Source organism: Streptomyces sp. Ru62 (assembly GCF_002920615.1).
Lineage (GTDB): Bacteria > Actinomycetota > Actinomycetes > Streptomycetales > Streptomycetaceae > Streptomyces.
On record NZ_PQSU01000033.1, the window covers coordinates 1 to 100,719 of the forward strand.

At 73.3% G+C, this 100,719-nt stretch carries 92 protein-coding genes, 1 tRNA gene and 3 pseudogenes; 47 read left to right on the forward strand and 49 right to left on the reverse strand.

Annotated features, from left to right (window positions below):
• Together C3492_RS34355 and C3492_RS34360 are read right to left on the reverse strand one after the other, a co-directional pair.
• A partial coding sequence (locus C3492_RS34355; RefSeq protein ID WP_181140697.1) for a HAMP domain-containing protein occupies window positions 1-781 on the reverse strand: 781 nt, incomplete at its 3' end.
• 227 nt (window positions 782-1,008) lie between these two features.
• A complete protein-coding gene (locus C3492_RS34360; protein ID WP_258056059.1) occupies window positions 1,009-2,727 on the reverse strand; it encodes a thiamine pyrophosphate-dependent enzyme in 1,719 nt (572 codons plus the stop codon).
• A gap of 187 nt (window positions 2,728-2,914) precedes the next feature.
• Between C3492_RS34360 and C3492_RS34365 the strand changes: the two genes are divergently transcribed.
• The 3 genes from C3492_RS34365 to nrfD are packed head-to-tail and all read left to right on the forward strand — an operon-like array spanning window position 2,915 to window position 6,621.
• The gene (locus C3492_RS34365) at window positions 2,915-4,552 is read left to right on the forward strand and encodes a cytochrome bc complex cytochrome b subunit (RefSeq protein ID WP_374938407.1); all 1,638 of its coding nucleotides are present in this window, start codon (window positions 2,915-2,917) and stop codon (window positions 4,550-4,552) included.
• An 18-nt stretch (window positions 4,553-4,570) separates the two neighbouring features.
• On the forward strand, window positions 4,571-5,605 hold the full coding sequence (locus tag C3492_RS34370; RefSeq protein ID WP_103816553.1) for a 4Fe-4S dicluster domain-containing protein: 1,035 nt from the start codon (window positions 4,571-4,573) through the stop codon (window positions 5,603-5,605).
• Window positions 5,602-6,621, forward strand: coding sequence for an NrfD/PsrC family molybdoenzyme membrane anchor subunit (gene nrfD / locus C3492_RS34375; RefSeq protein WP_181140698.1), 1,020 nt, complete (start codon window positions 5,602-5,604; stop codon window positions 6,619-6,621). The genes C3492_RS34370 and nrfD overlap by 4 nt, the downstream gene beginning before the upstream one ends.
• 353 nt (window positions 6,622-6,974) lie before the next feature.
• On the opposite strand, the gene C3492_RS34380 is transcribed toward nrfD, so the two are convergent.
• From C3492_RS34380 to C3492_RS34400, 5 genes are read right to left on the reverse strand one after another with little or no spacing between them, the layout of a single operon-like run.
• Window positions 6,975-7,688 carry a haloacid dehalogenase type II gene (locus C3492_RS34380; protein ID WP_103816554.1) on the reverse strand — a complete coding sequence of 238 codons (714 nt, stop codon included), beginning with the start codon at window positions 7,686-7,688 and terminating at the stop codon, window positions 6,975-6,977.
• Window positions 7,678-8,202, reverse strand: coding sequence for a hypothetical protein (locus tag C3492_RS46225; protein WP_258056060.1), 525 nt, complete (start codon window positions 8,200-8,202; stop codon window positions 7,678-7,680). Before C3492_RS46225 ends, C3492_RS34380 begins: the two co-directional genes overlap by 11 nt.
• A 6-nt stretch (window positions 8,203-8,208) precedes the next feature.
• Window positions 8,209-8,568 carry a hypothetical protein gene (locus C3492_RS34390; RefSeq protein WP_103816555.1) on the reverse strand — a complete coding sequence of 120 codons (360 nt, stop codon included), beginning with the start codon at window positions 8,566-8,568 and terminating at the stop codon, window positions 8,209-8,211.
• Entirely contained in the window at window positions 8,565-10,220 is a 1,656-nt protein-coding gene (locus tag C3492_RS34395; RefSeq protein WP_103816556.1) for a cbb3-type cytochrome c oxidase subunit I, read from the reverse strand. Before C3492_RS34395 ends, C3492_RS34390 begins: the two co-directional genes overlap by 4 nt.
• Complete coding sequence (locus tag C3492_RS34400; RefSeq protein ID WP_103816557.1) at window positions 10,217-10,843, reverse strand: cytochrome c oxidase subunit II; 627 nt, start codon at window positions 10,841-10,843, stop codon at window positions 10,217-10,219. Before C3492_RS34400 ends, C3492_RS34395 begins: the two co-directional genes overlap by 4 nt.
• A 272-nt stretch (window positions 10,844-11,115) precedes the next feature.
• Here C3492_RS34400 and fdh point away from each other — a divergent pair, with 272 nt between their 5' ends.
• Window positions 11,116-14,385, forward strand: a complete 3,270-nt coding sequence (gene fdh, locus C3492_RS34410) for a formate dehydrogenase (RefSeq protein WP_258056061.1) — start codon at window positions 11,116-11,118, stop codon at window positions 14,383-14,385.
• Between the two features lie 79 nt (window positions 14,386-14,464).
• Here the strand turns inward: fdh and selD are convergent, their stop codons facing one another.
• Entirely contained in the window at window positions 14,465-15,478 is a 1,014-nt protein-coding gene (selD, locus tag C3492_RS34415) for a selenide, water dikinase SelD (protein WP_103816560.1), read from the reverse strand.
• A gap of 37 nt (window positions 15,479-15,515) precedes the next feature.
• Here selD and C3492_RS44900 point away from each other — a divergent pair.
• A tRNA-Sec gene (locus tag C3492_RS44900) sits at window positions 15,516-15,608 on the forward strand.
• A 41-nt stretch (window positions 15,609-15,649) separates the two neighbouring features.
• On the opposite strand, the pseudogene C3492_RS34420 reads toward C3492_RS44900, so the two are convergent.
• Window positions 15,650-17,386, reverse strand: a pseudogene (locus C3492_RS34420) (SelB C-terminal domain-containing protein); the annotation flags it as partial.
• A gap of 587 nt (window positions 17,387-17,973) precedes the next feature.
• The gene (selA, locus tag C3492_RS34425) at window positions 17,974-19,377 is read right to left on the reverse strand and encodes an L-seryl-tRNA(Sec) selenium transferase (protein ID WP_103816562.1); all 1,404 of its coding nucleotides are present in this window, start codon (window positions 19,375-19,377) and stop codon (window positions 17,974-17,976) included.
• Window positions 19,378-19,510: 133 nt separating this feature from the next.
• Here selA and C3492_RS34430 point away from each other — a divergent pair, with 133 nt between their 5' ends.
• A complete protein-coding gene (locus tag C3492_RS34430; protein WP_103816563.1) occupies window positions 19,511-19,861 on the forward strand; it encodes a hypothetical protein in 351 nt (116 codons plus the stop codon).
• A 54-nt stretch (window positions 19,862-19,915) separates the two neighbouring features.
• Here C3492_RS34430 and C3492_RS34435 read toward each other — a convergent pair whose 3' ends face one another.
• The 3 genes from C3492_RS34435 to C3492_RS34445 form a co-directional block, all read right to left on the reverse strand.
• Window positions 19,916-20,941, reverse strand: a complete 1,026-nt coding sequence (locus C3492_RS34435; RefSeq protein ID WP_103816564.1) for an MASE1 domain-containing protein — start codon at window positions 20,939-20,941, stop codon at window positions 19,916-19,918.
• Between the two features lie 103 nt (window positions 20,942-21,044).
• Complete coding sequence (locus C3492_RS34440; protein WP_103816565.1) at window positions 21,045-21,875, reverse strand: PP2C family protein-serine/threonine phosphatase; 831 nt, start codon at window positions 21,873-21,875, stop codon at window positions 21,045-21,047.
• 153 nt (window positions 21,876-22,028) lie between these two features.
• Window positions 22,029-22,349 (reverse strand): hypothetical protein, encoded by a 321-nt coding sequence (locus tag C3492_RS34445; RefSeq protein WP_103816566.1) that lies wholly within the window; start codon window positions 22,347-22,349, stop codon window positions 22,029-22,031.
• Between the two features lie 251 nt (window positions 22,350-22,600).
• Here C3492_RS34445 and C3492_RS34450 point away from each other — a divergent pair, with 251 nt between their 5' ends.
• The gene (locus C3492_RS34450; RefSeq protein ID WP_103816567.1) at window positions 22,601-22,915 is read left to right on the forward strand and encodes a hypothetical protein; all 315 of its coding nucleotides are present in this window, start codon (window positions 22,601-22,603) and stop codon (window positions 22,913-22,915) included.
• Window positions 22,916-22,948: 33 nt separating this feature from the next.
• On the opposite strand, the gene C3492_RS34455 is transcribed toward C3492_RS34450, so the two are convergent.
• The gene (locus C3492_RS34455) at window positions 22,949-23,641 is read right to left on the reverse strand and encodes an alpha/beta fold hydrolase (protein WP_103816568.1); all 693 of its coding nucleotides are present in this window, start codon (window positions 23,639-23,641) and stop codon (window positions 22,949-22,951) included.
• Between the two features lie 539 nt (window positions 23,642-24,180).
• Entirely contained in the window at window positions 24,181-24,531 is a 351-nt protein-coding gene (locus tag C3492_RS34460) for a helix-turn-helix domain-containing protein (RefSeq protein WP_103816569.1), read from the reverse strand.
• Between the two features lie 130 nt (window positions 24,532-24,661).
• Between C3492_RS34460 and C3492_RS34465 the strand changes: the two genes are divergently transcribed.
• On the forward strand, window positions 24,662-25,198 hold the full coding sequence (locus C3492_RS34465; protein WP_103816570.1) for an STAS domain-containing protein: 537 nt from the start codon (window positions 24,662-24,664) through the stop codon (window positions 25,196-25,198).
• Window positions 25,199-25,339: 141 nt separating this feature from the next.
• Here the strand turns inward: C3492_RS34465 and C3492_RS34470 are convergent, their stop codons facing one another.
• Window positions 25,340-26,548 carry a hypothetical protein gene (locus C3492_RS34470; protein WP_374938408.1) on the reverse strand — a complete coding sequence of 403 codons (1,209 nt, stop codon included), beginning with the start codon at window positions 26,546-26,548 and terminating at the stop codon, window positions 25,340-25,342.
• A 174-nt stretch (window positions 26,549-26,722) separates the two neighbouring features.
• On the opposite strand from C3492_RS34470, the gene C3492_RS34475 reads away from it, so the two are divergent.
• Window positions 26,723-28,168, forward strand: a complete 1,446-nt coding sequence (locus tag C3492_RS34475; RefSeq protein ID WP_103816571.1) for a glyceraldehyde-3-phosphate dehydrogenase — start codon at window positions 26,723-26,725, stop codon at window positions 28,166-28,168.
• Between the two features lie 75 nt (window positions 28,169-28,243).
• On the opposite strand, the gene C3492_RS34480 is transcribed toward C3492_RS34475, so the two are convergent.
• The 3 genes from C3492_RS34480 to C3492_RS34490 form a co-directional block, all read right to left on the reverse strand.
• A complete protein-coding gene (locus C3492_RS34480) occupies window positions 28,244-30,193 on the reverse strand; it encodes a collagenase (RefSeq protein WP_103816572.1) in 1,950 nt (649 codons plus the stop codon).
• 147 nt (window positions 30,194-30,340) lie between these two features.
• Complete coding sequence (locus C3492_RS34485; protein WP_103816573.1) at window positions 30,341-31,294, reverse strand: LysR family transcriptional regulator; 954 nt, start codon at window positions 31,292-31,294, stop codon at window positions 30,341-30,343.
• Between the two features lie 557 nt (window positions 31,295-31,851).
• Window positions 31,852-32,739: an NAD(P)-dependent oxidoreductase gene (locus tag C3492_RS34490; protein ID WP_103816574.1), complete on the reverse strand. Its 888-nt coding sequence runs from the start codon at window positions 32,737-32,739 to the stop codon at window positions 31,852-31,854.
• Window positions 32,740-32,805: 66 nt separating this feature from the next.
• Here C3492_RS34490 and C3492_RS34495 point away from each other — a divergent pair, with 66 nt between their 5' ends.
• The 3 genes from C3492_RS34495 (at window position 32,806) to C3492_RS34505 (ending at window position 35,230) form a co-directional block, all read left to right on the forward strand.
• The gene (locus tag C3492_RS34495) at window positions 32,806-33,156 is read left to right on the forward strand and encodes a helix-turn-helix domain-containing protein (RefSeq protein ID WP_103816575.1); all 351 of its coding nucleotides are present in this window, start codon (window positions 32,806-32,808) and stop codon (window positions 33,154-33,156) included.
• A gap of 285 nt (window positions 33,157-33,441) precedes the next feature.
• Window positions 33,442-34,014 carry a TetR/AcrR family transcriptional regulator gene (locus tag C3492_RS34500; RefSeq protein ID WP_103816576.1) on the forward strand — a complete coding sequence of 191 codons (573 nt, stop codon included), beginning with the start codon at window positions 33,442-33,444 and terminating at the stop codon, window positions 34,012-34,014.
• Window positions 34,015-34,063: 49 nt separating this feature from the next.
• Entirely contained in the window at window positions 34,064-35,230 is a 1,167-nt protein-coding gene (locus tag C3492_RS34505) for a GDSL-type esterase/lipase family protein (protein ID WP_103816577.1), read from the forward strand.
• A 40-nt stretch (window positions 35,231-35,270) separates the two neighbouring features.
• Here C3492_RS34505 and C3492_RS34510 read toward each other — a convergent pair whose 3' ends face one another.
• Both C3492_RS34510 and C3492_RS34515 read right to left on the reverse strand, forming a co-directional pair.
• The gene (locus C3492_RS34510) at window positions 35,271-35,939 is read right to left on the reverse strand and encodes a class F sortase (RefSeq protein ID WP_103816578.1); all 669 of its coding nucleotides are present in this window, start codon (window positions 35,937-35,939) and stop codon (window positions 35,271-35,273) included.
• A 151-nt stretch (window positions 35,940-36,090) separates the two neighbouring features.
• Window positions 36,091-36,678: a hypothetical protein gene (locus C3492_RS34515; RefSeq protein WP_103816579.1), complete on the reverse strand. Its 588-nt coding sequence runs from the start codon at window positions 36,676-36,678 to the stop codon at window positions 36,091-36,093.
• A gap of 280 nt (window positions 36,679-36,958) precedes the next feature.
• Between C3492_RS34515 and C3492_RS34520 the strand changes: the two genes are divergently transcribed.
• The 6 genes from C3492_RS34520 to C3492_RS34545 all read left to right on the forward strand — a co-directional run bounded on the left by C3492_RS34520 (window position 36,959) and on the right by C3492_RS34545 (window position 42,615).
• On the forward strand, window positions 36,959-37,987 hold the full coding sequence (locus C3492_RS34520; RefSeq protein ID WP_103816580.1) for a hypothetical protein: 1,029 nt from the start codon (window positions 36,959-36,961) through the stop codon (window positions 37,985-37,987).
• A gap of 112 nt (window positions 37,988-38,099) precedes the next feature.
• Window positions 38,100-38,978, forward strand: coding sequence for a hypothetical protein (locus C3492_RS34525; RefSeq protein WP_103816581.1), 879 nt, complete (start codon window positions 38,100-38,102; stop codon window positions 38,976-38,978).
• A 580-nt stretch (window positions 38,979-39,558) separates the two neighbouring features.
• Window positions 39,559-40,398, forward strand: a complete 840-nt coding sequence (locus C3492_RS34530; RefSeq protein ID WP_103816582.1) for a fructosamine kinase family protein — start codon at window positions 39,559-39,561, stop codon at window positions 40,396-40,398.
• Between the two features lie 100 nt (window positions 40,399-40,498).
• Window positions 40,499-40,690, forward strand: a complete 192-nt coding sequence (gene tgmA / locus C3492_RS34535) for a putative ATP-grasp-modified RiPP (protein WP_014670659.1) — start codon at window positions 40,499-40,501, stop codon at window positions 40,688-40,690.
• A gap of 18 nt (window positions 40,691-40,708) precedes the next feature.
• Complete coding sequence (tgmB, locus tag C3492_RS34540; RefSeq protein ID WP_103816583.1) at window positions 40,709-41,692, forward strand: ATP-grasp ribosomal peptide maturase; 984 nt, start codon at window positions 40,709-40,711, stop codon at window positions 41,690-41,692.
• A 35-nt stretch (window positions 41,693-41,727) separates the two neighbouring features.
• Window positions 41,728-42,615, forward strand: a complete 888-nt coding sequence (locus tag C3492_RS34545) for a Gfo/Idh/MocA family protein (RefSeq protein WP_103816584.1) — start codon at window positions 41,728-41,730, stop codon at window positions 42,613-42,615.
• A 70-nt stretch (window positions 42,616-42,685) separates the two neighbouring features.
• Here the strand turns inward: C3492_RS34545 and C3492_RS34550 are convergent, their stop codons facing one another.
• Entirely contained in the window at window positions 42,686-43,594 is a 909-nt protein-coding gene (locus tag C3492_RS34550) for an N-acetyltransferase (protein ID WP_103816585.1), read from the reverse strand.
• Window positions 43,595-43,857: 263 nt separating this feature from the next.
• On the opposite strand from C3492_RS34550, the gene C3492_RS34555 reads away from it, so the two are divergent.
• Window positions 43,858-44,964, forward strand: a complete 1,107-nt coding sequence (locus C3492_RS34555) for a PP2C family protein-serine/threonine phosphatase (RefSeq protein ID WP_103816586.1) — start codon at window positions 43,858-43,860, stop codon at window positions 44,962-44,964.
• A 16-nt stretch (window positions 44,965-44,980) separates the two neighbouring features.
• Here the strand turns inward: C3492_RS34555 and C3492_RS34560 are convergent, their stop codons facing one another.
• Window positions 44,981-45,421 carry an Lrp/AsnC family transcriptional regulator gene (locus tag C3492_RS34560; protein WP_103816635.1) on the reverse strand — a complete coding sequence of 147 codons (441 nt, stop codon included), beginning with the start codon at window positions 45,419-45,421 and terminating at the stop codon, window positions 44,981-44,983.
• 27 nt (window positions 45,422-45,448) lie between these two features.
• A complete protein-coding gene (locus C3492_RS34565; protein WP_103816587.1) occupies window positions 45,449-46,798 on the reverse strand; it encodes a transaminase in 1,350 nt (449 codons plus the stop codon).
• 340 nt (window positions 46,799-47,138) lie between these two features.
• Here C3492_RS34565 and C3492_RS34570 point away from each other — a divergent pair, with 340 nt between their 5' ends.
• Entirely contained in the window at window positions 47,139-47,612 is a 474-nt protein-coding gene (locus C3492_RS34570; protein ID WP_103816588.1) for a hypothetical protein, read from the forward strand.
• Window positions 47,613-47,616: 4 nt separating this feature from the next.
• Here the strand turns inward: C3492_RS34570 and C3492_RS34575 are convergent, their stop codons facing one another.
• Window positions 47,617-47,826: a hypothetical protein gene (locus C3492_RS34575; protein ID WP_229917704.1), complete on the reverse strand. Its 210-nt coding sequence runs from the start codon at window positions 47,824-47,826 to the stop codon at window positions 47,617-47,619.
• Between the two features lie 255 nt (window positions 47,827-48,081).
• Here C3492_RS34575 and C3492_RS34580 point away from each other — a divergent pair, with 255 nt between their 5' ends.
• Complete coding sequence (locus C3492_RS34580; RefSeq protein WP_103816589.1) at window positions 48,082-49,323, forward strand: serine hydrolase; 1,242 nt, start codon at window positions 48,082-48,084, stop codon at window positions 49,321-49,323.
• Window positions 49,324-49,552: 229 nt separating this feature from the next.
• On the opposite strand, the gene C3492_RS34585 is transcribed toward C3492_RS34580, so the two are convergent.
• Both C3492_RS34585 and C3492_RS34590 read right to left on the reverse strand, forming a co-directional pair.
• Window positions 49,553-51,187, reverse strand: coding sequence for an MFS transporter (locus tag C3492_RS34585; protein WP_103816590.1), 1,635 nt, complete (start codon window positions 51,185-51,187; stop codon window positions 49,553-49,555).
• A 127-nt stretch (window positions 51,188-51,314) separates the two neighbouring features.
• Complete coding sequence (locus C3492_RS34590) at window positions 51,315-51,788, reverse strand: MarR family winged helix-turn-helix transcriptional regulator (protein ID WP_181140700.1); 474 nt, start codon at window positions 51,786-51,788, stop codon at window positions 51,315-51,317.
• A gap of 103 nt (window positions 51,789-51,891) precedes the next feature.
• Between C3492_RS34590 and C3492_RS34595 the strand changes: the two genes are divergently transcribed.
• From C3492_RS34595 to C3492_RS34605, 3 genes are all read left to right on the forward strand, one after another.
• Window positions 51,892-52,512, forward strand: coding sequence for an L-threonylcarbamoyladenylate synthase (locus C3492_RS34595; protein WP_181140699.1), 621 nt, complete (start codon window positions 51,892-51,894; stop codon window positions 52,510-52,512).
• A gap of 417 nt (window positions 52,513-52,929) precedes the next feature.
• Window positions 52,930-53,685 (forward strand): dienelactone hydrolase family protein, encoded by a 756-nt coding sequence (locus C3492_RS34600; protein WP_103816592.1) that lies wholly within the window; start codon window positions 52,930-52,932, stop codon window positions 53,683-53,685.
• 216 nt (window positions 53,686-53,901) lie between these two features.
• The gene (locus C3492_RS34605) at window positions 53,902-55,116 is read left to right on the forward strand and encodes a glycoside hydrolase family 64 protein (protein ID WP_103816593.1); all 1,215 of its coding nucleotides are present in this window, start codon (window positions 53,902-53,904) and stop codon (window positions 55,114-55,116) included.
• Between the two features lie 59 nt (window positions 55,117-55,175).
• Here C3492_RS34605 and C3492_RS34610 read toward each other — a convergent pair whose 3' ends face one another.
• Window positions 55,176-57,578: a M4 family metallopeptidase gene (locus C3492_RS34610; protein WP_103816594.1), complete on the reverse strand. Its 2,403-nt coding sequence runs from the start codon at window positions 57,576-57,578 to the stop codon at window positions 55,176-55,178.
• A 292-nt stretch (window positions 57,579-57,870) separates the two neighbouring features.
• On the opposite strand from C3492_RS34610, the gene C3492_RS34615 reads away from it, so the two are divergent.
• Window positions 57,871-58,686: an SAM-dependent methyltransferase gene (locus tag C3492_RS34615; protein WP_103816595.1), complete on the forward strand. Its 816-nt coding sequence runs from the start codon at window positions 57,871-57,873 to the stop codon at window positions 58,684-58,686.
• Between the two features lie 19 nt (window positions 58,687-58,705).
• Here C3492_RS34615 and C3492_RS34620 read toward each other — a convergent pair whose 3' ends face one another.
• Window positions 58,706-58,993 carry a DUF1905 domain-containing protein gene (locus tag C3492_RS34620; protein WP_103816596.1) on the reverse strand — a complete coding sequence of 96 codons (288 nt, stop codon included), beginning with the start codon at window positions 58,991-58,993 and terminating at the stop codon, window positions 58,706-58,708.
• Window positions 58,994-59,131: 138 nt separating this feature from the next.
• Between C3492_RS34620 and C3492_RS34625 the strand changes: the two genes are divergently transcribed.
• Together C3492_RS34625 and C3492_RS34630 are read left to right on the forward strand one after the other, a co-directional pair.
• On the forward strand, window positions 59,132-60,643 hold the full coding sequence (locus C3492_RS34625) for a metallophosphoesterase (RefSeq protein WP_103816597.1): 1,512 nt from the start codon (window positions 59,132-59,134) through the stop codon (window positions 60,641-60,643).
• A gap of 90 nt (window positions 60,644-60,733) precedes the next feature.
• On the forward strand, window positions 60,734-61,762 hold the full coding sequence (locus C3492_RS34630) for an LLM class flavin-dependent oxidoreductase (RefSeq protein ID WP_103816598.1): 1,029 nt from the start codon (window positions 60,734-60,736) through the stop codon (window positions 61,760-61,762).
• Window position 61,763: 1 nt separating this feature from the next.
• On the opposite strand, the gene C3492_RS34635 is transcribed toward C3492_RS34630, so the two are convergent.
• Window positions 61,764-62,738: a TauD/TfdA family dioxygenase gene (locus C3492_RS34635; RefSeq protein ID WP_103816599.1), complete on the reverse strand. Its 975-nt coding sequence runs from the start codon at window positions 62,736-62,738 to the stop codon at window positions 61,764-61,766.
• Between the two features lie 27 nt (window positions 62,739-62,765).
• Window positions 62,766-64,346: a GH32 C-terminal domain-containing protein gene (locus C3492_RS34640; protein WP_103816600.1), complete on the reverse strand. Its 1,581-nt coding sequence runs from the start codon at window positions 64,344-64,346 to the stop codon at window positions 62,766-62,768.
• A 155-nt stretch (window positions 64,347-64,501) separates the two neighbouring features.
• Between C3492_RS34640 and C3492_RS34645 the strand changes: the two genes are divergently transcribed.
• From C3492_RS34645 to C3492_RS34660, 4 genes are read left to right on the forward strand one after another with little or no spacing between them, the layout of a single operon-like run.
• On the forward strand, window positions 64,502-65,911 hold the full coding sequence (locus C3492_RS34645) for an ABC transporter substrate-binding protein (protein WP_103816601.1): 1,410 nt from the start codon (window positions 64,502-64,504) through the stop codon (window positions 65,909-65,911).
• Complete coding sequence (locus tag C3492_RS34650) at window positions 65,908-66,858, forward strand: carbohydrate ABC transporter permease (protein WP_103816602.1); 951 nt, start codon at window positions 65,908-65,910, stop codon at window positions 66,856-66,858. The genes C3492_RS34645 and C3492_RS34650 overlap by 4 nt, the downstream gene beginning before the upstream one ends.
• Before the next feature lie 14 nt (window positions 66,859-66,872).
• A complete protein-coding gene (locus C3492_RS34655; protein ID WP_103816603.1) occupies window positions 66,873-67,727 on the forward strand; it encodes a carbohydrate ABC transporter permease in 855 nt (284 codons plus the stop codon).
• A complete protein-coding gene (locus C3492_RS34660) occupies window positions 67,724-69,127 on the forward strand; it encodes a glycoside hydrolase family 32 protein (RefSeq protein WP_103816604.1) in 1,404 nt (467 codons plus the stop codon). The genes C3492_RS34655 and C3492_RS34660 overlap by 4 nt, the downstream gene beginning before the upstream one ends.
• Here C3492_RS34660 and C3492_RS34665 read toward each other — a convergent pair.
• Entirely contained in the window at window positions 69,090-70,154 is a 1,065-nt protein-coding gene (locus C3492_RS34665; RefSeq protein WP_181140701.1) for a LacI family DNA-binding transcriptional regulator, read from the reverse strand. The genes C3492_RS34660 and C3492_RS34665 overlap by 38 nt on opposite strands.
• A 140-nt stretch (window positions 70,155-70,294) precedes the next feature.
• Window positions 70,295-71,173, reverse strand: coding sequence for a helix-turn-helix domain-containing protein (locus C3492_RS34670; protein WP_103816606.1), 879 nt, complete (start codon window positions 71,171-71,173; stop codon window positions 70,295-70,297).
• 159 nt (window positions 71,174-71,332) lie between these two features.
• Here C3492_RS34670 and C3492_RS34675 point away from each other — a divergent pair, with 159 nt between their 5' ends.
• From C3492_RS34675 to C3492_RS34685, 3 genes are all read left to right on the forward strand, one after another.
• A complete protein-coding gene (locus C3492_RS34675; RefSeq protein ID WP_103816607.1) occupies window positions 71,333-72,196 on the forward strand; it encodes an oxidoreductase in 864 nt (287 codons plus the stop codon).
• A 78-nt stretch (window positions 72,197-72,274) separates the two neighbouring features.
• The gene (locus C3492_RS34680; protein ID WP_103816608.1) at window positions 72,275-72,886 is read left to right on the forward strand and encodes a DNA polymerase ligase N-terminal domain-containing protein; all 612 of its coding nucleotides are present in this window, start codon (window positions 72,275-72,277) and stop codon (window positions 72,884-72,886) included.
• 143 nt (window positions 72,887-73,029) lie between these two features.
• The gene (locus C3492_RS34685) at window positions 73,030-73,464 is read left to right on the forward strand and encodes a cupin domain-containing protein (RefSeq protein WP_103816609.1); all 435 of its coding nucleotides are present in this window, start codon (window positions 73,030-73,032) and stop codon (window positions 73,462-73,464) included.
• On the opposite strand, the gene C3492_RS34690 is transcribed toward C3492_RS34685, so the two are convergent.
• The 5 genes and pseudogenes from C3492_RS34690 to C3492_RS46230 form a co-directional block, all read right to left on the reverse strand.
• Entirely contained in the window at window positions 73,465-75,795 is a 2,331-nt protein-coding gene (locus C3492_RS34690; protein WP_103816610.1) for a SpoIIE family protein phosphatase, read from the reverse strand. It abuts the gene before it with no gap.
• A gap of 53 nt (window positions 75,796-75,848) precedes the next feature.
• Complete coding sequence (locus C3492_RS34695) at window positions 75,849-76,316, reverse strand: peroxiredoxin (RefSeq protein WP_103816611.1); 468 nt, start codon at window positions 76,314-76,316, stop codon at window positions 75,849-75,851.
• Window positions 76,313-76,693, reverse strand: a complete 381-nt coding sequence (locus C3492_RS34700) for a hypothetical protein (protein WP_103816612.1) — start codon at window positions 76,691-76,693, stop codon at window positions 76,313-76,315. The genes C3492_RS34695 and C3492_RS34700 overlap by 4 nt, the downstream gene beginning before the upstream one ends.
• A gap of 509 nt (window positions 76,694-77,202) precedes the next feature.
• Complete coding sequence (locus C3492_RS34705) at window positions 77,203-77,799, reverse strand: Ldh family oxidoreductase (RefSeq protein ID WP_258056063.1); 597 nt, start codon at window positions 77,797-77,799, stop codon at window positions 77,203-77,205.
• Window positions 77,780-78,016 (reverse strand): annotated as a pseudogene (locus C3492_RS46230) (Ldh family oxidoreductase); the annotation flags it as partial. The gene C3492_RS34705 and the pseudogene C3492_RS46230, both read right to left, overlap by 20 nt.
• On the opposite strand from C3492_RS46230, the gene C3492_RS46235 reads away from it, so the two are divergent.
• Window positions 77,910-78,524 (forward strand): cupin domain-containing protein, encoded by a 615-nt coding sequence (locus tag C3492_RS46235; RefSeq protein ID WP_258056064.1) that lies wholly within the window; start codon window positions 77,910-77,912, stop codon window positions 78,522-78,524. The pseudogene C3492_RS46230 and the gene C3492_RS46235 overlap by 107 nt on opposite strands.
• On the opposite strand, the pseudogene C3492_RS34720 reads toward C3492_RS46235, so the two are convergent.
• Together C3492_RS34720 and C3492_RS34725 are read right to left on the reverse strand one after the other, a co-directional pair.
• Window positions 78,511-79,263, reverse strand: a pseudogene (locus C3492_RS34720) (MFS transporter); the annotation flags it as partial. The gene C3492_RS46235 and the pseudogene C3492_RS34720 overlap by 14 nt on opposite strands.
• A 19-nt stretch (window positions 79,264-79,282) precedes the next feature.
• Window positions 79,283-80,140, reverse strand: a complete 858-nt coding sequence (locus C3492_RS34725) for a LysR family transcriptional regulator (RefSeq protein ID WP_103816613.1) — start codon at window positions 80,138-80,140, stop codon at window positions 79,283-79,285.
• A 147-nt stretch (window positions 80,141-80,287) separates the two neighbouring features.
• On the opposite strand from C3492_RS34725, the gene C3492_RS34730 reads away from it, so the two are divergent.
• The 3 genes from C3492_RS34730 (at window position 80,288) to C3492_RS34740 (ending at window position 83,370) form a co-directional block, all read left to right on the forward strand.
• Complete coding sequence (locus C3492_RS34730) at window positions 80,288-81,097, forward strand: DMT family transporter (RefSeq protein ID WP_103816614.1); 810 nt, start codon at window positions 80,288-80,290, stop codon at window positions 81,095-81,097.
• Between the two features lie 192 nt (window positions 81,098-81,289).
• Complete coding sequence (locus C3492_RS34735; RefSeq protein WP_103816615.1) at window positions 81,290-82,048, forward strand: IclR family transcriptional regulator; 759 nt, start codon at window positions 81,290-81,292, stop codon at window positions 82,046-82,048.
• 98 nt (window positions 82,049-82,146) lie between these two features.
• Window positions 82,147-83,370 carry a PP2C family protein-serine/threonine phosphatase gene (locus C3492_RS34740; protein ID WP_103816616.1) on the forward strand — a complete coding sequence of 408 codons (1,224 nt, stop codon included), beginning with the start codon at window positions 82,147-82,149 and terminating at the stop codon, window positions 83,368-83,370.
• On the opposite strand, the gene C3492_RS34745 is transcribed toward C3492_RS34740, so the two are convergent.
• Window positions 83,310-83,738, reverse strand: coding sequence for an ATP-binding protein (locus C3492_RS34745; protein WP_103816617.1), 429 nt, complete (start codon window positions 83,736-83,738; stop codon window positions 83,310-83,312). The genes C3492_RS34740 and C3492_RS34745 overlap by 61 nt on opposite strands.
• 182 nt (window positions 83,739-83,920) lie before the next feature.
• Between C3492_RS34745 and C3492_RS34750 the strand changes: the two genes are divergently transcribed.
• The gene (locus tag C3492_RS34750) at window positions 83,921-84,688 is read left to right on the forward strand and encodes an IclR family transcriptional regulator (RefSeq protein ID WP_103816618.1); all 768 of its coding nucleotides are present in this window, start codon (window positions 83,921-83,923) and stop codon (window positions 84,686-84,688) included.
• 45 nt (window positions 84,689-84,733) lie between these two features.
• On the forward strand, window positions 84,734-86,248 hold the full coding sequence (glpK, locus tag C3492_RS34755) for a glycerol kinase GlpK (RefSeq protein ID WP_103816619.1): 1,515 nt from the start codon (window positions 84,734-84,736) through the stop codon (window positions 86,246-86,248).
• A gap of 136 nt (window positions 86,249-86,384) precedes the next feature.
• Here glpK and C3492_RS34760 read toward each other — a convergent pair whose 3' ends face one another.
• The gene (locus tag C3492_RS34760) at window positions 86,385-87,050 is read right to left on the reverse strand and encodes a TetR/AcrR family transcriptional regulator (protein ID WP_103816620.1); all 666 of its coding nucleotides are present in this window, start codon (window positions 87,048-87,050) and stop codon (window positions 86,385-86,387) included.
• 249 nt (window positions 87,051-87,299) lie between these two features.
• Between C3492_RS34760 and C3492_RS34765 the strand changes: the two genes are divergently transcribed.
• The 3 genes from C3492_RS34765 to hemC all read left to right on the forward strand — a co-directional run bounded on the left by C3492_RS34765 (window position 87,300) and on the right by hemC (window position 91,451).
• The gene (locus tag C3492_RS34765) at window positions 87,300-88,769 is read left to right on the forward strand and encodes an MFS transporter (RefSeq protein ID WP_103816621.1); all 1,470 of its coding nucleotides are present in this window, start codon (window positions 87,300-87,302) and stop codon (window positions 88,767-88,769) included.
• Window positions 88,770-89,510: 741 nt separating this feature from the next.
• Window positions 89,511-90,491: an ATP-dependent DNA ligase gene (locus tag C3492_RS34770; protein ID WP_103816637.1), complete on the forward strand. Its 981-nt coding sequence runs from the start codon at window positions 89,511-89,513 to the stop codon at window positions 90,489-90,491.
• A gap of 24 nt (window positions 90,492-90,515) precedes the next feature.
• Window positions 90,516-91,451 carry a hydroxymethylbilane synthase gene (hemC, locus tag C3492_RS34775; RefSeq protein ID WP_103816622.1) on the forward strand — a complete coding sequence of 312 codons (936 nt, stop codon included), beginning with the start codon at window positions 90,516-90,518 and terminating at the stop codon, window positions 91,449-91,451.
• Between the two features lie 30 nt (window positions 91,452-91,481).
• On the opposite strand, the gene C3492_RS34780 is transcribed toward hemC, so the two are convergent.
• The 4 genes from C3492_RS34780 to C3492_RS34795 all read right to left on the reverse strand — a co-directional run bounded on the left by C3492_RS34780 (window position 91,482) and on the right by C3492_RS34795 (window position 94,371).
• Window positions 91,482-92,006, reverse strand: a complete 525-nt coding sequence (locus tag C3492_RS34780; protein WP_103816623.1) for a hypothetical protein — start codon at window positions 92,004-92,006, stop codon at window positions 91,482-91,484.
• Between the two features lie 190 nt (window positions 92,007-92,196).
• Window positions 92,197-93,057: an ABC transporter permease gene (locus tag C3492_RS34785; protein ID WP_103816624.1), complete on the reverse strand. Its 861-nt coding sequence runs from the start codon at window positions 93,055-93,057 to the stop codon at window positions 92,197-92,199.
• Window positions 93,017-93,919: an ABC transporter ATP-binding protein gene (locus tag C3492_RS34790; RefSeq protein ID WP_258056065.1), complete on the reverse strand. Its 903-nt coding sequence runs from the start codon at window positions 93,917-93,919 to the stop codon at window positions 93,017-93,019. The genes C3492_RS34785 and C3492_RS34790 overlap by 41 nt, the downstream gene beginning before the upstream one ends.
• A complete protein-coding gene (locus C3492_RS34795) occupies window positions 93,916-94,371 on the reverse strand; it encodes a MarR family winged helix-turn-helix transcriptional regulator (RefSeq protein WP_103816625.1) in 456 nt (151 codons plus the stop codon). The genes C3492_RS34790 and C3492_RS34795 overlap by 4 nt, the downstream gene beginning before the upstream one ends.
• Before the next feature lie 272 nt (window positions 94,372-94,643).
• On the opposite strand from C3492_RS34795, the gene C3492_RS34800 reads away from it, so the two are divergent.
• Complete coding sequence (locus tag C3492_RS34800; protein WP_103816626.1) at window positions 94,644-95,441, forward strand: RNA polymerase sigma factor SigF; 798 nt, start codon at window positions 94,644-94,646, stop codon at window positions 95,439-95,441.
• Window positions 95,442-95,509: 68 nt separating this feature from the next.
• On the opposite strand, the gene C3492_RS34805 is transcribed toward C3492_RS34800, so the two are convergent.
• Window positions 95,510-95,824 carry an ANTAR domain-containing protein gene (locus C3492_RS34805; protein WP_103816627.1) on the reverse strand — a complete coding sequence of 105 codons (315 nt, stop codon included), beginning with the start codon at window positions 95,822-95,824 and terminating at the stop codon, window positions 95,510-95,512.
• A gap of 128 nt (window positions 95,825-95,952) precedes the next feature.
• Here C3492_RS34805 and C3492_RS34810 point away from each other — a divergent pair, with 128 nt between their 5' ends.
• Window positions 95,953-96,762 carry a VOC family protein gene (locus C3492_RS34810; RefSeq protein WP_103816628.1) on the forward strand — a complete coding sequence of 270 codons (810 nt, stop codon included), beginning with the start codon at window positions 95,953-95,955 and terminating at the stop codon, window positions 96,760-96,762.
• 61 nt (window positions 96,763-96,823) lie between these two features.
• On the opposite strand, the gene glgX is transcribed toward C3492_RS34810, so the two are convergent.
• On the reverse strand, window positions 96,824-98,968 hold the full coding sequence (gene glgX / locus C3492_RS34815; protein ID WP_103816629.1) for a glycogen debranching protein GlgX: 2,145 nt from the start codon (window positions 98,966-98,968) through the stop codon (window positions 96,824-96,826).
• A complete protein-coding gene (locus C3492_RS34820) occupies window positions 98,965-99,477 on the reverse strand; it encodes a pep a2 (protein WP_103816630.1) in 513 nt (170 codons plus the stop codon). The genes glgX and C3492_RS34820 overlap by 4 nt, the downstream gene beginning before the upstream one ends.
• Window positions 99,478-99,781: 304 nt before the next feature.
• Here C3492_RS34820 and C3492_RS34825 point away from each other — a divergent pair, with 304 nt between their 5' ends.
• Window positions 99,782-100,081: a DUF5133 domain-containing protein gene (locus tag C3492_RS34825; protein ID WP_030641557.1), complete on the forward strand. Its 300-nt coding sequence runs from the start codon at window positions 99,782-99,784 to the stop codon at window positions 100,079-100,081.
• Between the two features lie 109 nt (window positions 100,082-100,190).
• Window positions 100,191-100,719: maltotransferase domain-containing protein (locus tag C3492_RS34830; protein ID WP_146075741.1), on the forward strand; the 529-nt coding region annotated here is incomplete at its 3' end.

The window sequence follows — 100,719 nt, forward strand, 5'->3', positions numbered from 1 at the left end:
CCTCCGTGCCCACCTCACGGGCCACCCGGGTCACCTCGTCGGCGAACGCGGAGAGCTGGTCCACCATCGTGTTGATGGTGCTCTTCAGCTCCAGGATCTCGCCCCGCGCGTCCACCGTGATCTTCTGCGACAGATCACCCTGCGCCACCGCGGTCGTCACCTGGGCCACGTTGCGCACCTGCGCCGTCAGGTTCCCGGCCATGAAATTGACCGAGTCCGTCAGGTCCCGCCAGACCCCGGCGACCCCGGGGACCTGGGCCTGTCCGCCGAGCCGGCCCTCGGTGCCCACCTCGCGGGCCACCCGGGTGACCTCGTCCGCGAACGCGGAGAGCTGGTCCACCATCGTGTTGACGGTTTCCTTCAGCTGGAGGATCTCGCCGCGTGCGGGCACGTCGATCTTCTGGGACAGGTCGCCCTTGGCCACGGCGGTGGCGACCTGCGCGATGTCGCGCACCTGCGTGGTGAGGTTGCCCGCCATCGCGTTGACGGAGTCGGTGAGGTCGGCCCAGGTGCCGGAGACGCCCGGCACCTGGGCCTGTCCGCCGAGGGTGCCCTCAGTGCCCACCTCGCGGGCCACCCGGGTGACTTCGGAGGTGAACACGGACAGCTGGTCGACCATGCCGTTGAAGACGGTGGCGATGTCGCCCATGAGCCCGGTCGAGTCGTCCGGCAGCCGGGTGCCGAAGTCCCCGTCGCGCACCGCGGTCAGTCCCGCGAGCAGCATTCTCAGTTCGTGGTCACCCGGGACAGCCTCGGTCGTCCCGGTCGCCTTGCCGGCCATGCGCACCCTCGATCCGCTCCCCAAGAGCCCCCGCGGCGAGGGCTCGGAACCGCGGCCGGGAGCACAGCGCGGCCCGGCCGGTGGTGTGTGCATTTCCGCAGTTCACGGATTTGCATGATGAGAAAAATACGCCGCAGGCTAACCCACCTTCGCGGGTGGGGACAAAGGAACCGGCCAACCTCCGGAAGCCGCCGATTTTCACTCAGGACAACAGGTGTGAGGTGCTGTCACCCGGGTACCCGAAGGAGTTTCGCCAAGGGATTGCGGGGGCCGCCGCGACCGGAATTCCGGGCGGCGTCCACGGCCACCGCCCAGTCCGGCGGGGTCTCGCCGTCCACCACGAACTCCAGCAGCACCGGCCCGCGCCCGGCGAGTACGTCGGCCCACACGGACCCGACGAACCGCGGGCGGTCGCAGCGGACGGCGGGCAGCCCGGCCAGGCGGGCCAGCTCGGCGTACGGCAGTGCGGGGACCTCGGCGGAGGGCGGCACCAGCGGGTCGCCGTCGGCGGCGCGGCGCTGCCAGGTGAGCCGGTTCAGGTCGCCGTTGTTGAAGACGCAGAACACCAGCGGCGGCAGCTTTGCCAGCCGGTCCAGATGACGGCGGACCGTGATCAGTTCGTTGAGGCCGCCGCTCTGGAAGGCACCGTCACCGACGAGGGCGATCACCGGCCGGTCGGGGGCGGCGAACCGGGCGGCGACGGCGTAGGGGACCGCCGCGCCGGGCAGGCCGAGCTGTCCGGACAACAGTGAGCGCATGCCGTCGCGCAACCTCAGGTGGCGCGTCCACCAGTCCAGCGCCGTTCCCGAGTCGGTGACGACGACGGACCGGTCGGGCAGCCGCCCGGACAGCTCCGCGACGACCGACCGCGGGTTCACGGACGTACCGAAGTAGCGGCTCGACCTGGCCTCTCCTTCGGCCCGCCAGTCCCGCACCAGCCGTTCCACCCGGGTGCGCCGGCCGCGCCGAGGGGCCCGGCGCAGCAGCGGGAGCACCGCTTCCAGACAGGCCGCGGCATCGCCGTTCACGCGGACGGCCGCCACGTCGCCGCCGAGGGGGCAGTCGCCCGGCTCCCGGTCCACCGTGACGATGCGGCACCCGTGGGGACCGGGCAGCAGGGCCGGGTCCAGATCCTCGGCACCGACGAGCAGGAGCGTGTCGCACTCCCGCAGCAGCGCCGCGGCCGCCTCGCTGCCGAGCGGACCCGCCACGCCGGTGAGGTACGGCAGGTCGTCCGGGAGTGCGTCCCGGGCCAGGGCCGTGGTCGCGACGCCGGCGCCGAGGAGCTGCGCCACACGGGAAGCGGTTCCGCCGGCCGCCCGGCCGGCGTTGCCGAGGACGATCGCGAGCCTGCCGGCGCCGGAGAGGGCCTCCGCGGCGCGGCGGACGTCGTCGGCCGCGGGCTGCCGGGCCTGCGGCGCCGGCGTGACGGAGCCGTCCTCGCCGGGAGGTTCCCCGGGCACGTCCGCCGCGAGGACCCCACGGGGCACGACGAGGCTCGCCACGCCACGGTCGGTGACCGCGGCCAGGGCTGCCCGCCGCAGGGCGTCACCCGCGAGCTCTGGGGCGGACACCTCCTCGCAGTACACGGAGACCTCCGCCAGATGGCGCACCGCCCGGCTGCCGGGGCCCCGCGGCGCCGGGTCCGCCCCCACGAGGGCCAGGACCGGCGCCCGGTCGGCCGCCGCGTCGTACAGTCCGGCCAGCAGCCGCAGCACCCCCGTCCCGGAGGCGGCACAGCAGCCGAGGCCGCCGGTGAGCTTGGCCTGCGCACAGGCCATGAGCGCGGCCGACTCCTCGCCGCGCGCCTGTACGAAGCCGGGGGCCGCGGGCGCGCCGCGCAGGGCGCCGATCAGCGGGTCCACCGCGAGTCCCGGGGTTCCGTACACCCGGTCCACCCCCAGGTGCCGCAGCCGGGCGGCGACCAGCTCGGACACGTTCACCACGAAGGCCTCCTTGCAGCACGGCGCCCCACTCGTCCGGCCACCGGGTAGCCGCGCGCCGTCCCGCGCAAACGAGGCCGTGCACGCCGGCCGGACCGTTTCGGGCGAGCGGAGCGGGGGCACCCGTGCCAGGCTCGGAGCAGAGCACCGGGAGTGAGGGTTCCAGCACGGGGCGGAGGGCGAGCACGCGGTGGCGGTGTCCGAGGAGCGGCCGGCCCGGCGGGTGGGGCGGGGCGAGCGGTTGGCGACCGCGCTGGACCGGCGGCTGCCGGTCGCGTCCGCCGGCAAGGAGTTCCTGCGCAAGGCGTTCCCCGACCACTGGTCGTTCCTGCTGGGCGAACTGGCGCTGTACAGCCTGGTCCTGCTGGTGCTGACGGGCGTGTGGCTGACGTTCTTCTTCCACCCCGGCATGACGGAACGGCCGTACACCGGCTCCTACCTGCCGTTGCGCGGCACCCTCACCAGCGAGGCGTACGCGTCGGTGCTGCACATCAGCTTCGACGTGCGCGGGGGACTGCTGATCCGGCAGCTGCACCACTGGGCGGCGCTGGTGTTCGTCGCGGCGATCGGCGTCCACCTGCTGCGGATCTTCTTCACCGGGGCGTTCCGGCGGCCCCGGGAGGTGAACTGGACCATCGGGGTGACGCTGTTCCTGCTCTCCCTGCTGGAGGGGTTCTGCGGCTACTCGCTCCCCGACGACCTGCTGTCCGGCACCGGTCTGCGCACCTCGCAGGGCATCGTGCTGTCGATCCCCGTCATCGGCACGTACCTGTCGTTCTTCATCTTCGGCGGCCAGTTCCCCGGGCACGAGATCATCCCCCGGCTCTACGTGACCCACATCCTGCTGGTGCCCGGCCTGCTGCTGGCGCTCGTCGCGGCGCACCTGACGTTCGTCGTGTACCACAAGCACACCCAGTGGGCGAAGCCCGGCCGCACCAACCGCAATGCGATCGGCAAGCCCCTGGTGCCGCAGTACACGGCGAAGTCCATGGGCCTGTTCTTCATCCTGGCGGGTGTGCTGGCGGCGATGGCGGCGCTGTTCCAGATCAACCCGGAGTGGAGTTTCGGCCCGTACCGCGCCGACCACGTCTCGCTGGACGCCCAGCCCGACTGGTACGTGGGCTATCTGGAGGGCGCGCTGCGGCTGATGCCGGGCTGGGAGACGGACTTCGCCGGGCACACGATCGTGTGGGACGTGCTCCTGCCGGGCGTGCTGCTGCCGGCGGTGCTCTTCCTGGTCCTGTACGCCTATCCGTTCTTCGAGCGCTGGCTCACCGGCCCGCGGCCCGAGCAGCACCTGTGCGACCGGCCGCGCAACCAGCCCACGCGGACCGCCCTGGGCGCGGCCGCCGTGTCCGGGTACGCGGTGCTGCTGCTGGCGGGCGGGCAGGACGTGCTGGCGTACCTGTTCAACCTGCCGGTGGAGCTCCTGACCCGGATGCTGCGGACCGGGCTGTTCGTGGTGCCCTTCCTGACCTACCACCTCACCAAGCGGGCCTGCCTGGGGCTGCAGGCCGCCGACCGCAGGCGGATCCTGGACGGTGGGACGACCGGCGAGGTGCGGCGCACGGCCGGCGGCGGCTACGAGGAGGCGCACACGCTGCTGTCCCGCGAGGAGGCCTACCGCATCCTCGTGCGGGACACACCCCGGCCGCGCGCCGAGGGCACGGAGGCCTGGCGCTGGTTCCACCGGCACCGGCTGCGCAACGCCCTCAGCCGCTGGTACTTCGGCAAGAGCGTGGAGATGCCGGCCACCGCCTGGGAGAAGCGCCGGATCGAGGTCGTACGGGCCGCGCCGGGCGAGGCAACCGGACAGGGGGACGAGTGAGGAGCGAGGAGGCACCGCATGAGCGACGGCGCTGAGGGCCACGGGAACCTCCTGTACGGGCCGCAGCCGGACGTGGCCGGCGCGGCCGGTTATCGGGACGCCCCGCCGCGGATGGGCTTCTTCACCGACACCTCGGTGTGCATCGGCTGCAAGGCCTGCGAGGTGGCGTGCAAGGAGTGGAACGCCGTCCCGGAGGACGGGCTCCTGCTGACCGGCATGTCCTACGACAACACGCAGGGCCTCGGCGCCGACACCTGGCGGCACGTGGCCTTCATCGAGCAGCGCAAGCCGCTCGCCGGGCAGGAACCGGGGGTCGCGCACGACGACCCCGGCGACCACGACACCGTCGACGTCTTCGCCGCCGCGTCCCGGCTCGGCACCGACGCCGCTTCCCCGGGGCCCGGCGCCACCGCTCCCCCGCCGGACCGGGCTCCCGGCGGCGCGCCCGCCGGGGAGATCTCGCCCGTCTCCCCCGACGGTCGGACGGAGTTGCGCTGGCTGATGTCGTCCGACGTGTGCAAGCACTGCACGCACGCCGCCTGCCTGGACGTGTGCCCCACGGGTTCGCTGTTCCGCACCGAGTTCGGCACGGTCGTCGTCCAGGAGGACATCTGCAACGGCTGCGGATACTGCGTGCCCGCCTGCCCGTACGGCGTGATCGACCAGCGCAAGGACGACGGCCGGGTGTGGAAGTGCACGCTGTGCTACGACCGGCTCGGCGTCGGCATGGAGCCGGCCTGCGCGAAATCGTGCCCGACGGACTCGATCCAGTTCGGCCCGCTGGAGGAGCTGCGGGAGCGCGCGCAGGCCCGGGTGGCGCAGCTGCACGCGGCCGGCGTCACCGACGCCCGCCTGTACGGCGAGAGCCCGGACGACGGGGTCGGCGGCGACGGCGCCTTCTTCCTGCTGCTGGACGAGCCGGAGGTGTACGGCCTGCCACCGGACCCGGTGGTCACCACCCGGGACCTGCCCGACATGTGGCGGCACGCGGCGCTGGCCGCCGTCTCGCTGATCGCACTCGCCGCCGGCAGCTTCGTACGGAGGCCGCGATGAGCGAATCCGATGTGACACGGGACGGTGTGCGGCAGGCGCGGCCCGACCGGGAGGCGCCGACGGGGGTGCACGCGGGGCGCCGCCGGCGCCGGCGCGGTCGGGGCGAGCAGCCGATGGTGCCGGACGCCGAGTTCTCGTCGTACTACGGCAGGCCCGTCCTCAACAAGCCGACCTGGAAGCCGCTGGACATCGCCGGGTATCTGTACCTGGGCGGGCTGGCGGGAGCCTCCTCCCTGCTGGCGGCGGGTGCCGGGGCCACCGGTCGGCCGGGACTCGGCCGGGTGGCCAAGCTGGGCTCGGCCGGCGCCATCACGCTGTCGCTGGCGGCACTGGTGCACGACCTGGGGCGCCCGGCCCGGTTCCTGAACATGCTCCGGGTGTTCAAGCCGACCTCGCCGATGAGCGTCGGCTCCTGGATCCTGAGCGGGTACGCGCCGCTGACGCTGGCGGCGGCGGCGACCGAGGTGGCGGGCAGGTACCGGATGGTGGGCACTGCCGCCACGGCGGGAGCCGCCGTTCTCGGGCCGGCCGTGGCGACGTACACCGCGGTGCTGCTCTCCGACACGGCGGTGCCGTCCTGGCACGAGGGCTACCGGCAGCTGCCGTTCGTGTTCGCGGGGTCGGCGGCCACGTCGGCCGCCGGCCTCGCCCTGGTCGCGGCGCCCACCGCCCAGGCCGGGCCGGCACGGCGGATGGCGGCGCTGGGCGCCGTGCTGGAACTGGGCGCCTTCCAGATGATGAAGCGGCGGATGGGGCTGGCCTCGGAGCCCTTCGAGCGGGGAAAGCCGCATCGGCTGCTGCGTGCCTCGGAGGCCCTGACGGCGGGCGGAGCCGCGCTGGCGCTGCTCTCGGCCCGGGTGCGGGACCGCCGACTTGCCGTTGCGGCGGGAGCGGCCCTCCTCACCGGTTCGGCGGCGCTGCGCTTCGGCGTCTTCCACGCCGGGGTGGCCTCCGCGGAGGATCCCCGCTACACGATCGTCCCGCAGCGGGAGAGGCTCCGGGCTCGGGAGGGCTGAGGCGTGCCGGGTGCGGCGCGCGGTCACGGCCCCGCATCCGGCACACACGCGCCGACGGCCCACCGGGGCCGCGCCGCCGATCCGCCACGGGGTCCGGCCGCCAACGGCCCGCCGAACGCTCCGCCCGACGCCACCGCACCCCCGGTGGGGTGCCGGACCCGCTGACCGACAGCCGGCCGCGCCGCAACGGCCTGCCGAACGCTCCGCCGGACGATCAGCGGCATCCCGCAGCGAGCCCGACCGACGACGTCCCGCCCGGCATGATCATCGGCAACCCACCGCCCTGCCGCCGGCCCTGGGCCGGGTGGGCCCCGCCGCTCATGCCCTGCGCCGCGGGCTCCGGCGCGGGAGCCCTAGCCGATGTCCTCGGCGTCGATCAGCTGCCCCTCGGCACCGAGCCGTCCGGCGAGGTCGGGCAGGCTGGTCGCCTCGATGGCCGCGGGGAGCTGGGAGGCCGGGTAGGGCCGGGGGGAGCGGCGCAGCCAGGCCGTGGCGAGGCCGGCCCGGGCCGCGCCGTCGATGTCCCAGGGGTGCACCGACACCAGCACCACCTCGTCGGCCGGCACACCCGCGGCCTCCACGGCATGGGCGTACGCCTCTCGGGCGGGTTTCCAGCGGCCCACCGCCTCCACGTCGAGGTGCGTCTCGAAACAGGCGGTCAGTCCTTCCCGGTCGACAACGGCGCGGGTGGTGCCGGCGGAGCCGTTGGTCAGGGTCACGAGGCGGTACCCGGCGGCGCGCAGGGCCCGGACGCCGTCGGGGACGTCCGGGTGGAGGGGCAGCCGGGGCAGCGCGGCGAGGATGTGGTCCGCCGCCGCCTCGGGGTCGGCCACCCCCGGCGCCGAGGCCGCGAGCGTCCGCAGCACGTCGCGGGCCACGTCACCGAAGGAGGCGTGGCCCCCGGCCAGGCTCAGGGCGATCCCGTCCCGCAGCACACCGGCGAACCAGGCCGGGAGCGACTGCTCCGGCAGCCCGGTCTCCGCCATCCGGGCCGCGAGCGGGGACAGGTCGATGAGCGTCTCGTTGACGTCGAACACGAGGACGCGGGGACGTCCGTCACCGGGCAACGGTGTCGCCTCCTTCCAGGTGGGCGGCCGGGTCGGTCAGGGCCTCGCGTTCCTCGCGGTTCACCCACGACCAGGTGACCGCCGCGGCCGCGACGCCGACCGGCAGCATGCCGACGATCATGGCGAGCCCGGCCGCGGTGCGGCCGGCGGCGACCATGCCGACCGCCGGGAGGTCGAGCAAGGGCGCGGCGAGGAACAGGTACACACAGCGGCCCGGGTCGTCCAGCCGGTGCCGGGTGCGCGCGACGGCCGGCAGCCAGAACAGGACCGCGGTCGCGAGCAGGACGGGTTCGGTGGCCCGCGCTCCGCCGGGCGGTGCGATGCCCGCCGCGTCGCCGAGGACGGCCCAGGCGTGCGTGAGGACCAGCAGGGGCAGGGCCACTGCGGCGGGCACGCTGATCCGCTCCCAGAGCGGGGAGTGCCGCAGGCACCGGACGGCAACTGGGACCACCGCGGCGACGAGGACGGCGGACCAGGTCATCGCCGCCACGGACGCGTGCGCCTGGTGCTGCATGGCGCCTCACTTCTCCCGCGCCGTCGTGCCGCGCACCGCGAGGGCGACGGACAGCATCAGCAGCGGCACGGCCACGACGAGCAGCCAGTAGCCGTAGATCAGGCAGAGCCCGACCAGCAGCAGGCCGATCGCGCCGGGGAGCACGCCGCCCGCGCCTCTGTCGGGCACCCGGTAGCGGACGTGCTGGTCGGTCCGCGCGCGGGAGGACGCGAGGACGGCGAGGGCGAACAGTTCCAGGACGAGGACGACGCCGCCCCACAGCCAGTACGTCATCACGTTCTCGCGGTAGACCGCCAGCACGACGAGGAGCAGGCCGTTCAGCGCACCCCAGCCGGCGACCAGTACGGCGGTCAGGTGCCGTTTCACGCGGTGCCCCCTCCTGCTCTGCGGTCCAGCAGCGGGGCGAAACTGGTGACGGGCGGCAGCGGGCGGTCGGCGGGGAAGTTGAGGCGCGGTGGCGGCGAGGTGGTGGCCCACTCCAGGGTGTGGCCCTCCCACGGGTCGTCGCCGGCCGGCTGCGCGCGGCCCAGGTGGCGGCGGCGGAGCGTCCACAGGACGTTGACGACGAACACCGTCATGCCCGCGGCGAGGAAGGCCGCGCCGATGCTGGCGAGCAGGTTCAGCAGGCCGAAGCCGTCGAAGGTCGCGTAGGTGACGACCCGGCGCGGCATGCCGAGGTAGCCGAGGGCGAACATCGGCAGGAAGGTGAGGTTGGTGCCGATGACCAGCAGCCAGAAGTGCAGGCGGCCCATGCGCTCGTCCAGCAGGGTGCCGGTGACCTTCGGGAACCAGTAGTGGACGGCGGCGAAGAGGCCGAAGGCGCTGCCCGCGAACAGCACGTAGTGCAGGTGGGCCACGACGAAGTAGCTGTCGGTGACGTGGTAGTCGATCACCGGCGTGCCGACCATGATGCCGGTGAGGCCGCCGATCAGGAACTGCGGGATGAAGGCGAGCGCGAACAGCATGGGGGTGCGCAGTCGCAGCCGGCCGCCCAGGATCGTGCCCAGCATGCCGAAGTACTCGACACCGGCGGGGATCAGCAGGGCGATGGAGGTCAGGGAGTAGTAGTCGTTGGCGGCCTGCCCGGTGGCGAACATGTGGTGTCCCCACACGCTCATCGACAGGGCGGCGAACACGAGCAGGGACAGGGCCGTGCCCCGGTAGCCGAAGAAGCGGCGGCCGGAGAACACCGCCAGCACCTCGGCGACGGCCGCCAGGTACGGGAAGAACATCACGTACACGACCGGATGGCCGTAGAACCAGAAGATGTGCTGGTAGCCGATGTTCCAGACGTTGGACGCGAAGACGTCCGGGTCGGCCCGGCCCACCCCGAGCAGCACCATCGCGGCGAGCAGCGCCGGGAAGGAACCGATCACCATCAGGCAGGTGGCGATCATCGACCAGCAGAAGACGGGCAGGCGCAGCATGGTCATGCCGCGGGTGCGGCGGCGCAGGACGGTCCACAGCACCGCCCAGCCCATCAGGATGCTGCCGGTCACGGCCAGGCAGACGCCCACGATCCACAGGTCGGGGCCGGTGCCCGGCGAGTGCACGCTGTCGGCCATGGGCGGGTACGAGAACCAGCCGTCGGCGTGCGCCCCGGTGGGTGTGGCGAAGCCGGCCAGCATGGTGAGCGCGCCGAGCACGTACAGCCAGTAGCCGAGCAGGGTGAGCCGGGGCAGCGCGATGGCGGGGGCGCCGATCTGGAGCGGCACCAGGTAGACACCCATGCCGATGGCGAACGGCGTCATGACCGTGTAGATCATGCCTGAGCCGTGCATGGTGAACAGCTGGTTGTACAGGTGGGAGGCGAGGAAGGTCTCCTCGGGCTGTGCCAGCTGGGCGCGCATGAGCAGCGCGAAGACACCGTCGACCAGCAGGAGCACCAGGGAGGTGCCGACGGTGAGCAGGCCTATGCGCTTGTGGTCGGTGGTGGAGATCCAGCCGAGCCAGCTGCCGGGCGGGACGGGCCGGCCGGCGTCGCCACGCTGGGATTCGGTGTCCGGCGCGAGGGTCATGCCGTCGCCGTTCCGCCGTGTGCCCAGCGGTCGTACTCCTTCGGGGGGACCGCCTTGATCCAGAAGTCCATCGTCCAGTGCCGCTGTCCGCAGAACTCGGCGCACCGGCCGCGCCAGCGGCCCGCGCGGTCCAGGGTGAGCGTGAAGGTGTTCACGTGGTCGGGGAAGGCGTCCATCTTGTAGCGCAGGCCGGGCACCCAGAAGGAGTGGATGACGTCCCGTGAGGTGAGCCGGAGCTGCACGCTGCGGCCGGTCGGGACGACGAGGGTGGGCATGTCCTTTCCCTTGCAGGTGCCGGTGACCCGGCGGTGGCCCGCGGACTGCGGATAGCGGAAGTCCCAGCACCACTGGAAACCGGTGACGTCGACGCGCAGGGGCTTGGGGACGGCCGCGGGGTGCTCCTCGCGGTTCTGCCAGGCCGTCCAGGCGACCAGGAAGACGGCGAAGGCGGCGAGGGCGCCGACGTAGAAGGCTTCCACGCGCAGCCGCTCGGGCCGCTCGGCCGTCCGGACCCGTCGGCGCAGCAACGACCAGGCCAGCACGGCGAGGACGACGAGGAACACGCCGCCCGCGATGACGGCTTCAAGGGTGAACACCGTCCCGAAGACGTGCCGCTGCCTCACCGTGCGACCACCGTCGCCCCGCTGCCCTTGATCGTCATCGCGATCGCTCCCGTCACTCGTTCGGGACCGTGACCACCCGGACATTACGGGCACCGTATCCGGTCCGTCCGCCGACACACCGCAAGCGGCGGAGTCCCCCGGGACGCGGCACTCACACCTGCCGGGTCCGTTTGGCCGGGGCGGGCGGGGGTACTCCCGTCGCCGATCACCGCCGAAGATGCCGTGGTCGGGACAGCGCGGGACAATCAAGGGACCGAGCGGGAGGAGGAGCCATGGGCGTGCGTACCTGGATCGACTCCTGGCCTGTCTACCGCCAGCTCACCGGCACGGACCCGCTCGGCCGCGGCGCCGCCGCGAAGAGCGGGCGCAGCGCACGGCTCACACCCCGGGTCGCCTCGGCCGACCGGGTGGTGAAGTCCATCTGCCCGTACTGCGCGGTCGGCTGCGGCCAGAACGTGTACGTGCAGGACGAGAGGGTCACCCAGATCGAGGGCGACCCGGACTCCCCGATCTCGCGCGGACGGCTGTGCCCCAAGGGCGCGGCGAGCCTCCAGCTGACCACCGGCGACGCCCGCGAGCACCAGGTCCTCCACCGGCGTCCGCACGGCACCGAGTGGGAGCGGCTGGACCTGGACACGGCGATGGACATGATCGCCGACCGGGTCATCGCGGCGCGCCGGGACGGCTGGCAGTGGGAGGTCGACGGGACCCGCACCCGGCGCACCCTGGGCATCGCGAGCCTGGGCGGAGCCACCCTGGACAATGAGGAGAACTACCTCCTCAAGAAGCTGTTCACCGCGCTCGGAGCGATCCAGATCGAGAACCAGGCGCGCGTTTGACACTCCTCCACCGTTCCCAGTCTGGGAACCTCGTTCGGACGCGGCGGCGCGACCACCTTCCAGCAGGACCTGCAGAACGCGGACTGCATCGTCATCGAGGGCTCGAACATGGCCGAGTGCCATCCGGTCGGGTTCCAGTGGGTGATGGAGGCCAAGGCGCGGGGCGCGAAGCTGATCCACGTCGATCCGCGCTTCACCCGCACCAGCGCGCTCGCCGACGTGCACGTGCCGCTGCGCGCGGGCACGGACATCGCCTTCCTCGGCGGCATCATCAACTACGTACTCCGCAACGAGAAGTACTTCCGTGACTACATCGTGGCGTACAGCAACGCCCCGGTGATCCTGCGGGAGGACTTCCAGGACACCGAGGACCTGGCCGGCGTCTTCTCCGGCCTGGACGCCGACAGCCGCTCGTACGACAACAACAGCTGGCAGTACGAGGGTTTTGAGGTCCAGGCGGCCTCCGGCGAGCGCGACCAGGAGTACGACGAGCGCACCGGCGGCGGCAGTTCGGTGACCGAGGCGGCCCGCGGTGAGGCGCACGGCTCCGGTGGCGCGGTGATCGGCGAGGGCGAGCCCGAGCGCGATGAGACGCTGACCCATCCGCGGTGCGTGTTCCAGGTGCTGAAGCGGCACTACGCCCGCTACACCCCGGAGATGGTGGAGCGGATCTGCGGGGTGCCGCAGGACCTGTTCCGGCAGGTGTGCGAACTGATCACGGAGAACTCCGGGCGCGACCGCACGACCGCGTTCGCCTACGCGGTCGGATGGACCCAGCACACGGTGGGCGTGCAGTACATCCGGGCGGCCTCCGTGCTGCAGACCCTGCTCGGCAACATCGGCCGGCCCGGCGGCGGCATCCTCGCGCTGCGCGGGCACGCCTCCATCCAGGGGTCCACGGACATTCCGACCCTGTTCAACCTGCTGCCCGGCTACATCCCGATGCCGCACGCCCACCAGAACCAGGACCTGGACGCCTTCGTCGAGGCCGAGGCCGCGCACAAGGGCTACTGGGGCAACATGCGCTCCTACCTGGTGAGCCTGCTCAAGGCCTACTGGGGTGAGGCGGCGAGCTCCGACAACGACTTCTGCTTCGACTACCTGCCCCGGCTGACCGGCTCGCACTCGACGTACGAGACGACGATGGCCCAGCTGGACGGCGTCTGCAAGGGCTACTTCCTGCTCGGCGAGAACCCCGCCGTGGGCAACGCCAACTCCAAGCTGATGCGGCTCGGCATGGCCAACCTGGACTGGCTGGTCGTCCGGGACTTCTCCCTGATCGAGTCGGCGACCTGGTGGAAGGACGGCCCGGAGATCGAGACCGGGGAGCTGCGCACGGAGGACATCGGCACCGAGGTGTTCTTCCTGCCGGCCGCCGCGCACACCGAGAAGGACGGCAGCTTCACCAACACCCAGCGGTTGCTCCAGTGGCACCACCAGGCGGTCGAGCCGCCCGGCGAGACGCGCAGCGACCTGTGGTTCGCCTACCACCTCGGGCGGATCATCCGGCGGAAGCTGGCCGGGTCCACCGACGAGATGGACCGGCCGGTGCTCGACCTGGCCTGGGACTACCCGACGAAGGGCCGGCAGGCCGAACCGGACGCGGAGGCCGTCCTCGCCGAGATCAACGGCCGGGACGCCGAGGGGAACCCGCTCTCCTCGTACGAGCAGTTGAAGCCCGACGGCTCGACGGCCTGCGGCTGCTGGATCTACTGCGGTGTGTACGCCGACGGCGTCAACCAGGCGGCCCGCCGCAAGCCGGGCCGGGAGCAGGACTGGGTGGCGGCCGAGTGGGCGTGGGCGTGGCCGGCCAACCGGCGGATCCTGTACAACCGGGCCTCCGCCGACCCCGAGGGCAGGCCGTGGAGCGAGCGCAAGGCGCTGGTGTGGTGGGACCCGGACAAGGGCGAGCAGGGCGAGTGGACCGGGCACGACGTCCCCGACTTCAAGAAGGACAAGGCGCCGGACCACGAGCCGCCCGAGGACGCGTCCGGGCCGGAGGCCCTGTCGGGCACGGACCCGTTCATCATGCAGGCCGACGGCAAGGCCTGGCTGTACGTGCCGTCCGGGCTCACCGACGGACCGCTGCCGGCGCACTACGAACCGCAGGACTCCCCGTTCCCGAACCTGCTCTACGACCAGCAGCGCAATCCGGTACGGCAGTTGCTGCCGCCGCACCCGGACAACCGCTACCAACCGAGCGGCGACGAGCCCGGCTCCGGGGTGTTCCCGTACGTGGCCACCACCTACCGGCTCACCGAGCACCACACGGCGGGCGGCATGTCCCGCTGGCAGCCGTACCTCGCGGAACTCCAGCCGGAGTTCTTCTGCGAGGTGTCCCCCGAGCTGGCCGCCGAGCGGGGCCTGGCGCACACCGGCTGGGCGACGATCGTCAGCGCGCGGGGCGTGATCGAGGCGCGGGTGCTGGTCACCGACCGGATGTCCCCGCTGACCGTGCACGGCCGCCGACTGCACCAGGTGGGGCTGCCGTACCACTGGGGCCCGAACGGCTACACCACCGGGGACGCGGCCAACGAGCTGCTGCACCTGTCCCTCGACCCGAACACGCACATCCAGGAGACGAAGGCGTTCGCCGTCGACATCCGCCCTGGCCGGCGACCCCGGGGCCCGGCGGCCCTGGCGCTGGTGCGGGCCTACCGGATCCGGGCGGGCATCGACGAGCACACGGGCACGGAGCCGTGAGGGGTGCGAGCGGGCGGAGCGCTGTGGGCGACCTGGGCGGTGTGAGTGGTGCGGTGGTGTTGGTGGTGGTGTGCGTGTCCTACCTGAGCACGACGGAGTGGGCCCCGCGCGGCACCAGCTCCCCGACCACCGGTGCCCCGGGAACCTCACCGGCGACGAGCAGCCCGCCGGAGGTCTGTGCGTCGGCGAGCAGCAGCCGGGTGTCCGCGTCGGTGTCCCCGAAGTCGGTGTGCGGCGCGACCCACTCCAGATTCCGCCGGGTGCCCCCGCTGACGTACCCGTCCCGTACGGCCTCCCGGGCGCCCTCCAGGTAGGGGACGGCGGCGGTGTCGACCACGGCCGTGACGTCCGAGGCGCGGGCCAGCTTGTGCAGATGGCCGAGGAAGCCGAACCCGGTGACGTCGGTGGCGCACTCGACGCCGGCCGCCAGCGCGGCCTCGGAGGCCTCCCGGTTGAGGGCCGCCATCGTGGCGACGGCGTGCGCGAACCGCTCGCCGGTGGCCTTGTGCCGGTTGTTGAGGACACCGATGCCGAGCGGTTTGGTCAGCGACAGCGGCAGCCCGGGCCGTCCGGCGTCGTTGCGCAGCAGCCGCTCCGGATCGGCGATGCCGGTGACGGCCATGCCGTACTTGGGCTCGGGGTCGTCGACGCTGTGCCCGCCGCCGACGTGGCAGCCCGCCTCGGTGGCGATGTCCAGTCCACCCCGCAGCACCTCGCGGGCGAGGTCGAAGGGGAGCCGGTCGCGCGGCCAGGCGAGCAGGTTGACGGCCAGCACGGGCCGGCCGCCCATGGCGTACACGTCGGACAGGGCGTTGGCGGCGGCGATCCGGCCCCAGTCGTAGGGGTCGTCCACGACCGGGGTGAAGAAGTCGGCCGTGCACACCAGGGCGGTCCCCCCGTGCGTGACCACGGCCGCGTCGTCGCCGGTGGCGAGACCGACGAGCAGCGGGGTGTCGCCGCCGGCGAGCGGCGCGGCGGCCAGCCCCGCGACCACCTCCTCCAGTTCCCCGGGCGGGATCTTGCAGGCGCAGCCGCCGCCGTGGGCGAACTGGGTGAGCCGTACGGGCGTCTGATGGGCCGGTGTCGTTGTCATACCGGTGGTCTCCTGGGGCAGTAGCCTGACGAGCGGTGGAGGCGTGTGGGTGCCTGGTGGCCCTCCCGGTCTTCAAAACCGAGGTGCCCGAGGATCTCGGGCAGGCGGGTTCGATTCCCGTCCGCCTCCGTTCCCCTCCCCCGCCCCCGTTCGGCAGCGTCGGCGCTGTTCGTCGACGCGTTCCGTGTACCCGCGGGCGTCCAGGAACTCCAGCAGCGGTACGGCCACCCGGCGGGTGGTGTCGAGCGCGCGTCGGGCCTCGCTGAGGGTGAACGGCTGGGGCAGCGTGCGCAGGACGGCGGCGGCGTCGGCGTCCGCGCCGGGCAGCAGCACGATCCCGTCGGTGATCCGGAGCAGGGCTCCCGCGGCCGCCGCGGCGGCCGTGGCCCGGCGGTCGAGACCCAGTTCGGCGAGCCGCCCGGCCTCGGGGGCGCGGAACGGGCTGTGGAGGAGGTCCCGGCGCAGGGCGTCGACGGCGGCGCGGACGGGCGCGGGCAGGGCGGGCGCGGGACGGTCGGCGGGGTACAGCCGGCCCTGCCCCGCCCGGAGCCGGGGCTGTGCCGCCGCCAGGGCGTCGACCAGGGCGCGGTCGGGCAGCCCGAGCAGCCGGCGCGCCGCCTCGGTGGGCAGGCCGGGGTCCAGCGGATGGGCGCGGGCGTGTTCCAGGACGTGGTCGGTCAGCCGGTCCTTCAGGAGGTTCCAGTGCGCCGCGTCGGCGAGCCAGTCCCCGGTGACGGGCTCGGTGGGCGCCGGGACGCCCATCGCCCGCAGGTCGGCGCGGCGGACGAGCTTGCGGCGGCGCAGTTCGGCGGCGCCGTCCGGACGGCCGGTCATCGTCTCCAGCTCGGCCGCGCGGGCCCGCCCGGCGCCGCGCCGGGTCAGCCGGGGCGGCCGTACGTCGAGGACGCTGACGCCGCAGGGCGGGCGGGTGCCGCCCGGTTCGCGGAGCACCGCGCGGTCGCCGATCCGGAGGGGCAGCCCCCGGCGCAGGGTGAGCCGGGCGGTGTCCGGGCCGAGCGGGCGGACGGTCACCGGTACGGCAGCCGTTCCGATGTGCAGGGTCACGCACCGGGGCAGCTCGGCCACCGGCTCTCCGGTGACCCGTACGTCCGCGACCTCGGTGCTCAGCCAGCGGTCCGGGGTGAGCAGCACCTGGCCGCGGCCCAGGGCGGTGTCCCCCTGACCGTGGACGTTGACGGCGACACGGGCCACCGCGCCGACGGCCGTCCGCTGCTCCTGGAGGCTCTGCAGCCCGCGCACCCGCAGGACGGCCGATCCGTCCGGGGTGACCAGCCGGTCGCCGACGCGCAGGGTACCGGCGCCGAGGGTGCCGGTCACCACGGTGCCGTGGCCCCGGACGGTGAAGGCCCGGTCGAGCCACAGGCGTACGTCGGCGTCGGTGTCGGGCGCGGGCAACTCGGCGGCCAGGCGGGCCAGTTCGGCGCGCAGGTCGTCCAGTCCCGCGCCGGTGACCGCGCTGACCGCGACCTGGGGCACCTTGCCGAGGGAGGTACCGGCCAGCCGCTCGGCGGCGTCGGCGCGGACCGGCTCGGGGTCGGCGAGGTCGCTGCGGGTCACCGCGAGGACGGCGTGCCGGACGCCGAGCGCGTCGAGGATGGCGAGGTGCTCCTGCGACTGGGGCTGCCAGCCCTGGTCGGCGGCGACCACGAACAGCACGGCGGGTACGGGGCCGACACCGGCCAGCATGGTCGGCACGAACCGCTCGTGACCGGGTACGTCGACGAACGCGAGGTGGTCCCCGCCGAGCCGGGTCCACACGAAGCCCAGGTCCAGGGTGAGCCCCCGGCGCCGCTCCTCCTCGTACCGGTCGGGCTCCATCCCGGTGAGGGCCCGGACCAGCGCGGACTTACCGTGATCGACATGCCCGGCGGTGGCGAGAACGCGCATCACGCCTCCTCTTCGCAGGGAACCGGCATCATGCCCCTCCCTTCGCAGGGGCCGGCATCGCACCGCCGACCGTGCCACGGGGGCTCAGCGTCGCTCCGTCCACCCTGCCGCGGGGGCTCGGCGCCGCACCGTCCACTCCACCAAAGGGGCTCGGCATCACACCGCCCACCCCACCACCGGGGCTCGGCATCACGCCGCCCACCCCACCACCGGGAAACGGCGTCACGCCGCCCACTCCACCACCGGGCGTCGGAGATCTGCCGTCCGTCGCGCCGCGGGGACCCGGCGGCGCGCCGCCCACCCCGCCGCGGGGCCTCGGAGGTGCGCCCGCCGCCCCGCCACGCCGACACCGCATCATCCCGCCGACCGCACCGCAGGGACCCGGAGGCACGTCGCCCGCCCCGTCACCGGGCCGTCGTGGGGTGTCACCCGTCGTTGCCCGCGGACCGCGCATCATGCCCGCCCTTCCACGAGGACCAGCATCACACCGTCCACCCTTCCACGGGGAGCCCGCACCGGGCCGCCCACTTCGGCGCGCTCTTCCGGGGGCTCCCCGGACACCGTGCGCCGCCCCGCGCCTCTCTCCGTCACTCCCCCCGCCCTTCCGCCACCGGCCGCGCCGACCGTACGGCCTCGGCCAGCCGGTCGTCGTCCTCCGGGGGCACTGCCCTCAGGTCCAGCACGCAGCGGCCCGTCTCCAGGCGGCCGACGACGGGGACACGGCCGGTGCGCAGCGCGGCGGCGTACGGTTCGGGCAGGGAGAGGGCGGCGCTGGGCAGGGTGACGCCGGGAGCGCCCCCGCCGCCGACTGTCGCGGCGCTCTCGACGGCCCGGACGTCGATCCCGGCGGCGGCCAGCTCGGCGGCGAGCCGGCCGGCGCGGGCCCGGAGCCGGGCCGGGTCGGCGGTGAGGGCGAGGGCGGTCGGGGTGGGCGGGCCGGTGAGGGTGGCCTCCAGCGCGGCCAGGGTCAGCTTGTCGACGCGCAGGGCACGGGCCAGCGGGTGCCGGGCGAGGGTGCGGACCAGGTCCTCCCGGCCGAGCAGCAGCCCGCACTGGGGTCCGCCGAGCAGTTTGTCGCCGCTCGCCGTGACGAGCGCGGCGCCGGCGCGCAGCTGGGTGTCGGCGTCGGGCTCCTCGGGCAGGGCCGGGTGGGGTGCGAGCAGCCCGGAGCCGATGTCGACGACGACCGGCACGCCGAGGCCGGCGAGGTCGGCGACCCCGGCGGACCGGGTGAAGCCGGTGATCCGGAAGTTGGACGGGTGCACCTTCAGCACGAACCCGGTGTCCGGCCCGATCACGGCCGCGTAGTCGGCGGGGGCCGTGCGGTTGGTCGTACCGACCTCGCGGAGCCGTGCGCCGGTGGAGACGAGCAGGTCGGGCAGGCGGAAGCCGTCGCCGATCTCCACCATCTCCCCCCGGCTGACGACGATCTCCTTGCCCGCCGCGAGGGCGGTGGCGGCGAGGACGAGCGCGGCGGCGCCGTTGTTGACGACGTGCGCGGCGCCGGCGGCCGGCACCCCGGCGCGCAGGGCGGCGAGCGCGGAGCGTCCTCTGCGGGCCCGGACACCGGTCGTCAGGTCGAGTTCGACGTCCGTGGGACCGGCCGCTTCCTGGACGGCCCGCCGGGCCGCGGCGGACAGCGGGGCCCGGCCGAGGTTGGTGTGCAGCAGCACCCCGGTGGCGTTGAGCACCGGGCGCAGGCCGCTCGCGGTGCCGGGCAGCAGGTCCAGGGCCGCCTGCGGCACCTGTTCCGGCGGGATGCCGCCCGCGCGGGCCCGCTCCTGCGCCTGCCGTACGGCGTCCTTCACCCGGTGCGCGCCGAGGCGTTCCACCGCCTCGGCGAGCCGGGGGTCGCGCAGGAGGGTGTCGGTGCGCGGGATGCGGCGGCGGGTGTCGTCGGCCGCGCCCCGTTGCCGGGGCGGGTCCGTGGTCACGGGCGCGCCGCGCGTGCCGTCCTCGGCTGTCCTTCCTGGTACCGGCCGCTGTTCCATGCCGCCCCTGTCCTCCCGGTCCGGCCCTGTGCCCGTACGGACTCGGCCCATCGTCTCCCAGTGCCCCCGGCGGGCCGTCCGACACGCCGGGACGGACGTTGGCGGTGGCGGGAGCCCGGGTACCCGGCGCCGCATGAAGGACCATGAGCGCAAGCGACAGGACGAGAACGCGACGGCGGCCGAGCGGGCCGCGCGCCGGCAGCGCGAGGCGGACAGCGAGCGTGCCGCGTCCCAGCCGTTCGACTACCCGTACCCGGAGCGCCGGGCGAACGTCCGGGCCCGGCGGCACATCAGCGAGGCGCAGGCCGCCGCGGACACACCGCCGGGGATTCCCGGCGGCTACGGCACGACGGGGGGCGGCCATCCCGGCGCCACCGGTGCCGCCCACCCGCCGTCCCGGGAGCACCGGTCCACGTCGGCGGGGACGCCGGCCGCGGAGCCGGGCAGTGACGACGAGGGGTCGGTGAACCGCTCCGGACGATGACACGCCACGGCGACGAGGGACCCGCGGAAGGTTCGCCGGTGCCGTGGGACGTCCCTACGGTGCCCCGGTGGGCCACGGCCGGTCGTCGATGTCGTCGGCGATGTCGTCGGCCTCCGTCTGCGGCCGGGGCCGCGGCGCCTCGCCCGCGGTGAGGTGCTCCAGCACCTCCACCAGTTCCTGGCAGGCCTTCTCCACCGAGCTCCGGGTGTTGCGCTGCTCGGTGATCACGGCGGACAGCAGCAGCGCGGTCAGGGCCATGGCGCCGTTGAAGGCCTGGAGCTTGACCATGACCTCGATCCGGCTCAGACCGGTGAACGCGCCGACGCCGTCCGTGGCGGCGACGGTGGCCACCACGGAGGTCAGCAACGCGCAGAGGACACTGCCCGCGAGCTGGAACCGCAGGGCCGCCCAGATGATGAGCGGGTAGACGAGGAAGAGCAGGCTGAGCGAGCTGTGGGCGGCCAGCGGTACGAGGGCGCAGGCGACGACGGCCAGCGTTGTCGCCTCCTTCCAGCGCCGCATGGGCACTGCCCGGCGGACGCGGCGCAGCAACAGCAGCAGCGGGGTGACCAGCAGGACACCCATCGCGTCGCCCACCCACCAGGCGAGCCAGACGGGCCAGAAGCTGTGCGGGGGCACGCTGCCCGTCAGGGCGAGGACGCCGACGCCGACGGTCGCGCTGACCAGCATGGCGCCCAGCGCGCCCAGGAACACGAGGGCGAGGCCGTCGCGCAGCCGGCTGAGGTCGGTGCGGAAACCGGCCCGGCGCAGCAGCAGCGCAGCGCACAGGGGTGCGGCGGTGTTCCCGAAGAGGATGCCGAGCACGTCGGGACCGGGTGCGCTGAGGGACAGGACGGCGAAGAAGGCGCCGAGCGTGATGCCGGGCCAGCAGCCCAGGCCGAGGATGAGCAGCGCGGCGACGGCGACGCCGGTCGGCGGCCAGATGGGCGTGACGACGGCGCCCTCGACGGTCAGCTGGCGCAGCAGGCCGAGCCGGGCCGCCGCGTAGTAGCAGGCGGCGACGGCCAGCAGCTGGACGGCACGGCCGCCCGGCCGGCGCAGCTCCTCGAAACCCACCACAGCAGCAATCTCACACCGATGCCCGCCGGTCGGCGAGGCGAGGCGCCCGGCGGCCCGGCCCTATGGCTGACGGACCCGGTGCAGACCCCGGGCACCGGACCGCTCACGCCGGGGCGGCGGGGCCGTCCAGGCCCACGACCAGGACGGCGGCGTCGTCCTCGTGCCCGACGTTCTCGGCACCCTTGATCACGGCCGCGGCGAGCGCGCGGGCCTCCAGACCGGCGACGGCGGCGATGCCGGCGAGCCGTACCACCTGGTCGAGGCCGTCCTCGATGTTCAGCGACGGCCCCTCCACGACACCGTCGGTCAGCAGGACGAAGACCCCGCCGGTGGTGAGCCGGTGCCGGGTGACAGGGAACTCGATGTTCTGTTCGATGCCGAGCGGCGGTCCGCCCTCGTCGTCGACGACGCCGGACTTCCCGTCCGCCGTGGCCCAGATGAAGGGGATGTGACCGGCCCGGGCGCTCTCCAGCACCCCGGTGGCCGGGTCGAGCCGCATGAAGGTGCAGGTGGCGAACAGATCGCTGCCCAGGGAGAGCAGCAGGTCGTTGGTGCGGGCCAGCAGCTCCCCGGGATCGCCGGTGACCGAGGCGAGCGCCCGCACTCCGGCTCTGACCTGGCCCATGAAGGCGGCGGCCTCGATGTTGTGGCCCTGTACGTCGCCGATGGACAGCCCGATCCGGCCGTCGGGCAGGGTGAAGGCGTCGTACCAGTCGCCGCCCACGTTGAGACCGAGGTTGGCCGGCGCGTACCGCACCGCGAGATGGAGACCGGGCGCGGCCGGCAGGTCCCGGGGGAGCATGCCGCGTTGCAGGGCGATGGCCAGCTCGACCTGGGTGCGTTGCAGCTCCGCGCGCCTGCGCGCCTGGGCGGTGAGCGAACCGAGTCTGGCCAGCAGCTCGTCGCCTTCGTCCGTGGTGCGCTTGCGGGGCATCGATCACTTCCGGCGGGGCGGGTGACCCTCGGAGGGCCGGGCGCGTGAATTTTCGGCAAACGTCTAGATTTTACCTAAATAAGGTGATCGCGCCTCGCGGATGGCCGGCCGGGCCCGGACCCCGGCCCGTCCGTGTCCCGGTCGTGCTCGCGGTCAGCGGACCTCGGAGTCGATGCCGGTGATCACCGCGGGCCCGAGCGGCGCGGTCCGCTCGTCCAGTCCCGCCTGCTGGAGCGCGGAGTCCGCGAGCCTGCGGGCCTCCTCCTCGGCGTGCCGGCCGGTGTCGGCCTCCACGGTCAGGCGCAGGGTGAAGGTGTTGTCGTCGTTGACGCTGAGCGCGTCCAGGTCCTCGGCGCTGCCCATGTGCGTGCCGTGCGGATCGGCGGGCCGGAGCGCCCGGGCCAGCCGGGAGCGGGTGTCGGACTCGATCCCGGTGGTGAAGGTGCCGGGGACGCTGATCACGTAGGTCGTCATGAGACGGTCCTTTCCTCGGGCGTCCCCCCGTCTACCCCGATTCGCCGGCTTCGCACAGCGGACAGCGGGGCGTCGCCCCGGGTCCGGCGTCGTCCCCCGGACGGTGGACGTGCCCGTGTCGGCTCCGGGGTCCGGTGCGCCGGGGGTGGGAGATTACGGCTGCGGCCCCCGGTCCGCCCCTCCCCCGCCCCGTCCGGCGGAGGACTCCCCCCATGTCGAAGGACTCCTCCATGTCAAGGAAGGCCACGCTCATGCGCCCGTGTCGTTCGCTCGCCGCCGTACTCGGCGGTCTCGCCCTCGCTCTGACCACCACGGGCTCCGCGCTCGCCGCCGACGGCACGTTCGTCTGGATCGGACCCCAGGGCAAGGCGTACGCCATCGACAACCCGCCGGACCACAAGTGCCTCGACATGGCCCAGGAGGCGCGCGGCGCCCGCAACGGGACGAAGAAGCCGCTCGTCGTCTACACGAAGAAGAGGTGCAAGGGCTCGGCGTCGCGGCTCGCCCCCGGCCGGTCGGCGCCCGCCAACTCCCGCTTCGCCAGCGTGGTCTTCAACCCGCGCTGACCGTTCCGCGCGGCCCGGGGGCGTGAGCCCCCCTCAGATCCAGCCGTCGAGCGCGCCCATGAAGCCGTCGAAGTCGTCACGGTAGACGCAGTGCCCGGCTCCCGCGACCGTCCGGACCTCGAAGCCCCGCCGCACCAGCTCCTCGTCCAGCCCGGGCCGTACGAGTTCACCGGCGCCGGCCAGTACCACCAGGGAGGGCACCACCGGGCGCGCCGGTGTCCGGCTGACCGCGTAGATGTCCGGGAGGACGCGGGCCGAGGCGGGGTCCCAGTCGGCGAGCGTGGCCAGTTCCACGTCCACGTCGGCCTCGTCCCAGCGCGGGTTGAGACTCCTGATCATCGCGCGGTTCGCGGACTTGAAGGCGGCGAAGTACACGGACGCCTCGACCAGTTTCCGGCGTAGGTCCCAGGCGGGGTCGCAGTAGACGGCCCGGGCGGGCACCAGCCGTTCGACGGCGCCGGCCAGGGCCATGGCCCCGAGCGAGTGACCGATCACCAGTTCCGGGCGTTCCGGGAGGGTTTCGACGAGGTCGCCCGCCCAGGTCTCGGGGCTGTACTCGCCCCGGCCGCTCGCGCCGTGCCCGCGCAGGTCCACGCCGACGACCCGGTAGCCCTTGCCGGCGAGGACCGGTGCGACCCGGTGCCAGGTGCGGTGGTCGGACATGATTCCGTGCACGAGGACGGCGATCCGCTCGCCGGTCCCCCACTCGTGCGTGTGCAGCCTCATCGGCACCGCCTCCCCCGTCCTGCTCCGGCTGATCATGTCATCACGGCCGGCGCCGGATCCAGACCCGGCGGACGGCCGGCGTCCATCGTCCCGCGCGCGACACCGAAATCCGGGTGGCGCGCGCCCGTGTCGGCACGTCAGCGTGCCGGGCACGTCCAGCCCCGAGGCATCCGGACGGTAGCCACCGGCCGTCCGGTGGCTTTCCTCGCGTCGACTCCTGCGCGCTCAGCGTCGGCCCCCCGTGCTCAGCGTCGGGCTTCTCCGTGATCACGCCACCACCGGGCCGCCGTCCTCCGGGTCCCGGCCTGGTACGCGCCCTCCGTGTGCCCGCACATGTCACCGGAAACGGCGCACAGGCAGAGGGCCGCCCGGCCGAGAAGATGCTCCGGGTCGTCGGCGACACGGGATCACAGGAGACGGACGAGGCGCGCGCCGCGGCGAGACACCGGAGTGCATCGACCTGACCCCCGATGGCTGACACACCCGTACGGAGCGATGCCCGGCTCGTCTGCCGCCCGGCCGACACGAACTCGGCGCGCTCACACTGTCATCACATCGGTCGAATCAGGATGACTCGAACGTTCTGCCTCGTCGTGGACGAGCATCGACAGGAGCGAGGCGACCGTCAGGCCGATTCCCGCTTCGGCTGGATGCCGCAGGGTCTTGCTGGGATCGATCCGGTAGGTGTTGCCGCGCCCCTCCCGGGTGTGGGAAAGGTAACCATCCTGCTCCAGGTCCACAATGATCTTCTGCACAGCGCGCTCAGTGAGCCGACAGCGCGCGGCGATGTCCCGAATGCGCGCATGTGGGTTGTCCGCGATGGCCGCAAGCACGCGGGCATGGTTCGTCAGGAAGGTCCACCCGCTGTGCGGCTCAGGCACTCCATCCATGCCCCGAGTCTACCGACTGGACATTCATGCACTCAAAAACACGTATGGAGATTCGTGTATTAGTTGACGTACATCCGGGTGAAGGGGCAGTGTTGACTCAGTCCCCTGCGCACACATGCGGGAGCAAGCCATGTACCACCGCATCCACGAGGCCCAGCCGGCCGGCGGGTCCGACCTGCCGTGCCCGGGAAGTCGGGACCCGGACAAGCCCCTGCCGACCGGCTTGGCGACTGCCTCCTACGCGCCGCTAGGGAGGCGGATCCGCGTCCAGATCCTGGGCGAGCTGGATCTCGACTCCGCGGACGGGCTCCGCCCCGGCCTGCACAGAGCACTCGCCGCGTCCGACGCAGGCCTCGACCTGGACCTGGGCGGGCTCGACTTCTGCGACTGCGCCGGCCTGGCCGCCCTGATGGAGCTGCGGCAGCGCGCCGACAGCCAGGGCAAAACGGTCTTCATCCGCGTCGGCAGCCGCATGGTCGACAGGCTGCTCGGTCTCCTCGGAGCCCAGGAGCTCTTCACGCCGCCGGACCCGCCGCGCAGCGAACTGCATCACCCGGCCCCGGCCACCGCCCCCGCACCGAAAACGGGGACGGGGACCTCACTGGGCCACATGTCCTCCCGTGGTCGCACGAACGGGATCGGATGCCGCCAGGCCCCGCGGTACTGAGGCACGGGCCGCGACCCACTGGGGTCCGCACGGCACCGCAACGCCCCACCCGAGAGCGTGCACGGGCCCGCACGACCGGTTCGCCATCCGGGGCCGGGCATCCGGACCGGCAGGCACCGCTCCTGTGATGCGCGAGGCGGCTCACAGCGGGGAGTGGGCCACCGCCGTCACATAGGCGCCGAACAGCAGGGACACCAGGGTGAGGGCGCCGTAGACGACCATCGCCGCCGGCGGGCGCAGCCACCAGGTGCGGGCCAGGGCGCGTGCCACCGGGACGAGCAGCGGGAAGGCCGGCAGCAGGAACCGCGGCTTGGAGGAGAAGGAACCGGAGCCGCCGACCACGAGGAGGACCAGGACGCCGGAGAAGACCGCCAGGGCCGGCGGGGGGCGGTCCAGGCAGAGCAGGGCGAACAGCAGGACACCCGTCACGACGATCAGGAGGGCCGCCGGGTAGACGACGCCCCCGCCGTAGAGGAACAGGGCCTTGAGGAAGCGCACCGAGCCGGCGCCGAAGTCGAAGCGGGAGTCCCAGGCGCGCTGGACCGTGAAGTAGCCGCCGAGCAGGTCTCCCGTACGGCTCCCCACCCACAGCACGTAGCCCAGCCAGCCCAGGGGGGCCAGCAGCGCCCCGGCCCACAGCCGCGCCGGGGCCCGGCCGCGCTGCCGCACCGCCTGGTGCCCGGCGGCCAGGGCGACGGCCACCGCCACCGCGAATCCGCTCGGCCGCGCCAGGCCCGCCAGCGCGGACAGCGTGCCGGCCCACAGCCAGCGGCCCCTGAGCACGCAGTACAGCGCCCACGCGGCGAGTGCGGCGAACAGCGACTCCGTGTAGGCGATGGTCAGTTCGACGGCGTGCGGCAGCGCGGCCCACAGGGCGACCAGCGTGGTGGCGACGCCCCGGCCGTACAGATGGTGGCCGACGAGGTAGATGCCGTACGCGGCCACGCCCGCGGCCGTCCAGGAGATGAGCAGGGCGGACCGGCCCGGGGTGAGCGGCAGGACGGCGGTCAGCGCCCGGACGAGCGCCGGGTAGAGGGGGAAGAACGCCCAGTCGGTCTGGACGGCGCCCTGCGGGGAGATCCAGACGAGGCGGCCGTAGCCGTGGGTGGCGATGTGCAGGTACCAGCGCGAGTCCCAGGAGTGGGCCAGGTTCCTGACCAGCGGATGTCCCCGGAGCGCGTTCGTGAGGATCACCGTGAGGAGCCCGGCGAGCCGGACGGCCGCGAACAGGGCGAGCGCCGGCAGGACGCCCTGCGGCCGGCCGGGCCCGGTCGGCCGGGGAAGGCGAGGGCGCCTCAGGGGTCCGGAGGGGGCCGTCGGTTCGGGCCGGGGGACGGAGGAGGTGCTCACGGCGTCGACCTTGGGCACGCCGGTGGGCAGGCGCAACGCGCGACCCGGGTTTCCGCCACCCCTCCCCCGGTTTTCACGCGTCCGGACGCGTCACCGGCCCCGCTCACCCCGTCAAGGGGACCCACAAGGGGTGTGGTTATCATATGAGCGCTGCCTAGCTCGAAAGATGGATCTGTGACTGTCAACGACGACTCGTTCACCAACTGGAAGATCCGCGAGGAGATCGCGGAGTCGATGATCCCGCTCATCGGGAAGCTGCACCGCGAGCGGGACGTGACCGTCCTGCTGCACAGCCGCTCCCTGGTGAACAAGTCGGTGGTCAGCATCCTGAAGACGCACCGCTTCGCCCGGCAGATCGCCGGTGCCGAGCTGTCGGTCACCGAGACCATGCCGTTCCTCCAGGCCCTGACCGCCCTCGACCTCGGGCCGTCGCAGATCGACCTCGGCATGCTGGTCACCACCTACAAGGCCGACGACCGCGGCCTGAGCGTGGCGGAGTTCACCGCCGAGGCGGTCGCCGGTGCCACCGGTGCGAACAGGATCGAGCGACGCGAGCCGCGCGATGTCGTGCTCTACGGCTTCGGTCGCATCGGCCGGCTCGTCGCCCGGCTGCTGATCGAGAAGGCCGGCTCCGGCAACGGCCTCAGGCTGCGCGCCATCGTCGTGCGCGGCGGCGGCGCGCAGGACATCGTCAAGCGCGCCTCGCTGCTGCGCCGCGACTCCATCCACGGTCAGTTCCAGGGCACGATCACCGTCGACGAGGACAGCAGCACGATCGTCGCCAACGGCAACGCCATCAAGGTGATCTACGCGGACGACCCGTCGCAGGTGGACTACACCGAGTACGGCATCCGGGACGCCATCCTCATCGACAACACGGGGAAGTGGCGCGACCGCGAGGGCCTGTCCCAGCACCTGCGCCCCGGCATCGAGAAGGTCGTGCTGACCGCGCCGGGCAAGGGCGACGTCCCGAACATCGTGCACGGCGTCAACCACGACACCGTCAAGCCGGACGAGCAGATCCTGTCCTGCGCCTCCTGCACCACCAACGCGATCGTGCCGCCGCTGAAGGCCATGGACGACGAGTACGGCGTGCTGCGCGGCCACGTGGAGACGGTCCACTCGTTCACCAACGACCAGAACCTGCTGGACAACTACCACAAGTCCGAGCGCCGGGGCCGCTCCGCGCCGCTCAACATGGTCATCACCGAGACCGGTGCCGCCTCCGCCGTCGCCAAGGCGCTGCCCGACCTCAAGGCGAAGATCAGCGGCAGCTCGATCCGCGTCCCGGTGCCGGACGTGTCGATCGCGATCCTCAACCTCCAGCTGGCCCGCGAGACCACCCGCGAGGAGGTCCACGACTACCTGCGCGAGGTGTCGCTCACCTCGCCGCTGAAGCGGCAGATCGACTTCATCACGGCGCCCGACGCGGTCTCCAGCGACTTCATCGGCTCGCGCCACGCCTCGATCGTGGACGCCGGCGCGCTGAAGGTGGACGGGGACAACGCGATCCTCTACCTCTGGTACGACAACGAGTTCGGCTACTCCTGCCAGGTCGTCCGGGTCGTCCAGCACGTGTCCGGCGTGGAGTACCCGACGTACCCGGCGCCGGCGGTCTGATTCCCCGGGTCCGTGGACGCGTACGGCCGCCGACCGGGGTTTCCGGCCGGCGGCCGTTCCGCTGGGCGGGTACGGTCAGGCCGACGTCGGCCGGGTGCACGCGCCCGCGGCGCACGCCGTGAGCCACTGGTCGAAGTCGGCGTCGTAGCGGGTGCCGATGCCGTCGTGGTAGACGGCGTGTCCGCCGGCGTAGTCACCGACGCGGAAGCGGGCGAGCATGCGCTGGACGTCGTCGGGGTGCCGCTCGACCATGTAGCGCACGGCGAGGTAGCCCCACGGGTAGGTCCGGGTCACGTCGCTGTTGTCGTAGGTGTTCTCGAACAGGGTGCTCAGCCTGTACGTGTGCCTGCCGGCCTCCTGGACCGCCTGGTCGTCGGCGAGACCGCGGTAGCCGTAGGAGACGTACTCGGCGACGCCCTCGATCCACCACACGTCCGGCACGGAGATCTGCCGGGCGAAGTCGCCCTTCATGTCGTCGCGGGCGTCCAGGAAGTGCGTGTACTCGTGGTTGAGGTTCCAGATCCGGGCCGGGAAGCCGTCGTCGTGGTCCTTCTGGTACATGACCGACATCGGCTCGTTGGCCGGGTCCGACGGGTCGCCGCCCAGCGTCATGCCGCCGTTGTCGGTGCTGATGCCGTACATCGCGCCGGCGTACGTCCGGTAGTCGGCGCGGCTCGCGAACACCACGAGCCGGACCGTGGAGGCGTACTGGCCGGGTATCGCGCCGTCGGCCTTCACCACCGACCGGAACCAGGCGTCCTGGCGGAGCACGCCGGCGCAGGCGGCGTCGAGGTCGGCGGCGGTGAGCGCCTGGGCGCGGACGGTGACGTTCGCGTCACAGTGCCGCGTGACCGGCAGGACGGCCTTGTCGAGCTTCTCCGGCAGGTCGCAGACGTCGTAGTAGGAGCAGTCGGCCTTGTCGTAGGAGTTCGCCTGCGTGGCCACGGCCACCCAGAGCCCGGCCGTCGGGCCGGTGATCCCCGTCCGGTCCAGCAGGTCCTTGGTCAACGGGCGTACGGTGTCCCGCAGTCCGGAGTGCTCGGTGTAACGGGCCAGGTTCATCCCGGCGTTGGCGTCCAGGAAGGCCAGGTCGGTGCCGAGCTGGTCGGTGTGGGCCAGCGCGAAGTCGTACAGGGTTCCGGCGATGCGCGGGTCGGCCTCGACCGCCCGCACGTACGCCGGGTTCCAGTTGCCACGCCACAGCGGTGTGTAGACGTCGTTGACGGCCCTGATCATGCTGTCGACCGAGTCGTAGGAGCTGTCGTAGTCGGTCAGCAGCCGCCGGTACACGGAGAGGTAACGGCCCTGCTGGTCGGCGCTGTCGGTGAGGATGACGGTCTCGCCGAGGATGTCGCCGTTGGCCGCCGTGACGTCACGGGAGTGGGCGCGGGCGAAGAAGGTGTCCGTGCCGCTCGTGACGGCGGTGGTGAGACGGGAGGTGTACGCGCCCACGTCCCCGGGGTGGTTGAACCGCGCGTAGTAGCCGGCCCGCAGGAAGAGGACCAGTTGCAGCAGGCTGCCCGAGTTGTCGCCGCGGTACTGCCCGGCGGTGCGGGTGAACGCGTGGGCGACCGTGAGCATCTGGGCCTGGCGGAAGATGTCGCGCGCGTCCGTGCCGGTGACCGAGAAGAGGGTGTTGACGCAGTCCGGGGTCGCGGACCTGACGTAGGAGACGAGGGCGGAGCCGGTACGGCTGCCGAAGTCGGCCGGGGCGCAGGAGGCCGCCTTCACCTGGCGCGGCCCGGCGTGCCTCGTGGACGTGGGCCGCTGCGGCGGGAGTTGGGCCGGGCTGAGCCGCCGGGCCTGGGTCGCGGGGCGCTCGGTCGCGACGGTGGACGCGGCGGCGGGCGACGGGACGGAGAGGTGCGCCCGGGCTGCGGTGGCCGTGGCGGTGTGCGGCCGGGGCGCGGCGAGTGCCGGGGTGGACAGCAGGCCGGCCAGGGTGACGCAGACGGCGGCGGCGCCGGCGATGCGGCCCGCCGTGCCTCTCGGCAGGCGTCCGGGCAGCGCGAAGCGATAGCGCATCGGGAGTCCTCCACGAAGGGATGCGCCTCTGTGGGGTGTCGAGGCGTGTGAAGGACTGTCTCAGCGCACCGCGGGCCCAACAATGGTGTGTGACATAGCACATGGCACTCGCCGCTCATAACATCGCGGCGCACTCGTGACCCGCCCCTACGCCCCGGCGACGCTCCAGGTCCGCGAGGCCCAGGTACGCAGGTGCGGGGCCTGGGCGACGAGGTCGCGGTACGCGTCCGTGGCGGACCGGAACAGGGTCTCCACGGTGTCGTCGGTGACGGTGTCCGGCCGCCAGGCCAGCACATAACGGCACCAGAGCGGGGAGCCCACCAGCGGTTTGACCGTGACGTGCGGGATCGGCCGCAGCGTCGGCTGCACCAGGGACACCCCGAGACCGTCGGCGATCATGCTCTGCAGCTGGGTCTGGTCGCCGAGCCACTCGTGGACGGTCACCGGGGTGAACCCGGCCGCGGCGCAGGCGTCGTAGAACACCCCCGGCCAGCCGGCGCCGTCGTCCGGGGTCACGAACCACGCGTCCTCAGCGAGGTCGGCGAGCTGGACCTGGGCGCTCTGGCGGAGCCGGTGACGGGCGGGCAGGGCGACGAAGGTGGGCTCGGTGACGATGCCGCGATGCCGTACGGCGGTCGAGTGCCGTAGTTCCATGCCCGGGTAGTCGGCGGCGATGGCCGCGTCCACCGCGCCCTCCTCCAGCAGCTCGACGATCCGCGAGGACGCGTAGACGCTGGTGACCGAGAGGGAGAGTTCCGGCAGCCGGGCACGGACCCGGGAGACCGTGCCGGACAGCATGGGCGAGTTCGTCGCGGCCACGCGCAGGGTGCGGCGGGGGCGGGCTGCGGGCGGGCGGTGCCCGATCGCGGCGGCCCGCGCGAGGACGTCCCGGGCCTGCTCGACGACCTCGGCGCCGTACCGGGTCGGCCGGACCCCGCCGGGCCCGCGCTCGAAGAGCGGCTCGCCGAGGTGGCGTTCGATGCGCCGCAGCTGGGTGCTGACGGCCGGCTGCGAGTAGCCCAGCTGTGCGGCGGCACGGCCCACGCTGCCCGCGTCGGCGATCGCGCACAGCACCCGCAGGTGCCGCAACTCCAACTCCATCGCTCCACTCTCCGCCCATTGCGGCTCCCGGTACACTCGCGCCCCGGGGGCCGACCACGCCGGTCCGCCGCAGCCGTCGCCGACCGCTGCTCGCGACCGGCGGACCGAAGCGTTCCATTGTCCCCTCCCGGACACAAGCCGCAGGTCCGCCAGGGTGGGGATGCGCGTCGGCGGAGAAGCCCCGGGCACGGCGCACCCCGGGTCCGCGGCCGTGCGCCCCGCCCTGCGGACCGAGGGGCGGCTCGTTCTCCAGCGGGTGGGCGTCTTGGCCGCGGTCGGCCACCGGATCCCCGGCGATCCGCTCGGCGCCCTCGACCGCGACGGCCGCCTCGCGTCGGTGAGGCCCACGTCCTGGCCGACGCGATCGGCCCGCCAGGGAAACCACCGAGCGCACCGCCGCCCGACGCCACCTGCGCGTGCGGCGCGGTGAGCGCGTCCTACACCCCGGAACCGGCCGCCGTCGGCAGACCGCCGGGCGGTGAGGAGCGGCCCGGTCGTGACCAGCCACCCGGTCGTGAGGAGCCGCCGGGCGCCCGGTCTTCCGGTGCCGCGCCGTCTCAGTGCCGGCCCAGCACCTCCGCCACCCGCATGAACCCGTCCGTGCCGTGGCCGAGGCCGATGACGCGGCGGGCCAGCCCCTCCACGGCCCGCATGACGCCCGCGTCGATGCCGTGGGACTCGGAGACGGCGACGACGTGGGCCATGGTGGAGGCGGCCGAGGTGATGGGGTTGATCTCGCCGGAGTAGGTGCCGCTGTCGGCGTTCTGCGCGAACCGGTCGAACAGCGGAGGCAGGATGGCGGCGATGCCCTGGGCGAAGGGGGACAGTTCCCCGGCGGAGACGCCCTCCGCGCGGGCGACGGCCACGGCGTGCGCGTACCCCGCCATCGCGGTCCAGAAGATGTCGAGCAGCGCGATGTCGTAGGCGGCGGCGCGCCCGATCTCCTCGCCCAGGTGGGTGTGCGTCCCGCCGAGCGCCTCCAGCACCGGCCGGTGCCGCTCGTAGAGGTCGCGCGGGCCGCTGTGCAGGAGGACGGCCTCCGGCGTGCCGATGCTGGGCGCCGGCGTCATGATCGCACCGTCCAGGTAGCCGATGCCGTGGGCCGCCGCCCACTCCCCGGTGTCCCGGGCTCGCTCCGGAGTGTCGGCGGTCAGGTTCACGACGGTACGGCCCTTCAGGGCACGGGTGACGTCGGCGGGGCGCAGGATCGCGTCGGAGGCGTCATGGTTCACCACGCAGACGACGGTCAGCTCCGAGGCGGAAACGGCCTCTTCGGCCGACCCGGCGGCGTTCGCCCCGCGCCCGGTCAGCTCCCGCTCCTTGCCCGGTGTGCGGTTCCAGACCGTGGTCGGCAGGCCGGCCGCCAGGAAGGCGCCCGCCAGCGCGCGGCCCATCGGACCGAGACCGAGGACTGTGACGGCAGGAAGATCCGAAGATGTGGACATGTTGCAACTCCCGTGGTCGGTGAGGAAGAACGAAGAACAAGGACACGACCGGAATCGAGGACGACGATGACGCGCAGCCGTGCCCAGGACCCGAACGTCTGCGGAGTGACCGCCGCGATCGCCGTGATCGACGGCAAGTGGAAGACGTCGCTGCTGTGGCTGCTGGAGTCCGGCCCGCACCGGCCCGGCGAACTCCGCCGCAGACTGCCCGGGCTGAGCGAGAAGGTGCTGACCCAGGCGCTGCGCGAGATGACGGACGACGGTCTGGTGCACCGGGAGGTGCACGACGTGCTGCCGCCGAAGACCGTGTACTCGCTGACCGGGTTCGGCCGCGATCTGGCCGCGGCCCTGGATCCGGTGGCCGAGTGGGGTCACCGCCGTCTGGAGCGGCTCCGCGAGCGTGAAGCGGTCTCCTGAGGTGCGCTGCGGCGTCCGCGCTGCGACGTCCGGGGTCTGCCGCCGCTGTCGCCTCCCGTCCGTTCTCCGGCAACCCCTGACCTCGGGAAACAGCCTCTCCCGGGCGGACGTGAGCTGCCAAGTACCCACAAATAAGTGGGTGTTCGGCACCCCGGGAGAACCGGGCCCGTTCTTCCTGGTGGTCCGCGAGTCCACGCACGGCTGAGCCGACCTGAACCGAGATCCTGTTTGCCTAAACCCTTTAGGAAATTGCACAATGGTTTTCGACAGACGGGAGAAACAGTCATGGCACGTGCGGGGCTGACCACCGAACGCCTGGTGCGGGCCGGCGCGGAGCTGGCCGACGAGGTCGGCTTCGACCAGGTGACGGTGTCCGCGGTGGCCCGGCGGTTCGACGTCAAGGTCGCGAGCCTGTACTCGCACCTGAGGAGCTCACAGGACCTCAAGACGCGGATCGCGCTGCTCGCCCTCGCGGAGCTGGCCGACCGCGCGGCCGAGGCCCTGGCCGGCAGGTCCGGCAAGGATGCCCTCGGCGCCTTCGCGAACGTCTACCGTGACTACGCCCGCGCGCACCCCGGCCGCTACGCGGCGGCCCGTCACCCGCTGGACGCCGAGACGGCGGCCGGCAGCGCGGGGGTGCGGATCGCTCAGCTCACCCGGGCGATCCTGCGCGGCTACGACCTGACCGAGCCGGACCAGACCCACGCGGTCCGCCTCCTCGGCAGCGTCTTCCACGGCTACGTCAGCCTGGAGACGGCCGGCGGGTTCAGCCACAGCGCGCCCGACTCGCAGGAGTCCTGGACCCGGATCCTGGACGCCCTCGACTCCCTGCTGCGCAACTGGCCCGCCCAGTCCTGAACCACGCGGCTCCCGCACGGCAGTCCCTCCGGAAGCACAGGCAGACACGATGCACACCATCCCCCTCACCGCCGATCTGATATGCGGTGCCCTCGAACTGGAGCGCACCGCGCACGGCCTGCTGCCGCACCGGCTGCCCGCCCGGGCCCGCGCCCAGTGCGCCGACCCGCAGCTGGCCCTGGCGGAGTCCCAGCCCTCCGGCGTACGGCTGGCCCTGCGCACCCGCGCCACCACCGTCGAGCTGGACACCCTGCCGACGAAGCGGGTCTACGTCGGCGCGCCGCCCCGCCCGGACGGCGTGTACGACCTGCTCGTCGACGGACACCCGGCCGGCAGCGCCTCCCTCACCGAGGGCCACACCCTCACCATCGACCTGGGCACCGGCTGCGCCGAACACCGGCCCGGCCCGGTGGGCACCGTGCGCTTCACCGGCCTTGCGGACACCGTCAAGGACGTGGAGATCTGGCTGCCGCACAACGAGACGACCGAGCTGGTCGCGCTGCGCGCCGACGCCCCCGTGGAGCCCGTACCGGACCGGGGCCGCCGGGTGTGGCTGCACCACGGCAGCTCGATCAGCCACGGCTCGGACGCGGCGAGCCCCACCACCACCTGGCCGGCGCTCGCCGCGTCCCTGGGCGGAGTGGAGCTGGTCAACCTCGGGCTGGGCGGCAGCGCGCTGCTCGACCCGTTCACCGCCCGGGCGCTGCGTGACACGCCCGCCGATCTGATCAGCGTCAAGCTGGGCATCAACCTGGTCAACACCGACCTGATGCGGCTGCGTGCCTTCGGCCCCGCGGTGCACGGCTTCCTCGACACCGTCCGCGAGGGGCACCCCCGCACCCCGCTGCTCGTCGTCTCGCCGGTCCTGTGCCCGCTGCACGAGGACACGCCCGGCCCCACCGCCATGGACGTGACCGCCCTCGGCGAGGGCCGCCTGCGGTACCGGGCCACCGGGGATCCGGCCGAGCGTGCGGCCGGGAAGCTCACCCTGCGGGTCGTCCGGCAGGAGCTGGCCCGGATCGTGCGCGAACGGGCGGCCGAGGACCCGGCCCTGTACCACCTGGACGGCCGCGAGCTGTACGGGGAGGCCGACTTCGCCGAGCTGCCACTGCCCGACGGCCTCCACCCGGACGCCGCCGGACACCGCCGCATCGGCGAGCGGTTCGCGGAGCTGGTGTTCGCCGGGGACGGGCCCTTCGCGGACCGCGCCGCCTGACCGGAGGGGGCCGGCGCCCCGGCTCGCACCGGAGCCCCTCTCACACCAGGTGCGCGAAGACCACCAGGTTGTCCGTGTAGTCCCGCACCGTCCGGTCGTAGTCCCCGGCACAGGTGATGAGCCGGACCTCGGGGCGCGACGCGTCCGCGTACACCCGTTCGCTGGGGAAGTCGTCCTTGGCGAAGGTCTCGGCGCTGTCCACGACGAAGTCCGCCGTGCGCCCGTCGGCCCGCCGCACCGAGAACCGGTCGCCGGCCTCCAGCTCGTCGAGGTGGGCGAAGACGGCCGGGGAGGTCACCGTGTCGACGTGTCCGGCGATGATCGCGGTGCCCCGCTCGCCGGGCGCGGCACCGTCGGCGTACCAGCCGACGAGATTGGTGTCGGCGGCGGGCGGCGGCTGCAACTGGCCCGAGTCGCCGAGCTCCAGGGAGGTGAACGGGGCGTCGACGGAGATCTTCGGGATGCGCAGCCGGGTCGGCGCGGACCTCGGCAGGGCGTCGTCGGCCTGCCGGGAGTCGGTCGCCGGCGGGGCGCCGGTGCCCGCGGCCCGGTGCGCCTCCGGCTTGCCGTCCGGCTGGTGGTGACCGCCGAACACGCTGACGGCGAGGAAGACGGCCGCCACACCCCACAGCGTCAGCCGCCCGCCGTAGCCGGTGCGCTGCTCGTCGGCCGCCGGTCCTGACGGGGTCGGGGAAGAGGGATCTGCCATCGGACACCACCTCACTCGGGCACGGCAGCACGGGGATCAGGGCGGGGGAAGACGGCGCCGGGACCGGCGTCCAGGGCGGGGCGCAGGGGGCGCGGGCCGCCGACGCGGGGGCGCGCCGGCGGCGTCCGCAGCCCCTGGGACGTACGACCCGTCAGGACGCCGGCTGGACGGCCTTCTTGCGGCGCAGCGCGTAGGCACCGGCGGCGCCTACGGCCAGGACGGCGAGGCCGCCGGCGGTGACACCGGGTGTGGCGAGCGCGCCGCCACCGGTGTGCATGCCACCGCGCGGCTTGTCGTGGTCGTCACCCCAGTCGCCCTTGTCGCCCTTCTCGCCCCGGTCGCCCTTCTCGCCCTTGTCACCCCGGTCGCCCTTGTCACCCTTCTCGCCACCCCCGCCCTCGTCCTTGTCGCGGTAGCTCTCGGGGTCGAACCGGCTGTCGCCGCCCGAACCCCACTCCTCGCTGCGCACCGCGGCGAGCGCTCCGCCACCCGTGTGCATTCCGCCGCGCGGCCCGTCGTGTTCGCCGCCGCCGCCGCGCTTGTTGCCGTACTCCTTGTCCTGGTCGCTGTCGGATCCCTCGTCCTCGTCGGAGTCGTTGTCGTGCCCCTTGCTGTATGAGGAGCCGTCCCGGCCGCCGCCGTCGTGCTCGGCCGCTACGGCGAACGCGGCGCCGGGTGCGGTGAAGGATAGGGCGGCGGCGGCAGCCGCCGTGGCCAGGAGCATGCGGGCAGAGCGCATAGTGATGTCCTTCCGCCGTGACCGGGCAGCGGATACCTCATCAGCTGGATGGACCCGGCCCCGACATGAACCACCGTCAGTGAGGCCCCTGGCTCCCACCATCCGAGCCGCCCAGCCGTGTCACCACGCCACCCGTCTGCCCCAGCGCACCGGCTCCGGGACCCCTCGTCCGGGTCAATCACCGACACGGTCGTACGCCTGCCGGGGTGATCGCGTCGTACGGCGGCCGGGAAGGCAATCGCTGTCCTCTCTGTGCAGCGCCGCCCGAAGGAGGCACTCCATGCCCACGAACACCCGGAACACCCGGCACGGGCGACGGGTCCGACGGCCGGCCGCCGCGTGGGCCGGTGCCCTGCTCGCCGTCGGCGCGGTCACCGCCGTCACCGCCGGCGCCGCTCCCGCCCGCGCCGGGGCGGACACGGTGACGGAGTACCCGGTGACCACGGCGGCCGGCGCCGCGCCCGTCGGCATCACCGCCGGTCCGGACGGCGCGGTGTGGTTCGCGGAGCACGGCGCCGGACGGATCGGGCGGATGGCGGCCGACGGCACGGTCACCGACATCCCGACCTCGGGCCCGGACACCGGTCCGTCCGAGATCGTCCAAGGGCCGGACGGGGCCCTGTGGTTCACCGAGACCACCGCCGGGCGGATCGGCCGCGTCACCCCTTCCGGGCTGCTCACCGAGTTCCCGCTGCCGGCGGCCGGCAGCGGCCCGGCCGGGATCGCGTCGGGCCCGGACGGGGCCCTGTGGTTCACCGAGGCGACCGGGAACCGGATCGGCCGCATCACGACCGCGGGCCGGATCACCGAGTACCCGGTGCCCACCCGGGACGCCACTCCCCACTCCATCGCGGCGGGCGGCGACGGCGCCCTGTGGTTCACCGAGCTGAGCGGCGGCAAGGTCGGGCGCATCACCCCCTCCGGAGAGCTCACCGAGTTCCCGCTGCCCGGCGGGGCTTCCGGCTTCCCGGGCGGCGTCGTCGCCGGGCCGGGCGGCATGTGGCTCACCGCGTCCGGCGGGCACGCGGTGGTCCGCGTCGACCACACCGGGCACGTCACCCGGTTCCCGCTGCCCGGCCCGGACAGCCTGCCCGGCGGCATCACGCGCGGGCCCGACGGGCAGGTCTGGTACGCCGACCAGGCCGGCCGCGTCGGCCGGATCACCGCGACCGGAGCCGTCACCACCTTCCCGGTGCCGGACGGCGGCGAGAAGGTGCCGCTGCGGCTGACGGCCGGGCCCGGCGGAACCGTGTGGTTCACGGAGCTGCTCGGCAACGCCCTCGGCCGGATCCGGGTCCCCGCCCGGTGAGCCCTCGTGACCGGCCGCCCACTCTCCCGGCCGCCGCCCTCTTGTTATGACCGATGTCATAACGCAGGCTGGGGCCGACAGTACGTCAAGGCCGACGCGGTGGGAGGAAACAGTGGCGGACGGGATGGCGCGGGCCCTGTGGGAGCGGTACGAGCCGGTGCACAGTCTCGTGTACTTCGCACCGGAGGCGCGCCGGGCCGCGGACGGGCTGGGGCTGCGCGGGTTCTGGATGGGCTACTTCGCGCTGCGCGCCGCCCCGCTCGGCGCCGTGGCCCCCGCCGTGGTGACGAGCTGCTTCTACGTCTTCCATCCGGCCCGGGTCGAACGGGCGGTGCCGGACGCCTGGTCGTACGCCACCCCGGCGGAGGCGCTGACGGCCCGGCTGGAGGCGATGGACGCGGGGATGACCCGCCTGTTCGGGGCGGACACCGTCGGCTCCGCCGCGTTCACGGAGGCCGCGGACCTCGCCTGGGAGGCCGCCGCGGGCGCGGACACCACGGGCCGGGTGCTCGCCGCCGCCAATCAGGCGCTGGAACGGCCGGACAAGCCGACCGCCCGCCTGTGGCAGGCCCTGACGACCCTGCGCGAGCAGCGGGGCGACTCCCATGTGGCGGTGCTGGTCGGCCTGGGGCTCGGCCCGGTGGAGGCCATGGTGCTCAAGGCGGCGGCCGGCGAGTCCGACGGGGCCTTCCTGCGAGAGACCCGGAAGTGGCCGCAGGACGCGTGGGCGGCGGCTGTGGCCCGGCTGCGCGCGGACGGCCGGCTCACGGCGGACGGCGCGCTGACGCCGGCGGGCGCGGCCCTGCGTGCGGAGGCCGAGGCGCTCACCGACGCGGCGGCCGAGGGACCGTGGACCGCGCTGGGCGCCGAGCGGAGCGGGCGGCTGGCCACGCTGCTGGAGCCGCTGGCCCGCACGGTCCGCGAGTCGGACCTGCTGCCGCCCGGGAATCCGGTGGGGCTGACCCGGGTGACGTACCCGGCCGGCCACTGAGGGCGCTCCGGGCCCCGGCAGGCCCCTGGGGCGCTAGGGCCCGGGACACCCGTACCCGGCCGACCGGTGGGGGCGGTCCCGGCCCCGGCAGCCACCGCCTGGGCGCCGGACCCGGGACACCCGTACCCGACCCACCGCTGAGGACCGCCCACCGGCAGGGCGCGGCCTCCGGACCCAGCCGGAGATCATGTCCCGCCCGAACGACGACCGGCACCCGGTGAACCAGCCCTGGCCGACCTTCCCGAAGCGCTGCGGGCCCCAGTGGCCCCCACCCGGGGCGCCGGGCCGGGGACGCCCGTACCCGGCCGGCCACTGAGGGCGCTCCGGGCGCTGGCCCCCCGCCCGGGCGCCGGGTCGGGGAGCCGTACGAGTGAAGGTGGTGCTCGCCCCCTGGTCACCGGCAGCCGTCCGGGATCCGTTCCATGGAGCCGGTGCCACACCGGTTGGCCATCGGCACGGGTGACGACCGCCGGGGTTTGGCCGAGAGCAGCCGTACCAAGGGGTGAAATGCCCGGTCAGCGGCCTGGAGTGCGGGCCGTACGCTGGGGCCGTGGTCAACCGAGACGAGGATCCAGGACAGGTGGCGGCCCGGCTCACCGGGCGGCGGCCGGTGAGCCGGGCCCCGCGCTCGTCGGGCGCGCCCGCCGAAGTGCTGCTGGACGGCGGGACACCGGTGATGGTCAAACGCGGCGACGGCCCCGGGGCGGTGCGCGCGGAGGTGGCGGGGCTGCGCTGGCTGGCCGCGGCGGACGCGGTCCGGGTGCCGGCGGTGCTCGGGCACGACGAGCACTGGATGGTGACCGAGCGGGTGCCCACCGGCTCTCCGGACCCCGAGGCAGCGCTGCGTTTCGGCCAGGCCCTGGCCGCGCTGCACGCGGCCGGCGCACCCCGTTTCGGGGCGCCGCCGCCCGACGGGCCCGAGGACGCCTACATCGGCCTCGCCCCCATGCGCAACGCCCCGGGCACCGACTGGTCCCGCTGGTACGCCGAGCACCGCGTGCTGCCGTACGTGCGCGGCGCGGTCGACCGGGGCACGCTCCGGCCGGGCGAGGCGGCGGTCTTCGAGCGGGTCTGCGCACGGCTGCCGGAGCTGGCGGGGCCGGCCGAGCCGCCCGCCCGGCTGCACGGCGACCTGTGGAACGGGAACGTGCTGTGGGGCGCCGACGGCGAGGTCAGGCTGATCGACCCGGCCGCGCACGGCGGACACCGGGAGACCGACCTGGCGATGCTCCGGCTGTTCGGCTGCCCCCACCTGGACCGGGTGCTCACCGGCTATCAGCGGGCGGCACCCCTGGCCGACGGCTGGCGGGACCGGGTCGGGCTGCACCAGCTCTTCCCGCTGCTGGTGCACGCGGTGCTGTTCGGGCGGGGATACGCCGAACAGGCGCTGGCCGCGGCACGCGACGCGCTCGCGCGATGACCCCGGAAGGAATCCTTCCGAAGGGTGCTCACTCACCGTGAGGAAACCAATCACCCGTTCGACTCGTATAAGGACGTGAAAGCCGAATCAGGGAGAGACCATGCAACCGTTCACGCTCAACTACGCGCGGCCCGCAGTGCAGTTGGACGTCACCGCTCCGTATGCGTACGACTCCGGACTGCAGTTGAACGTCCTCCCGGACGGGCGGATCGCCGCCACCGACCACGCGACCCTCAGAGCACTCGGGACCACCACCTCGACCGCCGGTTCCAAGACGCACTTCGACGACTGAGACCGCGGGCCTCCACAGATGACCGTGCTCATCCTGACCAGTGAAGAGGACGTGACGGCGGACATGGTGGTCCTCCGGCTGGGCGAGGCGGGCGTGCCCGTGGTCCGGCTCGACCCCGCCGATCTCACCAACGGGGTGGCGCTGTCGGGCGAGTACGTGCGGGGCGCCTGCCGGGGACATCTGTCCGTCGGCGGGCGCCTGGTGAGCATGAGCGGCCTGCGCTCCGTCTGGGTGCGCAGGCCGGGCGACCCGGCCGCCCGCGCCGCCCAGCCGTCCGCCTGGCTGACCGAGGAGTCGTCCCAGGCGCTGTACGGCATGCTGCGCTGCACCGACGCCCGCTGGATGAACCACCCGGACGCCGCGCGCCGGGCCCGGCACAAGCCCTGGCAGCTCCATCTGGCCCAGCGCAGCGGCCTCGCGGTGCCGGCCACCCTCATCACGACGTTCCCGCAGGCGGCGCGGGAGTTCGCGGATCGTTTCCCGGACCTGGTGGTCAAGCCGGTCTCCGGGGCGCACCCGCAGGAACCGCCCAGGGCGGTGCCGACCAGCCGGGTGGCGCCGGACGCCGACTTCACGGCGGTGGCCTTCGGCCCGACCCTGCTGCAACGGCGGATCGCCAAGCGGGCCGACATCCGGCTCACCGTCGTCGGCGACACGCTGCTGGCCGCGCGCAAGCCTGCCGATCCGGACGCCCACCCGGACGACGTGGACGTCCGCTTCGCCCCGTCGGTCTCCCCCTGGCTGCCCGCGGAGGTGCCGTCGCGCGTCGCCGAGGGCGTGCTGCGCTACATGGCGGGCGCGGAACTGGCGTACGGTGCCTTCGACTTCGCGGAGGACGCCGACGGGATCTGGTGGTTCCTGGAGTGCAACCAGTCCGGCCAGTTCGGCTTCGTGGAGATGGACACCGGTCAGCCGATCGCCGCGACCATCGCCCAGTGGCTGGCGGAAGAAGGCGGTACCGGCCGCGGGTGTGCGGACGGTGACCGGAGCGCGGCATCGTGAGGGTGCCGGGATCGGCTCGGAGAAAGGAACGCGACATGCGCATCGGACTGCTGGGAACGGGCCCGTGGGCCAAGGCGGCGTACGCCCCCGCCCTGGCCGGGCACACCGGTCTGGAGTTCGCCGGGGTGTGGGGGCGCCGGCCGGAGGCGGCCACGGCGCTCGCGGAGCAGTACGGCGTCGCCGCGTACGCCGACGTGGACGCGTTGCTGGCCGATGTGGAGGCGGTGGCGGTGGCCCTGCCGCCCTCCGTCCAGGCCGAGTTGGCGGTGCGGGCGGCACAGGCGGGCCGCCATCTGTTGCTGGACAAGCCGCTGGCGGTGACGGTCGCCGAGGGACGGGCCGTCGTGGAGGCGGTGGAGAAGGCCGGGGTGGCGTCGGTGGTGTTCTTCACCACGCGCTTCCAGAAGGAACCGGAGGCCTGGATCGACGAACAGGCGGCGGTGACGGGCTGGTTCACGGCGCGGGCACAGTGGCTGGGGGCGGTGTTCACGAGTGACAGCCCGTTCGCGGCCTCGCCGTGGCGGCGGGAGAAGGGCGCGCTGTGGGACGTCGGCCCGCACGCCCTGTCGGTGCTGCTGCCGGTCCTCGGCGACGTGCGGCAGGTCGTCGCGGCGGCGCACGGTCCGGCGGACACCGTGCACCTGGTGCTCGACCACTCCACCGGCGCGTCGAGCACCCTCACGCTGAGCCTGACCGCCCCGCCGGCGGCGGCCGGGGCCGACGTGGAACTGCGTGGCGAGGCGGGTGTGACGCTCCTGCCGGGGAGTTCCGAGGGAGCCGTCCCCGCGCTCACCCGGGCCGCCGACGCGCTGGTGCGTGCGGCCCGCACGGGCCGGCCGCACGCCTGCGACGCCGCGTTCGGCCTCCGGGTCACCGAGATCCTGGCCACCGCGGAGGCGCGGCTGGCGGACGGTACGCAGTGAGCGGTCGCGGTGCCGAGGCGGGGGGCCGGCTCCCCGCCCCGGCACCGCCGGTCACCGCGCCGTCAGCGCGTCACCCGGCCGCGACCTCATGGTCGGTCCAGTAGTTGACGCGTTCCCGTACGACGGGATAGCCGGCCTTGGTGAAGTGCGCGGCCATCGGGACGTTGCCCTGGTCGGTGGCGGCGGCGATGAACCCGGCGCCCTGTCCGACCAGGAAGTGGGTGCACTCGACGAGCAGGTCGTAGGCGTAGCCGTGGCCCCGGTGTTCCGGCACCACGCCGATGAAGGCGACGCACGGCCCGCCGGGGTTGCGCGCCGGGATGTGGATGCCGACCGCGTCGCCTTCCGGCGTGCGGGCCACCTGCCACCAGTCGCGCGGTGAGGGGAACCAGCGCAGGATCTCCAGGTCCTCCCGGGCCGCCTGGTCCACGCCTCCCTGCTCGATGGCCCGGCGGGCGTGGGCGTCGAGCGTGCCGACGTTGATGCGCCGCAGCAGGTCGAGGAACACGTCGTCGTCCGGTTCGGCGGTGAACAGGAGCCGTCCGGGCCGCTCGGGCAGTCCCCGGTCCGGGGTCCAGCGGTAGAGGAAGCGCTCCACCAGGGGCGTGTAGCCGGCCCGGCGCGCGGCACTCTCCCGGACGGCCACCGCGTCCCGGCGCAGCGGGTCGTCGCGCCAGCCGGTGGGCAGGTCGAGTTCGAGTTCGGGTGTCTTCCAGGGCGCCGTCCGCAGCAGCTCGGCACCGGCCTCCTCCTCGCCTTCGGCGACGTCGAACCAGTTGATCACGAGCGGCTCGGGGTCCTCGGGGCGGCCCCACCAGGCGGCGCGCGCCACGGTGCGGCCGTCGCGCAGGGCGATGCGCTGCCAGTCGGGGCGGTAGTGGGTGCCGCGGTGCTTGTCGCTCAGGGCGAGCGGGTCGGGCATGGTGCGGAAAAGGTGAGCACTGCTCTCGTCGAGCGTGCGGATGACCACGTCGGTCAAGGAATCCTCCGGGATGCGTACGGTGTGCGCGCTCCCGGTCAGATCAGACGTGACACGCCCGCGGCACGGGGAGGGGGGAGCGCTGGATGGTGGTGATCCACATGACACTCGCCTCCTTGGTCCGTCCGTCTCGGGCGTGGTGATCACAGGCTAGGGGTTCGCCCCGATCGGGGTCCACCCCTTTTCCGAGGGGTCTCTCCGCACGGCGCTGCGCGGGTTCTTCCGCGCGGCGCGGTCCGCGGCGGGCGGCGTAACTTGGGGATGTGGAATCGGTGCGCGGCCGGTCGTCGCGCGGGGACCGGGAGGATCGCGGCTGGCTGCGGGGCGCGCCGCCGCCGTGGTGGATCCGCGTGCTGCCCGTGCTGCTGCTCGCGGCCGTCGGCTCGGCCACGCTGGTCACGCCGCACGCGCGCGACCTCGGCTTCCTGCTCGGCGCCATCCCGCCGCTGGCGGTCCTGTCCTACGGCCCGCTGATGACCGGTCTGCTGGGCGTGGGCGCGATCGTGGTGCTGAACGTCCCGGCCACCCATCTGAACCTCCCCGGCGACACGGACGTGCTCACCATCGGGTTCGTGGCCGCGCTGAGCGTGTTCGTGTCCTATGTGCGCAGCCACCGGGACGCCCAGCTGGACACCGAGCGGGCGATCGGCGAGGCGGTGCAGCGGGCCGTGCTGCCGCCGCTGCCGGACCGGGTCGGGCAGGTGGGGTGCGCGGCGTTCTACCGGGCGGCGCAGGACGGGACGCTGGTGGGCGGCGACTTCTTCGACGTGCGGAAGGGGCCGTGCGGTGTGCGCGCGGTGATGGGGGACGTGCAGGGGCACGGGCTGGCGGCGGTCGCGACGGTGGTGTCCTTGCTGGGGGCGTTCCGGGAGGCCGCCCTGGATCAGCCGGATCTGGAGTCGGTGGCCGCCCGGCTGGACCGCCGGCTCGCGGTGGACTCGGCGGACGTCCGGGACGGGGAGCTGTTCGCGACGGCTCTGCTGCTGGAGTTCGCGGCGGACACGGCCGCGGTCCGGCTGGTGGCCTGCGGTCATCCGGTGCCGGTCCTGCTGCACGAGGGGCGGGCCCGGGAGGTGACCGTCGCGCCCGGTCCGCCGCTGGGCATCGGGCTCCTGGGGGTCGATCCGCCGAAGGAGGCCACCGTGGCGCTCGGACCGGGCGACCGGCTGTTCCTGGCTTCCGACGGCGTGTGGGAGGCGCGGGACGGCACCGGCGCCTTCTACCCGCTGCCGGAGCGGCTGGCCGCCCTGGCCGGCCTCCCGTCCGCCGAGCTGCCCGGCGCGGTGTGGGCGGACCTGGCCCGGCGGCGCTACGCGATCCGCGACGACGTCACCATGCTGGTGCTGACGCCGGGGCCGTCCACCGCCTGACCTCGTTCCCCGCCGGTCAGCCCACGTCCCACAGGAAGCGGTGGGTGTGGATGCCGAAGTACGGGAAGGACCGGATCTCGCGGACGCCCTCGATGGGGCGCACCACGTCGTTGACGAAGTCGAGCAGCGCCTTCGGGCCGGGCGCGACCACCTCGGCGAAGAGGTCGAAGCCGCCCGAGGTGAGCACCGAGTAGACGACCTCGGGGCGCTCGGCGAGGGCGTCGGCGACGGTCCGGGGGTCGCCGTCGACGCCGATGCCGAGCAGGGCCATGGCCTGTCCGCCCATGGCCATCGGGTCGGTGACGCCGACCACCTGGACCGTCCTGGAGTCCAGCAGCCGCTGCAGCCGCTGCCGGGCCGCCGAGGCGGACAGCCCGACCCTGGGGCCGAGGTCGGCGTAGGCGATACGGCCGTCGGTCTGCAGTTCGCGCAGGATGGCGCGGTCGATGTCGTCCATGTCCTTCATCTCGTCCGGCTCCCTTCCTCAGGCGGCCAGTTCGGCGAGCGCGGCGGCGAACACCTCGGTGTGGGTGTCGACGTCCCGCTCGGTGGTGTCCGGGCACATCAGCGCCATGTTGTGGAAGGGGGTGAGCAGGATGCCCCGGTTGGCGAGGTAGAGGTGCAGGAAGTCCTCCAGCTCCGGGTCGGAGGCCGCCGCGGACTCGGTGCCGGTGCGCGGGGCCGGGGAGGTGAAGCGGTACTCGGTGCGGGCGCCGAGCCGGCTGACCGACCAGGGCAGCCGGTGGGCCTCGACACCGGCCCGGACGCCCTCCTCGAAGCGCTCGGCGAGGGTCGCCATCCGGGCGAACGCCTCGTCGGTCAGCACGTGCTCCAGGGTGGCGCGGGTGGCCGCGACCGACAGCGCGTTGCCCGCGAGGGTGCCGCCGACGCCACCCATGTCGACGAGGTCCAGGTCGCCGCGGCCGAGCAGCCGGTCGGCGAGTTCGGCGGAGAGCCCGTAGGCGCCGGCCGGGATGCCGCCGGCGATCGCCTTGCCGATGGTGAGCAGGTCGGGTTCCAGGTCCCAGGCGGCCGTGCAGCCGCCGGGCCCGGCGGAGAAGGTGTGGGTCTCGTCGTTGATGAGCAGGGCGCCGTACCGCCGGGTCAGCTCGCGGACGCCGGTGAGGTAGCCGGGTTCGGGCAGCACGATGCCGATGTTGGTGAGGGCGGGCTCCATCAGTACGGCGGCGACGTCACCGTGGGCCAGCTCCCGCTCCAGCCCGGCGAGGTCGTTGAACTCGGCGACCCTGCTGGTCAGCGTCACGTCGCAGGGTGCGCCGACGTTGCCGGGGCGGGCGGTGCCGGTGCCGTCCGGGCCGGTGACGATCAGCGACTCGTCCACGCTGCCGTGGTAGCAGTAGCTGTTGACGAGGATCTTCGGCCGGCCGGTGACGGCCCGGGCGAGCCGGATCGCCCAGCGGTTGGCGTCGGTGGCGGTGAGGGAGAAGCTCCAGCGGGCCAGGCCGAAGCGCCGGGTCAGTTCGGCGCCGACCCACTCGGCGTCCTCGGTGGGCAGCATGGCGGTGGCCCCGCCCAGTTCGGCGTACCGGCGGTGCACCGCCTCGGTGACGGGGGCGGGCGAGTGGCCGGCCATCGCGCCGGTGTCGCCGAGGCAGAAGTCGATGTACGCGTGCCCGTCGACGTCGGTGACCCGGGCGCCGCGCGCCCCGGCCAGGTAGCGCGGAAAGGCACCGGCGGTCTTGTTCATCCAGGTCATCGGCACCCGGCCGAAGAGGTGGTCGGCGCGCGCGTAGGCCGCCCGGGAGCGCGGGTTGCGGCGTTCGGCCTCGGCGCTCTCGCGGGCCAGAAGGGCGGGCAGACGCGTGCGGTCCATGGGACACCTCGACAGAGACGGGGAGGGAATGCCGTGAGCGTACGACGGAAACAACGCCGACCTCAAGGTGTGACGCTTGATTCGATTGCTTGGACGCTCGAATCACGCGTCGTGGACCCACTCCGTCCCTCGGCCGGGTGACGCGTCCCCGTGCGTCAACTGACGAACCGGCGCGCGGAGTTCGAACGTCCCGCCTCAAACGCCAGGGCGCGCCACCCCTTCCGCCACATAGAAATATCTACAACGATGCATATGCCGGGTTGGCGTGCGGACGCACGAAGTGCCCGGTCACGGCGTTCCCTGCGCTCGGGCAGGCGAGCGAGGACATCCGGAGCAGTGCATGGCGAACACGATGTGGATGCGGGGCGTGGAGTGGCTGGCGGCGGCGTCGGCCGACCCGCGCGCCTGCAAATGGGAATGGGACCACGGCGAGGGCATCGCACTGCTGGAGGCGGGCCGCTTCTGGGACGTGCTGAGCGTCCCCGACCGGCTGGGACTGCTCACCCTGGACCTGCTGTGGCAGCCCGGCCTGCCGGTGCCGGGGCCGACGCTGGTGGACACGGCGGCGGGCCGGGTCGGGTTCTTCCTGCCGCCGGACCCGTCCGGCGGCTGGATCGGCGCCGGGCTGCGGTACGCGACCAAGGGCTCCTGGGTCACCGTGCCACCGCCCTACCGGCCCGCGCGCTCCCTGGAATGGCTCGTGCCGCCCGACGGCACCGGCACGCTGCACGCGCCCGGCGTCCTGGAGGAGGCACTGCAACAGGCCAACGGCACGCTGGCGGTGCTCGCGCCGCTGTGCGGGCAGTACCGGTAGCGGCTCAGAGGTGCCTGGCCTCGCGCCGGGCGCCGCGGGTGCGGCCGGAGAGGGCGGCCCACAGCGCGTCCGGCTCGGCGGGGACGGTCCGCCCCTGTGCTCGCCACTCCGCGACGAGTCCGGCGTAGATCGGCTCTCCGGTACGGTCCATCTGGCGCAGCCGGCGCATCCGGTCCATGCGCTCCATCCGGTCCATCCAGTCCAAGCGGTTCATGCCGGGGCAACGCATGGGACCCGCCCCCGGTACGCCCCGCACGGCCCGCTCACCGGGTCGGGTGACTCCATCGCCCGAACGAGAGCTTCCACCCGTCGGACAAGCATTACGTCGGTCGGGACGTCACGGGCCCGGGCAGCGAGGCGCGTTTCGTCCGGCGCGCGCCGCGTGCCGGACGCTTCTATGCTGAGCAGGTCCGGGCCCTCCGACGTCCGCCCCGCGCACGGTCGTCTCTCATGTGCCGGGAGTCAGCCCATGTCGCCCACGTCCGTACGCCTGCGCCGGGGAGCCATGGTCGCCGTACTGGCGGGAACGCTGTGCGCGCCGCTCACGGCGGGGCCCGCACCGGCCGCCGTACCGGCCGCGTCCGTCGCCGTCCCGCCCGGCCCGTCCCTCTCGGAGCCGGACGTCCGCGCCCTCTCCCCCGCCGTGACCCGCCGACTCGACGCGACCGTACGGCGGGTGATGCGCGAGGCGAACGTGCCGGGCGTGACGGTCGGCGTCTGGACACCGGGCCGGGAGAGTTACGTCCGCTCGTACGGCGTCGCCGACAGGGCGACCGGCCGGAGGATGACGCCGGGCCTGTACACGCGCATCGGCAGCGAGACGAAGACGTTCACCGTGACAGCGCTGCTGCAACTGGTGGACCAGGGGAAGGTCGGCCTCGACGACACGATCGGCACGTACGTCGACGGCGTGCCCGACGGCGACCGGATCACGCTGCGCCAGCTGGCCGGCATGCGCAGCGGGCTGTTCAACTACTCAGAGGACGACGACTTCTTCAAGGCGCTCACCTCCGACCCGCGACGCCCCTTCACACCACGGCAGTTGCTCGACTACGCGTTCAGGCATCCGGTGCTGTTCCCGCCGGGCGAGAAGTTCTCCTACAGCAACACGAATCTCATCCTGCTCGGCCTGGTCGTGGAGAAGGAGAGCGGTCAGCACCTCGGGGACTACATCCAGCGGCACATCCTGGGCCCGGCCGGCATGAGGCACACGCTCTTCCCCCGGGGCAGCGAGTTCCCCACCCCGCACGCGCAGGGCTACACCGACCAGACGGCGAACGGGAAGGCCGCCGACGCGGCCGACTGGAACCCGTCCTGGGGCTGGGCCGCCGGGGCGATGATCTCCACACTGGACGACCTGCGCGTCTGGGCGCCCACGGTCGCCACCGGCGAACTGCCCGACGGCAGACGCCTGATCAGCCCCGCCATCCAGAAGCAGCGGCTGACCACCCCGGCGACCCCGATCCCGGGCACCGGATACGGACTGGGCATCTTCGACGTACACGGCTGGATCGGCCACAACGGCTCCCTGCCCGGCTACGAGTCGCTGACCGTCTACCTCCCGGCGACGCGCACGAGTCTCGTCGTCCTCCTCAACACCGACGTCAACCACGACGACCAGGAGCCGAGCACACTGTTCGGCCGGGCGATCACGGAGATCATCTCGCCGCGACACGTGTTCGACCTGCCGGCCGCACCGGCGGCCAGGTAGGACGGACCCGGGTGGTCGTGCGCCGATTCGGCCGGTCACCCGGAAGCCGGTGGCAGGAGACAAGGCTCCGCCGGCGGCCTGGGGGGGGTGGCCGCCGGCGGAGACGCCGCGCCCGGGGCGGGGGGAAGGCCCTGGGCGACTCAGAGGTCGGATGCCCGGGAATCCGGGAAGTACGCAGACGAATTCCGGCTGATTTCCGGGGTGGGTCCGGCCGGGCCCGACAGCCCGCTCAGCCCGTTCGTCGTCGTACCCCCTCACTCCGACCCGGCGGTCCCCCGCGCCTCATCCCGGCGGCGGCCAGGGCCGCGCCCAGGACGCAGAGTGTGCCGGTGAGTGCCGCGGCGGTGTGCAGGCCGTTCATGAAAGCCTGTGCGCTGCCCTCGGTCACGGCCGCCCGGAGGGGGTTCGGCATGGTGCCGGAGACGGGGGCCACCCCCATCGCCACCGCGTCCTTGGCCTCGGCCAGCTTTCCCGCCAGGGCCTGCGGCACGCCCGCGCCGGTCAGCTCGGTCCGCAGCGTGGCGCCGACGCGGGCGCTGATGACCGAGACCAGCACGGAGGTGCCGAGGGCGCCGCCGATCTGCAGGGTGGTGGTCTGGAGTCCGCCGGCCACACCGCCGTCCCGTACCGGCGCGTTGCCGACGATCGCGTCGGAGGAGGCGGAGAGCACCATGCCGACGCCGAGGCCGAGCGCGACGAACGGCGGCCACATGGTGGCGTACGGGGAGTCGCCGGACCAGCTGAGCATGGTGAAGCAGGCCGCCGCCTGGAGGAGCATGCCGAGCGGCATGCAGAAGCGGGCGCCGAAGCGCTCGGTCAGGGCGGCGCCGAGCGGGGAGGCGACGAGCGAGGCGAGGCTCAACGGGAGGGTGTGGACGCCTGCCTGTACGGGCGTCAGGCCGCGCACGTTCTGCAGGTAGAGCATGACGAAGAAGATCACGCCCAGCATGACGAAGAAGTTGAGGGCGGTGATGACCGTACCGACCGTCAGGTTCCGGCTGCGGAAGAGCCGCATCGGCAGCAGCGGGTGCTCGACACGGGTCTCGTGGCGGCCGAAGACGACGAGGAGCACCAGACCGGCGAGGATCGCGCCCCACGTGCCGGCCGATGCCCAGCCCCAGGTCTCGCCCTTGACGACACCGAGGACGACGCTCAGCAGGCCGAGCGCGAGCAGGACGACCCCTGTGACGTCGAAGCGGTGGTGTCCGGTCGAGTTCTTCGACTGCGGCAGCACGAACGCGCTGAAGGCGCAGGCGAGCACGCCGATGGGCAGGTTGATGTAGAACACGGACTCCCAGCTCACGTTCTCCACCAGCAGGCCGCCGACGATCGGGCCGAGCGCCGTGGAGACGGCCGAGACCATCGCCCAGATGCCCACCGCCATGGCGAACCTGCGCGGCGGGAACACCGCCCGCAGCAGGCCGAGGGTGTTGGGCATGAGCAGGCCGCCGAAGACTCCCTGGAGCGCGCGGAAGGCGACGACGCCCGTGATGGAGCCGGACAGGCCGATGGCGACGGAGGAGAGCGCGAATCCGGCGACGCCGGCGAGGTAGAAGGTGCGCCGGCCGAACCGGTCGCCGAGCTTGCCGCCCAGGATCAGCGTGGCGGCGAGGGCGAGCAGATAGGCGTTGGTCACCCACTGCAACTGGGCGGTGGACGCGTGCAGTTCGCGGCCGATCTCGGGGTTGGCGATCGCGACGACGGATCCGTCGAGCTGGACCATGAACAGGCCGAAGGCGACCGCGCACAGGGTGAGCCAGGGGTTGGCGCGCCGCCGGGCGGCGGCGGTGGCCGGTGCCGTGGGCGACCCGGATGAGGCCGGCGACGCGGGCAGGGCGGAGTGATCCACGGAGGTGGACGGCATGGAGAGGCCTCGTCTGGTACGGGGATGCGGTACGGGGAGAGGTGACGGAAGGGAACACCCACGACGGGCTACGCCCCGGGACCGGCGGCGGCGCGCACGGGCACCGGCGCCACAGGGGGGCTACGGCTCAGTGGGCGGCGGAACGGAGCCCGCGCGTCAGTGAGACCAGGGCGCCGAGGGCCGAGCCCAGGGCGTCCATCTCGCCCTCGGTCAGCGAGAGCAGGGCCTCCGTGAGGTGGGAGACCTGCAGCGCGCGCACCTCGCCGAGGCGGCGCCGGGCGACGGCCGTCGGATGCAGGCGGACGACGCGCTTGTCGGTGCTGTCCGGCCGGCGCTCCAGGAGTCCCTGCTCGGTGAGCTGGGAGACCAGCGCGCTGACGTTGTTGGGCTTCATCAGCAGGGCGTCGGCGGCCTCGCGGACCGTGGCGCCCTCGTGCTCGGCGACGTGGCGCAGCAGGTTGAGGTGGCCCTCGGGCGGCTTGGGGAGGGCGTAGTCGCGGGCGACCAGCCGGTCCAGGGCCCGGTGCAGCGCGGGCAGGGCGTCGGCGAGCGCCGAGGCGGCACTGTCGACGTCCCGCTGGGAGGCGCTGGATCCGGACAGGGGGGACACGACCGCAACGATAGGTATGACTTCATACCCATGTCAAACAGGTATGAGCTCATAGGTTTCCGGTCCGGCGCCCAGGACGGCATAAGCTCGGCAGATGGCGAAGTACTTCGACGTGCACCCCGAGAACCCGCAGCCGCGCAGCATCGGCCAGATCGCCGACGCGGTCCGCTCGGGGGCGCTCATCGCATACCCGACCGACTCCTGTTACGCACTCGGCTGCCGGCTGGGCAGCCGGGACGGCACGGACCGGATCCGCTCCATCCGCCGGCTGGACCACCGGCACCACTTCACCCTGATGTGCCGGGACTTCGCGCAGCTCGGCCAGTTCGTCCGGGTGGACAACGACGTGTTCCGGGCCGTGAAGGCCTCGACGCCGGGCAGCTACACGTTCATCCTGCCGGCCACCCGCGAGGTGCCGCGCATGCTCCAGCACCCGAAGAAGAAGACCGTGGGCGTGCGCATCCCGGACCACGTGGTCACCCAGGCGCTGCTGGCGGAGCTGGGCGAGCCGCTGCTGTCCAGCACGCTGCTGCTGCCGGACGAGGAGGAGCCGCTGACCCAGGGCTGGGAGATCAAGGACCGGCTCGACCACGTGGTGGACGCGGTGGTCGACTCGGGTGACTGCGGCACCGAGCCGACGACGGTGGTCGACTTCTCCGGCGGCGAGGCGGAGATCGTCCGGCGGGGCGCCGGTGACACCAGCCGCTTCGAGTGAGGCCGGGCACCACCTGATGCCGCTGTGGGTGAGCGCCCGGGACGTCGGGCCGACCGGGTGAGCACCGGCCGCCGTCCACGAGCGCCGGGACGCCGCAGGGAGCTGCGCGAGGACCGGCCCCGCACTCGGCGTCACAGGCACCACCCGAGCCGCCTCGGCACCACCGGCCGCACGCAGGCTCCACCGGCCCCGCGGGAAGCCACACGAGCGGCAACCGCCCGAGCGAACGCCGCGGGACATCGCATCGAGCCCCGCCGGCGCCGGCCCCGACGGCGCCCGAGCCGCGTGGACGTCCCCCGCGTGAGCGCCGGGGCACCCCGTGCGCCGGACTGGATCTTGCGTGGCAGCATGGCCGTAGCCGCGGCGCCGGGCGGGCATCCGCCGCCCGCGCCATCTCCGAGGGAGGGCCTTCTCACCATGACCGATGTCCAGGCGACCGCCGTCGACATCCCCACCGAGGACGGCGTCGCCGACGCCTACCTCGTCCATCCGGCCGACGGCCGCCCCCGTCCGGCCGTGCTCTTCTACCAGGACGCCTACGGTCTGCGGCCGCATCTGCGGTCGATGGCCGACCGGCTCGCCGGCGCCGGTTACACGGTGCTGGTGCCGAACGTGTTCTACCGCCTGGGCCGGACGCCGGTCCTGGAGCTGCCCGAGTTCATCGACCCGGGCGCCGACCCGACCCTCTGGGAGCGGCTCGGTCCGATCGTGGCCGGGCTGACAGCGGACCAGGTCAGGCAGGACGCGGACGCCTATCTGCGGTGGCTGGCCGACAGCCCCGTCGCGGCCGACGGCCCGGTCGCGCTGACCGGCTACTGCATGGGCGCCCGGCTCGTGCTGTGGACCGCGGGCGCCCACCCGGACCGGGTCGCGGCGGGGGCCGGCTTCCACGGCGGGCGCCTCGCCACCGACGACCCGGACAGCCCGCACCTCCAGGCCCCGGACATCACCGCGGAGCTCTACTTCGGGCACGCCGACGAGGACCCGTCGCTGCCCCCGGAGCAGGTGGCGCGCTTCGAGGAGGCGTTGACCGCCGCCGGAGTGCGGCACACCTGCGAGGTGTACGCCGGTGCCCACCACGGCTACACCCAGGCGGACACCCCGGCCTACGACCAGGAGGCCGACGAGCGGCACTGGGCGGCACTGCTCGGCCTGCTCAAGCGCACGTTCTGACGCTGTGCACGCGCATGTCCTGACGGTGTTCGCGCCCACGTCACGACACTGCTGAAGCGCACGTCCTGACGCCGGTCCGGCGCCCGCCCGACGGCGGGCGCCGGACCGATCCTGTCCATGTCATTGACATGCACTCGTCTCAGCATGAGTCTGAGAGCGCTCTCAAGCCGGTACGGACCAAGTCCGTACGACCCCGACCCCACACGGAGGTGGAGAGTGCCTCACAGGCTCACCCGCCGCGCGCTTCCCCGTCGCGCGCTCCCCCTGGCCGCCGCCGCGGCGCTGCTCGGCGGACTGCTCGCCCTCGGCGCACCCGAGCGCGCCGACGCCGCCGTCCCCGACACCATCCCCCTGAAGATCACCAACAACTCGGGCCGTTCCGAGCCGGTGTACATCTACGACCTCGGCACCCAGCTCTCCTCGGGACGGCAGGGCTGGGCCGACGCGAGCGGCGCCTTCCACGCCTGGCCGGCGGGCGGCAATCCGCCGACTCCCGCACCGGACGCGGCGATACCCGGCCCGGCCGCCGGGCAGTCCATGACCATCCGCATCCCCAAGTTCTCCGGCCGCGTCTACTTCTCGTACGGCCAGAAGCTCGACTTCCGGCTCACCACGGGCGGGTTGGTGCAGCCGGCCGTCCAGAACCCGTCCGACCCCAACCGGAACATCCTCTTCAACTGGTCGGAGTACACGCTCAACGACTCCGGGCTGTGGCTCAACAGCACCCAGGTGGACATGTTCTCGGCTCCGTACGCGGTCGGGGTGCAGCGGGCCGACGGCAGCGTCAGCAGCACCGGTCACCTGAAGTCCGGCGGCTGGAACGGCTTCTTCAACGCGCTCCGCGCCCAGCCCGGGGGCTGGGCGGGCCTGATCCAGACCCGCTCCGACGGCACCGTGCTGCGCGCGCTGTCCCCGCTGTACGGCGTGGAGACCGGCGCGCTGCCGGCGAGCGTGATGGACGACTACGTGAACCGGGTCTGGCAGAAGTACACGACGTCGACGCTGACCGTCACGCCGTTCGCGGACCAGCCGAACACCAAGTACTACGGCCGTGTCTCGGGGAACGTCATGAACTTCACCAACGCCTCCGGCGCGGTCGTCACCAGCTTCCAGAAGCCGGACGCGGCCAGCATCTTCGGTTGCCACAAGCTGCTGGACGCACCCAACGACCAGGTCCGCGGGCCCATCTCCCGTACGCTGTGCGCCGGTTTCAACCGGTCGACCCTGCTGGTGAACCCCAGCCAGCCGGACACCACGACGGCGAACTTCTACCGGGACGCGGTGACCAACCACTACGCGCGCGCGATCCACGCGCAGACCGCCGACGGCAAGGCGTACGCGTTCGCCTTCGACGACGTCGGCAACCAGGAGTCACTGGTGCACGACGGCAGCCCGCAGCAGGCGTACCTGACGCTGGATCCGCTGAGCTGACATGCGAGCGGTCCCGCACCCGGACGGCCGGGTGCGGGACCGCTGTCGTCAGTGCCGGATCAGCCGGTCGTCAGGGACGTGTCGTCCACGACGAAGCTGGTCTGGAGGGAGGAGTCCTCCACGCCGTTGAACTTCAGTGTGACCGTGGAACCCGCCAGCGAGGACAGGTCGAAGGTCTTCTGGCTGTAGCCGGAGGCCGCGTTGAGGTTCGAGTAGGTCGCGAGGGTCTTCGAACCGGCGGTCACCGTCAGCTTGTCGTACTGGGTGCTGGTGGTGGTCTCGGCGGTGTCGACGTGCAGGTAGAAGGTCAGCGTCGCCTTGCAGCCCGCGGGGATCGTCACCGACTGGGAGACGCTGTCGGTGTGCGAGGAGCCGTACCCGTCCAGCCAGGCCTTGTAGGAGCCGCTGTGGGCCGCCTCACCGCTGTCCGTGGTGATGACGCCGCTGGTCGCCGTCCAGCCGGTGCTGCCCGACTCGAAGCCGGGGTTGCTCAGCAGCTGGGTGGAGGTGCAGCCGCCGCCGGTCGCGCTGACCGTCCAGCCGAAGGTGGCGGTGCCGGTCGCGCCGGTGGAGTCCTTCACCGTGACGGTGGTGCTGGAGGTGCCCGCCGTGGTGGGCGTACCCGAGATCAGACCGGTCGAGCTGTTGATCGACAGGCCGGCCGGCAGACCGGAGGCGCTGTAGGTCAGCGCGCCGCTGTTGGTGCTGCTCGCCTGGATCTGCAGGTTCACGGCGGTGCCGACGGTGGCGGACTGGCTGCCCGGGTTGGTGACCGTCACCCCGCTGCTCGGCGGGTTGATGTGGCCGCCGACGTTGATGCCGGCGAACGCGTTGCCCACCCCGGCGTACTGCGTGGAGTTGGTGCCGTACAGCGCGGCCGCCGCGTTGAGGGCGGCGGTGCGGGCGCCGGCGTAGTTGGTGCTGGACGTCATGTACGTCGTCAGCGCCTTGTACCAGATCTTCAGCGCGGCGTCGCGGCCGATGCCGGTGACGGCGACGCCGTCGGAGGTCGGGCTGTTGTAGGTCACACCGTTGATGACCTTGGTGCCGCTGCCCTCGGACAGCAGGTAGAACATGTGGTTCGCCGGGCCGGAGGAGTAGTGCACGTCCAGGTTGCCGACGCCGGAGTACCAGCTGTCCGCCGAACCGCCGTCCTTGCTCGGCTTGTCCATGTACCGCAGCGGCGAGCCGTCGCCGTTGATGTCGATCTTCTCGCCGATGAGGTAGTCACCGACGTCCTTGGAGTTGTTCGCGTAGAACTCCACGCCGGTGCCGAAGATGTCGGAGGTGGCCTCGTTCAGGCCGCCGGACTCGCCCGAGTAGTTCAGGCCCGCGGTGTTGGAGGTGACGCCGTGGCTCATCTCGTGGCCGGCCACGTCCAGCGAGGTCAGGGCGTGGGTGTTGCCCGAGCCGTCGCCGTAGGTCATGCAGAAGCAGCTGTCGTCCCAGAAGGCGTTGACGTAGCCGCTGCTGTAGTGGACGCGGCTGTAGGCGGCGACGCCGTCGTTGCGGATGCCGCTGCGCCCGAAGGTGTTCTTGTAGAAGTCCCAGGTCTCCTGTGCGCCGTAGGCGGCGTCGGCGCCCGCGGTCTGGGTGTTGGAGCCGGTCCCGTCGCCCCAGACGTCGTCGGCGTCGGTCATCAGGGTGCCGGTGCCGGAGGTGCCCTTGTTGAGGTTGTACGTCTTGTGGCCGCCGCGCGTGGTGTCGTACAGCTGGTACGTCGAGCCCGACAGCGTGGTGTTGAGGGTGACGGTGCCGCTGTACTGGGTGTTGCCGGTGCCGGTCTTGATCGCCTGGTACCGGTACAGCTCCTTGCCGGTGGTGGCGTCGGTGATGACGTGCAACTGGCTGGGCGTGCCGTCGTCCTGGAGGCCGCCGACCACCGTCTCCCAGGCGAGCTTCGGGGTGCCGTCGCCGGCCCAGATCACCTTGCGGGCGCTGTCGGTGGAGGGCTTCTCGGCCTTCAGGGACTTCGCGGCCTTCAGGGCCCTGGTCGCGGCGGCGGCCTTGCTGACGGTCGCGGTGGTGGAAGGCACCTTGATCGTGCGCTTGTTGTTGAAGGTGGTGCTCACGGTCCCCTTGGCCAGCGAGGCGGGCGGGGTGTGCACGACGAGGTCGCCGCCGAGGACGGGCAGTCCGGCGTAGGTGCGCTCGTACCGCGTGTGCAGGGTGCCGTCGTTGTCCTTGACGACGTCCCTGACGACCAGCTTCTCCTGGGCGCCGAGGCCGAGGGTGCGGGCGGTCGTGGCGGTCTGCTGCCGGGCGCTCTTGATCAGCGCCTGGTGCTGGGCCGGGCTGAGCTTGGCCTCCAGGCCGCCGGCGCGCAGGGGGCTGGGGTGGGCAGCGGCCGGTGCGGCGGTCGCCGGAACCGCCTGGAGACCGACGGCGAGGAAGGCCGCGGTGGAGACCAGGGCGGCTCCGACCGTGGCCCGCTTGTGGGGAAGGGGTCTGTGGGGTCTCACTCGTACTCCTCCTGCTGCGGCCGCCGGTCGGCGGCCGGTGACAGACGGGCAGAGGGGTCTGCTGCCCGGGGTGAGCTGAGCTGTGCGGGACCGTGATCCGAGAACGGGTGGGGTGGATCAGCGTGCTGAGGAGAATGACAGCATTGACCGAGCCATGTCACCTCACGGCGGGTCAATCGAGGGTTTTCCCTATCGGCCCGGAAGCACGAACAGGGAGGTGACAGGGGGGCCTTGAGGCATAGGTTGGGCGGTGGCGGAATCCATGCCTTGGCTGAAACGAGGGGCACGACTCATGACCGATCCGGCCACGACGCCCGTGTCAGCGGCGCACCAGCAGATCGACACGTCGGTGCCGCACTCCGCCCGCATCTGGAACCACTGGCTCGGCGGCACGGACAACCACCCCGTCGACCAACAGGCCGGCGACGCGTACACCGCCGTCTTCCCCGGCATCGTCACCATCGCCCGTAGCAGCCGCGCCTTCCTGCGCCGCGCCGTCACCCACCTGGTCCGCGAGGCGGGCATCCGGCAGTTCCTGGACGTCGGCGCCGGCCTGCCGACCGCCGAGAACACCCATGAGGTCGCCCAGCGGCTCGCACCCGGATCACGGATCGTGTACGTCGACAACGACCCGATGGTCCTGGCCCACGCCCGGGCGCTGCTCGACTCCTCCCCCGAGGGCGCGACCGCCTACGTCGACGCCGATGTCACGGACCCGGACCGCATCCTCGCGGCCGCCGCCGAGACGCTGGACCCGGCCCGGCCGACCGGGCTCATCCTCAGCAACGTCCTGGGCCATGTCGCCGACCACGGCCAGGCCCGCTCCATCGTCGCCCGGCTGATGGCCGCCCTGCCTCCGGGCAGCCACCTCTGCGTCAACGACGGGTCGTCGGGCATCGATCCGGTCTTCGAGCGGGCCCAGGAGGTCTACAACAACAGCGGCGCCGTCCCGTACCACCTGCGCACCGTCGAGGAGATCACCTCGTACTTCGACGGCCTGCACCTCGTCGACCCCGGCGTCGTACCGGTCACCCGGTGGCGCCCGGAGCCCGGCTCACCCGCCCCGGTGGTCGTCGCGGAGCACGGAGGGATCGCCCGGAAGTCCTGACGTCCGGCATCGACGCTGTTCACAGGCGCACGGTCAGCTCCACGGTCGCCTCGTCGCCCACCGCGAGCCCTTCCGGCGTACGCACCGCCTTCTTCAGCGGGAGCAGATAGGTGCCGTCCTTCGGGAAGAGCGAGGTGGCGAAGTGCGTTCGGCCGATCCTGGCGGTGACGGGGATCGCGCCCCAGCCGTAGGTGGCCTGGGCGGCCACCTCGGCGATGTCCGCGGACTCCTGGTCGGGCACGGTGACGAAGTAGTACGGCGACGGCCCTCGCCACTCGACGACCCGGCCGGCGAAGGAGAGTTCCATGCGTTCCGATTCCGTTCGGGAGGAGGGTGCACGCCGTCGCGCAGAGCGTAGCGTGCCCCGAACCGGCCCGGCGCCTGGGCGGGTTGGGCGGGACCCCGGCATTCCGCCGCTGACCGGGGCGTTGTTACCGTGCACCGCGTGTCTGACTCCTCACGCGATACCGCACAGGGCGCCGGCTGGGGCGCGGCCGAACCCGGCACCTACAGGCGGCTGATGCCGGACCACGTCGAGAAGCTGTCGTGGCTGGATCCGCGCGTCCTGTGGGCCGCCCGCAACGGCGTGCTGGCGTCCTGGTTCGGCGATCCGACCGGCCGTACCCGCAGCCGCTGGGTGGCCTCGCGGGCGGCCGCGGGAGCGCCCGCGGACAAGGTGATCCGGCGGGACGTGCCGGAGCGGTTCTCCTTCATGGTCATCGGGGACACGGGTGAGGGGGACGACTCCCAGTACTCCGTCATACCCGGCTTCCTGAGGACAAGTCAGGGCACCGACTTCGCGGTGATCGCCAGCGATGTCATCTATCCCGTCGGCAGCGCCGACGACTACGGCGACAAGTTCTTCCGGCCGTACCAGGACTATCCCGCGCCGATCTACGCGATCCCCGGGAACCACGACTGGTACGAGGACCTCGGCGCCTTCATGCGCGTCTTCTGCGCCGACACCCCGCCGCCCGGCCCGGAGCCCCGGCCCCGCCCGCTCACCCGCGCCTGGTTGCGTTCGCTGCTGTGGCACCGGGCGCGCCCCGCCGACGAGCAACGGCTCGCCGAGGCACGGACGTTGCGCGCGGCACCGGGCCAACAGGCCGTACAGCCGGGCCCGTACTGGGCGATCGACGCGGGACCGGTGCGGATCGTCGGCATCGACACCGGTCTGCTGGGCACGGTCGACGCCGAACAGGGCGCCTGGCTGAGGGAGATCTCCACAGGGCCCCGGCCGAAGATCCTGGTCACCGGATCACCGTTGTACGTCGACGGGGAGCACCACCCCTGCCCCATCGAGGGCGGCGGCACGGTGGACGAGATCGTCCGGGCCCCCGAGCACCACTACGTGGCCGCGATCGGCGGCGACATCCACAACTACCAGCGGTATCCGGTCGACGTGGACGGCCGCACCATCCAGTACGTCGTCGCGGGCGGCGGCGGGGCGTTCATGCACGCCACGCACACCATCCCGCGCGTCTCGGTCGGTGGTGTCACCGAGGACGCGTTCCGCTGCTACCCGCTGCGCGGCGACTCGCTCGCCTTCTACAGCCGCCTGTACGGCCGCAGGCTCCGGCTGCGGCGTTTCTTCACCCTCACCGAGGCGGAGGCGACGGCCGTGATCGCCGAACGGCTCGGCATCGAGCCGGCCCGTGCCCCCGGCCCGGACGTCCGGGTCACCCGCCGTGCCCGCCTGGTCGCGAGCCTCCTCGGAGCCGGCCGCCGCCCCGGCCGGCCCGCCCGGTTCCGGCTGCCCGTCCGGAAGATCTACACCCAGCTGTTCTCACCGTCCTCCGCCACCTACAGCCCGCCCTTCTTCAAGTGCTTCCTGCGGCTGGACGTCGGTCCGGACGCGGTCCGGCTGCGCTGCTTCGCCGCGACCGGCAACCGCGCGCAGGAACTCGACCCGCCGGTCGAGGACGAGGTCGTCATCCCGCTGTCCCGGCCGGCGTGACCGGAGGGACCGGCCGAACTGATCACACGGTTGTCACACTCGCCTGCGAGAATCGATGCGGAGGCCGTCGTACGACCGCTGGAGGAGCCCGTGCCGTCCACCCTTCGCCCGTTGCGCAAGCTGGGCTTCCTCACCATCGGCCTGTTCGACCCGGCGGACCCGGGCCGGGGCCACGAGTCCACCCTGGAGATCATCGAGCTGGGCGAGCGGCTCGGCTTCGACAGCGCCTGGGTCCGCCACCGGCATCTCCAGTACGGCATCTCGTCCCCGGTCGCCGTGCTGGCCGCCGCCTCGCAGCGCACCCGCCGGATCGCGCTGGGCACCGCGGTGACACCGCTCGGCTGGGAGAACCCGCTGCGGCTCGCCGAGGACCTCGCGACGGTCGACGTGCTGTCCGGCGGCCGGCTGAACCCGGGCGTCAGCGTGGGCCCGCCCCTGCACTACGACCAGGTCAAGGACGCCCTCTACCCGGACACCGCCGACGCGGAGGACTTCTCCTACGAGCGCGTGCGGCGGCTGCTGGACCTGGTGCGCGGCAAGCCCGCCACCGACTTCAGCGGGGTGGAGGGCATCGAGGTCTTCAGTGACGTCGTCCAGCCGCACTCCCCCGGGCTCGGCCGGCGGCTGTGGTACGGCGGCGGCAGCCTCGGCTCGGCGCGCTGGGCCGGCGAGCACGGCATGAACTTCCTGACGAGCAGCGTCGTCAAGGCGGAGAACCCCGAGGCACCCCTGGACTTCGCGGAGATCCAGCTCTCCCACATCCGCGCGTTCCGCGCCCACCACCCGGACGGGGAGGCGGCCCGTGTCTCCCAGGGGCTGGTGGTGATCCCCACCGACTCGGCGACACCGCAGCAGCGCGCCAGGTACGAGGCGTACGCGGCCGGGCGCCTGCCCCGCACGGCCTCCCCGCAGGGCCCGGCGCGGCTGCTGTTCGCGCCGGACCTGGTCGGCACCTCCGCGGAGCTGGCGGAACGGCTGCACGCGCACGCCGCGTTCCGCGAGGTCGACGAGGTGGCGTTCGCGCTGCCGTTCACGTTCGAGCACGAGGACTACGTGCAGATCCTCACCGACATGGCGACGCGGCTGGGTCCGGCGCTGGGGTGGCGGCCGGCCGGCTGAGTCACCAGCGTCCCGCTTCCGTGCCGGTGACCGGTTCGGAGGGCCGCCCGTCCACCCCGACCGGCACCTCGCCGTGGAGCATCACCCGGTGCATGACCCGCGGGGAGCCCACGTGCGCGTGGTCGCTCGGGGCCAGGTGCATGGTGGCCCGGTTGTCCCAGAAGGCGACGCTGCCGGGCTCCCAGCGGAAGCGGACCGTGTACTCGGGGCGCACGGCCTGCTCCAGCAGCATCTCCAGCAGCGCCGCGCTCTCCGGCCGGGAGACGTCCACGATCTGCTCGACGTAGTAGCCGTTCACGAACAGCACCCGCTCCCCGGTCTCCGGGTGCACCCGGACCAGCGGGTGCACGGAGGCGACCTGGTGGTCCAGCAGGTGGCGGACGTAGGCGTCGTCGCCGGGCCGGGGCTGGTAACCGACGCCGAGCCGGTGCTCGGCGCGCAGGCCGTCGACGAAGGCGCGGACCGGGGCGGACAGTCCGGCGTAGGCGGCGGCCAGGTTGGCCCAGGTGGTGTCGCCGCCGTAGGGCGGGACGGTCTCGGCGCGCAGGACGGTCGCGGCCGGCGGGTCGACGCGGGCCCCGTGGTCGCAGTGCCAGCCGCGCAGCAGGGTGTGCCGGCGCCGGCTCAGCCACTCGTCGTGGTCCATGCCGTACCGCCCGCCCAGTTCCAGCCGGTCGGCGGTGGTCTCGATCTCGGGGAAGCCGGGCGGTGAGTGCGGCCCGCGGCGCGGGAGCACCACCGGCTCGCCGAAGCGGCGCGCGAAGGCGATGTGCCCGGCGTGGTCGAGCCGCTGCCCGCGGAAGAACACCACCTTCCAGCGCAGCACCGCGTCCCTGATGAGCCCGGTCACCGCATCGTCCAGCGGCTCGGCGAGGTCGACGCCGGTGATCTCGGCGCCGATGTGCCCGGCGACCGGCCGCACCTCCACGCCCGGCACGTGCCCCGTTCCGTCCGCGGTCGCCCTGTCCGTCGTCATGCGCCCTCCGGTGCTCGTCCGTGTCCGCTACCGGGGAGATCGTGACACCCTCTGCCCCGGCACGGCGAACTCCCGTATCACCGTGTTCCGGAACACGGCCGTGCCGCCGACGCTGAACAGCGCCAGGCGGTCGTCGACCAGATAGGGGAACACCTCGGCGGAGTGCACGTACCGGCCGTCGTCCACGAACATCTCGACGGACGTGCGGTCCACGAGGATCCGCAGCCGCACCCGGCCCGCGGACCGGTCGAACGGGGTGCGGCTCTCCTGCCGGGTGCCGCCGGTGTCCGGGTTGACGGTGCCGCGCCGGTTGAGGAAGGCGTAGTCGCCGTACACGCCTGTGTCGATGTGCCGTACACCGTCCGGGGAGCGGCGCACCTGGACGCCCGCGCCGGTGAGTTCGGACCAGGTGATCTCGGTGGTCAGCTCGTAGGAGATGCCGGTGTGGTCGAGGGTGCGGGTGCCGTCGACCGTCAGGTCGCCGAGGCGCACGGTCCGGGAGACGTACGCGTCGAGCGCGGGGACCGGGCGGGAGGCGAGGTGGTAGCCGCCGTAGGCGGACCTCTTCAGGGTGATCTCGCGGACGATCGAGTCGGTGCCGTTGAAGCCGTCGCCGTCGATGGTGGGGGTGGTGTGCGCGTAGGCCCAGTTGTTCAGCCAGCCGAGGGCGTGACGGGTGGCCGGGTCCACCGTGCCGTCCGGCTTCCGCTTCTCGAAGGTGACGGCCGCGTACCAGTCCCAGCCGTGGTCGAGCCACTGCGGGTCGGCGAAGTCGGCGGTGAAGCCCGCGCCGTCGAACGAACCCGTCCAGTAGGCGTAGGTGTTCGGCTGCCCGGAGCCGGTCCCGTCCGCGCTCACGCCCAGCACCCACTTCACGGCGCCGTCGTCGGCGGTGATGCGGAACAGGTCGGGGCATTCGAGGACACCGAGGCCGTCCTTGACGAAACCGCCCGCGTACGTCCAGGACCTGAGGTCCGCCGAGTGGTAGAAGCCGACCTTGTTCCGTTCGGCGAGGGCCATCACCCAGCGGTCGTGGTCGTCGTCGCGTATCACCTTGGGGTCGCGGAAGTCGGGGACGCCCGGGTTGGCGAGAACGGGCTCCGTGCCGTGGTTCGTGAACGTACGGCCGCCGTCCGTCGAGTAGTACAGGAACTGCTCCTGGTGGTCGGTGCCGCCGCCGGGTGACATGGTGACGACGGCGACGACCGCGCCCGCGCCGAAGCCTGCCGTGCCGGCGGTGTCGACCACCGCCGAGCCCGACCACACGTCGCCGTTGACGGTCGTGTCCTTGGGGACGGCGATGCCCCGGTCGGTGAAGGAGACGAGGTCGGTGCTGGTGGCCAGCCGCCACGCGGTGCCCTCGCGGCCGTCCAGGTAGTCGGCGTTGTAGAGGTAGTAGCAGTGGTACTCGCCGTCGATCCAGACCGGGCGCTGCGGGTCGTTCTTCCACTGGTCGGGCACGGTGAAGTGGTAGTCGGCGCGGTACCGCGCGCATCCGGCCGCCGGCCCGGACCGCGGCTTCGCCCCGGCGGGCGCCGCGGGCAACAGCGCCGCTCCGGCTCCCGCGGCCGTGGAGGCGAACAGGGCCCTTCTGCTCAGACCACGCATCGTTCGGTGTCCCCTTCCTGACGGGTCATCGGCTGAAGGGGACTGTAGACCTAACTCGTTAAAGGTCAAGTGTTCCCGAGCCTTGACACCGATGTGACGCGCTTTTCATCATCGTGGGCATCACCACTCGACTAACACGAGTTAGGCACGCTTGGATGACCGACTCGCTCTACTCACGCCGCGCTCTGCTGCGGTACGGCGCCTACGGCGCGGGAGCCGCCGCGCTCGCCGGCACCGCCGCGAGCTGGGACCGGCTCACCGGAGCCGACATCCCGGGCCGCGACGACGGCTCCCTGGTCGTCGCCACCCTGGGCTCCGCGTTCGCCCCGGCCGGGGTCCGCGCCCTCGTCGACGGCTTCCGCCGGCTGCACCCCGACATCAAGGTCCGGATCAACGCGGTGCAGGCCGTGGACTGGTCGGACTTCTTCGCCAAGATCCTCACGCAGATCGCGGCGGGCACCGCCCCCGACCTGGTCTACGTGGCCACCGAGGGCGTGCAGTTGTTCGCCCGCCACCTGGGCGTGCCACTGGACCGCTGGGTGCGGCGGGACGCGGCCGAACTGCGGGAGTACTTCGCCGACGTCCACCCCTCGCTGGTGGAGTCGATGATGTACGAGGGCAGCCTGTACCAGCTCCCGATCGAGTTCAACGCCGCCGACATGTACCTCAACACCCAGGTGCTGCGGCGCGCCGGCGCGGAGTTCCCGGCCGGCGACTGGACGCGGGACGACTTCACCGCGCTGCTGCGCCGGATGAAGAAGGCGAGCGACTCCCACTTCACTCCGTACTTCTGGACCAACCGGCTGTGGGGCGGGGTGGTCCCCTGGCTGTTCGCGAACGGCACCAACCTGCTCGCCGAGTCCAAGGCGCCGGGCGGCTCCTGGCTGTGGGACGCCTTCTACCCGGCCGACCGGCGGCGGGGCCGCGGGGGCGGCTTCCGCTGGACGACCCCGCAGGCGACGGACGACCGGGTGGTGGAGGCGTACGACTATCTGGCCTCCCTGGTCCACGACGGACTGTGCACCCGGCCCGAGGGCGGCAACGGCCAGAACCTCATCGGCGTGTTCTCCACCGGCCGGGTCGGGGTCACACCGGCGGGCGGCTTCTGGGCGGGCGGTCTGCATCTGGCCGGGATGCGTGCCGACGGCTTCGACGTGCAGTACTTCCCGCGCCGGCACACCCAGCGCCACCAGTTCGGCGCGGCCGGCTACGCGCTGCTGCGCACCTCGAAGAAACAGGACGCGGCCTGGGAGTTCATCAAGTACTCGGCCCGCCTCGACACCCTGAGCAAGCTGTTCACCACCAACCAGACGACCCCGGCCCGCCGTTCGATGCTGACCGCGGAACGCTACCGGGAGACCGGCCCGGCGCACTGGCGGGTCTTCTACGACACCCTCGACCGGTTCCCCGACACCGGGCCCATACCGGCCCCGCCGCAGGTCGCCGAGGTGACCCAGGTGCTGCTGAAGCACACCGGGACGGCGCTGTCGAGCCCGGGTTCGGTCGGGCCGGCGCTGCGCCGGATGCAGGGCGACCTGGAGAAGGCCATGGAGCGTGACGTATGACGGACACCCGGATCTCCTCCGTGCGGCCGCGGGCCGCGAGCCCTGCCGTGCGGGCCGTGCGCCCGGGAGCGCGTGAGCGGGGGACGCGGCTGCTGGCGGCGGTGTTCCTGGCGCCGACCGTGGTCGGGATCGTGATCTTCACGGTCGTGCCGATCGTCGGTTCGGTCGTGCTGAGCCTCTTCCACTGGAACGTGATCGATGCGCCCCGTTTCGCCGGTACGGCCAACTACCGGGAGGTGTTCGGCGATGCGACCGTTCTGGTGTCCTTCCGCAACACCCTCGTCTTCATGGTCTTCGCGGTCGCCGCGCAGCTCCTGATCGCGCTTGCGCTCGCGCTGACGCTGAACGGCCGCATGCCGACGTGGCTGCGCTCGGTGTTCCGCTCGGCGTTCTTCTTCCCGCTCGTGCTGTCCGCCGCGTCCATCTCGGTCGTGATGAAGTACCTGTTCAACCAGGACTTCGGAGTGGTCAACTGGCTGATCGGCCTGTTCGGGATCGCGCCCGTGCCGTGGCTGACCTCCGAGCACGGCGCGATGGCCACGGTGGTCATCGTGTACGTGTGGCAGCAGTTCGGGTTCTCCTTCCTGCTGTTCGTCGGCGGACTGAACAACATCCCCAAGGAGATCCACGAGGCCGCCGCGCTCGACGGCGCGACCGGCCCGCGCAAGCACCTCGCCATCACGCTGCCGCTGCTCTCCCCCACCCTGCTCGTGGCCTCGGTGGTCGGCATCATCAACGCGCTCCAGGTCTTCGAGCAGCCGTACGTCCTCACCGATGGCGGGCCCGGCGACTCCACCCGCACGGTCGTGATGGTCATCTACGAGAAGGCCTTCGAGCAGCTGCGGTTCGGTGAGGCGTCCGCGGTGGGCGTGCTGCTGTTCGTGCTGATCATGGCGGTCACCGCCCTCCAGTTCCGGCTCAGCCGGCGTTTCGTCCACTACCAGTGAGCCGGGTGAGTCCCATGAGCCAAGCAACCCTGACCCTCAGCCGTGCCCGGTACGCGCTCGGGCCGTGGGCGCGGATCGCCGGGCTGACGGTGTGCGCCCTGCTGACCCTCGGACCGGTCGTGTGGACCGTGTCCACCTCGCTGCGCACTCCGGCGGAGTCGTTCGACCTGCCGCCGCAGATCATTCCGGCGCATCCCAGCACGGCCGCCTACCACGGCGTGTTCGAGCAGATCGACGTGTGGCTGCTCGCGCTGAACTCGACCCTCGTGACCGCGTTGATCGCGGCCGGCCAGATGATCACCGCGGGGCTCGCCGGTTACGCGTTCGCCCGGCTGGACTTTCGTTTCAAGAAGCTGTTGTTCGGCCTGGTCCTGGCGACCATGATGGTCCCCTTGCAGGTCACGATCGTCCCGGTGTTCCTGGTCCTCAAGTCGATGGGCCTGACCGACACCCTGCTCGGTCTGATCGTTCCGGCGTTCCCGACGGCGTTCGGCACCTTCCTGATGCGCCAGTACTTCCTCGGCATGCCGAAGGACCTGGGCGAGGCGGCGATGCTGGACGGCGCCGGGCCCTGGCGGATCTTCCGGTCCGTGTACGCCCCGCTGGCCCGGCCGGGCCTCGCCATCGTCGGCGTGCTCGCCTTCAACTACCACTGGAACGAGTTCTTCCGCCCGCTGATCCTGGAGACCTCCGGCCAGAACTACACCCTTCCGCTGGGGCTGGTGTCCCTCCAGGGCAACCTCGGCACCGGTTCCATCTCGGTGGTCCTCGCGGGTGTCGTCCTCTCCATGATCCCCGCCGTCGCCGTGTTCGTCGTCGGCCAGCGCCCTCTCCGCGAGGGCATCACCTCCGCAGGAGTCAACCGTTGAGCCCCGCCGCTCCCGCCCCGGACCCGGACGCCCCCCGCTTCCGGGTCCGCCCGCCCGCCCACTGGATCAACGACCCCAACGGCCCCTTCCGCTGGCGTGGCCGCCACCACCTCTTCTACCAGCACAATCCGGCCGCCCCGGTCCACGCCGACGTGCACTGGGGCCATGTCTCCAGTCCCGACCTGGTCCGCTGGGAGCACCATCCGATCGCCCTCACCCCGACCCCCGGCGGTCCCGACGAGGCCGGCTGCTGGTCGGGGTGCGTGGTGGACGACGGCGGTGTGCCCACCGCGGTGTACACCGGTGTCGACCACGCCCACACCGGGCTCGGCACCATCTGCCTGGCCCGCGCGAACGACCCGGCCGACGACCGGCTCCTGGCCTGGCGGCCGCTGCCCGTCCCGGTGGTCCCGGGTCCGCCCCCCGGACTCGACGTGGTGATGTTCCGCGACCCGTTCGTCTTCCGGCACGCCGGCCGCCGCTGGGCCCTGGTCGGAGCGGGCCACGCCGACGGCACCCCGTCGGTGCTGCTGTACGACTGCGAGGAGCTGACCGACTGGCGGTTCGCGGGTGTCCTGCTGGACGGCCACGACACCGTCGCGGCGGGCGCGTTCGGCGAGAAGGCGGTCGGCTGGGAGTGCCCGCAGCTCTTCGAGACGTCCGGCGGGGATCACGTCCTGGTGGTGTCCCTGTGGGACGGGAACCCCCGGACCACCGGGTATCTGACGGGGCGTCTGGCGGTGACGGGCCAAGGCGGGTTGGCTTACGTGCCCCGCACGGGCGGCCGGCTCGACCACGGCCGGGACTTCTACGCCCCCGCCGTCCTCCAGGAGCCGGGCCGCGCCCTGATGTGGGGCTGGTCGTGGGAGGCGCGGGACGAGGCGGCGGTGCTGGCGGCGGGCTGGGCGGGCACGCTCACCGCGCCGCGGGTCGTCGACGCCGGTCCCGACGGCACGCTGCGGGTCGTACCGGCCCCGGAGCTGGAACTCCTGCGCGCCGACCGGCCCTTCGCGACCGGGCCAGGCCGGGCGGTGCCGCTGCCGGCAGCGTACGACCTGACGGTGACGGCGTACGGCGCCACCACCGTCACACTGCTGCGGTCGGCGGACCGGGCGCTGACGCTCCGGCTGGACCCGGACGCCGGCACCGTCGTCCTGGACCGCTCCGGGTGGCCCCGCGAGGGCGTCGGGGGATCGGCTCCGGTGACGGTGGGCGTGCCGTCGGGGCCGGGCCTCTCCGTGCGTCTGCTGGCCGACGGCTCGCTGCTGGAAGTCTTCGTGGCGGACCGGGCGACGCTGACCGAGCGGGTCTATCGCCGGCCGGTTGATGTCGCCGAGCTGCTGGTCGAGGGGGACGCCGAGGTCAGCGCGTGGGAGCAGGTCCCACCGAGGCGCGGCTGACCACGGGACAGGCCAGCCGCCGCACGGTGGCGGGCGGGGTGCGGCCGGTGTCGATGGCGTCGAGCAGCAGCCGGGCCGCGGCCTCGCCCATCGCCCGGTGCGGCAGCGCGACGGTGGTGAGGGCCGGGGTGAGGAAGGCGGCCATGTGCTCCTGGTCGTCGTAGCCGACCACCGACAGCTCGCCGGGTACGGCGATGCCGAGCCGGGTCGCGGCGTGCAGCACGCCTGCCGCGACCCGGTCGTTGTAGCAGAAGATCCCGGTGGGCCGGTGCTGCGGGGCGGTGCCGTCGAGCAGCCGGGTGGCTCCCTCGTAGCCGCCGGTGATCTCGCCGCCGGTGCGCACCACCCACTCCTTCGGCACGGTGACGCCCTCGGCGCGCAGCGCGTCCCGGAAGCCGCGCAGCCGCTCCACCGAGGCGATGTCGTCCTGCCCGCCGACCAGGGCCACCCGGCGGTGCCCGGCCTCCAGCAGCAGGCGTGCGGCGGTCCGGCCGCCGGCCCGTTCGGCGGGGATGACGGCGGGCAGCGAGTCGTCCTCGGGCAGGCAGTTGGCGAGCACGGAGTGGGTGCGGTGCAGGCCCTCGGGGACCCGGACCCGGCGCAGGGACATCGCGGCGTAGATGATGCCGTCCACGCGCCGGTCGAGGAGTTCGGCGACGGCCGCGTCCTCCTTCGCGGGGTCGCTCCCGGAGTCCACGGTGAGGACGAGGTGGTCGCTGTCCCAGGCGGTCTCCATGGCCCCGCGCAGCAGCCGCCCGGCGAACGGCGAGGTGGCGATCTCGTCGGTGACCAGGCCGATCACGGCCGTACGGCGGCGGCGCAGGCCGCGGGCGACGGGGTCGGGCCGGTAGCCGAGCCGGGCGGCGGCCTGCCGGATGCGTTCCTGGGTGGCGGGTGAGAGGTTGCCCTCGGCGCGGCCGTTGAAGACGAAGGAGACGGCGGTGTGGGAGACGCCGGCGAGCCGGGCGACGTCCCGTGAGGTGGGCCGTCCGCCGCCCACGCCGTTGCTGTCCGCGCCGCCGCCCATGCCGTCCGCTGCCCTCTTCCCACCCGCCCGGTTGATCACCGCTCACCCTATCCGTGAGGCTGGGGGCGGAAACAGCGGGAGACGGTCGGGGGAAGGTCTCCTCGTGGACGGTGTCCGCCGTACCCGCTCGACTACTTGGGCTACGGCTCCTCGATCGGCTCTTGTGTCCGTTCCCCGGCGTGTGCGCCCGCCCGCCCCGAGGCGGTGAGGCTGCCGAGGATGTCCAGCAGCTCGGCGCTGCGGCTGCCGGGTTCGGCGTGGAAGACGACCAGGGTGAGTCCGTCGGTGCCGTCCACGGACAGCTTGTTGGAGTGCAGGTCGAGGTCGCCGACCTGGGGATGGCTGAGGTGGCTCACCCGGCCGCGCCGGGGACGGACCTCGTGGCGGGCCCACAGGGTGCGGAAGCGTTCGCTGCGCAGGGACAGCTCGCCGACCAGGTCGCGCAGCCGGGGGTCGTCCGGGTCGGTCCCGGCCTCGGATCGCAGGGCGGCCACGCCTTCCGCGGTGAGGTCCGTCCAGTCCCGGCGCAGCGCGCGCTCGGCGGGGTCGAGGAACACGGCCCGCAGCAGGTTGACGCCGGGCGCGTAGTTCGGGGTGAGCGCGGTGGCGAGGGCGTTGGCGGCCAGGCAGTCGGTGTAGCGGTTCTGGAGGTAGGCGGGGTTGCGCGGCCAGCCGTCGATGAGCTGGAGCAGGCTCGCCGGGACCTGCTGTGCCCGCCGCCCCGGGCGCAGGCCGGGCGCGGGCCGCTCCTGGGCGAGCCCGACGAGGTGGGCGGTGGCGTCCGTGTCCAGCCGCAGCACCCGGGCGATGGCCTCCAGCACCTGCACGGAGGGGTTGCGGTCGCGGCCCTGCTCCAGCCGCAGGTAGTAGTCGGAGCTGATGCCGGCCAGCATCGCGACCTCCTCGCGGCGCAGCCCCGGCACCCGGCGCAGGCCGCCACCGGGCAGCCCCACGTCCTCAGGCCTCACCAGCGCCCTGCGGGCGCGCAGAAACTCACCGAGCGCGTTCGATCCGTCCACGCCCCCACCGTACGGCCGGCCGGGCGGCGGTGACTGTCCCTGTCACTCCCAGGATCGCGGGGGCACTGCCGTGCCGGGCGGATCGGGCGGAGGGTGGAGGGCGAAGCGAGCGAGGCCACCGGGAACGTCCGGTGGCCGGAACATCCTGAGAGGTACGACATGACTGCACAGCTCGGTGGCACCGTCACCCCGGCCGACGGTCTGACCCTGACCCGCGTCGGGTACGGCGCCATGCAGCTGGCCGGGCCGCACGTCTTCGGTCCGCCGCGGGACCGGGACCGGGCGGTGGCCGTGCTCCGCGCGGTGGTGGAGGCGGGCATCACCCACATCGACACGGCCGACTTCTACGGGCCCGTCGTCGTCAACCAGATCATCAAGGAGGCCCTGCACCCCTACCCGGACGATCTGCGCATCGTCACCAAGGTCGGGGCCCGGCGGGGTGCCGACGGAAGCTGGATCATGTCCCGGCACCCCGAGGACCTGAGGGCGCAGGTGTACGACAACCTGCGCAACCTCGGCGTGGACACGCTGGACGTGGTCAATCTGCGGCTCGGCGACATGGACACCCCGAACGAGGATCCGATCGCCGACCAGTTCGGCGCCCTGGCCGAGCTGCGCGAGCGCGGGCTGATCCGGCACCTGGGGCTGAGCGCCGCGTCCGCCGCGCAGCTGGACGAGGCCCGGACGATCGCGCCCGTGGTGAGCGTGCAGAACCTGTACAACCTGGCGAACCGGCAGGACGACGCGCTGCTGGAGCGCACGGCGGCGGAGAACATCGCCTTCGTGCCGTACTTCCCGCTCGGCGGGTTCACCCCGCTCCAGTCGGACACGCTGGCGAAGGTGGCCGCCCGGCTGGAGGCGTCGCCGCAGCAGGTGGCGCTGGCCTGGCTGCTGCGCCGCTCGCCGAACATCGCGCTGATCCCCGGTACCTCCTCCCCCGGTCACCTGCGGGAGAACATCGCCGCGGCGGACCTGGTGCTGCCGGACGACGCGATGGCCGAGCTGAACGGCATCGCGGGCTGACCGGACGGGGGCGGGGTACCCGGGGCGGGTGCGGCGGTCGCAGGCGGCGGTCGCAGGCGTCGTGGGAAGGAGCCGGAAGTGGCGGCGGAGGACCGGCTGCGGGCGTACCGCGGCAAGCGTGACTTCGAGCGGACCCGCGAGCCGTCGGGGCAGGCGGACCGGACGCGGGGTGAGGAGCCCCGGTTCGTGGTGCAGATCCACGACGCCCGGCGGATGCACTTCGACTTCCGGCTCCAGGTCGACGACGTCCTCAAGTCCTGGTCCGTGCCCAAGGGCCCGTCCACCGACCCCGGGGACAAGCGGCTGGCGGTGCCGACCGAGGACCATCCGCTGGAGTACGAGGACTTCGAGGGCGTCATCCCGAAGGGTGAGTACGGCGGCGGCACCGTGATCGTGTGGGACCGCGGGACGTACGAGCCGCTCAGCCACGACCGCCGGGGGTGCCCGGTGGACTTCGCGGAGTCCCTGGAGCGCGGGCACGCCACCTTCCGGCTGCACGGCGCGAAGCTGCACGGCGAGTACGCCCTCACCCGCTTCCGCGGCGGCACCGACGGGGAGAATGCCTGGCTCCTGGTGCGCAAGGGGCCGGCCCGGCCGGGCGGGAACGGCACCCCCGATCCCCGGCGGGCCCGCTCGGTGCGCAGCGGGCGCACCCTGGCCCAGGTCGCCGCCGCTGCCGGCCAGGAGTGACATCGGCGGAGCGGCGCCGTCCGGAGTGACGGCGCCGGGGCAGCGCGCGGGCGCCGGAATACGGATCACCGGGTTCCGGCCCCGGCCCGCCCTCTCGGCCTCTATGTTCGGGCGGTGTCCGCTCGCGCCCCTGGAGGCCCCGCATGCGCACCGCACTCCGTTCCGCCGTCGTCGGCGTGGTGACCGCCGCCGCCCTCGCGCTCCCCGGCCCCGCCGGGGCGACACCGGCCGGGCCCGGTGTGACGGCCCGGATCCTGGCGCAGACCACCGTCGGCGGCACCGACTACACCCTGCGGGAGATCACGGTCCCGCCCGGCCAGGGCACCGGCTGGCACTACCACGACGGCCCGCTGTACGGCGTCGTGAAGCAGGGCACCCTCAGCCACTTCGACGCCACGTGCGGCTCGGACGGCGTGTACCGGACGGGCGCCACGATCCGGGAGCCGTCCGGGAGCGATCATGTCCACATCGGCCGCAACCTGGGGGACGCGCCGCTCGTCCTCGAAGTGCTGTACGTGCTGCCGCACGGCTCACCGTTCTCCCAGGACGCGGCGAACCCGGGCTGCGCGTTCCAGTGATCAGTCGCCGGGCAGTGGCTGTTCGGCCCAGATGGTCTTGCCGGCGCCGGTCTGCCGGCTGCCCCAGCGCTGGGTGAGCTGGGCGACGAGCAGCAGTCCCCGGCCGCCCTCGTCGTAGGCGTGCGCCCGGCGCAGGTGCGGGGAGGTGGAACTGGCGTCGGAGACCTCGCAGATGAGGGCGCTGTCGCGGATCAGGCGGAGCTGGATGGGCGGTTCGCCGTAGCGGATGGCGTTGGTGACGAGTTCGCTTACGACGAGTTCGGTGACGAAGGCGGTCTCCGCCAGCCCCCAGTCCGTCAGTTTCTCGGTGGCCGCCTGCCGCAGGACGGCGACCTGGGCGGGGTCGGGCGGCACGTCCCAGGTGGCGACCCGGTCGGCGCCCAGGGCCCGGGTGCGCACGAGGAGCAGGGCCACGTCGTCGCCGGGCTGGTCGGGCAGGACGGCCTTCAGGACGTCGTCGGCGAGGGCTTCGAGGGAGGCGGCGGGTGCGGTGAGGGCGCGCCGCAGTTCTTCGGTGGCGCCGTCCAGGTCCCGGTCGCGGTCCTCGATCAGGCCGTCGGTGTAGAGGGCGACGACCGAGCCCTCGGGCAGTTCCCGTTCCGTCGCCTCGAACGGCAGTCCGCCGACGCCGAGCGGTGGCCCGGCGGTGACGGGGAGGAACTCCGCGGTGCCGCCCGGCAGGACGACGGCCGGGGCGGGGTGGCCGGCGGCGGCCAGGGCGAGCCGGCGGGAGATCGGGTCGTAGACCGCGTACAGGCAGGTCGCGCCGAGTTCGGCGACCTCTTCCCCGCTGCCGTCGGCGGCGAGGTGGGTGACCAGGTCGTCGAGGTGGGTGAGGAGTTCGTCGGGCGGCAGGTCGACGTCGGCGAGGGTGCGGACGGCCGTGCGCAGCCGGCCCATGGTGGCGGACGACTGGATGCCGTGGCCGACCACGTCGCCCACGACCAGGCCGACCCGGCCGCCGGAGAGCGGGATGACGTCGAACCAGTCGCCGCCGATGCCGGCCAGGGAGCCGCTCGGCAGATAGCGGTGGGCGACGTCGACCGCGGCCTGTCCGGGCAGGCCGCGCGGGAGCAGGCTGTGCTGGAGGGTGAGCGCGGTGGAGCGTTCGCGGGTGAAGCGGCGGGCGTTGTCGATGCAGACGGCGGCGCGGCTGGCGAGTTCCTCCGCGAACACGGCGTCGTCGGAGCCGTAGTCGTCGGGGTGGCCCATGCGGACGCAGACCGCGACGCCCAGGGTGGTGCCGCGGGCCCGGAGCGGCACCGCGATCATGGAGTGGGCGCCCTGCCGGAAGGGGCGGCCCCCCGGCGAGCGCGTGTTGCGTTCCGCGAGCCACTGGACGAACTCGGGCTCGCCGGCCTGGCTGAGCACCGCGCGGCTCTCGTGCAGCGCGCGGGCGGGCGGGGAGGTCGGCTGGTAGACGTCGGTCTCGCCGAGGTGCAGGGCCGCCGCGGGGTTGCCGGGGCGGGTGGAGCCGTGGGCGACGCGGCGCAGGACGACTCCGCCGTCCGGCAGCGTCGGCGGTTCGTCGGCGCCGAGCACCCAGTCGAGCAGGTCGACGCTGGCGAAGTCCGCGTACTGCGGAACCAGCAGCTCGATCATCTCCTCGGCGGTGCCGATCACGTCGAGGGTGGTGCCGACCCGGGTCGCGGCCTCGTTCAGCAGGGCGAGCCGGCGCCGGGCCCAGTACTGCTCGCTGCTGTCGAGCGCGGCGAGCGCCACCGCGGCCGGTTCGCCGGCGGCGTCGCGCAGCGGCCACATCTCGATGCTCCAGGCGTGTTCCTGATTGAGGGCGGGGGCACCGGTGTAGCTCTCGTAGCGGACCGGCCGGCCGGTCTCGGCGACCTCGCGCAGATGGGCCAGGAAGCCGCGACTGGGCTCGGTGTCCTCGACGGTGTCCGGGAAGAACCGGCCGAGCAGCGCCTCCTCGGGGACGCCCATCACATGGCAGGCGGTGGCGTTGACGCGCAGGTAGCGCTGGCGGAGGTCGAAGACCGACATGGACATGGACGCCTGCTCGAAGGCCTGGGCGGCCAGGGTGGTGCCGGGCGGCAGGGCCGTGACGACGTAGCCGGCGGGCTGACCGGTGGCGCCGGCGAGCGGGCAGACGGTGACGGGCAGCACGAGGCGGTGTCCGTCGCGGTGGCGCAGGGCGACCGGTCCGGTGCGGGTGGTGAGGATGCCGCCGGGGACGTCCTCGGCCAGCAGGTCCGTGGCCGGCCGGCCCACGACCTCCTCGGCCGGGCGGCCGGTGAGCAGCCGCGCTCCTTCGGTCCACCCGGTCACCGTGCCGTGCGCGTCGATGACCGCCACGGCGGCGACATCTTTCATATGCCCCAGGATGATCCGATTGCCCCGGTGCATCAAGCGGCGGGGTGTCCGGTTCAGCCCCGGTGGGCGCGGAGGGCGGCGAGGGCGCGGTCGGCGTGGGTGTTCATGCGCAGTTCGCTGCGTACGACCTCCAGGACGGTACGGTCCTCGGTGATCACGAAGGTGACCCGTTTGGTCGGGGCCAGGGAGAAGCCGCGTTTGACGCCGAACCGCTCGCGGACCGTGCCGTCGGCGTCGGAGAGCAGGGGCATCCCGAGACTGTGCCGGCCGGCGAACTCCTGCTGCTTGTCGACGGTGTCCCCGCTGATCCCGACGGGCCGGGCGCCGACGGCGGCGAACTCGGCGGCGAGGTCCCGGAAGTGGCAGGCCTCGGCGGTGCAGCCGGGGGTGAGGGCGGCGGGGTAGAAGAAGAGGACGACCGGGCCGTCGGCCAGCAGCTCGGTGAGCCGGCGGGTGGTGCCGGTCTCGTCGGGCAGGGCGAAGTCCTCTGCCTTGGCCCCGATCTCGACGCGCTCGGTCATGACCGCGCCTCCCCGCCCCGGGCGACTGCGCGCGCCCACAGCACCAGCGGCACCTGGAGGGGCAGCCGGGTGAGGGCCGCCGCCCTGAGCGGCGCGGGCCGGTCGCGCCAGTCCACGGCCATCTGGACGTTGGCCGGGAACACGCCGACGAAGAAGGCGGCCGCCGCCTTCGCGGCGAGCGCGCGAGTGCGGGGCGCCGCGATCCCGGCCGCGAGGGCCAGCTCGACGGCCCCGCTCCCGTACGTCCAGGCCCTGGGCGGGCCCGGCAGCGCACGGGGCACTGTCGCGTCGAACTGCCGCGGAACGGCGAAGTGGGCCACTCCGACGGTCGCCAGCAGACCGGCGAGCAACAGGGGTGAGCGTGGGGACCGGGGCACGGTACCTCCTTCGGTGTCCTGCCGCCGGATATTACTGGACGGTAGGCGCGGGGGTGGCCGTTCCCGGTGGGTACGCGCCGGATCCGTGGGGCCGGGGTGGCGTCCCGCCGGGGCACCGGCAGTCGTCGGGGTGGCCGTCTCCGGCCGGTGCGCGCCGGATCGGTGGCGAGGCGAGCCCAGTGGCGAGGCGAGCCCCATCGCGAGGCGAGCCCCATCGCGAGGCGGCCCGATCACGAGGCCGGCCCGGCCGCGGGGCGCACCAGGTCGCCAGGCGAGCCCATCGCGAGGCGAGCCCCATCGCGAGGCGGCCCGATCACGAGGCCGGCCCGGCCGCGGGGCGCACCAGGTCGCCAGGCGAGCCCATCGCGAGGCGAGCCCCATCGCGCGGCGGCCCGATCACGAGGCCGGCCCGGCCGCGGGGCGCACCAGGTCGCGAAGCGCACCCGGTCGCCAGGCGAGCCGATCGCGAGGCGAGCCCGGTCGCGCGGCGCACCTGGTGGGGCTGCGGGTCAGTGCGGGGTGTACCGGTCCGGCGGTACGACCCCCAGCCCCTCGGCGCGGTCGACCAGCTCTCGCCACACTTTCGGCGTGACCGGCACCCCCTCCGCACCGCGCCGGCCGGCCACGGACGCGCTGCGTTCGCCGGGGTAGTGGACGCCGTCGGCGCCGGCCGCGAGGGGGAGGTTCTTGAAGGTGGCGAGCGTGGCGTCCACCGTCGCGGTGAAGGCGCCGTGGTCGCCGAAGGCCGCCGGGTCGACGGCGATGAGCAGGGCGTTCTGCCGGTGTCTGCGGCCCCGCGGGTCGTCGGAGTGGAAGGCGGTGAGGATGGGGGCGCCCACCAGCACGCTGGTGAGCAGTTCGAAGGCCAGGGACATCCCGGCCCCCTTGGCACCGCCCAGCGGCAGCGGCATGACCGCCTGCTCCGGATCGGTGGTCGGGGTGCCGTCCACCGTGGCGGCGGCGCCCTCGGGCAGCGGGGTGCCGCTCGCCCTGGCCTGCCGGATCTTCCCGAGGGCGATGGTGGCGGGTGGCCATGTCGAGCAGCAGCGGGGCGTGTGCCCGGGCCGGTACGGCGACGGCGAGCGGGCTGGTGGCGACGGCGGCACCCCTGACGCCGCTGTAGCCCATGTTGGGCATGCCGGCGACGAAGGCCAGGCCGGTCAGGCCCGCGTCGGCGATCTGCGTGACGTAGCAGCCGAGGGCGCCGGTGTGGACCGTGTCGCGGACGCCCACGGCGGCGACACCGGTGTCCCGGGCGCGCCGTACGGCCTCCTCGGCGGCGGCGGTGAGGGTGACCGGGCCGGGCGCGCGGTCGGCGTGCAGGACGGCGGCGGCCACGGTGGTCGCGTCCAGGCGCATCCGGGGCCAGGCCGGCCCGCAGCGCCGCGATGGAGCCGATGGACTGGCCCACGACCATCGCGTCCGTCAGGTCCTCGGCATCGAGGACGGCGACAACGTCACCGTGGAAGTCCCGGATGATTCCGGGGCGCCGTCGCACTCGCACAACTGCGACGAGCACGTGACCGTGCTGGAGGGCGAGGCGGAGGTGTGGGTGGACGGCGTGGTGACCCGTCTGGAGCGGTTCGACACCACCTACATCCCGTCACCGGTGCCGCACCTGTTCCGCAACGTGGGCGACACCCCGCTGCGGATCCTGTGGGTGTACTCCTCGGGTCATGTCACCCGGACGTTCGGAGACGGGGAGGACGGTGGAGCATCTTTCCGCCGAGGACCAGATGGGCTGACCTGCTACGGGACGACGAGCGCCCGGCGCCGCACCCGTGGACCGGTGCGGTGCCGGGCGCGAGGGGCGGGGGTCAGCCGGCGGTGACCAGCTTCCGTCCGGCCTCGCTGGGCTCGGGGCGCCGGGTCGAGCGCAGGGCCGCGACGCCGATGAGGACCATGGACGACACGCCGGCCAGGGCGAAGGCGGTGAAGCCCCAGTCTCCGTGGCCCGTGGCGAGCAGTTGCCCGCCGAGCCAGGGGCCGAACACGGCGCCGAAGCGGCCCATGCCGGAGGTCCAGCCGACGGCGGTGGCGCGGTTGTCCGGGGTGGAGCGGATGGAGACGGTCGCGTAGATCATCGTCTGGGCGCTGTTGAGGAACACGCCGGTGAGGAAGACGACCAGGAAGGTCAGGCCCAGCGGCATGTGCACGCTGAGCAGGAACACACCGGCGGCGGTCAGCGCGAACCAGATCGCCGAGATGGGTGGCGCGCCGAAGCTGTCGGAGGCCCGGCCGGCGACCAGCATGCCGACGATGCCGCCGAGGTTGAACAGGACCACGAAGGTCAGGGCGGAGCCGAGGTTGTAGCCCTCGCCGCGCATCAGGGTGGGCAGCCAGGTGGCGACACCGTAGACGAGGAGGAGTCCGCCGAAGGAGGCCAGCCAGTACAGCAGGGTCTGCAGCCACTCGCCGCCGCGGAAGAGGCTCAGCAGGGCGCCCAGCGCGGTTCCCCCGCGCGAGCGCGGCCCGGCGTCGGGGAGGCCGGTCCCGGCGGGGAGTTCGGTCCCGTAGCGGGCGGCGAGGGCGCGGGCCTCGTCGGTGCGGCCCTTGGCGACCAGGAAGCTCCGCCCCTTCCGCCCCCGCTCATCCGGCCCGGTAGAGGTCGGTGAGCAGTTCCAGAACCGCCTGGCGGGCCGGGTGCGGATCGTCGCGCCACCAGGCCAGCCGTACCGCGACGGGCTCGGCGTCGCGCACCGGCCGGTAGACGATGCCGGGCCTCGGGTACTGGTGCGCGGTGGACTCCGCGGTCACCCCGATCCCGCGTCCGGCGGCGATGACGGTGAGCCAGTCGTCGACGTCGCGGGTCTCCTCGGTGGCCGGCCGGCACTCCGGCGGCCACAGACCGGGGGTGGCCGTTCCGGTGCGGCGGTCCACCAGCAGGAGCCGGTCGGCGAGATCGGCCAGCCGCACGGAACGGCGCCGGGCGAGCGGGTCGTCGGCGGCGAGCGCGCACAGCCGCCGCTCCAGCCCGACCAGGGCGGTGCCGAAGCGCCGGTCGTCCAGCGGTCTGCGGACGACGGCGAGGTCGCAGGCACCCTCGGCGAGCCCGGCGGAGGGCGAGTTGACGCGGACCAGGTGCAGGTCGGTGTCGCGGTGGGCCGCGCTCCAGCGCCGCTGGAAGGCGACCGTGTGGCGGCCCAGCGCCGACCAGGCGTAGCCGACCCGCAGCCGGGTGTGCCCCGACGTGGCCTCCCGGACCAGGTCGGAGACGTCGGCGAGGACGCGCCGGGCCTGGGCCACCACGCGTACGCCGGTGGCGGTGGGGGTCACCTCGCGGGAGGTGCGCCTCAGGAGCCGTACGCCCAGAGCGCGTTCGAGGGAGGCGACGGCGCGGGAGACGGCGGCCTGGGAGACACCCAGGGCGATCGCCGCGTCCGTGAACGTGCCTTCGTCCACGATGGCCACAAGACAGCGCAACTGGCGCAGATCGATGTCCTGCATACGCCCACCGTATAGATCGAACGACGCATGCATTTTGCGCAAGCCGGCCGTGCGCGCACGATCCCCGGCATGCGACCAGCTCTCGAACACCCCACCGTGGCCGGGCCCTTGGCCCCGGCCGCGCCCCCACCCGGGCGCCTGGCCGGAGTGGCAGCCATGGCCGGCAGCGGGCTGTCCAACCAGACCGGCGCCGCCGTCGGCGCGCTCGCCTTCCCCGTCCTCGGTCCCCTCGGCGTGGTGGCGGTACGGCAGTACGTCGCCGCGCTCGTCCTGCTCGCCGTCGCCCGGCCCCGGTTGCGCGGGTTCACCTGGCGGCAGTGGTGGCCGGTGCTGCTGCTGGGCGGGGTGTTCGGCACGATGAACCTCAGCCTGTACAGCGCCGTCGACCGGATCGGCCTGGGCCTCGCCGTGACCCTGGAGTTCCTGGGGCCGCTCACCATCGCGCTCGCCGCGTCCCGGCGCCGGCTGGACGCCGGGTGCGCGCTGCTGGCCGGGGCCGGGGTCGTGGTCCTGATGCGGCCACGCCCGTCCGCCGACTACACCGGCATGGCCCTCGGCCTGGCCGCCGCGTGCTGCTGGGCGTCGTACATCGTGCTCAACCGGGTCGTCGGGCGGCGCATCCCCGGCGCGCAGGGCGCCGCGGCGGCCTCGGCGGTGTCCGCCCTGGCCTTCCTGCCCGTCGGCGTCGCCGTCGCGCTCGGCCGGCCGCCGACGGCCGGGGCCGTCCTGTGCGCCGTCGCCGCAGGGGTCCTCTCCTCCGCCGTGCCGTACCTGACCGACCTGCTGACCCTGCGCCGCGTACCGGCACAGACGTTCGGCCTGTTCATGAGCGTCAACCCGGTCCTGGCGGCCGTGGTCGGCCGGGTGGTCCTGGACCAGGGCCTCGGCGCCGTGGAGTGGGCGGGGATCGGCGCGGTCGTGACGGCCAACGCCCTGAGCCTCGCCACGCGGCGCTGACGCGGACCGGCACACCGGCGCCCGCGCCCGGCGCCTGGGAGGCCGCGCAGTCCTACGGGGAGCGCTCGGCGCGCGGGGCCGGACGGCTCACCGGGCACCCCGCCGCCACCCGGACGCACGTGTCCCACCGGCCTGCCCCGCCGCTCGATCCCTGCCTTGCCCGGGCCGGACGCCCGGGGCAGCCTGGTGGTTATGGGCGCTCAGGACGGTCCCACCCTGATCGGCTCCGTGCAGCGGGCCTTCCGGCTGCTTGAGGCGGTGAGTGCGCACGCGAACGGCGCGCCGGCGAAGCAGCTGGCGCGCGAGACGCAGCTGCCGCTGGCCACCGCCTACCACCTGCTGCGCACCCTGATGCACGACGGATACGTGCGGAAACTGGACGACGGCGGATTCGTCCTCGGCGACCGGCTGAACTCGCTGTCCGCGGCCGGCGCCACACAGTCGCTGCTCAGCCGTGTGCGCCCGGCGCTGGCCGCCCTGCGGGACGAGCTGTCCACGCCCGCCTACCTCACGTTCTACGAGGACGGCGAGATCAGGGTGGCCGAGATCGTCGACGGCCCCCGTACGCCCCGGGTCGACCTCTGGGTGGGGTTCGAGGACGCCGGACACGCCACCGCGCTGGGCAAGTCCGTGCTGCGCGAGCTGGACGAGGAGGCCCGCCGGGACTACCTGTCCAGGCACCACCTCGCCGACCTCACGCCCCACACCGTCACCAGCCTCCCCGAGCTGCTCCGCAGGATCGAGTCGCCCCCGATGGCACCGGCCGTGACGGACCTGGAGGAGTACGCGGTCGGCACCGTCTGCGTCGCCGTACCCGTCTATCGCGGCACCACCCTCGGCTCACTGGGCGTCTCCCTGCCGGTGGAGCGGCAGGAGCGGATTCAGGAGATCCGGGCCCGGCTGCTCCCGATCGCCGACCGGGTGACCCGGGGCCTCTCGCTCACTATCTGAAAATCCGCTTCTTGTGGTCGCCCCCTCCCGCCGCGTTTTCTGGATGAAACGGACGTTCCGGGTGTGCACCCCCTACAGGCAAGGACTGCGGACGAGACATGCGCCAGGCCCCACACAAGCTGTGCAGCGACCGGGCGGCCGGCGTCCTGGGATCGGTCCGCCGGCGGGCCGGCGGGCTGTCGGCGGCGGTCGTGCACGGGCTGCCGGTCCTGGTCGCCGCGGTCGTCCTGCTCGTCGGCGTCACCGGGGGGACGGGCACGGCCTGGCTGCCGCTGCTGGCGGCCGGACCCGCCCTGGCCGGCACCGTGAACGGCCCGCGCGGTGTGCTCTGCGCCGGTCTCCTCGCCGCGGCGACGGGCACGGCGCTGGCCCTGGCGCACCGGGTTCCCACGCGCGAGCTCGCGGCCGTCCTGTGCGCCCTGCTGGCCGTCACCGCGGCGAGCTGCCTGGCCGGCGCGCTGCGTGGCCGCCGGGAACGGGTCCTGGCGGCCGTGCGCTCGGTCGCCGAGGCCGCTCAGCAGGCACTGCTCCAGCCCGTCCCCGAGACCGTGGGCCCCTTCCAGGTGGCCGTCCGGTACAGCGCCGCCGCCGCGGAGGCCCGGATCGGCGGGGACCTCTACGCCCTGGTGCCCACCCCGTACGGCGTCCGGCTGATCGTCGGCGATGTGCGCGGCAAGGGGCTGCCCGCCGTGGGGACCGCCGCACTGGTGCTGGGGGTGTTCCGCGAGGCCGCCCACGAGGAGCCCGACCTGCTCGCCGTCGTGAGCCGGATCGAGCGGAGCCTGGCGCGCAACCTCGGCCCGGACGACTTCGTCACCGCCGTGGTCGCCGGCTGCCCCGCGGCAGGGCACCTGGAGGTGGTGAACTGCGGACACGCTCCTCCCCTGCTGGTATCGGCCGCCGGAGAGGTCGGGGCGGTGGAGCCCGCCCACCCCGCGCCACCCCTCGGGCTGCGCGCCCTCTCGGGCCAGAAACCCTTCCTGCAGCGGCTGCCCTTCACGGTGGGCGACCAGCTGCTGCTCTACACGGACGGGGTCACCGAGGCGCGTGATCACCAGCGCGCGTTCTATCCGCTGGCCGAGGGCGTGGCCCGCCATCTGTCCGACGAGCCGGACCGCACGCTCACCGCGCTCCACGGCGAACTGCTGGCGCACGTGGGCGGGCGGCTGCACGACGACGCCGCCCTCCTGCTGCTGCGGAAGACGGCCGCGCGGGAGCCGGTCGCCGTGCCGGCCGGGCCGCGGGCGACGCCCCGGGAGTCTCAGACCGCGACGAGCTCCGCCCACCGGGTGACCCCGCCGCGCCCCACGCGTATGCCGTGACGTGTCGCCAGGGCGTGCACGATCGCCTCGCCCCGGCCGTGCTCGTCCGGATCGAGCCAGCCGACCGGCTGCCCCGCCGGACGCGCGGGTCCCGCGTCGGTGACCTCCACGCGCAGGGTGCCACCGCCGTCGCTCGCCTCCCAGCACAGTCGCAGCTCAGCCGGGGGCCGGGCGTGGATGACCGCGTTGGTGGCAAGTTCCGACACCACCAGCAGCCCGTCCTCGACGATCTCCGGAGACACGTTCCATTCGGCGAGGGCCGTCGCCGCACCCCGGCGGATGGCCGAGACGGCGCCGGGGACGGGCGGCACCGGACACACGTGTTCGCGTGCCGCCGCCCGTAGCAGCGTGTTGAGCTGTGCCGCCATGTTCTCTCCCGATGGTGTGTGCCGGCCGGGCGCGTGAGTCGACGCCTTTCCGGGCTTCAATGAACCTATGGAGACAAATCGGACTGGTCAATGAACGGCGGTCGGCATTACCGAACGCGCGAGTCCCGCGTCCGCATCGCGTCCGCGCGGCGAAGGGTGCACAGGGGTAATAGGCTCGCTTCATGGCCGGCCCAGTCCAGTCGATCGAAAGGGCGGCGGCGATCCTGCGCCTGCTCGCCGGCGGCCCCCGCCGACTAGGTCTCGGCGAGGTGGCCGCGTCGCTGGGGCTGGCGAAGGGCACCGCCCACGGCATCCTGCGCACCCTCCAGCACGTGGACTTCGTGGAGCAGGACGCGACCACCGGGAAGTACCAGCTCGGAGCCGCCCTGCTGCACCTCGGCACCAGCTACCTGGACGTCAACGAACTGCGCTCGCGCTCCCTCAACTGGGCCGACGCCCTGGCCGCCCGCAGCGGGGAGGCGGTGCGCCTCGGAACCCCCCTGGAGGGCAGCGTCCTCATCGTCCACCATGTGTTCCGGCCGGACGACACCTTCCAGACCCTGGACGTCGGCGCGCTGCTGCCGCTGCACGCCTCCTCGCTCGGCAAGGTCCTGCTGGCCTTCGGGACCGCGACCGTCGAACCGGTCCGGCCACCGGGGCTGGAGGCGTACACCCGGCACACGCTGGTCGATCCCGAGCGGCTCGCCCGGGCGCTCGCCGAGGTCAGGGAGCTCGGCTGGGCCGCCGAGATCCAGGAGATGAGCATGGGCGAAGCCGGCCTCTCGGCGCCGATCCGGGGGCACGGCGGGCTCGTCGTCGGCGCCATCGGGCTGTCCGGGCCGGTCGAGCGGATCTGCGACAGCCAGGGCCGGCCCCGTCCGCATCTGATCAGCCTGATCCGGGAAGCCGCGCGGGCGATCTCCAGGGACCTCGGAGCCACCCGCTGGTGAGGCCAGGACAGCCGCCCCTCGATCCGTCGGAAGGCAGACCCGATCATGGCTGAACGGTACGTAATGTCCATCGATCAGGGCACCAACTCCACCCGCTGCATCCTGTTCGACCACCGTGGGCGGCTGGTCTCCGTCGCACAGAAGGAGCACCAGCAGCACTTCCCGAAGCCCGGCTGGGTCGAGCACGACGCCGTCGAGATCTGGCAGAACCTGCGGCGCGTGGTGCCCGAGGCCCTGTCGGACGCCGGTGTGGACGAGGGGCAGATCGCGGCGATCGGCGTGGCCAACCAGCGGGAGACGACGGTGCTCTGGGACCGGCGCACCGGCGCGCCGCTCGGCCGGGCGATCGTCTGGCAGGACACCCGCACGGCGCCGCTCGTGGACGCCCTCGCGGAAGACCCCGGGGAGGCGTTCTTCCTCGACCGGTGCGGCCTGCCGCCGTCCACCTACTTCTCGGCGCTGCGCATCCGGTGGCTGTTCGACCACGTCAAGGGGGTCGAGCGGCGCGCCCGGGACGGCGAGGTGCTGTTCGGCACGATGGAGAGCTGGCTGATCTGGAACCTCACCGGCGGACCCGACGGCGGTCTGCACATCACCGACGTCACCAACGCCAGCCGCACGATGCTGATGAACATCCGCAAGCTCGCCTGGGACGACGAACTGCTGGACTTCTTCGAGGTGCCCCGCTCGATGCTGCCCGAGATCAGGCCGTCCGCCGAGCCGTACGACGAGGCCCGCTCGCTGCTGCCGGGGGTCTCCCTCACGGCGGCGCTCGGCGACCAACAGGCCGCCCTGTTCGGCCAGACCTGCTTCTCCCCGGGCGAGGCCAAGTGCACCTACGGGACGGGCAGCTTCCTGCTGCTCAACACCGGGACCGACCTGGTGCGGTCCCGGCACGGGCTCCTCACGACGGTCGCCTACAAGATCGGGGACCAGCAGCCGGCCTACGCCCTGGAGGGGTCGATCGCCGTCACCGGCGCGCTCGTCCAGTGGTTCCGTGACCGCCTGGGGCTGATCAGCAGCGCGCCCGAGATCGAGACCCTCGCCCGGACGGTGGAGGACAACGGCGGCTGCTACATCGTCCCCGCCTTCTCGGGCCTGTTCGCGCCGCGCTGGCGCAGCGACGCCCGCGGGGTCATCGTGGGGCTCACCTCGTACATCACCAAGGGGCACCTGGCGCGGGCCGTCCTGGAGGCCACCGGGTGGCAGACCCGGGAGGTCGTCGACGCCATGAACGCCGACTCCTCGGTCGCCCTTCGGCAGCTCAAGGTGGACGGGGGCATGACCGCGGACAACCTGCTGATGCAGTTCGTGGCCGACGTGCTCGACGTGCCGGTGGTACGGCCGATGGTCGCCGAGACGGTCTCCCTCGGCGCCGCCTACGCGGCCGGGCTCGCCGCCGGCTACTGGTCCGACCTGGAGGTGCTGCGCCGCAACTGGCACAAGGCCGGCCAGTGGCTGCCCGCCATGGACCCCGAGCGGCGGGAGGCGGAGTACGACAACTGGCAGCGGGCCGTCGAACGCTCGCTGGGCTGGGTCGGACCGGCACGGTCCCGCTGACGCGGAGCGGCCCGGCGCCCACGCACCGCGGCGCCCGCCGGCACCCGTGCCAGTGCCCGCCGCCACGGGGCACCGTCGCGGGGCAGCCCTCCGATCGGCCGGCCCGGCACCGGACGCCCGGACCGGGCCGCCGGGTTCAGCCGGTCGTGGTCCGGCGGGCGGCGCCCACCGGGGCCAGCCACAGGCCCACGATCGCGTCCGCGAGGCCCGTGGCCACCTCGTCCCAGGTGGCGCGCGGGGTCGGGGTGCCTTCGGCCAGGGCCCGCTCCCGCTCGGCGCAGGTGTGCAGGATCAGCAGCCGGACCATCTGGCCGCGTTCGGCGCGCACCTCGGGCGGCAGCTCCGGCAGGGTGCGGTTCAGGCCCTCGACCGCCTCGCGCAGCGCCGGTGAGGTCAAGGACTCCTCGACCATGATCTCGTGCAGGGCCGGGTCGGTCATGACCTGGGCGCAGAACCGGGCGTACCAGGTGGGGCTGCCGAGGCTCGCCAGGTGCTCGGTCACGGGCCGCACGAGGCAGTCGACCCAGTCGCGTACGTCCGTGGAGTCACCGGCCGCCGCCAGCGCCCGCTCCCGCAGTGTCTCGATGTGCTCGGCGTGCCGCCGGGCGACCGCGCGGACCAGGTCGGACTTCGTGCCGAAGTGGTAGCCGACCGCGGCGTTGTTGCCCTGTCCCGCGGCCTCGCTGACCTGGCGGTTGGAGACGGCGTACACGCCGTGCTCGGCGAACAGCCGTTCCGCCGCGGTCAGGATCGCCTCCCGGGTCGCGCTCACCTGCTCGGCCCGCGCCGTCCTGCGCGCCATGCTCACCACCGCTCCGGGACTGTGCACCGCCCTGGGCCGGCCCGTCCCGCGCTCCGTCCCAGGTCCTCGACCGGGGCGGCGAGGTCCAGCGGGGGCAGCCTACGGGCCCGTCCGCACCGGCGGGGACACGGCTCCGCGTGCCGCCGCTCCATGCCGCTAGAGTAAGTCAAGCGGTTGACTTAAACGAAGCCGGTCACCCGTCCGGCTCTTCGCCCCTGCGTGTTCCCCTGTTCCCCGGAAGGTCTTCCCATGTCCGACGCCCCCGCCCGGCCCGCCGAGGCCGGCCGCTCCGCTCCGGCACGGCCGGGTGCCGTGGTCGCGGTGCTGGCCCTGGCCGGTATCACCGTGTCGCTGATGCAGACCCTGGTGATCCCGATCGTCCCGGAGCTGCCCGGCTATCTGCACGCCTCGGCGTCCGACGCCGCCTGGGCGGTCACGGCCACGCTGCTGGCCGCCGCCGTCGCCACCCCGGTGGCCGGCCGGCTCGGCGACATGTTCGGCAAGCGGCGCCTGCTGCTGGCCAGCCTCGTGCTGCTGGTGGCCGGTTCGGTGGTGTGCGCGCTCAGCGACGCGCTCGTCCCGATGATCGTCGGCCGTACGCTCCAGGGGCTCGCCGCCGCCGTGGTCCCGCTGGGCATCAGCATCATGCGCGACGAGCTGCCGCCGGAGAAGCTGGCCGGCTCCACCGCGCTGATGAGCGCCTCGCTGGGCGTCGGCGGCGCGCTCGGGCTGCCCGCCGCGGCCTTCATCGCCGACCACTTCGACTGGCACGTGCTGTTCTGGACCTCCGCGAGCCTCGGTGTCGTCGCGTTCGTGTGCGTGCTGAGCCTGGTGCCGGAGTCCGGCGTGCGCACGGGTGGGCGCTTCGACGTGGCCGGCGCGCTGGGCATGGCCGTCGGTCTGGTCTCCCTGCTTCTGGCCATCTCCAAGGGCGCCGACTGGGGCTGGGGCAGCGGCACCACCCTGGGCCTGATCGCGCTCGCCGTCGTCGTGCTGCTGGGCTGGGGCCTGTTCGAGCTGCGTACCGCGCAGCCGCTGGTCGACCTGCGCACCACCGCCCGTCGCCAGGTGCTGTTCACCAACCTGGCCTCCATCGCGTTCGGCTTCTCGATGTTCGCGATGTCCCTGGTGCTGCCGCAGCTCCTCCAGCTGCCGACCCAGACCGGCTACGGCCTCGGCAAGTCCATGCTCACCGTCGGCCTGGTGATGGCACCGCAGGGTCTGGTGATGATGGCCATGGCCCCGGTCTCCGCCATGATCACCAAGTCCCGGGGGCCGAAGATCACGCTCATGATCGGAGCGGTCGTCGTCGCCGCCGGGTACGCGCTCAACATCGTGCTGATGAGCGAGGTCTGGCACCTGGTCCTGGTCTCCTGCGTCATCGGCGCGGGCGTCGGCTTCGCCTACGGCGCCATGCCCGCGCTGATCATGGGCGCGGTCCCGGCCTCGGAGACGGCCGCCGCGAACAGTCTCAACACGCTGATGCGGTCCATCGGCACGTCGGTGGCCAGCGCGGTCGCGGGCGTCATCCTGGCCCAGATGACGATCAGCCTGGGCGGCCACGCGCTGCCGTCCGAGAACGGCTTCAAGGCCGTCATGGCACTCGGCGCCGGCGCGGCGGCCCTCGCCTTCGTCCTCGCCTCCTTCCTCCCCCGCCACCGCCCCGACACCCCGGCCCCGACCCCGGCCCCGGAACCGACGACCGAACGGGTCGCCTGAGCGGAACCACGCCGACCGGGCGGACCTCCTGCCGCCGGAAACGGCCGCCTGAGCAGTGCTCCGCCGACCGAGCGGGGCGACTGAGGGGACCGCGCCGCCGGAGTCAGCCGACCCGATGCCGTAACCGCCCGCCCAGGCGACACCGGGCCCGCGTCACGCGGGCCCGGTGCGGCCCGCCGGCTGACCCCACCCGCCACGCCCCCACCACGCCGCCCCGGCGCCGCGCCCCGCCGCCGGCACCACACGGCGGCCGCCCGTCGCCCTTGCGCCTGCCCCACCCGGCGGCACCGGGCCCCCGCACGGACTCGGCGCCGCGCAGTCACCCCTTCCCGGCGCGCACCCCACCTCGCCGACCACGCGCCCCGTCGAGCCGGCGCAGGGCCCCCCACGCCGCGCCCGCTCCACTCGGCACCAGACCCGCACCGCCCCGGCCCGTGCCACGCGCCGCGCATCCCACCCCGCGCACCCCCACCCCGCCGACGAAGCACCCCACCCAGCCCGCACAGCACCGCACGAGCCACATTCCAGGCCCTACGGAGCCCGCCCAGCCCCGTCCGGGACCGCGCGAGACGACACCCCGTCCGGCACGCTTCCACCGCCCATGCCGACCCCCGCCCCGCACCCCGCGCACGCCGGCCGGCGGCCCCCGTGCCCGCCCTCGCCACGCAACCGTTCAGGGGAACCCGGTGGGAAAGGGGCGTGACGGCGTCGGGGGTGGTCGAGATCTCTGCCGTGACCGCCGTGACCCTGCCGCTGATTCCACCCATGCTCGCGACGCCCGGCAGCCTGCCGCCCGCCGCGCAGGACGCGCGGTGGGCGTACGAGACCAAGCAGGACGGCCAGCGCGTGATGGTGTACCTGCCCGGCGACGGCAGTGTGCTGCTGCGCGCCCGCTCGGGCGAGGACATCACCGGTGCCTACCCGGAGCTCCGGCCACTCGGCGGGGCGCTGGGCACCACCCCCGCCGTGCTGGACGGCGAGGTGCTGGCCCTGGACGAGCGGGGCCGGGCCGACTTCCAGCTCCTGCAGAGCCGGATGGGCCTCGCGCACGCCCCCGCGCGGGCGGCGCGCAGGGCCGCGCAGGTCCCGGTGCACCTGGTGCTGTTCGACGTGCCCTATCTGCAGGAGTCCCTGGTACGGCTGCCGTACCTGCGGCGGCGGGCCCGGCTGGAGGAGCTGGGGCTCGCCGGGCCGTACTGGTCGACGCCGGGAGCGGTGACCGGGCACGGCGCCGAGGCACTCGCGGCGACCAGGGAGCACGGCCTGGAGGGCCTGGTGTGCAAGCGGCTGAACTCGGTGTACGAACCGGGCGTGCGCTCCCGCGCCTGGATCAAGATCCGGAACATGCGGGCCGAGGACGTGATCGTCGGTGGCTGGCTGCCCGGCAAGGGACGGCTGACCGGGCTGCCCGGCGCGGTGCTGGTCGGCCAGCGCGACCCGGAGGGCCGGCTGCGGTACGTCGGCGGGGTGGGCACCGGCTGGAGCGAGGCCGAGCGCACCGGGCTGGCGGAGCTGCTGCGGGACACGGCGAGCGACCGGTGCCCCTTCGAGCCCGTGCCGCGCGTCCCCGGCGCGCGCTGGGTGCTGCCCCGGCTGGTGGGTGAGGTCAGCTACAGCACCCGTACCCGCAACGGCATGCTGCGCCAGCCCTCCTGGCTGCGGCTGCGCCCGGATCTCACCCCGGAGGAGTCGGCGGCGGACCTGCCCGGGGCATCCGGCTGAGGCCGGTGGGTCTATCGTGTCCGCATGCCGGTTCCCGAACTGATCCGAATCGTCTCCCGCGACTCGCCCATGGCCCTGGCCCAGGTCGAACGGGTGCGCGCCGAGTTGGCGGTGCTGCACCCGGGTGTGCGCACCACGGTCGTACCGGTGAAGACCACCGGTGACAAGTGGCTCGGCGATCTCTCCCAGGTCGAGGGCAAGGGAGCGTTCACCAAGGAGGTGGACGCCGCCCTGCTGGCCGGTGAGGCGGATCTCGCGGTGCACTGCGTCAAGGACGTGCCCGCCGACCGGCCGCTGCCGGCCGGGACGGTGTTCGCCGCGTTCCTGAAGCGGGACGACATCCGGGACGCGCTGGTGCACCCGGGCGGGCTCACCCTGGACGAGCTGCCGGCCGGCACCCGGATCGGCACCTCCGCGGTCCGCCGCATCGCCCAACTGGCCGCCACCCATCCGCATCTGAAGTGCGTGCCCTTCCGGGGCAACGCCAACCGCCGGCTGGAGAAGCTGGCCGCCGGTGAGGCGGACGCGCTGCTGCTGGCGGTGTCCGGCCTGGAGCGCATCGGCCGGGCGGACGTGATCAGCGAGGTGCTGTCCCCGGAGGCGATGATGCCGCCGATCGGCGCGGGCATCCTCGCGTTGCAGTGCCGGGAGGACGACAGCGAGCTGATCGACGCGGTCAGCGGGCTCAGCGACGCGGCCACCCACCGGGAGGCGACGGCCGAACGCATGTTCCTGCACGTGCTCCAGGGACACTGCAACAGCCCCATCGCCGGGTACGCGCGCGTCGACCGGAGCGGTGAACTCTCCCTGCGGGCCTGTGTCTTCACCCCCGACGGCAAGACCCGGCTGAACGCCCACGAGTGGGCGGGCCGGCTCGATCCGGCCACCCTCGGCACCTCCGTCGCGGTGGCGCTGCTGCGGCAGGGGGCGCGCGAGATCATCGACGGCATTCCGCACTGAGCGCCGTACGACGCCCCGCGCGGGCGCTCGTCAGGCGGAACCGGGCTCGCTCTGGTCCCTCAGGAACGCGCTGACCTGGTGGGCCAGGCTGCCCTGTCCGGTGCCGGCGGGTGCGGCCGGCGCGGCCGGCTCCACGATGCCGATGCCGCCCGCCCACAGCCGGCGGTCGGTCCACTCGTCCTCCACCCGCAGCTGCACCTGCACGTCCACGTGTGTGAGGGCGGCCTCGGGCGCGGCGGCGTAGACGACGGCGGTGGCCCGGCGCAGCGGGTAGACGTCGAAGCCCTCGATGAACTGGGAGTTGCGCCAGTCGATGAAGGCGCCCTCACCGTCCGGACCGACGCGGACGTCGATCTGACCGTCCTCCAGATGGATGCCGTAGTGCCGCGCGCCGCGGTTCTCCACGGTCACCCGGACGCTGAAGTACGTCAGCCCGGCGGCGGCGTCGTCCCGTCCGCGCGGCGGCTCGGCCGGCTCCAGACGGTGGACGCGGACCCGCAGACCGGCATGCTCCTCGTACTCCTGCCAGTCCCCGACCACGTTCGGCTCGTACACAGTGCCCCTCTCGACCTTCGAGAGCTGCTGTCTATCTGTGCGCTCAGCGCACTGTCAAATGAGCGGAATGCGCTGTGGCCAGGGGATTCACCCGCTTTGATCGGTGATCAAGCGCTGCGCAGGAAGAATCCGTTCGCGGCCGCTCCCGGCCGGGTGCGCGCGCGTGCCGCACATCACGTCCGCGGCAAGATCAGCGGGCCAGCCGGCCGAGCAGCGCGGAGGCCGCGGTGATGCCCGCCGCGGCGGCCACCGCCAGCACCCCGAAGTCGGCGGCCGGATGCGCGGGCGTACCGAGCAGCAGGCCCCGCAGGGCGTCCACTTGATAGCTCAGCGGGTTGACCTTGCTGACCGCCTGCAGCCAGCCCGGCATCACCGACACGGGGTAGAGGGCGTTGGAGCCGAAGAACAGCGGCATGGTGATCGCCTGTCCGAAGCCCATCAGCCGGTCGCGGCTGAGCACGATCCCGGCAATGGTCATCGACAGGCAGGAGAAGAACACGGAGGCGAGGACCACCGCGAGGGCGACGCCGAGCAGCCTGAGCGGGTTCCAGGTGAGGGCGACGCCGAGCAGTGCGGCGATCACGATCACGACGACCGCCTGGACCAGCGACTTCACCCCGGCCGCGAAGGCCTTGCCGGTGATCAGGGCCGAGCGCGGGGTGGGGGTGACGAGCAGCTTGTTCAGGATGCCCGCGTCCCGCTCCCAGATGATCTGGATGCCGTAGAAGATCGCGATGAACATCGCCGACTGGGCGATGATGCCGGGCGCCAGATAGTCGATGTACGGGACCCCGCCGGTGGGTATCGCCCTGATCCGGGTGAAGGTCTGGCCGAAGATCAGCAGCCACAGGGCGGGCTGGACCGCGCGGGTGTACAGCTCGGTCCGGTCGTGGCGCAGCTTCTGGAGCTCGACGGCGCACATGGCGACCACCCGGGCGGGCAGGACCCGCCAGCCCGCGCGCGGTACGGGCGGGGTGAGCAGCAGGGCGGTGCCGTCTCCGGGAGTGCCGTCAGCCGACGCGGTGCGCGGTGCGGCGGGTGCTTCGGACATCGCGGAAACCTCCTCCGGAGTGGTCGTCGAGGCCGCTGCCGGCGATGTCGCGGAAGACGTCCTCCAGCGTGGGCAGGCGGTCGGCCCCCTGCCGTTCGGCGAGGCCCCGGCGCAGTGCCGCCGGGGTGCCGAGGGCGCGGACCCGGCCGCGGTGCATGAGGCCGACCCGGTCGCAGTACTGGTCGGCCTCGTCCATGTAGTGGGTGGTGACCAGGACGGTCATGCCGGTGGTGGCGCGTACGGCGTTGATGTGCTCCCAGACGCCGGTGCGGGCGATCGGGTCCAGGCCGATCGTGGGCTCGTCGAGGATCAGCAGCCGGGGGGCGCTGACCAGGGCCTGGGCGAGTTCCAGGCGGCGGACCATGCCGCCGGAGTAGGTGCCGGCCAGCCGGTCGGCGGCGTCGGCGAGGCCGACGGCGGCGAGGGCCTGGGCGACGCGTGCGGCGCGCTCGCGGCGCGGCACGTCGAAGACCCGGGCGAAGAGGGCGACGTTCTCCCGGCCGGTGAGCCCGCTGTCGGCGGACAGCTGCTGCGGGACGTAGCCGAGCAGCCGGCGCACCGCCATCCGTTGCCTGGCGGCGTCATGCCCGAAGACGCGGACCATGCCGGCCGGGACGGGCAGCAGTGTGGTGATGCACCGGATGGCGGTGGTCTTGCCGGCGCCGTTGGGCCCCAGCAGCCCGAACACCTCACCCTCCCGGACGGCCAGATCCAGCCCGTCGACGGCACGGGTCTCACCGAAGGCGTAGGCGAGCCCGGTGCAGGAGACGGCTTCCACGGAGGCACGGGCCTCGGCGTCGGGCGGGCCGGCGGCCTCCGTCGCGCCGGGCGTACCGGATCCGCCAGTCAGGTCGCTCGTCATGTTTCCTCGGCCTCCTCGTGCAGCATGACGGCCAGCCTGCGCAGGGCCGGCAGGGCCGCGCGCAGGGCCTCGCGGTCGGCCTCGCCGAGCCGGGAGACATGCCGGCCGACCAGTTCGGCCCGGCGGCGCTGCCAGTCCGCGAGCCGCTGCTCGGCGGCTCCGGTCAGCAGCAGCCGGGCGGCCCGACGGTCGGCCGGGTCGGTCTCGCGGACCAGGTAGCCGTCCCGGACGAGCTGGTTGACCAGGGTCGACACGGAGTTTCCGGCCAGGTGCAGCCGACGGGCCGCGTCCGAGACCCCGATCCCGGGCCGGGACTCGACCAGCCGCAGCAGTTCGACCTCGGCGCCGCGCAGCCGGGGCATGGTGAGCCCGCCGCGCAGCCGGCGCCGGATCAGCCGCTGGATGCGCACCAGCGCGTCGGCGAGCTCCTCGGGAAAGATGTCGGCGACCACGCTTCGGACATTACCTCTGCTACAGAGGTATCGCCTCCCCAGAGCTTTCCCAGGGCTTCCCAAGAGGCGGTCAAGAACCTCCTGCCCGACTCCCCCATATGTACCTGTTTGTTTTGAGATGTCCACGAGCGGGAATGGGCACATCAGTGCTTCGGACAGGAGGCACGTCCGTGGGAGCCGGCCCTCGCCGGACGCCCCGGTGTCCTATCCATGGTCCGAGCGCACCTCCCACGGTGTCTGTCATCCAGCACCTGCTGAGAGAGGTGCGCGCGATGCGTGTCACTGGCAGCACGAAACCCCATCCACACGACGACGCCCCGGACACCAGCGGCGCTTTCGAGCGGCTCGCCGGGCTGCCCGACGGTCCCGAGCGCCAGGCGCTGCGGGACGAGCTCGTCCGGTTGTGGCTGCCCATGGCCGAGCGGATCGCCGTACGGTTCCGCGGCCGTGGCGAGGCCCTGGAGGACCTGTACCAGGTGGCCGCGCTGGGCCTGGTCAAGGCCGTCGACCACTACGATCCCGACCGCGGCCGGGCCTTCGAGGCGTACGCGGTGCCCACCATCACCGGGGAGATCAAGCGGCACTTCCGTGACCACATGTGGACCCTGCATGTGCCGCGCCGGGTGCAGGACCTGCGCAACCGGGTCCGCGCCGCCACCAAGGAGCTGGCGCAGACCACGCCGGGCCGGGCGCCCACCGTCGCCGAGATCGCCGCGTTCACGCGGCTCAGCGAGGACGAGGTGCGCACCGGTATGGAGGCGCTGGAGTGCTTCTCCGCCCTGTCCCTGGACGCCGAGGTGACCGGCACGGACGGCTACGCGCTGGGCGACTCCCTGGGCGGCCCGGACCCGGGGTTCGACCTGGTCGTGGACCGGGCCGCGGTGAAGCCGTGTCTGGAGGCGCTGCCCGAGCGCGAACGCACCATCCTCTACCTGCGGTTCTTCGGTGGTATGACGCAGAGCCGGATCGCCCAGCAGCTGGGCATCTCGCAGATGCACGTCTCGCGGCTGCTCAGCGGCTGCTTCGACCGGCTGCGCGACGAACTGCTCGCGGAGGCCCGTGCCCGCTGAGCCCGGTTCCCCGGGAGCCCCCGTTCCCCGGCTCCCGGGGGGCCCAGGCTCCCAGGAGGCCCGGGAGCCTACTGTCCTTCGGAGCCCGGCACCTGGGTGGGGCCGTACCGGTCCAGCGCGTCCTCCAGCTCGGCCCGGATCTCGGCCGGGATGTCGCCGCGCCGCCCCCAGATCAGGATCAGCTCCGCGATGTTGCGCAGCTTGATGTTGGTGTGCTGGGAGACCTCCTTCAGCACCTGCCATCCCTGGTCCGGGGTCACCCGGCCGAGGGCCACGACCATCCCGATCGCCTGGTCGATCACGGCGTGGGAGGTCATGGCCTCCTTCAGCTGGTCGACCTCCGCCTGCAGCGCGGCGATCCGGTCCGGCTCGATCTCTCCCATCCCTCCATCGTGCGCAGGGGCCTGCACCCCCGCCACCCGGGGTACTCGACAGGCAGCCCACCCGCTTCCGGTCGGACACTGGTGCCAGACCGGTGGCCGCCCGGCCCCGAGAGCAGGACGCGACTGCCATGAACCACGACACCCGCACCGGCGGCGAGCCCCGCAGAAAAGAAGTCGTCTCCACCCACTCCGTCTTCGGCGCACCGTGCTGGGTGAGCCTGACCAGCCGCGATCTCCAGGCCACCCAGGACTTCTACGCGGCCGTCCTCGGCTGGCGCTGGCGCGGCGCCAAGCTCGGCGAGCACTTCCGGATCGCCCTGGCGAACGGGGTCCCGGTGGCCGGGATCGCCGCCGTCGCCTCCATGTGGCAGATGGCGGTGGCCTGGACCCCGTACTTCGCCGTACCGGACGCGGACGTGGCCGTGTCCCGGGTCCGGGAGCGCGGCGGCACGTCGGCGGTCGGGCCGCTGTCCTTCCCGCCGGGCCGGGCGGCGCTGCTCGCCGACCGGGACGGGGCCACGTTCGGCATCTGGCAGGGCGAACTGGTCAGCAACTGGGAGGCGTGGCGGCAGGCGGCACCGACCTTCGTCCGGCTGCACACCCGGGACGCCTTCGACGCCGCGATCTTCTACGGCGAGGTCCTGGACTGGGCGACCGGGCTGCCGGGCTGCTGCGAGGTCGAGTACGAGGGCGGCGAGGTGGTGCTGCGCAGCCAGGGCGACATCGTGGCGCGCATCGACTCGGGCGCGGTGGAGGCGGCCCCGGACCCCTCGGTACGACCGCACTGGCAGATCCACTTCGCGGTGAGCGACGTGCCCGGCTGCGCCCGCACGGCGGAGAAGCACGGCGGTAGCGTGCTGCGCGAGGAGGAGACCGAGGCGATCCTGCGCGACCCGGACGGTGCGCAGTTCACGGTGACGTCCCGCCGGAGCCGGTGAGGACACTCGAAGCCGACGGCGCCGCACCCGGCGGGGTGCGGCGCCGTCGGCTTCGAGCCCTCTAACCGGCGACCCGCGACGGGCGCGACAGCAGCACCAGGCTGCGCGCCTCCACGCGCACCTTCGTGCCCGCCTTCCGTTCGCGTTCGTCGGGGACGCCCTCGGGGTCGGCGGTGTCGATCAGCGTGGTCCAGCGCTCGCCGAAGGAGTCGTCGGGCAGGCGGAAGACGACCGGCTCCCAGTAGCCGTTGACGAGCAGCAGGAAGGAGTCGTCGACCATGCGGCGGCCGTAGGAGTCGCGTTCGGCGATGGCGTCCCCGTTGAGGAACACCCCGACCGTGTGCGCGTCCCCGCGCTGCCAGTCGCGGTCGGTCATCTCCCGGGCGTCGGGCCGCAGCCACATCAGGTCGGGCAGCGGCTGCTTGGCGTGGGTCACGGTCTCGCCGCGGAAGAAGCGGCGCCGGCGCAGCACCGGGTGCGCGGCGCGCAGGGCGATCAGGCGCCGGGTGAACCCGGCGAGGGCGCGCTGTTCGTCGGTCAGGTCCCAGTCCACCCAGGAGATCTCGTTGTCCTGGCAGTAGGCGTTGTTGTTGCCCCGCTGGGTACGGCCGAGTTCGTCGCCGTGGCAGAGCATCGGGATGCCCTGCGAGAGCAGCAGTGTGGCCAGCAGGTTGCGCTGCTGGCGGGCACGCAGTTCGAGGACGGCGGGGTCGTCGGTCTCGCCCTCCGCGCCGCAGTTCCAGGACCGGTTGTGGCTCTCGCCGTCCCGGTTCTCCTCGCCGTTGTCCTCGTTGTGCTTGTCGTTGTACGACACCAGGTCGCGCAGGGTGAAACCGTCGTGCGCGGTGACGAAGTTGACGCTCGCGCGCGGCCGGCGCCTGCTGTGCTGGTAGAGGTCGGAGGAGCCGGTGAGCCGGGAGGCGAACTCGCCGAGCGAGCCGGGCTCGGCCCGCCAGAAGTCCCGTACGGCGTCCCGGTACTTGCCGTTCCACTCCGACCACAGCGGTGGGAAGTTCCCCACCTGGTAGCCGCCCTCGCCGACGTCCCAGGGCTCGGCGATGAGCTTGACCCGGCTGATGACGGGGTCCTGCTGGATCAGGTCGAAGAACGCCGAGAGCCGGTCCACCTCGTGGAACTGCCGGGCCAGCGTGGCCGCGAGGTCGAAGCGGAAGCCGTCGACGTGCATCTCGGTGACCCAGTACCGCAGCGAGTCCATGATCAGCTGGAGTACGTAGGGGTGCCGCATCAGCAGGCTGTTGCCGGTGCCGGTGGTGTCGTAGTAGTGCGCCCAGTCGCCGTCGACCAGGCGGTAGTAGGAGGCGTTGTCGATGCCCCGGAAGGACAGCGTGGGGCCCCGTTCGTTGCCCTCGGCGGTGTGGTTGTAGACCACGTCGAGGATGACTTCGAGGCCGGCCGCGTGCAGCGCCTTCACCATGGCCTTGAACTCGTTGACCTGCTGGCCGCGGGTGCCGAAGGCGGCGTAGGCGTTGTGCGGGGCGAAGAAGCCGATGGTGTTGTAGCCCCAGTAGTTGGACAGGCCGCGGTCCTGGAGCACGCCGTCCTGGACGAACTGGTGCACCGGCATCAGCTCGACCGCGGTCACCCCGAGCGAGGTGAGGTGCTCGGTCACCGCGGGGTGGGCGAGGCCGGCGTAGGTGCCGCGCAGCCGTTCCGGGACGTCCGGGTGGGTCATGGTCAGGCCGCGCACATGGGCCTCGTAGATCACCGAGTCCGCGTACGGCGTCCGGGGCGGGCGGTCGTCGCCCCAGTCGAAGAACGGGTCGGTGACCACGCCCAGCATGGAGTGGCCGGCGCTGTCCGCCGGGGCGGGTCCGTCCGGGGCGCGCTCGTACAGGGAGGCGTGGTTGTCGATCTGGCCGTCCACGGCGCGGGCGTACGGGTCGAGCAGCAGCTTGGCCGGGTTGCAGCGGTGGCCGAGTGAGGGCTGCCAGGGGCCGTGCACCCGGTAGCCGTAGCGCTGGCCGGGCCCGACACCGGGCAGGTAGGCGTGCCACACGAAGCCGTCGACCTCTTGCAGCGGGACCGGGGTGGCGGTGCCGGCGTCGTCGACGAGGATCAGCTCCACATGCTCGGCGACCTCGCTGAACAGGGCGAAGTTGGTGCCCTGTCCGTCGAACGCGGCACCCAACGGGTAGGGGTGCCCGCTCCACACGGGCACCCCTTTGCGGCGCTTGCGGGCGGTCACCGGCTGCCCTCCAGGGCGTCGTCCCCGGCGGGCGCCGGCGCGGCGAGCACGGCCACCGGCTCCTCGCGCGGCACCGTGAGGCCCTCCCGCAGCGTCGGCGCGGGCGCGGTGGGCACCAGCGGGACGCGCTGGCCGGCGCGGGCACGCTGCGAGAACCAGATGATCTTGCTGCCGGTGTCCGAGGCGCAGCAGCCCCAGCCGTCGCTCATCGCGGCGATGTCCGCGAGGCAGGACCGCAGGTCCAGGTCCGGGCGCAGATCCGGGTCGTCGTCGCCGAAGGCGGTGATGAGGTGCTGGCCGTTCCACCACATCTCGATCGAGGTGTGCTTGTCCGTCGCGTGCTCGTCGATGGCGCGCAGCAGCAGTTCGGCGCCGTGGCAGACGGGGTCCACGAGATTCTCGAGGTCCCAGTAGCGGAGGTGGGCGGCCAGGATGCGGCTGACCTGTCCCACCCGTTCCGGGCTGACTTCCACGTCGAGGTGGTAGTAGCAGGGCACTGCGGTCTTCATCGTCGCTTGCTCCTCACCGGCGAAGCTCTCGCTCCCCTCGCCCTGTCCGGGAGGGATCCCGGACACATAGCGTGAGCGCTGATCGCTTCTGAGTCACCTCCACGGTGAGCCCACTACGCCATTCGTGCAACACGAGCACCCGACACTCCGAATGGTTGAAGCTCCAACAAGACGCTGCGTCGTCGCGCGTGCACCATAAGTGAAAGCCTCGATCGCCGTAACGGTGCCGCGCCTTCCCGTGCGCGGACGCCACCCGACCGTCGGGAACGCGCCCAGTCGAGAGCGTGGAAGGTGGCTGAGGGTCATGCTGCTACCCGCCAAGGCCGAAGTGGCCCGGCAGTTGCGGCGTTACCGGGCGTGGGAGCGCGTGATGCTCGCCTCGCCCCACGACCGCACGGTCCGGGCCACCTTCGAGGACTCGGGGTACACGCTGTGCGTGCTGATGGGCAAACGCTGCGCCCGCGAGGCCGCGGACGCCGCCGAGCGCTATCTCCGCACCAACCTGGTCACCTACCTGCGCGAGCAGGACGGACGGCCGCAGCCACGCCGGGCGGCCAGAAGAGCGCCGCCACCGGAGCGGCGTTCCACGGCGCCAAGCCCCTGACCTGGCACCGTACAAGGCGTTCCTCTCGGGACCGGCGCGCGCCGGCCCGACTTTCGGATCGCGGAGCCGGGCCGGGTGCCCGGCTCCGCGCACGGCGGAGGTGAGATACATGCGCAGGACCCCGGCCATCGGCCGTGTACCGGTACGTGACGTCCGGCCGGCCGTGGAGTGCGGCAGGCGCCCGGCGAAAGCGGTGGCCGGGGAGACCTTCGAGGTCACGGCCACCGTGTTCCGCGAAGGGCACGATGCCGTGGGGGCGAACGTGGTCCTGCGCGATCCCGACGGCCGCCGGGGGCCCTGGACACCGATGCGGGAGCTGTCCCCGGGCAGCGACCGCTGGGGCGCGGAGATCACCCCGGACACGACGGGACGTTGGACCTTCCGGGTGGAGGCCTGGAGCCATCCGCTGGCGACCTGGCGGCACACCGCGTCCGTGAAGGTGCCGGCCGGGATCGACACCGGCCTGGTCCTGGAGGAGGGCGCCGAGTTGTACGGGCGGGCCGCCGCCGGGGTGCCCAAGGGTCCCGAGCGCGCCCTGGTGCTGGCCGCCGCGCACGCCCTCGGCGACGACTCGCTGTCGGTGCACGACCGTCTGAAGGCGGCGCTGTCCCCGGAGGTCGAGGCGTTGCTGGCCCGGT

Bases quoted from the DNA above. Each gene is read 5' to 3' on its own strand.
- C3492_RS34370 (WP_103816553.1), top strand. From the start codon at position 4,571: ATGAGCGACGGCGCTGAGGGCCACGGGAACCTCCTGTACGGGCCGCAG.
- nrfD (WP_181140698.1), top strand. From the start codon at position 5,602: ATGAGCGAATCCGATGTGACACGGGACGGTGTGCGGCAGGCGCGGCCC.
- C3492_RS46225 (WP_258056060.1), bottom strand. From the start codon at position 8,202: ATGCAGCACCAGGCGCACGCGTCCGTGGCGGCGATGACCTGGTCCGCC.
- C3492_RS34395 (WP_103816556.1), bottom strand. From the start codon at position 10,220: ATGACCCTCGCGCCGGACACCGAATCCCAGCGTGGCGACGCCGGCCGG.
- selD (WP_103816560.1), bottom strand. From the start codon at position 15,478: ATGACAACGACACCGGCCCATCAGACGCCCGTACGGCTCACCCAGTTC.
- selA (WP_103816562.1), bottom strand. From the start codon at position 19,377: ATGGAACAGCGGCCGGTACCAGGAAGGACAGCCGAGGACGGCACGCGC.
- C3492_RS34430 (WP_103816563.1), top strand. From the start codon at position 19,511: ATGAAGGACCATGAGCGCAAGCGACAGGACGAGAACGCGACGGCGGCC.
- C3492_RS34440 (WP_103816565.1), bottom strand. From the start codon at position 21,875: ATGCCCCGCAAGCGCACCACGGACGAAGGCGACGAGCTGCTGGCCAGA.
- C3492_RS34445 (WP_103816566.1), bottom strand. From the start codon at position 22,349: ATGACGACCTACGTGATCAGCGTCCCCGGCACCTTCACCACCGGGATC.
- C3492_RS34450 (WP_103816567.1), top strand. From the start codon at position 22,601: ATGCGCCCGTGTCGTTCGCTCGCCGCCGTACTCGGCGGTCTCGCCCTC.
- C3492_RS34455 (WP_103816568.1), bottom strand. From the start codon at position 23,641: ATGAGGCTGCACACGCACGAGTGGGGGACCGGCGAGCGGATCGCCGTC.
- C3492_RS34460 (WP_103816569.1), bottom strand. From the start codon at position 24,531: ATGGATGGAGTGCCTGAGCCGCACAGCGGGTGGACCTTCCTGACGAAC.
- C3492_RS34465 (WP_103816570.1), top strand. From the start codon at position 24,662: ATGTACCACCGCATCCACGAGGCCCAGCCGGCCGGCGGGTCCGACCTG.
- C3492_RS34480 (WP_103816572.1), bottom strand. From the start codon at position 30,193: ATGCGCTATCGCTTCGCGCTGCCCGGACGCCTGCCGAGAGGCACGGCG.
- C3492_RS34485 (WP_103816573.1), bottom strand. From the start codon at position 31,294: ATGGAGTTGGAGTTGCGGCACCTGCGGGTGCTGTGCGCGATCGCCGAC.
- C3492_RS34490 (WP_103816574.1), bottom strand. From the start codon at position 32,739: ATGTCCACATCTTCGGATCTTCCTGCCGTCACAGTCCTCGGTCTCGGT.
- C3492_RS34495 (WP_103816575.1), top strand. From the start codon at position 32,806: ATGACGCGCAGCCGTGCCCAGGACCCGAACGTCTGCGGAGTGACCGCC.
- C3492_RS34500 (WP_103816576.1), top strand. From the start codon at position 33,442: ATGGCACGTGCGGGGCTGACCACCGAACGCCTGGTGCGGGCCGGCGCG.
- C3492_RS34505 (WP_103816577.1), top strand. From the start codon at position 34,064: ATGCACACCATCCCCCTCACCGCCGATCTGATATGCGGTGCCCTCGAA.
- C3492_RS34510 (WP_103816578.1), bottom strand. From the start codon at position 35,939: ATGGCAGATCCCTCTTCCCCGACCCCGTCAGGACCGGCGGCCGACGAG.
- C3492_RS34515 (WP_103816579.1), bottom strand. From the start codon at position 36,678: ATGCGCTCTGCCCGCATGCTCCTGGCCACGGCGGCTGCCGCCGCCGCC.
- C3492_RS34520 (WP_103816580.1), top strand. From the start codon at position 36,959: ATGCCCACGAACACCCGGAACACCCGGCACGGGCGACGGGTCCGACGG.
- tgmA (WP_014670659.1), top strand. From the start codon at position 40,499: ATGCAACCGTTCACGCTCAACTACGCGCGGCCCGCAGTGCAGTTGGAC.
- tgmB (WP_103816583.1), top strand. From the start codon at position 40,709: ATGACCGTGCTCATCCTGACCAGTGAAGAGGACGTGACGGCGGACATG.
- C3492_RS34545 (WP_103816584.1), top strand. From the start codon at position 41,728: ATGCGCATCGGACTGCTGGGAACGGGCCCGTGGGCCAAGGCGGCGTAC.
- C3492_RS34560 (WP_103816635.1), bottom strand. From the start codon at position 45,421: ATGGACGACATCGACCGCGCCATCCTGCGCGAACTGCAGACCGACGGC.
- C3492_RS34565 (WP_103816587.1), bottom strand. From the start codon at position 46,798: ATGGACCGCACGCGTCTGCCCGCCCTTCTGGCCCGCGAGAGCGCCGAG.
- C3492_RS34570 (WP_103816588.1), top strand. From the start codon at position 47,139: ATGGCGAACACGATGTGGATGCGGGGCGTGGAGTGGCTGGCGGCGGCG.
- C3492_RS34575 (WP_229917704.1), bottom strand. From the start codon at position 47,826: ATGAACCGCTTGGACTGGATGGACCGGATGGAGCGCATGGACCGGATG.
- C3492_RS34580 (WP_103816589.1), top strand. From the start codon at position 48,082: ATGTCGCCCACGTCCGTACGCCTGCGCCGGGGAGCCATGGTCGCCGTA.
- C3492_RS34585 (WP_103816590.1), bottom strand. From the start codon at position 51,187: ATGCCGTCCACCTCCGTGGATCACTCCGCCCTGCCCGCGTCGCCGGCC.
- C3492_RS34595 (WP_181140699.1), top strand. From the start codon at position 51,892: ATGGCGAAGTACTTCGACGTGCACCCCGAGAACCCGCAGCCGCGCAGC.
- C3492_RS34600 (WP_103816592.1), top strand. From the start codon at position 52,930: ATGACCGATGTCCAGGCGACCGCCGTCGACATCCCCACCGAGGACGGC.
- C3492_RS34615 (WP_103816595.1), top strand. From the start codon at position 57,871: ATGACCGATCCGGCCACGACGCCCGTGTCAGCGGCGCACCAGCAGATC.
- C3492_RS34620 (WP_103816596.1), bottom strand. From the start codon at position 58,993: ATGGAACTCTCCTTCGCCGGCCGGGTCGTCGAGTGGCGAGGGCCGTCG.
- C3492_RS34635 (WP_103816599.1), bottom strand. From the start codon at position 62,738: ATGACGACGGACAGGGCGACCGCGGACGGAACGGGGCACGTGCCGGGC.
- C3492_RS34640 (WP_103816600.1), bottom strand. From the start codon at position 64,346: ATGCGTGGTCTGAGCAGAAGGGCCCTGTTCGCCTCCACGGCCGCGGGA.
- C3492_RS34645 (WP_103816601.1), top strand. From the start codon at position 64,502: ATGACCGACTCGCTCTACTCACGCCGCGCTCTGCTGCGGTACGGCGCC.
- C3492_RS34650 (WP_103816602.1), top strand. From the start codon at position 65,908: ATGACGGACACCCGGATCTCCTCCGTGCGGCCGCGGGCCGCGAGCCCT.
- C3492_RS34655 (WP_103816603.1), top strand. From the start codon at position 66,873: ATGAGCCAAGCAACCCTGACCCTCAGCCGTGCCCGGTACGCGCTCGGG.
- C3492_RS34665 (WP_181140701.1), bottom strand. From the start codon at position 70,154: ATGGGCGGCGGCGCGGACAGCAACGGCGTGGGCGGCGGACGGCCCACC.
- C3492_RS34675 (WP_103816607.1), top strand. From the start codon at position 71,333: ATGACTGCACAGCTCGGTGGCACCGTCACCCCGGCCGACGGTCTGACC.
- C3492_RS34685 (WP_103816609.1), top strand. From the start codon at position 73,030: ATGCGCACCGCACTCCGTTCCGCCGTCGTCGGCGTGGTGACCGCCGCC.
- C3492_RS34690 (WP_103816610.1), bottom strand. From the start codon at position 75,795: ATGAAAGATGTCGCCGCCGTGGCGGTCATCGACGCGCACGGCACGGTG.
- C3492_RS34695 (WP_103816611.1), bottom strand. From the start codon at position 76,316: ATGACCGAGCGCGTCGAGATCGGGGCCAAGGCAGAGGACTTCGCCCTG.
- C3492_RS34725 (WP_103816613.1), bottom strand. From the start codon at position 80,140: ATGCAGGACATCGATCTGCGCCAGTTGCGCTGTCTTGTGGCCATCGTG.
- C3492_RS34735 (WP_103816615.1), top strand. From the start codon at position 81,290: ATGGGCGCTCAGGACGGTCCCACCCTGATCGGCTCCGTGCAGCGGGCC.
- C3492_RS34740 (WP_103816616.1), top strand. From the start codon at position 82,147: ATGCGCCAGGCCCCACACAAGCTGTGCAGCGACCGGGCGGCCGGCGTC.
- C3492_RS34745 (WP_103816617.1), bottom strand. From the start codon at position 83,738: ATGGCGGCACAGCTCAACACGCTGCTACGGGCGGCGGCACGCGAACAC.
- C3492_RS34750 (WP_103816618.1), top strand. From the start codon at position 83,921: ATGGCCGGCCCAGTCCAGTCGATCGAAAGGGCGGCGGCGATCCTGCGC.
- glpK (WP_103816619.1), top strand. From the start codon at position 84,734: ATGGCTGAACGGTACGTAATGTCCATCGATCAGGGCACCAACTCCACC.
- C3492_RS34760 (WP_103816620.1), bottom strand. From the start codon at position 87,050: ATGGCGCGCAGGACGGCGCGGGCCGAGCAGGTGAGCGCGACCCGGGAG.
- C3492_RS34765 (WP_103816621.1), top strand. From the start codon at position 87,300: ATGTCCGACGCCCCCGCCCGGCCCGCCGAGGCCGGCCGCTCCGCTCCG.
- hemC (WP_103816622.1), top strand. From the start codon at position 90,516: ATGCCGGTTCCCGAACTGATCCGAATCGTCTCCCGCGACTCGCCCATG.
- C3492_RS34785 (WP_103816624.1), bottom strand. From the start codon at position 93,057: ATGTCCGAAGCACCCGCCGCACCGCGCACCGCGTCGGCTGACGGCACT.
- C3492_RS34790 (WP_258056065.1), bottom strand. From the start codon at position 93,919: ATGACGAGCGACCTGACTGGCGGATCCGGTACGCCCGGCGCGACGGAG.
- C3492_RS34800 (WP_103816626.1), top strand. From the start codon at position 94,644: ATGCGTGTCACTGGCAGCACGAAACCCCATCCACACGACGACGCCCCG.
- C3492_RS34805 (WP_103816627.1), bottom strand. From the start codon at position 95,824: ATGGGAGAGATCGAGCCGGACCGGATCGCCGCGCTGCAGGCGGAGGTC.
- C3492_RS34810 (WP_103816628.1), top strand. From the start codon at position 95,953: ATGAACCACGACACCCGCACCGGCGGCGAGCCCCGCAGAAAAGAAGTC.
- C3492_RS34820 (WP_103816630.1), bottom strand. From the start codon at position 99,477: ATGAAGACCGCAGTGCCCTGCTACTACCACCTCGACGTGGAAGTCAGC.
- C3492_RS34825 (WP_030641557.1), top strand. From the start codon at position 99,782: ATGCTGCTACCCGCCAAGGCCGAAGTGGCCCGGCAGTTGCGGCGTTAC.